Origin of the sequence: Candidatus Seongchinamella marina, from assembly GCF_026262685.1 — a bacterium.
Lineage (GTDB): Bacteria > Pseudomonadota > Gammaproteobacteria > Pseudomonadales > Halieaceae > Halioglobus > Halioglobus marinus.
Genome location: NZ_SHNP01000002.1, coordinates 288,357 through 403,699, shown reverse-complemented (window position 1 = coordinate 403,699; position 115,343 = coordinate 288,357). Strand labels below are relative to the sequence as shown.

General features: G+C 53.1%; 95 protein-coding genes, 1 tRNA gene and 2 pseudogenes (2 of these 98 cut by a window edge). 60 read left to right on the top strand and 38 right to left on the bottom strand.

Features of this window, described 5'->3' with window-relative positions:
* Nucleotides 1–41: the 3' portion of a 2,3-diaminopropionate biosynthesis protein SbnB gene (gene sbnB / locus EYC87_RS06765; protein ID WP_279252215.1), read on the top strand. Its footprint begins 982 nt before the window's first position; only the last 41 of its 1,023 coding nucleotides appear in the window; its start codon lies off the left edge, out of view; the stop codon is at nt 39–41.
* Nucleotides 41–1,240, top strand: coding sequence for a DUF418 domain-containing protein (locus EYC87_RS06760; protein ID WP_279252214.1), 1,200 nt, complete (start codon nt 41–43; stop codon nt 1,238–1,240). Before sbnB ends, EYC87_RS06760 begins: the two co-directional genes overlap by 1 nt.
* A 47-nt stretch (nt 1,241–1,287) precedes the next feature.
* Here the strand turns inward: EYC87_RS06760 and EYC87_RS06755 are convergent, their stop codons facing one another.
* From EYC87_RS06755 to EYC87_RS06730, 6 genes are all read right to left on the bottom strand, one after another.
* Nucleotides 1,288–5,553, bottom strand: coding sequence for a non-ribosomal peptide synthetase (locus tag EYC87_RS06755; protein ID WP_279252213.1), 4,266 nt, complete (start codon nt 5,551–5,553; stop codon nt 1,288–1,290).
* Nucleotides 5,554–5,586: 33 nt separating this feature from the next.
* On the bottom strand, nt 5,587–6,636 hold the full coding sequence (locus EYC87_RS06750; RefSeq protein ID WP_007228050.1) for a hypothetical protein: 1,050 nt from the start codon (nt 6,634–6,636) through the stop codon (nt 5,587–5,589).
* A gap of 76 nt (nt 6,637–6,712) precedes the next feature.
* Nucleotides 6,713–7,087, bottom strand: a complete 375-nt coding sequence (locus tag EYC87_RS06745) for a hypothetical protein (RefSeq protein WP_040540181.1) — start codon at nt 7,085–7,087, stop codon at nt 6,713–6,715.
* A gap of 148 nt (nt 7,088–7,235) precedes the next feature.
* Nucleotides 7,236–8,375, bottom strand: coding sequence for a DUF1254 domain-containing protein (locus EYC87_RS06740; RefSeq protein ID WP_279252212.1), 1,140 nt, complete (start codon nt 8,373–8,375; stop codon nt 7,236–7,238).
* Nucleotides 8,376–8,455: 80 nt separating this feature from the next.
* Nucleotides 8,456–9,565 carry a DUF1254 domain-containing protein gene (locus tag EYC87_RS06735; RefSeq protein WP_279252211.1) on the bottom strand — a complete coding sequence of 370 codons (1,110 nt, stop codon included), beginning with the start codon at nt 9,563–9,565 and terminating at the stop codon, nt 8,456–8,458.
* Between the two features lie 598 nt (nt 9,566–10,163).
* Nucleotides 10,164–11,180: an LLM class F420-dependent oxidoreductase gene (locus EYC87_RS06730; protein ID WP_279252210.1), complete on the bottom strand. Its 1,017-nt coding sequence runs from the start codon at nt 11,178–11,180 to the stop codon at nt 10,164–10,166.
* A 154-nt stretch (nt 11,181–11,334) separates the two neighbouring features.
* On the opposite strand from EYC87_RS06730, the gene moaC reads away from it, so the two are divergent.
* From moaC to thrH, 18 genes are all read left to right on the top strand, one after another.
* Complete coding sequence (moaC, locus tag EYC87_RS06725; protein ID WP_279252209.1) at nt 11,335–11,820, top strand: cyclic pyranopterin monophosphate synthase MoaC; 486 nt, start codon at nt 11,335–11,337, stop codon at nt 11,818–11,820.
* Nucleotides 11,820–12,074, top strand: coding sequence for a MoaD/ThiS family protein (locus tag EYC87_RS06720; protein ID WP_279252208.1), 255 nt, complete (start codon nt 11,820–11,822; stop codon nt 12,072–12,074). Before moaC ends, EYC87_RS06720 begins: the two co-directional genes overlap by 1 nt.
* Nucleotide 12,075: 1 nt before the next feature.
* Nucleotides 12,076–12,543: a molybdopterin synthase catalytic subunit MoaE gene (gene moaE / locus EYC87_RS06715; RefSeq protein ID WP_279252207.1), complete on the top strand. Its 468-nt coding sequence runs from the start codon at nt 12,076–12,078 to the stop codon at nt 12,541–12,543.
* 89 nt (nt 12,544–12,632) lie between these two features.
* Nucleotides 12,633–13,109, top strand: coding sequence for a flavin reductase family protein (locus EYC87_RS06710; RefSeq protein ID WP_279252206.1), 477 nt, complete (start codon nt 12,633–12,635; stop codon nt 13,107–13,109).
* Nucleotides 13,110–13,190: 81 nt separating this feature from the next.
* Nucleotides 13,191–13,739, top strand: coding sequence for an NUDIX hydrolase (locus EYC87_RS06705; RefSeq protein ID WP_279252205.1), 549 nt, complete (start codon nt 13,191–13,193; stop codon nt 13,737–13,739).
* Nucleotides 13,740–13,751: 12 nt separating this feature from the next.
* On the top strand, nt 13,752–14,237 hold the full coding sequence (gene bcp, locus EYC87_RS06700; RefSeq protein ID WP_007227676.1) for a thioredoxin-dependent thiol peroxidase: 486 nt from the start codon (nt 13,752–13,754) through the stop codon (nt 14,235–14,237).
* A gap of 4 nt (nt 14,238–14,241) precedes the next feature.
* The gene (locus EYC87_RS06695) at nt 14,242–15,333 is read left to right on the top strand and encodes an MBL fold metallo-hydrolase (protein ID WP_279252204.1); all 1,092 of its coding nucleotides are present in this window, start codon (nt 14,242–14,244) and stop codon (nt 15,331–15,333) included.
* 153 nt (nt 15,334–15,486) lie between these two features.
* A complete protein-coding gene (locus EYC87_RS06690) occupies nt 15,487–15,918 on the top strand; it encodes an HIT family protein (protein ID WP_007227974.1) in 432 nt (143 codons plus the stop codon).
* A gap of 52 nt (nt 15,919–15,970) precedes the next feature.
* Nucleotides 15,971–16,726, top strand: coding sequence for a glutathione S-transferase family protein (locus EYC87_RS06685; protein WP_279252203.1), 756 nt, complete (start codon nt 15,971–15,973; stop codon nt 16,724–16,726).
* A gap of 8 nt (nt 16,727–16,734) precedes the next feature.
* Nucleotides 16,735–17,187 (top strand): nuclear transport factor 2 family protein, encoded by a 453-nt coding sequence (locus EYC87_RS06680; RefSeq protein WP_007227920.1) that lies wholly within the window; start codon nt 16,735–16,737, stop codon nt 17,185–17,187.
* A gap of 61 nt (nt 17,188–17,248) precedes the next feature.
* Nucleotides 17,249–18,031 (top strand): exodeoxyribonuclease III, encoded by a 783-nt coding sequence (locus EYC87_RS06675; protein ID WP_279252202.1) that lies wholly within the window; start codon nt 17,249–17,251, stop codon nt 18,029–18,031.
* A 93-nt stretch (nt 18,032–18,124) separates the two neighbouring features.
* Entirely contained in the window at nt 18,125–18,460 is a 336-nt protein-coding gene (gene yajC, locus EYC87_RS06670; protein WP_007227730.1) for a preprotein translocase subunit YajC, read from the top strand.
* A gap of 6 nt (nt 18,461–18,466) precedes the next feature.
* Nucleotides 18,467–19,468 (top strand): 1-aminocyclopropane-1-carboxylate deaminase/D-cysteine desulfhydrase, encoded by a 1,002-nt coding sequence (locus EYC87_RS06665; protein WP_279252201.1) that lies wholly within the window; start codon nt 18,467–18,469, stop codon nt 19,466–19,468.
* A 43-nt stretch (nt 19,469–19,511) separates the two neighbouring features.
* Nucleotides 19,512–20,849, top strand: a complete 1,338-nt coding sequence (locus tag EYC87_RS06660) for an alanine/glycine:cation symporter family protein (protein ID WP_007227753.1) — start codon at nt 19,512–19,514, stop codon at nt 20,847–20,849.
* A 105-nt stretch (nt 20,850–20,954) separates the two neighbouring features.
* A complete protein-coding gene (locus tag EYC87_RS06655; protein WP_279252200.1) occupies nt 20,955–23,102 on the top strand; it encodes an acetyl-CoA hydrolase/transferase C-terminal domain-containing protein in 2,148 nt (715 codons plus the stop codon).
* 42 nt (nt 23,103–23,144) lie between these two features.
* Complete coding sequence (locus EYC87_RS06650) at nt 23,145–24,044, top strand: 5'-nucleotidase (protein ID WP_279252199.1); 900 nt, start codon at nt 23,145–23,147, stop codon at nt 24,042–24,044.
* A gap of 109 nt (nt 24,045–24,153) precedes the next feature.
* Nucleotides 24,154–25,128: an HTH-type transcriptional regulator CysB gene (gene cysB / locus EYC87_RS06645; RefSeq protein WP_007227800.1), complete on the top strand. Its 975-nt coding sequence runs from the start codon at nt 24,154–24,156 to the stop codon at nt 25,126–25,128.
* Nucleotides 25,129–25,211: 83 nt separating this feature from the next.
* On the top strand, nt 25,212–25,829 hold the full coding sequence (gene thrH, locus EYC87_RS06640; protein ID WP_279252198.1) for a bifunctional phosphoserine phosphatase/homoserine phosphotransferase ThrH: 618 nt from the start codon (nt 25,212–25,214) through the stop codon (nt 25,827–25,829).
* 44 nt (nt 25,830–25,873) lie between these two features.
* On the opposite strand, the gene pabB is transcribed toward thrH, so the two are convergent.
* Nucleotides 25,874–27,232, bottom strand: coding sequence for an aminodeoxychorismate synthase component I (pabB, locus tag EYC87_RS06635; RefSeq protein WP_279252197.1), 1,359 nt, complete (start codon nt 27,230–27,232; stop codon nt 25,874–25,876).
* 311 nt (nt 27,233–27,543) lie between these two features.
* Between pabB and EYC87_RS06630 the strand changes: the two genes are divergently transcribed.
* The 8 genes from EYC87_RS06630 (at nt 27,544) to EYC87_RS06595 (ending at nt 37,370) form a co-directional block, all read left to right on the top strand.
* Nucleotides 27,544–29,277, top strand: a complete 1,734-nt coding sequence (locus tag EYC87_RS06630) for an acyl-CoA carboxylase subunit beta (RefSeq protein WP_279252196.1) — start codon at nt 27,544–27,546, stop codon at nt 29,275–29,277.
* A 32-nt stretch (nt 29,278–29,309) separates the two neighbouring features.
* Nucleotides 29,310–32,123, top strand: coding sequence for an ATP-binding protein (locus EYC87_RS06625; RefSeq protein ID WP_279252195.1), 2,814 nt, complete (start codon nt 29,310–29,312; stop codon nt 32,121–32,123).
* 12 nt (nt 32,124–32,135) lie between these two features.
* Nucleotides 32,136–32,546: a methylmalonyl-CoA epimerase gene (gene mce, locus EYC87_RS06620; RefSeq protein ID WP_279252194.1), complete on the top strand. Its 411-nt coding sequence runs from the start codon at nt 32,136–32,138 to the stop codon at nt 32,544–32,546.
* Nucleotides 32,547–32,678: 132 nt separating this feature from the next.
* The gene (scpA, locus tag EYC87_RS06615; protein WP_279252193.1) at nt 32,679–34,838 is read left to right on the top strand and encodes a methylmalonyl-CoA mutase; all 2,160 of its coding nucleotides are present in this window, start codon (nt 32,679–32,681) and stop codon (nt 34,836–34,838) included.
* 26 nt (nt 34,839–34,864) lie between these two features.
* Entirely contained in the window at nt 34,865–35,884 is a 1,020-nt protein-coding gene (gene meaB, locus EYC87_RS06610) for a methylmalonyl Co-A mutase-associated GTPase MeaB (RefSeq protein WP_279252192.1), read from the top strand.
* Nucleotides 35,885–35,935: 51 nt separating this feature from the next.
* Nucleotides 35,936–36,460, top strand: coding sequence for a GNAT family N-acetyltransferase (locus tag EYC87_RS06605; protein WP_279252191.1), 525 nt, complete (start codon nt 35,936–35,938; stop codon nt 36,458–36,460).
* A 92-nt stretch (nt 36,461–36,552) separates the two neighbouring features.
* A complete protein-coding gene (locus EYC87_RS06600; protein WP_279252190.1) occupies nt 36,553–36,882 on the top strand; it encodes a Rieske (2Fe-2S) protein in 330 nt (109 codons plus the stop codon).
* Between the two features lie 44 nt (nt 36,883–36,926).
* The gene (locus tag EYC87_RS06595; RefSeq protein WP_279252189.1) at nt 36,927–37,370 is read left to right on the top strand and encodes a YtoQ family protein; all 444 of its coding nucleotides are present in this window, start codon (nt 36,927–36,929) and stop codon (nt 37,368–37,370) included.
* Nucleotides 37,371–37,454: 84 nt separating this feature from the next.
* On the opposite strand, the gene EYC87_RS06590 is transcribed toward EYC87_RS06595, so the two are convergent.
* Nucleotides 37,455–37,943: a DUF7931 domain-containing protein gene (locus EYC87_RS06590; protein WP_279252188.1), complete on the bottom strand. Its 489-nt coding sequence runs from the start codon at nt 37,941–37,943 to the stop codon at nt 37,455–37,457.
* A 231-nt stretch (nt 37,944–38,174) separates the two neighbouring features.
* On the opposite strand from EYC87_RS06590, the gene EYC87_RS06585 reads away from it, so the two are divergent.
* Complete coding sequence (locus EYC87_RS06585) at nt 38,175–40,412, top strand: NADP-dependent isocitrate dehydrogenase (protein WP_279252187.1); 2,238 nt, start codon at nt 38,175–38,177, stop codon at nt 40,410–40,412.
* Between the two features lie 51 nt (nt 40,413–40,463).
* On the opposite strand, the gene EYC87_RS06580 is transcribed toward EYC87_RS06585, so the two are convergent.
* The 6 genes from EYC87_RS06580 to EYC87_RS06555 are packed head-to-tail and all read right to left on the bottom strand — an operon-like array spanning nt 40,464 to nt 45,779.
* Nucleotides 40,464–41,597, bottom strand: a complete 1,134-nt coding sequence (locus EYC87_RS06580; protein ID WP_279252186.1) for a JmjC domain-containing protein — start codon at nt 41,595–41,597, stop codon at nt 40,464–40,466.
* Nucleotides 41,598–41,602: 5 nt separating this feature from the next.
* Nucleotides 41,603–42,973: an adenylosuccinate lyase gene (purB, locus tag EYC87_RS06575; RefSeq protein WP_279252185.1), complete on the bottom strand. Its 1,371-nt coding sequence runs from the start codon at nt 42,971–42,973 to the stop codon at nt 41,603–41,605.
* 34 nt (nt 42,974–43,007) lie between these two features.
* A complete protein-coding gene (hflD, locus tag EYC87_RS06570) occupies nt 43,008–43,649 on the bottom strand; it encodes a high frequency lysogenization protein HflD (protein ID WP_040540188.1) in 642 nt (213 codons plus the stop codon).
* Nucleotides 43,650–44,741 (bottom strand): tRNA 2-thiouridine(34) synthase MnmA, encoded by a 1,092-nt coding sequence (mnmA, locus tag EYC87_RS06565; protein WP_279252184.1) that lies wholly within the window; start codon nt 44,739–44,741, stop codon nt 43,650–43,652.
* Entirely contained in the window at nt 44,738–45,184 is a 447-nt protein-coding gene (locus EYC87_RS06560) for an NUDIX hydrolase (RefSeq protein ID WP_279252183.1), read from the bottom strand. The genes mnmA and EYC87_RS06560 overlap by 4 nt, the downstream gene beginning before the upstream one ends.
* Before the next feature lies 1 nt (nt 45,185).
* Entirely contained in the window at nt 45,186–45,779 is a 594-nt protein-coding gene (locus tag EYC87_RS06555) for a pseudouridine synthase (protein ID WP_279252182.1), read from the bottom strand.
* Nucleotides 45,780–45,954: 175 nt separating this feature from the next.
* On the opposite strand from EYC87_RS06555, the pseudogene icd reads away from it, so the two are divergent.
* From icd to clpA, 3 genes and pseudogenes are all read left to right on the top strand, one after another.
* Nucleotides 45,955–47,207, top strand: a pseudogene (icd, locus tag EYC87_RS06550) (NADP-dependent isocitrate dehydrogenase).
* Between the two features lie 192 nt (nt 47,208–47,399).
* Nucleotides 47,400–47,723: an ATP-dependent Clp protease adapter ClpS gene (gene clpS, locus EYC87_RS06545; RefSeq protein ID WP_279252475.1), complete on the top strand. Its 324-nt coding sequence runs from the start codon at nt 47,400–47,402 to the stop codon at nt 47,721–47,723.
* A gap of 15 nt (nt 47,724–47,738) precedes the next feature.
* Entirely contained in the window at nt 47,739–50,024 is a 2,286-nt protein-coding gene (clpA, locus tag EYC87_RS06540) for an ATP-dependent Clp protease ATP-binding subunit ClpA (RefSeq protein WP_279252181.1), read from the top strand.
* Nucleotides 50,025–50,093: 69 nt separating this feature from the next.
* Here clpA and infA read toward each other — a convergent pair whose 3' ends face one another.
* From infA to trxB, 4 genes are all read right to left on the bottom strand, one after another.
* Nucleotides 50,094–50,312: a translation initiation factor IF-1 gene (gene infA, locus EYC87_RS06535; RefSeq protein WP_007227938.1), complete on the bottom strand. Its 219-nt coding sequence runs from the start codon at nt 50,310–50,312 to the stop codon at nt 50,094–50,096.
* 119 nt (nt 50,313–50,431) lie between these two features.
* Nucleotides 50,432–51,142, bottom strand: a complete 711-nt coding sequence (locus tag EYC87_RS06530; RefSeq protein WP_279252180.1) for an arginyltransferase — start codon at nt 51,140–51,142, stop codon at nt 50,432–50,434.
* A complete protein-coding gene (gene aat, locus EYC87_RS06525; protein WP_279252179.1) occupies nt 51,139–51,852 on the bottom strand; it encodes a leucyl/phenylalanyl-tRNA--protein transferase in 714 nt (237 codons plus the stop codon). Before aat ends, EYC87_RS06530 begins: the two co-directional genes overlap by 4 nt.
* Nucleotides 51,853–51,924: 72 nt before the next feature.
* On the bottom strand, nt 51,925–52,878 hold the full coding sequence (trxB, locus tag EYC87_RS06520; RefSeq protein ID WP_007227677.1) for a thioredoxin-disulfide reductase: 954 nt from the start codon (nt 52,876–52,878) through the stop codon (nt 51,925–51,927).
* A 267-nt stretch (nt 52,879–53,145) separates the two neighbouring features.
* On the opposite strand from trxB, the gene EYC87_RS06515 reads away from it, so the two are divergent.
* From EYC87_RS06515 to cysG, 6 genes are read left to right on the top strand one after another with little or no spacing between them, the layout of a single operon-like run.
* Nucleotides 53,146–55,431, top strand: a complete 2,286-nt coding sequence (locus EYC87_RS06515; protein WP_279252474.1) for a DNA translocase FtsK — start codon at nt 53,146–53,148, stop codon at nt 55,429–55,431.
* Between the two features lie 10 nt (nt 55,432–55,441).
* The gene (gene lolA / locus EYC87_RS06510) at nt 55,442–56,065 is read left to right on the top strand and encodes an outer membrane lipoprotein periplasmic chaperone LolA (protein WP_279252178.1); all 624 of its coding nucleotides are present in this window, start codon (nt 55,442–55,444) and stop codon (nt 56,063–56,065) included.
* Nucleotides 56,055–57,383: a replication-associated recombination protein A gene (locus tag EYC87_RS06505; RefSeq protein WP_279252177.1), complete on the top strand. Its 1,329-nt coding sequence runs from the start codon at nt 56,055–56,057 to the stop codon at nt 57,381–57,383. The genes lolA and EYC87_RS06505 overlap by 11 nt, the downstream gene beginning before the upstream one ends.
* A gap of 17 nt (nt 57,384–57,400) precedes the next feature.
* On the top strand, nt 57,401–57,775 hold the full coding sequence (gene crcB, locus EYC87_RS06500) for a fluoride efflux transporter CrcB (RefSeq protein ID WP_007227968.1): 375 nt from the start codon (nt 57,401–57,403) through the stop codon (nt 57,773–57,775).
* A 46-nt stretch (nt 57,776–57,821) separates the two neighbouring features.
* Nucleotides 57,822–59,120, top strand: coding sequence for a serine--tRNA ligase (gene serS, locus EYC87_RS06495; protein WP_279252176.1), 1,299 nt, complete (start codon nt 57,822–57,824; stop codon nt 59,118–59,120).
* A 1-nt stretch (nt 59,121) separates the two neighbouring features.
* On the top strand, nt 59,122–60,507 hold the full coding sequence (cysG, locus tag EYC87_RS06490) for a siroheme synthase CysG (protein ID WP_279252175.1): 1,386 nt from the start codon (nt 59,122–59,124) through the stop codon (nt 60,505–60,507).
* A gap of 6 nt (nt 60,508–60,513) precedes the next feature.
* Here cysG and EYC87_RS06485 read toward each other — a convergent pair whose 3' ends face one another.
* A complete protein-coding gene (locus tag EYC87_RS06485; protein WP_279252174.1) occupies nt 60,514–62,694 on the bottom strand; it encodes a carboxy terminal-processing peptidase in 2,181 nt (726 codons plus the stop codon).
* A gap of 186 nt (nt 62,695–62,880) precedes the next feature.
* Here EYC87_RS06485 and EYC87_RS06480 point away from each other — a divergent pair, with 186 nt between their 5' ends.
* A complete protein-coding gene (locus EYC87_RS06480; RefSeq protein WP_279252173.1) occupies nt 62,881–64,272 on the top strand; it encodes a DASS family sodium-coupled anion symporter in 1,392 nt (463 codons plus the stop codon).
* An 84-nt stretch (nt 64,273–64,356) separates the two neighbouring features.
* The gene (gene ggt, locus EYC87_RS06475; protein ID WP_279252172.1) at nt 64,357–66,126 is read left to right on the top strand and encodes a gamma-glutamyltransferase; all 1,770 of its coding nucleotides are present in this window, start codon (nt 64,357–64,359) and stop codon (nt 66,124–66,126) included.
* Here ggt and EYC87_RS06470 read toward each other — a convergent pair.
* The 3 genes from EYC87_RS06470 to EYC87_RS06460 all read right to left on the bottom strand — a co-directional run bounded on the left by EYC87_RS06470 (nt 66,123) and on the right by EYC87_RS06460 (nt 69,287).
* The gene (locus EYC87_RS06470) at nt 66,123–67,094 is read right to left on the bottom strand and encodes a potassium channel beta subunit family protein (protein WP_279252171.1); all 972 of its coding nucleotides are present in this window, start codon (nt 67,092–67,094) and stop codon (nt 66,123–66,125) included. The genes ggt and EYC87_RS06470 overlap by 4 nt on opposite strands.
* An 84-nt stretch (nt 67,095–67,178) precedes the next feature.
* The gene (locus EYC87_RS06465) at nt 67,179–67,922 is read right to left on the bottom strand and encodes an SDR family NAD(P)-dependent oxidoreductase (RefSeq protein WP_279252170.1); all 744 of its coding nucleotides are present in this window, start codon (nt 67,920–67,922) and stop codon (nt 67,179–67,181) included.
* A gap of 75 nt (nt 67,923–67,997) precedes the next feature.
* Nucleotides 67,998–69,287, bottom strand: a complete 1,290-nt coding sequence (locus EYC87_RS06460; protein ID WP_279252169.1) for a DEAD/DEAH box helicase — start codon at nt 69,285–69,287, stop codon at nt 67,998–68,000.
* A 345-nt stretch (nt 69,288–69,632) separates the two neighbouring features.
* On the opposite strand from EYC87_RS06460, the gene EYC87_RS06455 reads away from it, so the two are divergent.
* On the top strand, nt 69,633–69,974 hold the full coding sequence (locus tag EYC87_RS06455; RefSeq protein ID WP_279252168.1) for a PBPRA1643 family SWIM/SEC-C metal-binding motif protein: 342 nt from the start codon (nt 69,633–69,635) through the stop codon (nt 69,972–69,974).
* Nucleotides 69,975–70,001: 27 nt separating this feature from the next.
* Here EYC87_RS06455 and EYC87_RS06450 read toward each other — a convergent pair whose 3' ends face one another.
* Nucleotides 70,002–70,427 (bottom strand): YkgJ family cysteine cluster protein, encoded by a 426-nt coding sequence (locus EYC87_RS06450; RefSeq protein WP_279252167.1) that lies wholly within the window; start codon nt 70,425–70,427, stop codon nt 70,002–70,004.
* Nucleotides 70,428–70,626: 199 nt separating this feature from the next.
* Between EYC87_RS06450 and EYC87_RS06445 the strand changes: the two genes are divergently transcribed.
* A complete protein-coding gene (locus tag EYC87_RS06445; protein ID WP_279252166.1) occupies nt 70,627–71,757 on the top strand; it encodes a zinc-binding dehydrogenase in 1,131 nt (376 codons plus the stop codon).
* A 56-nt stretch (nt 71,758–71,813) separates the two neighbouring features.
* Here the strand turns inward: EYC87_RS06445 and EYC87_RS06440 are convergent, their stop codons facing one another.
* On the bottom strand, nt 71,814–73,334 hold the full coding sequence (locus EYC87_RS06440; protein WP_279252165.1) for an acetyl-CoA acetyltransferase: 1,521 nt from the start codon (nt 73,332–73,334) through the stop codon (nt 71,814–71,816).
* A 261-nt stretch (nt 73,335–73,595) separates the two neighbouring features.
* Here EYC87_RS06440 and EYC87_RS06435 point away from each other — a divergent pair, with 261 nt between their 5' ends.
* A complete protein-coding gene (locus tag EYC87_RS06435; protein ID WP_279252164.1) occupies nt 73,596–74,360 on the top strand; it encodes an enoyl-CoA hydratase/isomerase family protein in 765 nt (254 codons plus the stop codon).
* Between the two features lie 108 nt (nt 74,361–74,468).
* Nucleotides 74,469–75,641 carry an acyl-CoA dehydrogenase family protein gene (locus EYC87_RS06430; RefSeq protein ID WP_279252163.1) on the top strand — a complete coding sequence of 391 codons (1,173 nt, stop codon included), beginning with the start codon at nt 74,469–74,471 and terminating at the stop codon, nt 75,639–75,641.
* A gap of 34 nt (nt 75,642–75,675) precedes the next feature.
* Here the strand turns inward: EYC87_RS06430 and EYC87_RS06425 are convergent, their stop codons facing one another.
* A complete protein-coding gene (locus EYC87_RS06425; RefSeq protein WP_279252162.1) occupies nt 75,676–78,072 on the bottom strand; it encodes a PEP/pyruvate-binding domain-containing protein in 2,397 nt (798 codons plus the stop codon).
* A 293-nt stretch (nt 78,073–78,365) separates the two neighbouring features.
* Here EYC87_RS06425 and EYC87_RS06420 point away from each other — a divergent pair, with 293 nt between their 5' ends.
* From EYC87_RS06420 to EYC87_RS06400, 5 genes and pseudogenes are all read left to right on the top strand, one after another.
* The gene (locus EYC87_RS06420) at nt 78,366–78,743 is read left to right on the top strand and encodes a YMGG-like glycine zipper-containing protein (protein WP_279252161.1); all 378 of its coding nucleotides are present in this window, start codon (nt 78,366–78,368) and stop codon (nt 78,741–78,743) included.
* Between the two features lie 250 nt (nt 78,744–78,993).
* Nucleotides 78,994–80,232, top strand: coding sequence for a phytanoyl-CoA dioxygenase family protein (locus EYC87_RS06415; protein WP_279252160.1), 1,239 nt, complete (start codon nt 78,994–78,996; stop codon nt 80,230–80,232).
* Nucleotides 80,233–80,366: 134 nt separating this feature from the next.
* Nucleotides 80,367–80,440: transfer RNA gene (locus tag EYC87_RS06410), tRNA-Gly, on the top strand.
* A gap of 62 nt (nt 80,441–80,502) precedes the next feature.
* Nucleotides 80,503–82,809, top strand: coding sequence for a TonB-dependent receptor (locus EYC87_RS06405; RefSeq protein ID WP_279252159.1), 2,307 nt, complete (start codon nt 80,503–80,505; stop codon nt 82,807–82,809).
* Nucleotides 82,810–82,946: 137 nt separating this feature from the next.
* Nucleotides 82,947–83,099, top strand: a pseudogene (locus tag EYC87_RS06400) (IS6 family transposase); the annotation flags it as partial.
* Between the two features lie 1,182 nt (nt 83,100–84,281).
* Here EYC87_RS06400 and bamJ read toward each other — a convergent pair.
* Complete coding sequence (gene bamJ, locus EYC87_RS06395; RefSeq protein ID WP_279252158.1) at nt 84,282–84,755, bottom strand: BamJ family beta-barrel-assembly machinery protein; 474 nt, start codon at nt 84,753–84,755, stop codon at nt 84,282–84,284.
* Nucleotides 84,756–84,765: 10 nt separating this feature from the next.
* On the opposite strand from bamJ, the gene EYC87_RS06390 reads away from it, so the two are divergent.
* Complete coding sequence (locus EYC87_RS06390; protein ID WP_279252157.1) at nt 84,766–84,936, top strand: hypothetical protein; 171 nt, start codon at nt 84,766–84,768, stop codon at nt 84,934–84,936.
* 31 nt (nt 84,937–84,967) lie between these two features.
* On the opposite strand, the gene EYC87_RS06385 is transcribed toward EYC87_RS06390, so the two are convergent.
* From EYC87_RS06385 to EYC87_RS06345, 9 genes are all read right to left on the bottom strand, one after another.
* Nucleotides 84,968–85,606, bottom strand: coding sequence for a sarcosine oxidase subunit gamma (locus EYC87_RS06385; protein ID WP_279252156.1), 639 nt, complete (start codon nt 85,604–85,606; stop codon nt 84,968–84,970).
* A complete protein-coding gene (locus tag EYC87_RS06380) occupies nt 85,599–88,613 on the bottom strand; it encodes a sarcosine oxidase subunit alpha (RefSeq protein WP_279252155.1) in 3,015 nt (1,004 codons plus the stop codon). Before EYC87_RS06380 ends, EYC87_RS06385 begins: the two co-directional genes overlap by 8 nt.
* Nucleotides 88,613–88,933 carry a sarcosine oxidase subunit delta gene (locus tag EYC87_RS06375; protein WP_279252154.1) on the bottom strand — a complete coding sequence of 107 codons (321 nt, stop codon included), beginning with the start codon at nt 88,931–88,933 and terminating at the stop codon, nt 88,613–88,615. The genes EYC87_RS06380 and EYC87_RS06375 overlap by 1 nt, the downstream gene beginning before the upstream one ends.
* Before the next feature lie 10 nt (nt 88,934–88,943).
* Nucleotides 88,944–90,194 (bottom strand): sarcosine oxidase subunit beta family protein, encoded by a 1,251-nt coding sequence (locus EYC87_RS06370; protein ID WP_007227963.1) that lies wholly within the window; start codon nt 90,192–90,194, stop codon nt 88,944–88,946.
* A 107-nt stretch (nt 90,195–90,301) separates the two neighbouring features.
* The gene (locus tag EYC87_RS06365; RefSeq protein ID WP_279252153.1) at nt 90,302–92,866 is read right to left on the bottom strand and encodes an FAD-dependent oxidoreductase; all 2,565 of its coding nucleotides are present in this window, start codon (nt 92,864–92,866) and stop codon (nt 90,302–90,304) included.
* Between the two features lie 231 nt (nt 92,867–93,097).
* Nucleotides 93,098–94,069 carry a GlxA family transcriptional regulator gene (locus EYC87_RS06360; protein WP_279252152.1) on the bottom strand — a complete coding sequence of 324 codons (972 nt, stop codon included), beginning with the start codon at nt 94,067–94,069 and terminating at the stop codon, nt 93,098–93,100.
* Nucleotides 94,062–95,684 (bottom strand): BCCT family transporter, encoded by a 1,623-nt coding sequence (locus EYC87_RS06355; RefSeq protein ID WP_279252151.1) that lies wholly within the window; start codon nt 95,682–95,684, stop codon nt 94,062–94,064. The genes EYC87_RS06360 and EYC87_RS06355 overlap by 8 nt, the downstream gene beginning before the upstream one ends.
* Before the next feature lie 39 nt (nt 95,685–95,723).
* The gene (locus EYC87_RS06350) at nt 95,724–96,728 is read right to left on the bottom strand and encodes an Ldh family oxidoreductase (protein ID WP_279252150.1); all 1,005 of its coding nucleotides are present in this window, start codon (nt 96,726–96,728) and stop codon (nt 95,724–95,726) included.
* Nucleotides 96,729–96,732: 4 nt separating this feature from the next.
* A complete protein-coding gene (locus EYC87_RS06345; protein WP_279252149.1) occupies nt 96,733–97,611 on the bottom strand; it encodes a LysR family transcriptional regulator in 879 nt (292 codons plus the stop codon).
* A gap of 277 nt (nt 97,612–97,888) precedes the next feature.
* Between EYC87_RS06345 and EYC87_RS06340 the strand changes: the two genes are divergently transcribed.
* The 10 genes from EYC87_RS06340 to EYC87_RS06295 all read left to right on the top strand — a co-directional run bounded on the left by EYC87_RS06340 (nt 97,889) and on the right by EYC87_RS06295 (nt 111,116).
* Nucleotides 97,889–99,334, top strand: coding sequence for an aldehyde dehydrogenase family protein (locus EYC87_RS06340; RefSeq protein WP_279252148.1), 1,446 nt, complete (start codon nt 97,889–97,891; stop codon nt 99,332–99,334).
* 13 nt (nt 99,335–99,347) lie between these two features.
* Nucleotides 99,348–100,337: a membrane dipeptidase gene (locus EYC87_RS06335; RefSeq protein WP_279252147.1), complete on the top strand. Its 990-nt coding sequence runs from the start codon at nt 99,348–99,350 to the stop codon at nt 100,335–100,337.
* A gap of 36 nt (nt 100,338–100,373) precedes the next feature.
* Nucleotides 100,374–101,927, top strand: coding sequence for a BCCT family transporter (locus EYC87_RS06330; protein WP_279252146.1), 1,554 nt, complete (start codon nt 100,374–100,376; stop codon nt 101,925–101,927).
* A gap of 70 nt (nt 101,928–101,997) precedes the next feature.
* Nucleotides 101,998–103,674, top strand: a complete 1,677-nt coding sequence (locus EYC87_RS06325) for a hypothetical protein (protein ID WP_279252145.1) — start codon at nt 101,998–102,000, stop codon at nt 103,672–103,674.
* Between the two features lie 11 nt (nt 103,675–103,685).
* On the top strand, nt 103,686–104,441 hold the full coding sequence (locus EYC87_RS06320; protein ID WP_279252144.1) for a DUF3726 domain-containing protein: 756 nt from the start codon (nt 103,686–103,688) through the stop codon (nt 104,439–104,441).
* A 103-nt stretch (nt 104,442–104,544) separates the two neighbouring features.
* On the top strand, nt 104,545–105,786 hold the full coding sequence (locus tag EYC87_RS06315) for an FAD-dependent oxidoreductase (RefSeq protein WP_007227993.1): 1,242 nt from the start codon (nt 104,545–104,547) through the stop codon (nt 105,784–105,786).
* Between the two features lie 15 nt (nt 105,787–105,801).
* A complete protein-coding gene (locus tag EYC87_RS06310; protein WP_007227699.1) occupies nt 105,802–106,086 on the top strand; it encodes a sarcosine oxidase subunit delta in 285 nt (94 codons plus the stop codon).
* Entirely contained in the window at nt 106,083–108,998 is a 2,916-nt protein-coding gene (locus tag EYC87_RS06305; RefSeq protein WP_279252143.1) for a glycine cleavage T C-terminal barrel domain-containing protein, read from the top strand. Before EYC87_RS06310 ends, EYC87_RS06305 begins: the two co-directional genes overlap by 4 nt.
* 1 nt (nt 108,999) lies before the next feature.
* Nucleotides 109,000–109,725: a hypothetical protein gene (locus EYC87_RS06300; protein ID WP_279252142.1), complete on the top strand. Its 726-nt coding sequence runs from the start codon at nt 109,000–109,002 to the stop codon at nt 109,723–109,725.
* Nucleotides 109,726–109,772: 47 nt separating this feature from the next.
* Nucleotides 109,773–111,116: an NAD(P)/FAD-dependent oxidoreductase gene (locus EYC87_RS06295; RefSeq protein WP_279252141.1), complete on the top strand. Its 1,344-nt coding sequence runs from the start codon at nt 109,773–109,775 to the stop codon at nt 111,114–111,116.
* A 110-nt stretch (nt 111,117–111,226) separates the two neighbouring features.
* On the opposite strand, the gene EYC87_RS06290 is transcribed toward EYC87_RS06295, so the two are convergent.
* From EYC87_RS06290 to EYC87_RS06280, 3 genes are all read right to left on the bottom strand, one after another.
* Nucleotides 111,227–112,411, bottom strand: coding sequence for an aromatic ring-hydroxylating oxygenase subunit alpha (locus EYC87_RS06290; protein ID WP_279252140.1), 1,185 nt, complete (start codon nt 112,409–112,411; stop codon nt 111,227–111,229).
* Between the two features lie 52 nt (nt 112,412–112,463).
* Nucleotides 112,464–114,464, bottom strand: coding sequence for a tetratricopeptide repeat-containing sulfotransferase family protein (locus tag EYC87_RS06285; RefSeq protein WP_279252139.1), 2,001 nt, complete (start codon nt 114,462–114,464; stop codon nt 112,464–112,466).
* A gap of 73 nt (nt 114,465–114,537) precedes the next feature.
* A protein-coding gene (locus tag EYC87_RS06280; protein WP_279252138.1) for a TonB-dependent receptor crosses the window boundary here: on the bottom strand, nt 114,538–115,343 show its final stretch. The gene runs 1,837 nt beyond the window's last position; 806 of the gene's 2,643 nt are visible here — the last part of the coding sequence; the start codon falls outside the window, past its right edge; its stop codon occupies nt 114,538–114,540.

Genomic DNA, 115,343 nt, shown 5'->3' with positions numbered 1-115,343 from the left:
CGATACAGTTGGTCGATCAGGAGTGGGACGTCCTTTTTTGATGACGACGAATAGCTCGGGGGGCCGTCTTGAGTTTCTTGATGTGCTTCGGGGTGTAGCGTTATTTGGCATTCTTACCGTCAATGTCTTCAGTTTCGGTGCTGAGTCTGCGGCGTGGGTCACCGCCCCTGATAGGGTGGCGTGGCATATCAAGTATTTTTTCTTTGAGTCGAAGTTCTGGTCGTTATATAGCCTTTTGTTCGGTATGGGGTTCTACCTGCAAGTATCGTCCGAGGGCTATTCCATGATCAAAAGCATTCGGCGCCTGACCGCGTTGATGCTGATTGGTTGCCTGCATGCCCTCCTGTTCGAGGGAGATATTTTGATGCTGTATGCCGAATTAGGGCTGCTATTACTTGTAGCGTACCGATGGCCTACCGCGATGTTAATGTCGTTGGGCGTGGTGCTGTTAATGAGCTTTCCTTTGGGGCATTTTTTTGCGGGTGACCGGGGTGACGATTGGCCGGCTAAGGACCATGCAGAGGCCCTGGAGTGGCTTCAATCCGATCGGGTGGATGCGGTTGAAGCCGTGGGAACGCTTCCCGAGGTTGCGATTTACCATGCCCAGTTTATACCTGAGAGGTTCTGGGAGGATTGGCAGTATCCGGATTCTGGATTTCTAGTACTTGCCCACTTTATTTTTGGTTTCTGTTTCATGCGAGGCGGCTGGCAATGGCTGCGTGCCTGTTCTGGGATTCAATTGCGCAGGATGTGCCTGGGGTTCTGGAGCCTGGGCATTGTTCTGATGTGTGTGGAGCGCTACCTGACGCATCGGTATGGATATTCGCTTTTCGAAGAGTCCGTGGCCTCAGAAGGGCTAGTTTTGCTCGGAGATTTGACCTACCTACTGGCTACCGTCAGTCTTAGCACTGCGTGGTTTTTGAGCGTATGGATCTGGGTTGACTGCGGAGCTTTTCGGCGGCTGAGAGCTTCTCTAGCGACTGCGGGGCGGCTGAGCTTGAGCTTATACCTTACCCAGACACTGGTATTTACCAGCGTCTTTTATGGATATGGGCTGGGTTATGCTTATCAATGGGGTCCGCTGTCAGTAATCTGCTTTGCCGTATTCGTCTTCTTTTTGCAGTTACTGCTGAGTGCTTACTGGAGTCGATACTTCATATACGGGCCAGTGGAATGGCTGTGGCGTGTGTTCACCTACTTTGAATGGGAGCCGATTCGGCGCAGCCCTGTCAATCGCTGACAGGTCGGTTCGACGGCCATATTTTCTTTAGTACCTGAGGCGTTGTCCTAGTCATAGTCAGCGCCGGATGGGAGCGGCATCGCAGGGTTGCCTGCGTGTATGCCACGGCTGAGGTGCATGGCTTTGAAAATAAGCGACTGGGGATGCACGGTGACGCCGGCTTCCAGGTTAGCACCGCCCATCAGCATTGAGCCGCAGTTAATAACAGTTCCTGCCCCTATCTTTGATCGCTTTACGGTCAGCAATCGTTCCTCAAAGCTGTGCAACTGCAATTGGCTGTTTACGATACAGTCGCTGCCAATGTCCACCGCGTGCCAGTCTGACATTTGAAGAGGCTGCCCGATCAGGGAACGTTTTCCGATTCGGCATCCAAACCTACGTAAAACTGGATTGGCTAGTGCGGTACCTGACAAGGCAGTGAGTGTGCCCGACAGAAGCTTGAAAAAGCAATCCTGCGCCAGAAAATAGCTGAAGTGGCGTATTGACCAAAAAGGTGTTGTGTTATCTCGGCCCCAGTGCGCACCCACCAAAATATTTTTCAACCCAAGCGCGATTAAGAACAACAGAAAAGGGGCGAAGAGGCTGGTGATCAAAGCCGCGGAGATGTTACTAAAGCCTAATGTGTTGAGCGTTATAAGCAATAGCCCCCCCAGAAAAACCGTGAGGCCCGGCACAATCGCAACGGAGGCGAAGTCATTCAATAGGAATCGTGCCAGAAATATTCCCAGAGAGGGTGATGGGTGAACAGGTTGTGTCCGCCGCGTTGTTGTACCTATTTCAAGCGGAGGGTTGCCCGCAAGCACGCGTGGGATGTCAGGGCGATCCCGGTACTGGTTCCGATATAGGTGAGGCCCGATGCCAGTGGAGACCCCCAAGAGAAGGTTTCCGGGCAAAGGACCGTTCTCTACCATGGCATTGTTGCTGGCGAAAAATCCTGCCGGCAAGTCAATCGGCCGAGCTAATAAAAATCCACCATGCTCATCCAGAACGTTGCAGTAGCAACCCTGCGCCACAAAGATATTGGCGTCAGCGGTGAGATGCTCTGGCAGCAGGTTGACCAGGGCGTCACATTCAGAAGCGCCCACTTTGGAAAATTTTACGCCGGCCAGGGCCCGAAGATATTGCCCCGTCAAGCTCCAGCCCCACATGTGCTGTATCTGATTCATTTTCTGTTGCCTGTAACGGGCGAGGGTACCATGCAGGCTGGTCGAGGAAATCCAGCCTGATCGTGTCGGTGTGAGGCGCAAAAATCCGCACAATAACAGTGAACTTGCCAGGACGCCCAGCCAGATGCCTACAGTACCGGCACCGGCAACCGCCAGTAGATCGGGCCAGTTTATCTGTTCAAATCCCAAAGTGGCTTTATTGAACGCGTCAAACCCTAGAATGTAGGTGCTTACAAGTGCGATAGCTGATCCGGGCAGAATGATCAGAGTTAACTCGAGCACCATTTGGAAAAAGACGTTGCGTGTATCTGTTATCCCCGCTTTAAAAGGGCCCATTTTGGTTGACTGCGGCGCTGTAAATGGCTGGGCGGCGCCGACTACGCGCCCCGGTACGCCATCAACTTGCACATTTTCACCGGTAATTGCGGATAATGAGGACATGGGCGTAAGCCATGAATTCGCGCCTAAATAGGCGCCGCTGTAGACCATGCCTCGGCTTCCGACACGTGCAGCCGCGCAAATATGAACAGGTTTGACGGTGCAGTGCTCACCCTCCCAGACCACCATACTGATTTGAGCTCCCGCTTGAATAATGGCGTTACGCTCTACTGTCAGTAATGACAGTGGGCCGAACCACTCTGTGCTTTGTGATATGTTTGCGCTCGCGTGAACGCTGGCACCGAGTTTACGCAACATCCAGTTGTAAAGCAGTTGACTGCGCAGTCCCTTGGATAATGGGCGTATAACAAAATCCGTTTGCTGTTCAGCCCACCATAGTTGCAGGTGCTGCGCCGAGAATTTCTGATATCTGCCGGGTGCGATTTCAGGCAGAAACCCAGACCAGCCCATAACCGCGCCCAGCGCCTTAACCCAGAGCAAGTTAACAAACGGGACCAGCATGTACAGGCCGTAAACAACGATTGTGGCGGTGATGAAGCCTGTTATGTCGCCTGCCAGAAGCAGTTCTTCTGGATTGACAATAGCCAGGCCCAGAACCGCGAAAACGAAGAGCGGCAGCCGAAGAGTTATGGCGCCGACGGCCTGCATCAGGCTGAAGTGACGAAACGCCAATGGCGTGTCTTGAGCTACGTCCCGCTGTTTTTGATCTTTAGACGCCCTCGCGCTGACTCTTTCATCGCGCGTTTTTGCAGCGGCGTCACTGTTGATGCCGAGATCTGCGATTTTTCCTGCACTGCGATGATCGCTAAGTAGACTCCTCACGCTGACGTCGTAGCCCGCGCTTTGCAGAGTCTGGGTGAGTTGGGCGACAGCGATAGAATGCGCGCCCCAGTCCATGAAATCGTCATGCCAATTAAGGGATGCACCCAATTCAGCCCGGCACATCGCAAGGACCGCCGGGTCTCTCTCGTGGTCACTTTCTGGGTCTTGTCCGGCAATCGATTCACCTGAACCGTCGGCAACGAAAAATTGTGATATCTGTGGCAGTGCTTGGCGGTCAATTTTGCCTGAGGCGGCGACTAGCTCGAATTTGTCCACCATAAAGAACCGAGTGGGTATGGCGTGGGGTGGGTGCGACTTGCCTATCAGTGCTTGTGCCCGCGAACGAATAGAAGAGGGCAGGGCTCTGATGCTGCCTTTTTCATCGGACTCCTGCCAGAGTTTAGGTGAGCGAACCAGCGCTACCAGTTCATTATTCTGACTACTCAGTACCGCTGTTTCGACGTCCGCGAAATGGTCTTGCAAGATTGACTCAATGGGCTGTGCTTCAACCCTGAACCCACGTACTTTTAATTGTGAGTCCAGACGACCATGGAAATGTACCCTCATTGTGTAGGCATCAACATGGCAGCGATCTCCAGAGCGATAGAGACGACCATAGGTAGGATGGTGAATGAATTTCTCGCGTGTGATTACATCCAGATTGCGATAACCCCTGGCCAACTGACAACCACCGATGCAGAGTTCGCCTTCCTCACCATGCGGCATAAGGCGCAGCGTGCCGGGCTCAAGGATATGGTATGACACGCCGGGGAAAGGGCTGCCGATGGTAACGGGTTCATCAGGCCTGAGCAGTTGGCGACTTGTATCGGTGCTCACCTCCGTTGGGCCATAGGTATTAACTATTTGGCGGCGAGCCGCCGACCAGGCAGGCACGAGCGATGCGGGGAAGGCCTCACCAGCGGGCACGATGTAGCGACAAACCGGATAAGGTAAATCTGTTGCGGGCTTATCGGTGAGCGTTGAGAGCAGTACAGGCGGGCAAAACAGCGTCGTAATGTTGTGTTGCCGAAGTATAGGGAGTAGGCCCGGCCCGGAACGAAGTTCGGCCTTGGTCAACAAGACGACTTCGCATCCAGCGAGCCAGGCGCTATACATTTCTGAAATACTGCCGTCATAGCCTAGCGAAGATGTTAACGAGGTGGCATCGCTCTCTGGTACGAAGTCAAAAAACTGCGCATACGACTTGGCGAGGTTGATGTAGCCCGCATGATGACACTCGACGCCCTTCGGAACGCCTGTCGTGCCGCTGGTATAAAAAATCGAAGCCAGTCTCTCCTGTGGATCATCGAGCCAGGCGGGTGACTGCTCTTGACGTAGTGTCATGTCCTCAAGGTTCTGGGCAGCTGCGTCAGCATACTGGTTCGGTTGAAGCTCGTCAGGGCGCAATACGGGAACGTCGAGGCCAGCCACTGACTCCTCGGAAATCAGTAGCACCGGTGCTGCATCCAGCAAGGTTTGTTGGCACGCTGCCTCTGGTGCCTCTGGGTCCAGAAATAACTGTACGCCGCCAGCTTTTAGGATCGCCAAGTGGATCGCTACTATATCGGCTGTATTTTGTTCCAGGCGCACCGCGACTACTTGGTCCGGACCTGACAGATAGAAACCGATGCGATTCTTAAATTGCTCAGCTCGCTCGTTGAGCGCCCTATAGCTGAGCGTTTCGCCGGTACTCGCAACAGACAAAGCAGTCAACTCGGGGAAGGTAGCCGCTGATCGCTCAAACAACTCATGTAGCCATTGTGTATCCTGCTGGTGGCTATGAGTGCCCCAGGGGTTTTCGGGTGCTGGGTTGGACAAGAAGGGTTTGGGCGAAGCTGGACGAGTAGTCTCAGCTGCAATCAATCGATATCGGAACCACGCTGCGGTTACAGCCGCTGGAATGATCACCATCCATATTAGTGACATGGGTTAACGAAGTTCACTGTTGATGCATGGGGGTCAAGAAAAATAAGATTCCATTGCCCCGCGGCGACGCGTATCAAGGGTGACGCAGTGAAAGCCTCCCCCCATCATTCTGGAATGCCTCAATTTGAGTGGGACTACGTTCATGCCCTTCGTTTCAAGAAGTGTTATCAGCGCCGTTTGATCGCTGTCGACCACCACTGTATCCGGACCGAGGCTGAAGAGATTCATATCGATCCATTCGCTGCCGATGGCTTTCTCGAGATAGGTTGCGCTGTGTCGGGCCTGGTTCTCCATAGGAGGGCTATAAATAACCTCCCATTCTCTCAGAAAATCTGGAATTGTCTCATCGTCTATCCGCTCTGGGTTTGCCAGCACCAGACCAGGCCTGAGAGCGACCAGTGTCGAGTCGATATGGCTGCCATAATATACGTCCCGCATAAAGTGAACTCGAAATTCGTCGCCCAGTGCGCGTTGTAGCCAGTAGCCGCCCATTTCATTGCCTGTTGCGCTAACTAAATAAAGTAGATCCCGACCAAAACGCAACACATTGGCCGCATCGAAAGCGGGCTCATGATTGCGAGGAGTGGGTTTGGAGGGATCAAAATCAAAAAGGCTATCAGCCAGCAGCGGCTTCGGCGCGCTGAACCAAATTGCGCCGTCCTGCAGGTATTCAACCAGCATGCTGCGATAACTGCCAGTTTCGATTGATCGGCCGCGTATAACATTGGGTGTCTCGATGATTCTGTCACCGACAACCAGAAGTACATCTCTGGGACAATAGTTGTAGTAGCCCTTGGATGCCCAAAGCGTAGTTTTAATGGTCGACGCATGTGGCCAGCGTTCAGGTCTCCTCACCACAATGCCCAGTGCGGTCATCGCATCAATGAAGAGCTGCAAATCCTCTTCCGTTTCGTCAATGATTTGCTGTGGGAAAGGGCCTTGGGGAATATCGTTGAGCTGTCGGTCCGGATACTCGGCTAATTGTGTACTTGGATCAGCAAAAGGAAAGTGGGCGTCAAGGGGGTTGCCTACAACCACTTCTTCGAGTGGGTCCCACTCATTACAGCTCCATAACTTCGACATATGGCGTTTGAATACTCGTGCGTTTAAAAAAAAAGGCTGTCAGCAGACAGCCTTTATCGATGGACTATGCCCGCGTTCAGATCTCCGCAGTTTCCCACAGTGCGCTGCCGTGGCATGACATCGTTTCACCTTCCATTCCGGCGGCGTCAGAGTCGGGATAAACGTCCCAAAAAGCGCCGTAGGCAGCAAAGGACGGCCATTTGACAGTGTAAATAAGATCTGTGCCAAGGCCGTCGGCACCGACAGCAACTGGGAAATGAATTTGCTGTGTAATTGCATCACCCCCGGGTAACGTCGCTGCCGCCTTCTTCCAATCCGCAGCGTGTTTCAATACCTGCTCTTCAGAAAGGTCGTCGTTGAGCTGGCACTTCCACATATGAGTGGGCGAACCGGCATTCGCAAGTGGCGAAATGAGGCACAGTGCACTCAGGGTTGCTAATAAATACTTCATCGTTTTTCTCCTCGGCTTGTTATTGGCTGGGGAAAAGACTATCAGGGGGTATTGAAGGATTCAATAGTATTAAGACATTTATCTTTGATAGCAAAAAGCCCCGCCGTTGGCGAGGGTTTTAAATCCCTTGTTGGCCTGACGCACTGGGTTAGTCAGCGGTCTGCAACTCCGGTCGGACCCACTTGCCAGAAAAGTAGTCTGCCAGTGGCGTGTAAATGCGCAGTGTTGCATTCCAGCCAGGATAAACAGGCAAATAATTATCAGCAGAAGGGTCACCGCCAAAGTTCACAACGGTGTCGCCATTGGCATCAGACTTGGCAAACGAGCTGTTTATATTGAAGGGGTCAGAGGCCACAAAACCCTCTTCGTCATAAACCGTGATCGACCAAAACGCAGTGGCTGCATGGGGCACCTCCCTGAGGGTTAGCGTCTGATGTTCACTCGAGTCGGACGTATAAAAAAGATACACCGCGCCCTCCTTCGGTTGACCACCCCAGCCGACCGCCACGCCTACATTAGCCATGTCCTGGTCAATTTCGTCCTGCTTACCGAACATGTCCTCTGATTTATAGCCTTTTTCGTCGCGCAGAATCTGCAACTCTTTGCGCATAGCCAGAATAGCGTCTTTGTCCCAGCGGTTAGTAAACACCATTTCCCCCGACGCGGCCTGCTCGACAGAAATCAGATCCTGAAGCTTGTTGGCCTCGGCAATATCCTCCTGATTCTGCATGTTCATCTGTGTTCTGAAACCCACCAACACATAACGGGAACCTGAATTGTCGCGGGTTAGCGTAAAGCTTCCGGGCTCTGTAATGACAAACGGCATCCAGTGACCTTCGTTAAGTACCTGCGCCGACTGATACCGGCCATTGGTCTCGGGCATTGAGATGGTGGCGGGAGTGGTAAGGTCCAGCAGTAGCCATGAATACAACGTGTCGTAGTTCACTCGAGCAAAGGCGCGGTGACTGGGGTCAGAAGGCTTGCGCTCATGCATAAGCACACCCATCCCGTCTGTGCAGGTCGCCTTGGCGATCATCGAGATATATGGCCCGGCAAATAGAGACTGAGTCTCGGCGGTCGCGTAATTTTGAGAAGTCAGAGGAGTGAATTCTTCCGCTTCCATCCGCACTGCGGGCGCAGGACACTCCTTATCCTCTTGCGCCTGAACAGTCGGTAACCAGACAAGACATAGTGCAGCGAGCATACATAGCAACAACAGGCTTCCTTTCTTGGGCAGATGTCTCGATACGATGAGTGCGTGAGCCAATCCGGTACTGGATGGATGCATTAGTTATTCTCCTTTTCTATCTAGTTCAGTTTTTCTCGCGGACTGAGAGCGTTAGGTGCCGCGCAAAGTGGTTGAGTTGATCAGTTGCCCACCAGTTGGGGCGAGGGAACTTCCCAGCTGCCATCAAAGTACTCGGCCTGGGGCGAGTAAATGCGGAACGTCGCGTTCCAGCCTTCGTAGATCTCGAGGTAGTTCTCCTGATCGGGTGAGCCACCAAAGTGCACAATGGTCTCGCCCTCGTCGTTCGCGATACTAGAGGTGCTGTTCAGACTAAAGTGCTCGCCCTGGGGGTAGCCGTCTTTGTCGTACACCGTGATCGACCAGAATGCATTGTCGGCCATCGGCACATCCTTCACTGTGAGTGTTTGGGGGTCGCTGGGCTCGTTATCGATAAACAGGTAGATCGCGCCTTCCTTGGTCTGGCCACCCCAGCCCACTGCGGGACCAAAGTTGTGCATATCCGGAGTGATCTCGCCACGAGCGCCGGCCATCTCTTCCGAGGGCACTTTGTCGCGCACCGCGCGGGTCTGGTAGGTCTTGCGCATCGTCAGGATCTCGTCCATGTCCCAGGCGTCGCTGGCCACGTAGCTGCCCGGGACCTCCTGCTCTACCTGAATCTGATCTTGCAGCGCATGCACGGCTTTCAGGTCATCCTCATCACCCATGGTCACCTGAGTGCGGAAGATCACAATCGCGTACTGCCCACCCACGTTCTCCTGAGTGAGTTCATAGGTGCCGGGCTGCTGAAAGATAAACGGAATGTAGTGCTCTTCGTCCAATACCTCGGCGCTTTGGTAGCGGCCGCCGGCCTCGGGCAGGGTGATGGTCGCCGGCGTGCTGAGGTCGAGAATCAAAAACGAATAGATGGTGTCAAAGTTAATGCGCAAAATGGTGCGATCAGCGGGGTCGGGTGTATTGCGCAGGTGCATGAGTTGGCCCACGCCGCCGCTGCAGGTAGTCGCGGCGATCTTGCGCACATAGTCGGCAAAGATCACCTGGGTCTCGGCCAGCGAGTAGTTCTGCTCACTCACGCTTGTAGTGGGCCCTGCTTTTACTGAGAGCGCTGGGGCAGGGCAGTGGTCGTCAGCTAGCACAGTTTGCTGGGCGGCCATCAGCGCGCCTCCTAAAACCAGCATTGCACTGGAGCGAATGCAGCGTTGTAAAAAAGTGTTGGGGTTGAGAGTGAACATTTAAACTTCCTCCTTACTAAGTTAGCGCAGTTTACATTGAAAAACCATCTCAAGTGCAATGTGTTATCTCATTGATCCAGCTGTATATCAGGAGAATAAATCGGGAAAAGCTATAGCGCAAATAAATGGTCTTTTGGAAGTATATTTTCTCGATGACGGTACCGACTAAACTGCAGAAATTCGCGACATCACCGCCGCTTGCTCTGAAAAGTTGTGCTCGGTACTCATCTCGCAATGCATATCCATCTTTACTGCAAAAATATCGCTACTCATCAGTATGGATAAGTGGGCAAATTGATACTGATGAATATAACCCTGCTGTCCTATGAGTCAGCGCAGAACTATGACAGCAGTCGTTAATTGGGAGTTTTTTGGCACCACCGTAATATTATAATCAAAAGCGTACGTCTATGTTTGCTTCAACCTTGAACCGTAATTTAGAGTTTGGCGCGCGGGAAGACCTGCTATGGCGAGAGATTATAGTCATTCACTGAAAAGTTCTTCTGCGAAATGCAACATTGTATGTTTGCCAGAGCAGCCTTGCTGCACCTGGACGCAGACAGTAACTCTGGATCAGACAGGCAGTGTTGGAGCAGCGCTAGAGCACCAGCTCTGCCATATTGCGCATTAGGTTCTCATCGCCATTAATCAGCAGGCTGGTGACAGGGGAGTTCTCCCAGTCTTTGAGTTTCTCTTTGACTCTGTCCAGTGGACCGCAGAGGGATATTTCGTCTGCAAACTGATCGGGCACTGCTGCTATACCTTCGTCTCTTTTGCCCTCAAGAAACAACCGTTGAATCTCATCCGCTTCATCAGGGAAACCCATGCGTGCCATCAACTCCTTATGGAAATTTCGCTTTGCTGCGCCCATTCCGCCAACATAGAAGGCAAGCATGGCCTTCACCGGATACAGGGCATCGTTCAGGTTGTCGTTGATATAAACCATGACAGTCGGCGAAATCTCAAACCCTTCCTTGGCGGCGACTAGCTGGTCAGCATATACATCCTGGCGATACGGAGAATAGTAAAGCGGCAACCATCCGTCGGCGATTTGTGCTGTCTGGGTGACGTTTTTAGGACCCTCGGCACCAATAAAAATGGGCACATCCGCTCTTACAGGGTGAGTGATCGGTTTCAGTGGTTTGCCCATGCCCCAGGAGCCAGGGCCCTCGTAAGGCAGTGGATAGAATTCACCATTACTGGTGACTGGGGCTTCTCTGGCCAATACCTGGCGAATGATGTCTACGTATTCACGGGTACGTGTGACAGGTTTGGAATAGGGCTGGCCATACCAGCCTTCAACGACTTGCGGTCCGGATACACCGAGGCCAAGGATCATGCGACCTCCAGAGAGCGCATCCAGTGCTAGTGTGGCCATTGCACAGGCGGTTGGCGTTCGTGCCGAAAGCTGAGCTACCGATGTGCCCAGTCGAATACGCGAGGTTTGTGCACCTATCCACGAGAGCGGGGTGAAGCAATCATTACCCCAGGATTCTGCAGTCCAAACTGAATCAAACCCAAGCTTTTCCGCCGCCTGTGCCAGTTCGGTGTGATTGTTCCCCGGGCACAGTGCTCCCCAGTAGCCCAGTTGTAAGCCCAATTTGAGTTTTGTCATCGAATTGCTCCTCTCATTGCGAGATACTCTACTTCAGGCGTGAACAGGGCGAAAAGTGCCTTGCGGCCAAAATGCCTGACACCAGCGATCAGGGCTGTTCTTCGGACACACCATTGGCTAGACTCTGCCGCCTTAAATAGAAATGAGAAACGCCATGTCACAACTAACTCATCTGGATGAAACAGGCGCCGCGCGTATGGTTGATGTGGGCGATAAGGCAGTTAGTCAGCGTGTTGCTGTGGCTTCCGCCAGCATTAGCATGCAGCCAGAAACTCTGCGATTGCTGCGAGAGGGTGGCCACAAAAAAGGCGATGTGATCGCGGTGGCCAGAGTCGCCGGGATCCAGGCGGCGAAAAAGTGTTCGGACCTGATCCCGCTGTGCCATCCTTTGATGCTCAATTCTGTGGACGTCAGCTTTGACCTCAATACCGAAGAAAACCGGGTCGAAATTCAGGCCCGCTGCAAGGTTGATGGTAAGACAGGCGTTGAAATGGAAGCATTAACAGCGGCGTCGGTCGCTGCGCTTACGGTGTATGACATGTGCAAGGCAGTGGATCGAGGTATGGAAATATCCCGCATTGGCCTGTTGGAAAAACAAGGTGGAAAATCAGGTCACTGGCTGCGCGGAGAACACGATTAATGTTGCGAGTGCTTTTTTTTGGTCGTTTCAGGGAAGAACTTGACTGTGCCGAACTGAATCTAGTTTTTAGTGAGAACTATACCAACCTGCAGGGATTACAAGATGCGCTGATAGCAGAGCGGGGTGATCAATGGCTGGAAGTGCTTGCCCAGGAGAATGTTATACGGGCAGTTAATCAAGAAGTAGCAACACAGAATGTAGCACTGTCCGATGGCGACGAAATTGCTTTTTTCCCGCCGGTCACTGGGGGCTGAAATGAGCCAGCCTTTGAGCGTCAGGGTGCAGGCAGAGGATTTTGATATTGCTCTGTTACAGGAGCAATTACTGCAGGGCGAGGCAGCCGAGGGTGCTGTCGCAACTTTTACCGGCTACGTGCGCAACAATAACGAAAATCGTAATGTTCATAGTCTGGAACTTGAACATTATCCCGGGATGACCGAGCGAAGCATCCAGCAAATCCTGGCACAAAGCGCCCAGCGCTGGCCGGTGATGGCGGCAGCGGTTGTGCACCGGGTAGGCAAGTTGAAACCGGGAGAGCAGATTGTCTGGGTGGGTGTAAGTTCCTCTCATCGCGAGGCTGCTTTTGCTGCCTGTGAATTCATTATGGATTACCTGAAGACCCGAGCACCGTTTTGGAAGAAAGAGCTGAGTCCCGAAGGCGGACAGTGGTTGGATGCCAGAGCAAGTGATGGCGAACGTGCGCGCCGATGGGAACACGATTAGCACCGATAACAATAACCGAAACAGGGGATGCTATCGGGTTCTATCTGGGGTCAAATGCCTCGCATATAACTGTGTATCAAGGAGTAACAATGAACATCGATGGACGTGAACTGCGCAATGCCCTGGGCCGCTTTGCCACGGGAGTCTGCGTGATCACCACAGTGGATGCCACGGGCAACGCAGTGGGTATCACTGCTAATTCTTTCTCTTCGGTGTCGTTGGACCCGCCCCTGGTTCTCTGGAGCTTGCAGAGCAGTTCTGATATCTATACCACTTTCGCTAGTCCACGCCGCTATGCCATTAACGTGCTCAGCTGTGAGCAAGCAGATTTGTCTAACCAGTACGCCCTTAAGGGCAACCACATTCTTGACGCTGGACATTATACTGTCGGACGCCACGGTTCCCCGGTCATTCGCAATGCGCTAGTCAGTTTTGAGTGTGAGTTGGAGGCAACCCATCCAGGTGGCGACCACTTGATTATTATAGGCAGAGTTAAGGACGTCGCAGCCAGGCCCAATGGTAAGCCGCTGCTGTTTCATGCCGGCGCCTATTGTGAATTGCACTGAGTCTCGCCGTTGACCTTGATTGGCTCTATACTGCTCTCCTTTTTATGGCAAGCTCTCTTGGGGGCGGTGGTACATACCTGAATGAAATTCTGCACTGGCTGCGGTAACACCGTAGCGCTAAAGGTCCCCGAAGGGGACGATCGTGAACGATTCGTCTGCACCAGCTGTGAATTTATTCACTATGTGAACCCGCGGGTTATTGTTGGTTGTCTGCCTGTACACGAGGGTAAGGTCCTGCTGTGTAAGCGGGCGATTGAGCCGCGGTTGGGGTATTGGACTTTGCCGGCAGGATTCATGGAAAACGGTGAAACAACGCCACAGGGCGCTGCCAGGGAAACCTGGGAGGAAGCAAAGGCAAAAGTCAGCAAGCTGGAACTTTACCGGATATTCGACGTGCCTTATATCAGTCAGGTCTACATGTTTTATCGCTGTGATCTTGATAATGGCGAGTATGGTGTTGGACCAGAAAGCCTTGAAAGCGCGCTCTATGCCGAGGATGAGGTCCCTTGGGACGAAATCGCTTTTCCAGTAGTGAAAGAAGCACTAAAAGAATATTTTGAGGATGCCCGCCAGGGGCATTACCCAGTGAGGGTTTCGGCTATTGAATACCGGAATCGAGCAAAAAATTAGACGGAGTAGACTATGGCATTTCCCAAAATCGGTAACATGGCGCCAGCGTTCAGCCTGCTTGACCAGGATGGCAACAAGGTAAGCCTGAAACAATTTCGCGACGAAAAAAACGTGGTCTTGTACTTCTACCCCAAGGCAATGACACCGGGCTGCACTGTGCAGGCTTGTGGAATTCGCGATAGTAAAAAAGAACTCTCTAAATTGAAGACCGTTGTTCTGGGTGTCAGCCCTGATCCGGTGGCTCGCCTGGGTCGTTTCATCGACAAGCAGGAGCTCAATTTCTCGCTGTTGTCGGATGAGGACCACGCTATTACCGACAAATATGGCGCATGGGGGCTCAAAAAGTTCATGGGGCGCGAGTTTATGGGTGTGTTGCGCACCACGTTCCTGATTGGCAAGGACGGCCGGCTAAAGCATGTTATGGACAAAGTGAAGACCAAGAGCCATCACGATGACGTTATCACGCTGATCAAGGACCTTGGCCTGCATAAGTCCTGACCCTATGCTGACTTATCCCTTTGAGGACATACCCGCCCCGGGCGAGCTCAAAAAAGTGGCCGAGGGCGTCTATTGGTTGCGCATGCCACTACCCATGGCGCTGGATCACATAAACCTCTACTTGCTGGAAGATGCAGACGGCTGGTGGATTGTTGACACTGGCATGGCAGTGGGTCGCACTGAAGAATTGTGGGAACAGATATTTGAGCGGCATTTGCAGGGCAAGCCTGTGAAAGCGGTGATTGCCACTCACTGGCACCCTGATCACACCGGTATGGCTGGCTGGCTTTGTGATCGCTGGCAGGTTCCTTTTTATGCGACTCAGGCCGAGTACCTGACAGGACTGGTTTACTCCAGGTCCGCGCCGGAACATTTTGGCTGGACAAATGAACGGCACCAGATGAGATCAGGGCTAGGTGATAAGGGTGTTGCTTCAGCCCGTCAGAGCATGGGGGGTATCGCTCGTATTACTCGACCGATGCCCACCTCATACTGTCGCCTGGAAGAGGGCACGCGACTAACGATCAACGGGCAACGCTGGCAGGTGGTCATAGGCCGTGGGCATTCACCCGAGCACGCCTGTTTGTTCAGTGACTCACTCAATGTACTGATTTCGGGCGATCAGGTGATACCTCGAATTACTTCCAACATTAGCGTGAGCGGAGACGAGCCTGAGGCTAACCCGCTTAAAGCCTGGATGACCTCTCTGGAGCGGTTCCAGGAGGTTTTGCCTGAGGATGCGCTGGTGCTGCCCGCTCATAATGTGCCATTTTACGGTCTTCATTACCGCCTGAGGTATCTTGAGGAACATCATGAGGAACACCTTATTGCATTGGAAGAGGCCTGCCTCGAAGGCGAGCCCACTGCCCTGGAACTGCTTCCCGTGCTGTTCAAGCGAGACCTTGATGAACAGCATATTGGGCTGGCTATTGGTGAGTGCATCGCGCACCTCAATTACCTGTACCACCGGGGTCAATTAGAGCGCTCGGTGGATTCTGAGGGCAGGTACTGCTATCAGTCTGTAGATGAGACGCTGCCAATGCGATTGCGCAAGCGAAAGCATTCCGTCGAAGAGGTTGATCCAATACAGGTATAGCAATTAATTCAAATAGTTAGCGCAGATAATTAATCTCAAATATTATTAGTATTTTCAAACAAAATTGCTGAGGCCAGATCCTTGAAAGGGCAACAGTTTAGCATTCACCGTAGTAATAACGGCCGCTTGATTAAGATAGGGGAGCTTTAACAAATGACCGACGAGTGTATTTTTTGCCAGATTCTTGCCGATAAAGCCCCCTGTCATCCCGTACATGAGACTCGCTATACCAAAACATTTCTAGATCTATTCCCGGCCACCCCGGGCCATTGCCTGATTGTGACCAAAGATCATTACACTGACATTTTCGATGCTACTCCTGAGGCGGTGGCTATGGTGGGTCATGTCTCGACCTTGATTGCACACACGCTCAGGGACGAGTTGCAATGCGATGGTGCAGGCATATTTCAGCTCAATGGCGCCGCCGCGGGGCAGAGTGTTTTTCACTATCATATGCATGTCATTCCGCGGAACGCGGGGGATGATCCCAGCATTCATAGCCGAACGCCGGGTTCCCCGGCAGAATTGGAAGCCATGGCTGAGAGACTCAGCAAGCGCGCATATTCCATGGGGGTCGAGGATTGAGACCTGCCCGTGGTAGGCCAAGACGCTATTATTTTTGATCAAGGAACTCAGCATGGAATATATTTCTGTTACCGACGCGATTGAAGCGCCAGGGCTACGTTTGGTGCTGTCGGCTGGGGTGCCTGGTCCTTGGGGGGAATCTGCGAAAGCACTTCTGGCCTATAAAGGGCTGGAGTATCAGCCGGTGCTGCAAGAGGGGGGCGGTGAAAACGCTGAGCTGCTTGCCTGGACAGGGCAAACATCCGCCCCGGTATTGGTAAGCGATAATTTGCCTGCTGCTTGCCACTGGCTGGACTTGCTAATGTTGCTTGAGCGACTTAAGCCGAATCCGCCGTTGTTACCAGAAGACCCCATGCAGCGAGCAAACGCTATCGGTTTATGTGCGCTGATTATCGGGGTCGATGGCTTTGGGTGGGCGCGGCGCATGAGTATGATTGAGCCGATGATGAAGCTTTCTCCGGTGCCTGAGTTGGCGTTGAGAATGGCGCACAAGTACGGTTATTCCTCCGATGCGTTCGCTACAGCGCCCGCTAGAATGAGACTGATCTGCGACGCTCTGGAAGAGCATTTGTCGCATCAGGACGGAGACTACTTTTTCGGCGCAAGCCCCGGTGCAGTCGACTTCTACTGGGCCAACTTCGCTGGGATGATTAAGCCGCTCGCGCCTGCGCTCAATCCCATGCCAGACTGGATTAGACCTATTTATACCGCCACCGACCCCGAGCAACAGGCTTGTTTGTTGCCAGCCCTGGAGGCTCATCGGGATATGATGTACGAACGACATATTGCGACCCCACTGGATTTTTAGGAGTTCCCATGCTTTCTCAGCAAGAAATATCTGACCGATTTGAAATTCAGGATCTGGTCTTCCACTACGCAGACCTGGTTGACAGTAAAAATATTAAAGCGCTGCGCGAGACGGTTTTTACTGATGATGCGCACATAGACTACAGCGCCATGGGAGGGAGTGTTGGCAACGTCGATGAAACGTTGGAGTTTCTGCAGGCGTCGCTTACCAATGAACTGTTTCCTGCCAGTCAACACCTCAATGCCAACGTGCAAGTTCATCTCGATGGCGATACGGCCACCGGCCGGGTAATGTGTTTTAACCCTATGCTGATGGCGATTGCAGACGGCCAAAAACAGATGTTCTTTCTCGGACTTTGGTATGTCGATGAGTATCGTCGCACAGGCAGCGGATGGCGCATTAGCCGGAGAACCGAAGAGAAAAGCTGGGTGTTCAATACGCCTGACTTTATGACGTTGTAGCTCGCGCATAGGGTATTCCAGCATTCGACTACAGCGCACCTTATCGAGGGAGTCAAACCACGTGGCCAGAGTAATTACGCTAAACACTAATGGGATCAGGGCAGCCGCTCGCAAGGGCTTTTTTGACTGGCTGCCAAAACAAAACGCAGATGTCATCTGCATTCAAGAAACCAAGGCACAGCTCGATCAGCTGGGTGATCCTGTCTTTCAGCCCGAAGGTTATCATCGTTATTTCAACGACGCGGTGAAGAAGGGCTACAGCGGAACCGCGATTTATAGCAAGGTGAAGCCGCGCAAAGTCATTACATCGCTGGGCTGGGACCCGGCTGATTCTGAAGGCCGTTACGTGCAAGCGGATTACGACGGCATTAGCGTGATATCCCTGTATATGCCTTCAGGCTCCAGTTCTGAACAAGTGTTACAAAAAAAGTATCGCTTCATGGACCTCTTTATGGAACACCTTAAAGGCCTGCGCAGAAAACGTCGCGAGTTCATCATCTGCGCTGACTGGAACATTTGTCACAAAGAAATTGATCTCCGCAATTGGCGCAGCAACCGTAAAAACTCGGGCTTTCTCCCCGAAGAGCGTGCTTGGCTGGACCAGCTTTACGACGAAGTCGGTTATATCGACTCCTTTCGTTTAGTGAATGAGGAACCGGATCAATACACCTGGTGGTCTAATCGCGGGCAGGCCTGGGCCAAAAACGTAGGTTGGCGTCTGGACTACCAGGTCATAACACCTCGCTTGGCTGATAAGGTGCTGGCAGCAGATATCTATACCGACGAGCGTTTCTCCGACCACGCTCCCCAGATCATGGACTACGATCTGGAAATCCGGCGATAGGCTAATGGGTTTGGAATTGCCCGGTGCGGCGAAACACTGTAAATTAATCGCGATTTTCACGTCCCCCAGGGACAAAGCTACAAGGTGTTACATATGAGTTTGTTTATTGCCAGTGCATATGCTCAGGAAGCCGGGCAGGCTCCTCAGGGTGGGGAACTTTTCCAAATAGGTTTCCTGGTGCTATTGTTCGTGCTGTTTTACTTTATTGCCATTCGCCCACAACGTAAGCGTCAGAAGGAACACGGTGAAATGGTGTCGGCCCTGAACAAAGGGGATGAAGTGGTCACCAGTTCAGGCATATTAGGTAAAGTGACTGGCCTGGATGACAACTATATGGTGCTCAATGTCGCCAACAACGTGGACATGAAATTTCAGCGTGTACATCTCCACGCGGTACTGCCAAAAGGCACCTTGAAGTCCATCGGTTAAACTGCTGTGGGCTGCGCAGATCTCGACTATCCGCGCAAAATTGAGCTGGCCCGCACACCAACCCCGTTACAATATCTGGAACGCGCCACCGCTCGGTGGGGCGGTGACCACCGCCTGTGGATTAAGCGTGATGATCTCACCGGTTGTGCGCTTAGCGGTAACAAGGTTCGAAAGCTCGAATATATTACTGCCTACGCTCAGGACCACGGTTACGATACGCTGATTACCTGCGGTGGAATTCAGTCCAATCACTGTCGGGCAACCGCGTTCGCGGGAGCCCAACTGGGAATGCCGGTCCACCTTGTTTTGCGCGGCCGGCCGGAGCGCGAGCCTCAGGGAAACCTGCTTCTGGACCACCTTGCTGGCGCCCGAGTGAGCTGTTATCCAACAGCCCAATACGTTGAGGAACTGGACGCACTGTTTGAACAGTGGCAATCCTATTACGCCGAGCAGGGACGTAAGGCGCTTGCTATTCCTACTGGCGGCAGTGATGGTATCGGCGTCTGGGGCTATCTGTCCGCTGCCGCTGAGCTTGCCAATGACATGCAGTTGGCGGGCATTGAACAAGCTCATGTCGTTTGCGCTTCTGGATCCGGTGGCACCCAGGCAGGGCTCACTCTCGGCGCGGCCCTGCATCGCATGCCGGTTTCGGTTTGGGGTGTCAATGTTTGCGACGATGAGCACTACTTCCTCAATAAGGTGGCGGATGATGTCGCAGATTGGCGGTCACGTTACCCCGGGGGCCCAAATGCTGAGCTTGAGACACGGGTGATAGATGGCTATGTCGGAGCCGGGTATGGCAAGGCGGGGCCTGAGGTTTTTGAATTGATCGCCGAATTAGGTCGCCTTGAGGGTGTCTTGCTAGACCCCGTATACACCGGTAAGGCTTTTTCAGGCATGCTCGCGGAAATCGAGGCAGGTCGCTTCGACGGCTATCGCGACATTGTCTTCATACATACTGGCGGAGTTTTTGGCTTGTTTCCCCAAAGCGGTGGATTCAGCTGGTAAGATTTGAGCGGCCGCCAACAACAAAAATACACAGGGTAAATAGATGTCCGAGATAATTACAACGATCAATGGCTGGGCCTGGGGCCCGGTGATGCTGGCACTGCTGTTGGGCACAGGTTTCTATCTCAGCTTGGGCTTGCGGTTTTTGACGGTGCGCAAAATCCCAGCAGCAATGGGTCTGCTGTTAAAGGGCCGCAAAGGAGATGGAGCAGGGGATATATCTCCATTTAGTGCCCTGATGACTTCACTCTCAGCCACGATTGGCACAGGTAATATCGCCGGTGTCGCTACTGCCGTAGCCCTGGGTGGCCCCGGAGCGCTGTTTTGGATGTGGATCACCGCCCTGGTGGGCATGGCCACCAAATACGCTGAGGCGGTCTGTGCGGTAAAATTTCGAGAGCAGGATGAGAAGGGCAATTACAGTGGTGGCCCGATGTACTACATTCGTAACGGCTTGCATCCCCGCTGGCATTGGCTGGCGTATGCATTTGCCCTATTCGGTTCGCTGGCAGGGTTCGGTATCGCCAACACGGTGCAATCTAACTCTGTGTCGCAGGCACTGAACGATGCTTTCACTGTGCCTCCTCTTGCCACTGGACTGGTGTTGATGGTTTTAGTCGGCGCTGTCGTGCTTGGGGGAATCAAACGAATTGCCTCTGTCGCCAGCTACCTGGTTCCGATCATGGCTGTCAGCTACATTTTACTCAGTATCGTGGTGATCCTGATGAACATTACCGCCGTTCCTGCGGCACTGGAGACTATTGTCACCAGTGCAATGAGCGGTTCCGCTGCAGCGGGCGGTTTTGCTGGTGCCAGTGTTTGGGCGGCATTGCGCTTTGGTGTGGCGAGAGGAATATTTTCCAATGAAGCCGGCCTTGGCAGTGCTCCCATCGCTCATGCCGCAGCTAAAACTAACCAGCCTGTGCAACAGGGCATGATTGCTATGTTGGGCACGTTTATTGATACCTTGGTGGTATGCACCATGACTGGGTTGGTGATTGTGATCATGGATGTGCTGCCCACAGGTGTTAGCGGCGCTAGTCTCACCTCGATGGCCTTTGGTAATGCATTGCCGGGTGGTGAGTACATCGTGACCCTGGGCCTTTGCCTGTTTGCGTTTACCACCATGATCGGCTGGTCTTTCTACGGCGAACGCTGCGTCGTTTTTTTAGTGGGAGCCAAAGGTGTATTGCCATTTCGTATTCTCTGGGTGCTGGCGATTCCAGTGGGTACGGTGGTGCAATTGGATATGGTGTGGCTAATTGCCGATACCCTGAACGCATTTATGGCTGTCCCCAATCTCATTGCCTTGTTGTTGCTGGGGCCTCTGGTGTTCAAGCTGACCCGGGAATACTTTTCCAGTTCTGATAACGAGCGCTGATTTCGTCTTAATCTTGTTTCGTATCAATTGTCTCACCGGCCTAACGTGTTTTTATTCGCCTTTTGACCATGCCTCTTAATACGAGGCCATTTTGAGGATTGTCCTGTGAGCGAAATTCTTTCCAGCGTTGAAGTCTGCGTTGATCGTATTGTCGAGGCCGTTGGGCCTGACATCCGTGTTGGCGCACCTCTTGGTTTGGGTAAGCCTGTGCAGCTGATCAATGCGCTGTATCGACGGGTAGCGGCCGACGCAGAACTTTCACTGCACATCTATACCGCACTGTGTCTTGAAGTACCCAAGCCCGGCAGCCATATTGAGGCCGGATTGGCTGACCCCATCATGGAGCGGATGTTTGGCGACTACGAGGAATTGGCTTTTCTGGCGCCTTTCAAGCGTGGAGAGATGCCTGCCAATATTCAACTCAGTGAGTTGTATTTCAGGGCGGGTTCAATGAAGAAAAATGCCGCCGCACAGCAAAACTACATATCGAGTAACTACACCCATATCGCCAGGGACATGCTCGCAGCCGGCGTCAATGTCATGCTCCAGATGGTGGCCGCCAGGGATGACGGAGACGATCTTCGTATCAGCTTTTCCTGTAATCCAGATGTCACCCCGGAAGTATTGCAACGAGTATCAGGTCTTGACCGTCGAGTATTTTTTGCGGCGCAGGTTCATGACGATTTGCCATTTATGAAACACGATGCGGAAGCGGCGCCAGACTCCTTCGACTGGATTGTTCGCAACTCGGACTACAGTAAAAAGTTATTTGCTGTTCCCAATGCAGCCGTGCCTTTGCGGGATTATGCCACGGCCTTGCATGCGAGCACCTTGATTGAAGATGGCGGAACCTTGCAGATCGGCATTGGTTCGCTGGGAGATGCGGTAGCTCAGGCCTGTATTGTACGGCATCGCAGTAATGACGCTTACCGACGCATGGTGGCAAACATTAGCGGCGGAGAGCCAGTTGCTGAACTTGATCTGGGCTGTTTCGACCAGGGCCTGTATGTCTCTACCGAAATGTTTGTTAACGGTATGATGCATTTAATTGAACATGGCGTAGTCAAGCGCAAGGTTTATGACAATCTGCTGCTGCAACAAGGACTTAACTCAGGACAAATTTCAGAGGTGATTGACACCGCGCTCTGGTGCTATGGTCGTGAGAGTGGACTCATACCCCAGGTGCTCACTGAGTCATCGTTGGTGGAGCTCATCGGCTGGGGAATCATGCCTGCAGCACTGAGTCTTGGCGAAGGCGACCTGAGTCTTGGCAACCACGTCCTGGTCAACGACATGGACGACACTGTCACAAAAGACAGTTTGCTGAGCGCAGTTAGCGGCAACGAACTGCGCAAGGGCCGCGTTCTGCACGGAGGATTTTTCCTGGGTCCGCGCGACTTTTATAACAAGCTTTGCGCGCTCGATGAAGAGGCACATGAGCGTATTTGTATGACAGGTGTGCAGCGCACCAATCAATTACTGCTGGATTACCCCCTGTACTGTGCACAGCGTCGCAAGGCTCGATTTATCAACACCGGTATGATTGCCTCCCTCAACGGCGCAGTCGCATCTGATGCGCTGGAAGATGGCACTGTGATCAGCGGCGTAGGGGGGCAATACAACTTCGTGGCCATGGCCCATGACTTGCCCGGGGCTCGCTCAATCCTCTGTATTAGAGCTACTCGAGGCGAGGGCAATCAGTTACAGTCGAACATAGTTCCGTTTTATGGTTACACCACCATACCAAAGCACCTGCGAGATGTGATCGTGACGGAGTATGGTGTGGCCGACCTTCGGGGTCAGTCTGACGCCGAGGTTATCAAACGCATGATTAACATCGCAGACTCTCGTTTTCAGGATTCGTTATTGGAGTCCGCAAAAAGCCACGGAAAGCTGCCTGGGGATTACAGTGTGCCATTGAGTGCGCGCAACAATACCCCTGAAAAGCTCCAGGCTGTGATCAAACCACAGATGCAGGCAGACGTTTTTCCCGACTATCCCTTTGGAACCGAACTGACCGATGAGGAACTGGCGCTCGCGGCCAGCTTACGCCGGGTCAAAGCGCTGAGTGAAGAACCTGCCCAATTTATCAGTTCTACTTTTAGGGCTCTGCTACATAACAGTGATGAGGATGCGGCAAAGCCGCTTCTGGAACGTCTCCACCTGGACCATCCGGAAACCACCAAGGACTTCCTGATTAAACAGTTGCTGTTACTGGAATTTGAGGAGCGAGGCATGCTCAAGGCTGGCTGACCGCCGGTGGCGGCAACCCCAGGAACTGGGTATGCTCTGTTCATGCCTGAAAAACTTGATGACAAACTGGTAATAGCCATTTCCTCGCGGGCTCTGTTTAACCTGGATGAAAGCCACCAGGTGTACCAGAACGATGGGCTAAACGCATACTCCGAGTATCAGGTGGCACGTGAAGATGAGCCACTGGAACCCGGAGAAGCCTTTCCCCTGGTACACAAACTGTTGCGCCTGAATGAGCTGTTAGGGGGAGATCAGCAAGTAGAAGTGGTGTTGTTGTCTCGTAATAGCGCAGACACCGGGTTGAGGGTATTTAACTCTATCGAGCATTATAATCTGACCATCAGCCGGGCCGCTTTTTGCGGTGGCGAAAGTCCCTGGCGTTACATCAATGCCTTTGGTTGCCAGTTGTTTCTCTCAAATGAAGCCGATGATGTTCGCAGTGCGCTTGAATGCGGGGTGGCCGCTGCGACCCTGATATCAGGAGCCAAACAGGACAGCGGCAATGACCAGCTGCGATTTGCCTTTGATGGCGACGCTGTTTTATTTTCCGATGAGGCCGAACGCGTCTATAAAAGCGAAGGGTTGGAGGCATTTACAGCCAGCGAAAAAGCCGCTGCGCGCCAACCACTGGCGGGGGGGCCATTTAAGCCTTTTTTGTCGGCGTTACACCGGTTGCAACAGGTATTTCCCGCGAGTGAGGCACCTATCCGAACGGCGCTGGTCACCGCGCGCTCAGCGCCTGCCCACGAGCGAGTTATCCGTACCCTGCGAGCCTGGAATATCCGCATAGATGAGTCGATTTTCCTGGGTGGTCTTAACAAAACCGATTTTTTGAGGGCCTATCAGGCGGATGTGTTTTTTGATGACCAGCAACAGCATTGCGAGTCAGCCAGTCCGCATATCGCTACCGGTCACGTGCCTCACGGAGTGGCCAACAACTGAAGCGAGGCGGCCGAACTCGGTTATGCCTTTTTAGTTTGGCTAAATCGCCGTTTAAGGTCTATTCTTTATAAGGTCCCCGTCTTTTACCCCGGGGGCTGCGGAGGCAAAAATGAAGCTGCAACAGCTACGTTATATTTGGGAAGTGGCGCACCACGAACTGAACGTATCCGCGACTGCACAAAGCCTGTACACATCGCAACCGGGTATCAGCAAGCAGATTCGCCTGTTAGAAGACGAGTTGGGTGTGGAAGTCTTTGCTCGCAGTGGTAAACACCTTACTCATGTCACGCCTGCCGGTGAAGCAATTCTCGAGGCGGCGGGGCAGGTATTGCGAACTGTGGAAAGTATCAAGCAGGTCGCCCAGGAGTATTCCAACGAGAAAAAGGGCAGCCTTTCCATTGCGACAACTCACACTCAGGCCCGCTACGCGCTGCCGGCAACCATCAGTGCATTCATCGACCGCTATCCGGATGTCTCTTTGCATATGCATCAGGGCACGCCAATGCAGATATCAGAGATGGCGGCAGACGGCACGGTAGATTTTGCGATTGCTACCGAGGCACTGGAGTTATTTTCTGATCTCATCATGATGCCGTGTTATCGCTGGAACCGCTGCATCCTCGTCCCCCGCGACCATCCACTCACCCAGGTATCTGTTCTAGGCCTGGAGGACGTGGCGGCTCACCCCATTGTGACCTACGTCTTTGGCTTCACGGGTCGCTCCAAGCTTGATGAGGCTTTTGTCGAAAAAGGTTTAACCCCGCGAGTCGTATTCACGGCCGCCGATGCTGACGTGATTAAAACCTATGTCCGACTTGGACTTGGAATAGGAATCGTCGCCGGGATGGCTCACGACCCCGAAATGGACCCTGATCTGGTTGCGCTGGATGCGAGTCACTTATTCGCCAGTAGCGTGACGCGCATCGGTTGTCGTCGTGGCACCTTCCTGCGCGGCTATATGTATGAATTCATCGAAGACTTTGCTCCTCATTTGACCCGAGACCTGGTTCAGGAAGCCTTTGCGCGACATACCAAGGCTGAGCTCGAAGAACTTTTTTCTGATCTTAATCTGCCTGTCTACTGAATATCTTCTGCCGGGACTTGTGCCCTATAGCGCAAAGCTTTAGATTATTGCGCACAATTTTGTGCCCCTTGGGAGGGTGATACGTGGAATTGGCTTGTCTTGACCTTGAAGGTGTTTTGGTCCCGGAAATCTGGATCGCTTTTGCAGATAAAACCGGCATAGAGGAGCTGCGGGCTACGACCCGTGATGTTCCCGATTACAATGTATTGATGACGCAGCGCCTGGCAATTCTTGACCAGCATGGGCTCAAGATTGATGACATCCAGGAGGTGATAGCGACGCTTGAACCACTCCCGGGTGCCGTCGACTTTATCGCTTGGTTGCGAGAGCGATTTCAGGTCATCATTCTTTCCGACACCTTTTACGAGTTCTCCCAGCCGCTAATGCGTCAGCTCGGTTGGCCAACCCTGTTTTGTCATCGTCTGGTGACAGATAATGCTGGCCGGGTAGTGGATTATAAACTGCGACAGGAAGATCCAAAGCGAGCTTCAGTAAAGGCTTTGCACAGTCTCAAGTATCGGGTTATCGCCGCAGGTGATTCTTATAATGACACCACAATGCTGAGTGAAGCCGATGTGGGCATTCTTATTCACGCGCCGAAAAATGTGATTGCAGAGTTCCCCCAGTTCCAGTCGGTTGCCAATCTTGCTGAGCTCAAGCAGGCGTTTGTGGATGCATCACAGCGTACTTTGTTGGTCTAGCAAGCAGTGCCTTTAACGGGTAGGGGCCTTTCCTTCGCTTGTTTTCAGCTCATTTCTTCCAGCACAGAAAGAAACTTTCCTACCTTATCGAAGGTTTCCTGGTACTCCTGACGCCACTGGGAGTCAGCGACGATGCCGCCACCGCCCCAACAGCGAATGTCATTGTCTGTACACAATAAACTGCGAATCGCGATGTTGCTGTCCATTCGACCATCTGCACTGATGTACATCACGCTGCCACAGTAAATTTCACGTGAGTCGGGTTCCAGTTCAGCGATGATTTCCATTGCCCTGCGCTTGGGCGCGCCGGTAATAGAGCCGCCGGGAAAACTGTCGCGCAATAATTCGTAGGCTGAGCGGTCTGGGGACAGCTCTCCGCTAATGGTGCTGACCAGATGATGTACGGTCGGAAAGCTTTGTACTTCAAACAATGCGTCCACGTGAATGCTGCCCGGAATACAGCTGCGTCCCAGATCATTGCGAAGCAGGTCCACTATCATCAGGTTCTCTGCTCTATCTTTTGAAGATCGCTTCAGTTCTTCGACCGCAAGCCTGTCAGCGCCGCTGTCTCGATAGCGGGGGCGAGTGCCCTTGATTGGCACCGTTTGAACGTGATTACCATGCAAAGAGAGAAATCGCTCGGGGGACAAGCTCATCATGACATCGTTATTTTCAAAGCTGAGATAGGCAGAGAAGGGAGCTGAAGCCGTTCTGCGCAATTGCCGATAAGCGGTCCAGGGATCGCCAGTAAAGGGGGCATTGAAGCGTTGAGCCAGGTTTACCTGGTAGCAGTCACCAGCATGGATATAAGACTGTACGCTCTCGAAAGCGCTGCGGTACTCGCTCTCAGTGAAGTTGGACTCGAACTTGCCGCCTAGTTGGAACTCTGTGTGCTTTACCCTGCGTTGGGACCGCAACCTGGACAGCACATCATTGCGATCAGCCTCGCGCATTGATGGTTGGGCCACCATAACCGCGCGCTGCAATAAGTGATCCTGAACGACCGCCCAATTGTATGCGGCCAGGTGACCCCCGGAGTTTCGCGTTGCAGGTGGCGCACCGCTGACTTGGTTAAGTGAATTTCCGCCATCGTAGCCAAGCGCGCCGAGCAGACCACCGCAGAACGGAATGTCCTGAGACGCCGGTTGAACGGTGCCATAATAGTCCTTGTGAAAGCGGCGCAGCTCATCGAAGTACTGCTGCCAGGCGGTTTCAGTTGCCGCTAAAGCGGGCTGTTCGGGGCAAGCGACAGGCTGGGCGCACATAATGTCATAGCGGCCGCTGCTGGAGTGCGGGTAACTGGAGTCGAGAAACGCGGCGCCAGGAAGCTCTCGCAGCGCTTCAAAGCGCTCACAGCTATCGGGAGAATAGGGGATTTCATCAAGGGATACGGTTTTATTCATTCGTCTTTGGGCCACTGACATATGTTGACACTGACCACAATCATCCTGTTGAACTCTGAAGTCTATAGGCTAGGTCGCTATTGTAAACTATAGTCGTAAACATCGCTGGATTAGCAAATATTTTCAGTGAAAACATGGCTTTACGAGCGCAGTTTGATTGACTTTATAGCCCCCTGCGCTTAATGTATCACGCCCGAATTCTGGCAGTTTTATGACAACGCAAAGGCTGTCTGCGACGTCTTGCCCAAGATGCCTCGCAGAAGGTGCCGCAAGCTCACCCAGGCCCTTTGGCCGATTCTGGATCAAGGAATATGACGACAGATAGCAGTAACGACCTGATCGCAAGTTTGGAGAACCCCTTCGCCACGAAGGATGAACAGGAATTTCGCGTGCCCGGGCAGATCGACTCTGAACCGGGCCTCTATGAAAAGGCGCTAAAGCACGGCTGGGAGTTGCAGCAACGTCCCTATGAGGCTTCAGGCGTTAAGAATACCCAGCGCCAGCACCAGAAGCACCGAATGACTGTATGGGAGCGCATCGAGTGTCTTGCAGACGATGAGCCTACCGTATTATTTCAAAACTGGGGACCCAACCTGGATGGCGCATCCCTGGTAACGGCTTTGATTCAGGTGAACGGGCGCGACGTGGCAATTTATGGTCACGATTTTACTGTGCGCGCAGGCTCAATGGATGCAACTAACGGCAAGAAGTTAGCGCGTTTGTTTGAGTTAGCTGCCAAGCGCAAGATACCGCTTGTGGGCATGAACGATTCGGCTGGCGCATACATACCAGCGGGCGTTGGTGGACTGGATGGATATGCAGATGCTTTCACCGCACTGCGGAAAATATCCGGTGTCGTGCCCAGTATTATGTGCATGTTTGGATTTAACGCGGGTGGCGGCTCATACCTGCCCAGGCAGGGGTCGTTTCTGATCCAGCCGGATAATACCTTTTTCGGCTTAACTGGCCCCGGTGTCGTCAAGTCTGTATTAGGTGAGGACGTTACCCCTGAAGAGCTAGGCGGTCCGGGTGTCCATAGCCAAACGGGCGTCACTGACTTCGTGGTACCCGATGAAGTCGCGGCCCTGCGAAAAGTGCGTGAGCTGCTTAACTATTTACCCGCCAACAATGGCGAACTCGCCCCGCATCAACAATCGTCAGACCCCATGACGAGAAAAACATGGGACATTGATATTTTGTTGAAGAAGGCGTTCAACTCGCCCACAGGCTTCAATACACCTTTTGACATCACCATCCTGATTCAGCAGTTGTGTGATCACGGTGATTTCCTGGAAGTGCAGCCGGAACGTGCACGCAATACCATTACTGCCCTGGGTCGAATGGGCGGCAATGTTATAGGCTTCGTTGCCAACAACTCTGCGGTTGCTTCCGGGCAGATCGATATTGATGCTGCCTATAAAAACGCGCGCTTTATTCGCTTTTGCAATCTCTACAATATCCCCATTATTTTCCTCGAGGACACGACCGGCTTCCTGCCCGGGCGAGAGCAGGAGAGTCGGGGTATCGTGCAAGCCGGTCGCGCCATGCTCGATGCTATTGTTGACTTGCGGACTCCGCGATTTTTGGTATTGATTCGCAACGCGTTTGGCGGTGCTTACGCGTCGTACAATAATTACCCCACGGGCGCTGATTTTGTGGTGGCCCTGCCTACAACGCGGGTCGCAGTAATGGGGCCTGCGGGCGTTGAATACGTCTATAAGGACGAGCTGAAAAAAATTCGTGGTGCGGTGAAGGGTAAAATCGCCGAGGAAACGGCTGCGCAGCAGGCCGCGAATCTCCCAGAAGATGAGGCCAGGGCGATGGCTGAAGAGTTGGTAGGGGGCTGGGTGAAAGCGCAAGAACAGTTGCTTGCTCAGCGCTACGAACAGGAATTGATGAACCCTGATGAAGCATTGAGCTTGGGATCTATTTCCCAAATTGTCATGCCTTCTGACCTGCGTCAGGTTTTAGCGGAGCATATGGATTTTTGTTTGCGTCACTATGAGCCGAGTCCGCTGCAGTCAGTGCAACGTGAATTCCACTAACGGCCCCGTCATTAAGAATTGAGGATTAACACGTGTCTAACGAACACTATTTGAATAACTCACTGATTCACCGCGACCGTCGCCTGGGCCGTCGCAACACCTCCTGGGTGAACCAGTTTGATTGCACTCATATGTGCCCGTTGATTATTTGCCGCGGCCCAATCCGAAAAGAGGCCATGGATGTTTTTGAAGAGATGGGGATCGCTCACTATGGAATCTTGCTGTCTGAGAAAGATTCCATAGTTTATCAGGATGCCTTGGCCCCGGAGTTGCGCACGCTCACCGAACCAGACAGGGTTCACCGAGTGCCGGATTACACTGGTAGCAACAAAGAAGAACGTAATCAACGTATAGCCCAGATCATCAGTATTGCCAAAGACAACGGTTACAACTCAATCTTTGCCGGCTATGGTTTCATGGCTGAAGATGAAACCATGGTTGCTGCCATGGAGAAAGCCGGGTTGAACTTCATTGGCCCCTGTTCAAGGACGGTCCATGATGCAGGACTTAAGGACGAGGCTAAACGCACGGCGTTGAAGACCGGGGTATCTGTTACTCCCGGAATCGACAATGGAACCGCGCTGACCCTGTTAAAGAAGCACGCTGACGTGGCTGCTCTTAAAGCCCTGGCAGTAGAGCATGAGCTAGAGCTTGATCATGCCCGCCTGGACGATAATGCCCTCACCCTGGAAGACAAGGCTGACCTGGTTCTCGCAGCTTCATATGTCAAAGGGATTGATCTTTATACCGTAGACGAGCTCTGCCAGGCACTCACCGAAGCAGTTGAGAAAATGACTGCGGATTACCCACAGAATCGGGTTCGCTTGAAAGCGATTTCCGGCGGCGGCGGTAAAGGCCAGCGTATTCTCGGCATTGGAGAGTCCGCACGCACCCCAGAGATGGTCAGGGAAATTCTCAACGAAGTGAAAACCACCGGCGTTGGCGACAACAAAAACGTACTGGTTGAGCTGAACATAGAGACCACACGTCACCAGGAGATTCAGGCCATCGGCAATGGTCTCTGGAGCATGTCCATGGGTGGTCGTGACTGTTCCCTGCAAATGCATGAGCAAAAACTGCTGGAAGTTTCTGTCACTGTAGAATCCTTGCAGTCAGCTATTGAGCAGGCTGAAGCGGCGGGGTTGGTGGAAGAGATAAAGGTTCTTCAACAGGACCTGAAAACGCTGGAATCAATGGAAGATGAGGCGGCCCGGTTTGGCGAGGCGGTCGGGTTGGACTCTGTTTCTACGTTTGAGTGCATTGTCGACCGTGACAAACATTTCTTTATGGAAATGAATACTCGAATTCAAGTCGAGCATAGAGTGACCGAGCTCTGTTATGCCCTGCAGTTCACCAACCCTGATAATGCCGAGGATTCTTTTGTCGTTGAATCACTGGTGGAGATGATGGTGTTGCTGGCGGCCCACGGACCCAAGCTGCCCAAGCCGATGCGTATCCTGCGTCACAATGACTCGGTCGAAGCGCGAATGAATGCGACCAACCAGGCCTTGCAACCCAGCGCTGGCGGCGTCATTGATTACTGGTCTGACGCGGTGGTCGGTGAAATTCGCGATGATCAGGGCATTAGCCTGCACAACCCTGATACCGACGTATTTATGAAATACACCCTGGCAGGGGCTTACGATTCCAATATAGCGCTGCTTTTAACGGTGGGGGATACCCGCCTGGACACCTATGAGCGAATGGCGGAGGTTATTCGACAGACCACCATGCGCGGCAAGGATCTGGCAACAAACCTTGAGTTTCATTACGGTTTGGTGAATTGGTTTATAGGCCAGAACATTAATGCTAGGCCAACTACCCGGTTTATCGTTCCTTACCTGACAGCAGTGGGAGAACTTAAGCAACGGGCCAACAACCTGGATTTGGCTTACGCCTGGCAGCAGCTCTGCAAAGCGTCTCTAGAGGAGCTTGCAGGCGACCCTGCCAGGGCACTTCAGCATAGTCTGGAACAAAAGCAGACACTGTTGTTGCGACCTCTGGAGTCGCTGTTGGCTGAGCCTCATATTCTTTCGGGTTGGTTGAGCATAAATCGCGATAGCTACACCTTGATCGACGATAAAATCAGCTGGAACGAAAACCCTATAGAATTGCTCGCCGATACTTATCATTTCCTGAATATGGACTTTGTCCATGGTGCTCCTGCCGCCAATATGATTTGGCACCACGATAACGAGATTCTGCAACAGGCGCTGGATTTCTATAACGAGCTCAATAATCGCCTGGATGCAGAGGACTGGATCGAGCTGCAATCGCTACTGGCAGAGTCGCAAGCACCCGCAGGTATTGATGTGCCGTTATGGTCTTCGATTCGTGCCGCTCACGTTGGCTTCCAGGCCGGCTTGGATATGCTGGCCGTGCTACCGAGCATTGCCGAGAAGACTCGCTATTTCGAACTGGCAGTAAACAACGACCTTACGATTAATATACCGGAGCGGCTTTTTGATGAGTCGCTGCAAGATGCCATGGCAAAAGTGCTGGTGCCACCACCGGTTGCCAAGTCGGACGAAATTCTGGCTGAGAGTGGCGGGATGTTTTACGGACGTGAAACACCTGAACACGAGATTTATGTGCAAGAGGGCGACCACTTCGAAGCTGGCGACCCCTTGTTCATCGTCGAAGTCATGAAGATGTTCAACAAAGTTTACGCACCGTTCTCCGGGACTGTTGACGAGGTGCTGGTTGATACTGATGGGGTCATCATCAGTAAGGGCCAGACTATTTTCAAAATCACCCCGGATGAAAAAATGATAATTGAGTCGGCAGAGGACGTTGCGGCCAGGCGCCGAACCGTCACTGATGAATTTCTGACTCAACTGGCTTAGGAGGTACATTCAATGATTACGGCACTGGACCACATTGCGATCGCTGTCCCGGACCTCGAAAAGTCCATCAAGCGTTTTATGGATGACTTTGGGCTTTCTTTTGATGGCACCGAGGACGTTATAGCGGCCAAGACCTCGACGGCTTTTTTTCCTGTTCCTCCAACTAATATCGAGCTCGTTCATCCGCTTAATGGCGACGGCCCTATTGCCGGTTATCTGGAAAAAAAGGGCGGAGGACTCCACCACCTTTGCTTTCGTTCAGACAATATCGAGGAGGACGTCGAACGCCTGACAGCCAAGGGATATCAGTTTTTGGGAGACGCTCCCTCTCCTGGCGCCCACGGCTCTAAAGTCATTTTTATTCACCCCAAGAGTTGCGATGGTGTGCTGGTTGAAATCAATCAACCCGCAGACTCGCACTGATTATTGAGGTCAGGGGACAAGAGTATTAGGCACGTCTGGGCAAGCCCGGCACCTGTATCTCAGAGCAGCGAATACACATAGATCACCGGTTTCACAGCAGTGGAGTAAGCACGGTGGCGAGAGGACACAAAAATGAGTGACAAGATTTACGACAAGAAGAGCGCTACTCCAGAAGCCTGGACAGAGCTGGCTACCAAGCAAATGCGCGGCAAGCCCCTGGAGTCGCTGACCTGGGAAACTCCTGAGGATATTGACGTAAAGCCTCTGTATACCGCTGCAGATACCGAAGATCTTGAATTCACCGATACCATGCCTGGCATGTCTCCCTATATTCGCGGGCCACAGGCTACCATGTATGCAGGCCGACCCTGGACAATTCGCCAATATGCGGGATTTTCGACGGCGGAAGCGTCCAATGCGTTTTATCGTAAAGCGCTGGCCGCTGGTGGGCAGGGTGTTTCAGTAGCCTTCGATCTCGCAACACACCGCGGTTATGACTCTGATCACCCGCGTGTGTCTGGTGATGTGGGCAAGGCCGGGGTGGCCATCGACTCGGTTGAGGACATGAAAATTCTCTTCGATGAGATTCCACTGGAAAAGGTTTCCGTCTCGATGACAATGAATGGCGCCGTACTGCCGGTGCTGGCGGGGTATATTGTTGCCGCAGAAGAGCAGGGCGTCAGCCAGGATCAACTCGCGGGCACGATCCAGAATGACATTCTCAAGGAATTCATGGTGCGTAACACTTATATTTACCCACCTGCACCCAGCATGAAAATCATAGGCGATATCATTGCTTACTGTTCGGGCAATATGCCTCGCTTCAACACCATTTCCATTTCCGGTTATCACATACAGGAAGCGGGAGCCAACGCGGCGCTGGAGCTAGCGTATACCCTGGCAGACGGCAAAGAGTATATTCGAACTGCGCTGTCAGCTGGCCTCGGTATTGATGACTTTGCGCCACGCCTGTCCTTTTTCTGGGGCATCGGTATGAACTTTTATATGGAAATTGCCAAGATGCGAGCCGCCCGACTGCTGTGGGCCCGCATTGTTGGAGGGTTCAATCCAGAGAACCCCAAGAGTTCCATGCTGAGAACCCACAGCCAGACTTCCGGTTGGTCACTTACGGAGCAGGATCCTTACAACAATGTGGTGCGCACCACTATCGAGGCAATGGCCGCAGTGTTTGGTGGTACTCAGTCGTTGCACACCAACGCGCTGGATGAGGCTATCGCGCTGCCTACTGAATTTTCCGCTCGTATTGCCCGTAATACCCAGTTGATCATTCAGGAGGAGTCAGGAATCACCAATGTGGTTGACCCCTGGGGGGGTTCATACATGATGGAGAGTTTGACGCAGGATATCGCAGACAAAGCCTGGGAGTTGATCGAAGAGATTGAGGAAGCCGGCGGTATGGCCAAGGCCATTGAAACCGGAATGCCGAAACTCCGCATCGAGGAAGCCGCTGCCAAAAAACAGGCCCGTATAGACAAGGGCGAGGACGTGATTGTGGGTGTGAACAAATACACCCTGGAGAAAGAAGACGATGTGGATGTGCTGCAAATAGACAACGAGGCGGTGCGCGAATCACAGTTGGCCCGACTGGGGGCGATTAGGCAGTCGCGTGATGAGAGCGCAGTTGAGGCTATACTGGAAGACATCTATCAGTGCGCGGTCAGCGGCCAGGGTAACCTGTTGGAACTGGCTGTAGAGGCTACTCGACGCCGCGCCACCGTTGGGGAGATATCTTTCGCTATGGAACGGGAATTTGGTCGCTTTAATGCTCAGGCCCAAACGGTCTCTGGCGTTTATGGTAGTGCCTTCCAGGAAGATGAGAACTGGCAGGGCATCAGCAAGGATATTGACGGCTTTGTGGAGCAACATGGTCGCAGGCCCAGAATGCTGGTGTGTAAAATGGGTCAGGATGGACACGATCGTGGGGCCAAGGTCATCGCCACCGCTTTCGCCGACGTGGGCTTTGATATCGACCTGTCGCCTATGTTCTCCACCCCGGAGGAGGTAGCTCGCCAAGCCATTGAAAACGACGTGCACGTCGTCGGCGCTTCATCATTGGCAGCGGGTCACAAAACTCTGGTTCCCGAATTGGTGACAGAACTTCGCAAACAGGGGGCCGACGAAATTGTTGTGATCGCCGGCGGAGTGATACCCAGACAGGACTACGAGCACCTTTACGCGGCTGGCGTAAAATGTATTTTCGGACCGGGAACCCCAATTCCCGTTTGTGCTCGTGATGTATTGGATGCAGTAAATAGTGCTCTGCTTAGCTAAATCATTGATAGTAACGCACTGGCAGTATGCCTATAGCTGGCACTGCCTCGGCAGTTCTGTCTCTACGACAACGATGGTGGTTTGAGTTGCAGGCTTTCGATCTGAATCAGCTTTTGTCGGGTAACCGACGTTCACTGGCCAAGGCTATCACCCTGGTCGAGAGCAAACTCGCAACACATCGAGACCAGGCTCAGGACATACTCGAACAAATTCTGCCGCACAGTGGCAACAGCATACGAATAGGGATTACAGGCGTTCCCGGCGTTGGGAAATCTACTTTCATTGAAGCCTTTGGCCTCTATTTGATCGCGCAGGGTAAGCGCGTGGCGGTTCTCGCGGTAGACCCCAGTTCTCCGATCGCCGGCGGCTCAATTCTTGGCGACAAAACCCGCATGGAAGAACTATCACGACGGGAGGAGGCCTATATTCGGCCAAGTCCTTCCGAGGGAACACTGGGAGGCGTGGCACAGAAAACTCGCGAGACTATGCTGCTGTGTGAGGCTGCGGGGTACGACGTCATCCTGGTCGAGACCGTTGGCGTCGGCCAAAGCGAATATCAGGTCGCAGGAATGGTGGACTTTTTTATGGTGTTGATGCTTCCCGGTGGCGGTGACGAACTACAGGGCATTAAAAAGGGCATTATGGAACTTGCTGACGCACTGGTGATCAATAAGGCAGATGGCGACAGTGAAAAACTGGCTAATCTTACTCGCCAGCAGTACACCAGTGCCATGAATTTGTTGCGCCACACCAGCTTCTGGACCCCCCGAGTAATGACCTGTTCTGCGCTAAAGGGCATTAACATCGATACTGTCTGGGGCATGGTGGTGGATTACTATTTCATGGCGCTGGAGGAATCGGCTTTTCAGGCCAAGCGCGCCGAGCAGAACCGCGACTGGATGCATCAGTTAGTCAACGAAATGCTCACGATGAAGCTCACTCGTAATGCAGAGATCAAGCGAATGCTGCCTGGCCTTGAGCAAAACGTAGAGGCACAAAAAATTACCGCATTTGCTGCTGCTCGGCAAATCATAGACAAGCTTTAAGTGCTGACACCCGGGCACAGCGAAGTAATCTCGGGGGGCAAAGGTTTAACTATGGCTGTCAGCATAAGGCGAGCGACGGAATCCGATGCTGCTCCTCTTGCGGTCCTTGCAGAACAAGCATTTCGCCAAGCATTTACACAAGACAATAGCGATGCGGATATAAACCAGCATTGTGAAGCCAGCTTTGGTTCTGATAAACAAAAAGCAGAAATATTGGATGCCAACACAGTTGTCTTGTTAGCGGAGTCTGGTGAGCAGCTGGCAGGTTACGCTCAATTACACGTGTGTTCGCCCAAGGCCTGCGTGCGGGGCAAGGCTCCAGCCGAACTCAATCGTATGTATGTGCTTGAGACTTGGCATGGACGTGGTGTAGCACAACAGATTATGTCGAAAGTGCTGGATTTCCTCGCCAATAAGGGCCGGGACGTCGTGTGGTTGGGCGTTTGGGAGCACAACGCCAAAGCCATTCGTTTTTATCGAAAATACGGATTCAGCGAGGTCGGTGAGCATGCGTTTTACCTCGGTGAAGACCTGCAGCGCGACCTTATTTTCGCGACAACACTCTCGGCGATATGAGCCTACCCGGTGCTGGCAGAATAACGCGGTTGGCCCGTATTCATGAAACAGGCTAATCTTCACCGACCTCCACTTGCCGACAGGGGCATACCATGCGTTTTTATGCTCTTGAAAAGCTGATCAATCTTCACGACGGTTACACTCAACAATTCAAGATCGATCACCTGCAACTGTTATTAATACAGCGATTGGGGCAGCTTTATTTATTTGAGGCTAATTGCCCCCATCGAGGACACTCCCTCGAGGCAGCAATCATCGATAATGGCGTTATTCAATGTCCGCTGCACCAGTACCAGTTCTCCATTACAGACGGGGAATTGCTGAAGCAGACGGAGGAGCCCTGTCGTCGACTCAAGGTATGGAATATTGCTTACGAGGGTGTTGAGGTTGGAGTGATGCTGGGGAATGAACTCGATCCGTAGCGTGCAATTGTTCTGGGCTTTCATCAAAAAGGAGCATTCAAGTAATGAACTGGAAGATCTATCTCTCTGGAGAAATCCACACTGATTGGCGCGATCAGATAAAAAAGGGCTGTGAGATGCGAGACTTACCCGTGTCATTTTGCTCGGCAGTGACGGATCATGAAGCCAGCGATGCCGCCGGCGATGGTCTGGGTGCAGAGTCCAACAGTTTCTGGCGTGATCATAAATCTGCAAAAGTAAACTCAATACGAACAAAGCACCTTGTGCATAGCTGTGATATCGCGGTTGTGCGCTTCGGTGATAAGTACAAACAATGGAATGCCGCCTTTGATGCCGGAATGTGTGCGGCACTGGGCAAGCCCTATATTACCCTGCATGACGAGAGCATTATTCATCCATTAAAAGAAGTCGATGGCGCCGCCATGGCCTGGGCCCAGAGTGTTGATCAGGTGATTGAAATACTGGCCTATGTCACTAGTGCTGACTGATTCGATGTTTGGCGCTCAGCGCTCCTTGATGATCGCGCAAGGCCAGGGATTATTGCACTATGGTCGATATGCAGTGGCAAGCACCTAGACACTAAGGCTGCGTAATTCCGGATCCTGTGTGCTATAGCGCCATAGCTCATCAAACAAATCCAGGTGTTTTTCTGTCGCAGCTCGCGAATCCGCTTCATAAAAGCCATCGTGATCCGCACCGCCGGGCTTGTAGAGAACGCCGTCCCGATCACGGATGACCACCGTCTGGCCGTTCCAGTCTGGGTGACCTTCAAGCTTTCTGATTTCAATGAGACTGGGAATGCGGCGAGCGAGCGCCAGCAAGCGATGACCACGACCAATCAGGCCACGGGAATCGGCTACTAAAATACGAACTTCAGATTGTCGAGAGCCCCTGGCCAGAGCGGAGAGCGCGCTGGTGAGTTCATCCTGGTCGAATACTGCGTGATCGAGGTGCGGGCTCAGGATGCTGACGTAGCGAGACGCGCTCGCGCACAGTTCTACCGCCACTGCATCGAAAGGGTGAGGATATGCTATTGCCTGTGGATATTCCTTATCCGCCATAGTGGTGTTTACCCGCAAGATAGATTGCTGCTTCGACAGTTTAGCCTACACCATAGCGGATCCCGGTGCCGCCTCCAAATTGGCCGAGGAGAGCATCAGAAAACCATTGATTATCAGTCGTTTAGACGCCGGCAGGGTATCGGGGAGGGTACAACATGAGGTATAGTTCGCGATCCAGAAATGGTACGTACACCAGCGCCATTACCACCTATTTGAACGTCAGAGGAAGCTATGCCATCTAACAGCAATACTATTTACTACACCCTTACTGACGAAGCTCCGTCACTAGCCACTTGTTCATTGTTGCCAATCGTGCGTACTTTTACCTCAGCGGCAAATATCGATGTGAAGATTACAGATATTTCTCTAGCAGGACGGGTTTTATCGAGCTTTCCCGATTACCTTGAAGAAGATCAGCGAGTCGAAGATGGTCTGGCATTTTTGGGCGATCTGACTCAGGATCCTGCTGCCAATATCATCAAGCTCCCGAACATCAGTGCCTCTATACCGCAGCTCAAAGACTGTATCGCCGAATTGCAGGGGCAGGGCTACGCAGTACCCGACTACCCTGAGAATCCGCAGAGCGATGCAGATAAGGACGTGCTTCAGCGCTACGGTAAAAGCCTTGGAAGCGCGGTGAACCCAGTCTTGCGTGAAGGTAATTCTGATCGCCGTGCGCCAAAAGCGGTAAAGGAATTTGTGCGCAAGTACCCCCACTCAATGGGTAAGTGGAGCATGGCGTCACGCAGCCATGCTGATTACATGCGCGACGGTGATTTTTATTCGGCGGAACGATCGGTGACCTTTGCCGATGCTGAAGATATTCGTATCGAATTTATTGATGCCAACGGTGAGGTCACCGTGAAGAAAGCACTGTCCATGCAGGCCGGCGAGGTTTTGGATAGCATGCGCATGAGCGCAGCGGCACTGCGTGAGTTCCTTGAGCAAACCATGGATGACGCCAAACACTCAGGCGTGATGTGGTCGCTGCACGTGAAGGCGACCATGATGAAGGTGTCTCACCCGATCGTGTTTGGCCATGCAGTGACTGTTTTTTACAAGGACCTGTTTGAAAAGTACGAGACTTTGTTTGATGAACTGGGCGTAAACCCAAACAACGGGCTGAGTAGCGTTTATGAAAAGATCGAATCGCTGCCGCGCTCAAAGCGTGAAGAGATACTTGAGGATGTGCACGCTTGTTACGAAGGAAGGCCTGAGCTTGCAATGGTGGACTCTGTCAAAGGGATCACCAATCTGCATGTACCAAGCGACGTGATTGTTGACGCATCTATGCCTGCGATGATTCGCAACGGTGGCAAAATGTGGGGCCCGGATGGTAAAGCCAAGGACTGTAAGGCGGTAATGCCGGAGAGCACCTACTCAACGATTTACCAGGAAATGATTAACTTTTGCAAAACCAATGGGGCATTCGACCCCACACAATGCGGCTCGGTACCCAATGTAGGCTTGATGGCCAAAAAAGCAGAAGAATACGGCTCACACGATAAAACCTTTGAGGTTGACGCACCGGGCACAATGCGCGTGGTCGATAGCACAGGCAACACATTGATGGAGCACACCGTAGAGCCTGGTGACATCTGGCGCGCCTGCCAAACCAAGGATGAAGCCATTCGGGACTGGGTAAAATTGGCCGTGAACCGCTCTCGCGCGTCCGATACTCCGGTAATCTTCTGGCTGGACCGTAACCGGGCTCACGACATTCAGTTGATCAAAAAAGTTGAAGTGTATCTCAAGGAGCATGATACCGAGGGGCTGGATATTCGTATCATGACTTATGTAGAGGCGATTCGCCGCAGTATGGAACGAATGATCCGGGGCAGTGACACTATTTCAGCTACCGGCAACGTACTGCGTGACTACCTGACCGACCTGTTCCCGATAATGGAGCTGGGCACGTCAGCTAAAATGCTTTCTATTGTGCCCATGTTGAAGGGCGGAGGCATGTACGAAACGGGCGCCGGTGGTTCAGCTCCCAAGCACGTTCAGCAGCTCCAGGAAGAAAACCATTTGCGCTGGGATTCTCTCGGTGAATTCCTGGCTCTGGCAGTTTCGCTTGAAGATATGGGGATAAAGCAGGGCAATGCCCAGGCAACGCTACTGGCAAAGACCCTGGATGAGGCTACCGGCAAACTGCTTGCCAATAACAAGTCACCCTCTCGTAAAGTGGGCGAACTGGATAACCGTGGTAGTCATTTTTATCTGGGTATGTATTGGGCCAAGGCACTGGCAGCGCAGTCAGAAGATACTGAGCTTGCTGAACGCTTCGCACCCCTGGCCAAAGCCATGGCCAACGCAGAGAAGGATGTTGTGGCAGAACTGGAGCGCGCGCAGGGTAAGCCCGTGGAAGAAGAAGGGTACGGCTATTATCACGCTGACCGTGCCGCGGTTAAACGAATCATGCGTCCCAGTGCTACCTTGAATGCGATTCTGGCGGAAATAAATAGCTAAGAGTCCATCCCACTGCTTTGAGAGCGGCAGCTTGCGCAGGGCTGTCGTTTTTTACAGTATAAACACACAGCCCGACTCGAGAAGGTAGTCCAGCCAACCACTGGACTCGGGATCAGCGCAGGCAGCGGCCAGTTCTGCCTTATTTAGTTTCCAAGCATCAGACAGTGCTATTTGTAGAGGCATGATCGACTCAGAAAAACTGCGGCTATCGCCATTGGCAAATACGACTACTCTGCCGGCTTCATGCTGCCATGCCAGCTTAGCGGCGCTGTTAAGCTCAATGCCGTTGGCTCCGTCGCTCAGTTGTGAGCGCGCTTCAGAAAGTTCATCCTCATCCGGAAACTGCTCGTAGCGTGGCTCGGTAGCCAATTCTCCAAACCAGTGGTTACCTTCGCTTTGATCCAGCGCGGCCTGTATCTGTGCGCTTACCCGGTCAAGATCTCGTGGTCTTATTTCACCTGGCCGCGTCGCCACTTCGATTCTGGCGTCGCTATAGAAAAGGTCAGGATCTAACTGTTCAATCAGGGCATCGGTGAAACGAGACACCATTTCAGTGATTCGCGGCGCGCGAAAACCGATAGAAAACGTGGTGCATTCCCCTTGAGCCGTGCCCCAGTGAGCGATGCCAGGGGGCACATACAGTATGTCGCCAGGCTCCAAAAGATATTCAGCTTCGGTGTTAAACTGACTAAGCAGTCGCAGACTATCATGATCCACAAGTGGGCTGCTGGAATCACAAAACTGCCCTGTTTTCCACAGACGATGTCCTTCACCCTGTAACAGAAATACGTCGTAATTATCGAAGTGGGGACCCACGCTGCCACCATCGCTGGCATAGCTGGCCATCACGTCATCTACTCTCCATTGTGGGATAAAATCCACCAGCTTTCGCAGCTGGGCCACCTCGGGAATATACTGGTCTACTGCCTGCACGAGCAACGTCCAGGGGTGTTTGCGTTGGTAGTCTGTAGCGGAAAAAGGCCCATGAAAAAGCTGCCAGTTATCTTCCTGGTGCTCTACGATGCGTGCCTCAACTTCTTCTTCATATGCGAGCCCTGCAAGCTCGTCGCTACTGATGGGAGGCTTAAAATTTTTGATAGCGCCTCGAATTAGCAGCGGTGCTTTTTGCCAGTGCTGAGCCAGGAATTGCTCTTTGTCGAGGTTTAACTCCCAGTCGCTGCTCACCGCAACTAACCTATATCCCGGGCCTGGGACACGGCATTACCTATATAGCTGCTCGGTGTTAATGCCAGAAGCTCCCGCTTGGCCTGCTCAGGAATATCCAGTTTGCTGACAAAATCCTGGATGACCGATTTGCTCATGTCCTGACCGCGGGTCAGTTCTTTTAGCTTCTCATAGGGCTTTTCAATGCCGTAGCGACGCATCACTGTTTGAATGGGCTCTGCCAGAACCTCCCAGCTGTTATCCAGATCTTCTGCCAGGCGCTGCTCGTTGAGTTGCAGCTTGCTAATGCCCTTGAGGCTCGACTGGAGCGCGATAAGGCTGTAGCCGGCTCCGACACCCATGTTTCGCAATACGGTGGAGTCAGTCAGATCTCGCTGCCAGCGACTAATGGGGAGCTTGGCTGCAAGGTGCCCAAAGATGGCGTTCGCCAGACCGAGATTACCCTCGGAATTTTCAAAATCAATCGGGTTTACTTTGTGGGGCATGGTAGAGGAGCCCACCTCGCCGGCTATGGTCCGCTGTTTGAAATAGCCCAGGGAGATATAGCCCCAGATGTCCCGGTCGAAATCGATGAGCACCGTATTGAAACGTGCCAGCGCATTAAACAATTCCGCCATATAGTCATGGGGTTCGATTTGGGTGGTGTAGGGATTCCAGGTGAGTCCCAGAGAGCTGACGAAAGACTCCGCACAGGCTTGCCAGTCGACATCGGGGTAGGCGCTGAAATGCGCATTATAATTACCCACGGCGCCATTAATTTTACCCAGGTATTGGATCTGGCGTATTAGGGTGAGTTGACGCCGCAGACGAGCGACAACATTGGCGATTTCTTTGCCCATGGTCGTAGGGCTGGCCGTCTGACCATGAGTGCGCGACAGCATGGGGGCCTCAGCGGCATCTTGCGCAATGGACGTCAGCGCCTCAACGACCTTTTCCATTTCAGGCAGCAGCACTGCATCTACGCCATCACGTAACATCAGGGCATGCGACAGGTTGTTAATGTCTTCAGAAGTACAGGCAAAGTGAACAAACTCGGAAACAGCATCGAGCTCTGCATTGTCCACCAAGCGTTCCTTGATGAAATACTCCACTGCCTTTACGTCGTGATTGGTGGTCGCCTCTATGTCCTTTATCCTCGCTGCGTCGCTTTCGGCAAAGCCTTCCAGAATTTCCTCTAGCGCGCGGTTAGCAGAAGAGGAGAGCGGGGGTACCTCAGGAATGCCGTCGTGAGAGGCAAGGAATTGTAGCCAGCGAACCTCTACTAATACCCTGCGCTTTATCAAACCGTACTCACTGAAAGTGTCGCGCAGAGCGGCGGTTTTACTGCCGTAGCGGCCGTCGATAGGGGAAACTGCTGTGAGTGCTGAGAGGTCCATGAATGACTCCGAAGATGGGCGAAGGGTGCGGATTTTACACCACAGGAAGGTCTCGGGACAGTTGCTGACTGGTGTGCAAAATACGCTTACGTTCAAACAAGAGTCGCCAGCGTCTACCCCCCAGTTGTCGCCACAGGAAGGCGGACCGTATACCGGCTAACAGCAGCGCGCGAATAATATCTGCGTTTACACCGTCCTGAAGATGTTGAGCACTGCCAGAGACCTTAATGCGAAAGCGCAATTTGCTCAGTGTGTCTTGATAGATACCTGAAACGCTGTGACAGACGTCGTTAACGTGACCGGAAAAATGTTCAGCTTTAAAGCTGGTGTGCTCAAGCCGGGAGTGCACAACAGACATCATGTCAGTGCTTGCCGCAAATTTACGCTCCAGATGAAGCATATTTAGCACATAGCGTACGATCTCACTATTCTCATCTGCTTGGCGGCTGGCCAGTATGGCGCTAAGGTTGTTTAATCCGAGCTTAACGCCGGCTAAGCCTCCGTAAATAGCACCAATGTTGTCAGCGTCAAACTCGAAAAGACTATGAATCGATGACTCCAGGAACTCAACAGGATAACTGCCGGTGCGCGACAACTGGTCCACCAATCGCGCTGCTTGGGCGACACCCGCCAGGGCGATGGTCTGCTGTTCCAGTTTTGAATAGTCTCTGTTCATTCAAGCCGTCCTCTCGATCACGCCGCCACCCAGGCAGGTTTCGCCCAGGTAGAAAACCACTGACTGTCCCGGTGTTATCGCTCGCTGCGGGGCGTCGAATTCGACCTGGTAACCACCTTTCTGTTCAGTAATGGTGCAACTTTGATCGCTTTGTCGGTAGCGAACTTTGGCAGTACATTGCAGAGGTAGCGGTGGTGGCGCACCCGCCACCCAAAAAACCTCACCGGTGACCAGGCTTGATTTGAACAACGCAGGATGATCATTGCCCTGGGCGACCAGTAATACGTTGTTATCCAGGTCCTTTTCTACCACGTACCAGGGATCGTCTGTGTGGTTGGCCAGACCACCAATTCCAAGGCCCTGGCGCTGTCCAATCGTGTGGTACATCAGTCCCTGATGTTGGCTCAGATGCTCGCCGTCCAGGCTCACAATGTCGCCCGGTTGAGCGGGTAAGTACTGTTGCAGGAAATCACTGAAACGGCGCTCACCGATAAAGCAAATACCGGTAGAATCTTTTTTCCTTGCGGTAGCCAGGTCGTATTCTTCAGCGAGCGACCGTACTTCAGGTTTTTCTATATCGCCCACCGGGAATAATGTTTTAGCTAATTCCCTGTGACCGACTGCGTGAAGAAAATAGCTTTGATCCTTATTCGGATCCAGGCCTTTCAACAGAGTAGCTTGGCCGGCGGCTAGACCCAGTCGTGTGTAATGGCCAGTGGCTATCAGGTCGGCACCAAGAGTGAGCGCGTAGTCGAGAAACGCCTTGAACTTGATTTCCCGGTTACAGAGGATATCGGGGTTGGGGGTTCGCCCGGCGCGATACTCGTCAAGGAAATGCTCGAATACATTGTCCCAGTATTCAGCGGCAAAGTTAGCGCCGTGTAACTTAATGCCCAGCTTGTCAGCGACTGCCTGCGCGTCGGCAAAGTCTTCTTTGGCGGTGCAGTATTCGGTGCCATCATCCTCTTCCCAATTTTTCATGAAAAGGCCTTCCACGGCATAGCCCTGCTCCTTCAGGAGAAGCGCAGATACAGAGGAATCGACACCGCCAGACATGCCGACGATGACTTTTTTCGATGCGTTAAGGCTCATTCGTATATGAGTTCCAGGGAGCTACTGAGTCCCTTGCGGTATTGCTCAATGGCAGCGACCACCAGCGGGCTTCGCATTCTATCAGAGTTAGCGAGAATTTCCTTGTAGCTCAGCCAATGTACAGCGCTGATGTCGGGGTCAATACGGTAGTTTTCAAGCCGTCGAACAGGTTGTGCGAGAAAAGTGGTGCGGTGGTAAATAATGTCATTTGGCGCATGGTACAGCGATAATCCAAGCAAACCTATGAGCTCAACGTCCCAGCCAGTTTCTTCCAGAGTTTCACGAACAGCCGCTTCGCTTAAGCTTTCACCCGGATCCAGGTGCCCCGCCGGCTGATTAAATACCAGCTGTTTTGTGGTCTTGTCGCGTTCCTCTACCATCAGGTATTTTCCCTCGCTGAAAACAACGGTGGCTACGGTGACGTGAGGAGGCCATTGCGCCATTTTAATTTCTCCTTGGGCGTCGTCTGGTGGGACGCATATTTGTGGTGGCCGTGGTGTGGACGTCGTCGATTCGGTATTCGCCGGGTGCAATGTCGCCCAGGCCCCAATCTCCAACGGATTGGCGCACAAGTCTGAGAGTTGGGAACCCTACTGCGGCGGTCATACGTCGCACCTGCCGATTGCGGCCCTCGCGGATAGACAGTTCAAGCCAGGAATCAGGCACAGATTTGCGTTCCCTGACCGGTGGGTGTCTCGGCCATAACGCAGGTGGCTCGATTTGTCGCGCCCGAGCAGGCAGGGTGAGACCATCTTTTAACTTCAGTGGTGCGCACAGCGCTGCTATCGACAGGTCGTCCAGTTCGCCCTCTACCTGCACCAGGTAGGTCTTCCACTGTTTGTGCCGGGGGTTAGCAATCTGCTGTTGCAGCTGGCCATTATCGGTCAGCAACAGCAAGCCTTCCGAATCATAGTCCAGTCGACCGGCTGCCCTGAACTCAGGTGCGCTGAGGAAATCCGCCAGGGTCCTGCGGCCCTCGGTATCGCTGAACTGGCTCAATACCCGAAAAGGCTTATTGAATAATATGATTTTGGCCATCGCTGAACCGGCTCCCGGGTCTGGCATCTGGAAACATCGCGTATTAGCTGCTCCACGCTGTCTGCTGACTCAGCCAACAGAAGGAATCCCTCCCGCGTGCTATACTTTTGTCTGCCCCTATCGGGGCATTCCTCGATCTTCTCGTTCATCAACCCGGCAATAATGGAGTACAAACATGGGCTACAAACATATTCAGGTTCCCAGTGAAGGTGACAAAATCACCGTCAATGAAGATCACAGCCTGAACGTCCCAGACAATCCTATCATTCCTTACATCGAAGGTGATGGTATCGGTGTTGATATCAGCCCTGTCATGATCGATGTTGTCAACGCCGCCGTGGAGAAAGCCTATGGAGGCGACAAAAAATATCCTGGATGGAAATTTTTACGGGTGAAAAAGCCGCGGGAATGTACGACGGCGACTGGTTTCCCGAAGAAACACTTGAAGCGATTAAAGCCTATGCAGTCGCGATTAAAGGGCCCCTGACCACGCCAGTAGGTGGAGGCTTTCGATCGCTTAATGTAGCGCTGCGCCAGGAACTGGACCTGTATACCTGTTTGCGGCCAGTGCGCTGGTTCGAAGGTGTACCGTCGCCGGTTAAAGACCCGGGCGCTTGTAACATGGTGATATTCAGGGAGAACTCTGAAGATATCTACGCTGGCATTGAATACCAGGCAGGTACTAAAGAGGCCCAGAAGGTGGTTGATTTCATTATCAACGAGATGGGCGCAACTAAGATTCGGTTCCCGCAGAATGTGGGCATAGGTATTAAGCCCGTGTCAGAAGAGGGTACCAAGCGCCTGGTACGCAAGGCCATTCAGTACGCCATCGACCAGGATCTGCCATCGGTGACCCTGGTCCACAAGGGCAATATCATGAAGTTCACCGAAGGTGCCTTTCGAGACTGGGGCTATGAATTGGCGCAACAAGAATTCAGTGGTGAATTGCTAGACGGTGGCCCCTGGGTGTCTATCAAGAACCCTTCGACCGGTAAGGACATTGTTATCAAGGACGTGATTGCTGATGCCATGCTGCAACAAATACTGACCCGGCCCAGGGACTACAGTGTAGTGGCAACCCTTAACCTCAATGGCGATTACCTGTCTGATGCGCTGGCTGCTCAGGTCGGAGGCATTGGTATTGCTCCCGGAGCCAATCTGTCGGACACCATTGCCTTATTTGAGGCTACCCACGGCACTGCGCCCAAGTACGCTGGCCAGGACAAAGTAAATCCGGGGTCGCTGATACTTTCAGCGGAAATGATGCTGCGCCATATTGGCTGGAACGAGGCCGCAGACCTGATTATTAAGGGCATGAATGGGGCTATTCAGGCGGGCAGTGTAACTTACGACTTTGAACGCCTGATGGAAGGAGCAAGCTTACTGAGTTGTTCAGAGTTTGGACAGGCCATCAACAAATCCATGTGATACCCGCGTTTTTGTCGCAGATAAAGGCCCCTTAAAAAGCGTGGGCTCTACTTTTTGGGTCTGCAAAAGCCGAGGCTTTGTCCAGTTTGCGGCCCCTTGAAAACCCGAGTATTGTATCCATATACAGTAATCAACAAGCATAGAAATAAGAGTGGTGCAGTGCAGTACATCCATACAGACAGTAACGTGCGTATGACTAAAGAGAAAGAGGACGCCGATGGCGGCCTGGCGCTGCAGGAAAGTAAGCCTGAGCTTAAAAAGCCGCCTTTATTCAGAGTGGTATTGATGAATGACGATTACACTCCCATGGAGTTTGTCGTTGAAGTGTTGGAGTCTTTCTTCCGAATGAACAGGGAGCAAGCCACTCACGTAATGCTGACAGTGCATACGCAAGGCAAGGGAGTCTGCGGGATATTTACCCGTGATATCGCTGAAACCAAAGCTGCACAGGTCAATCAGTACGCCAGAGAAAGCGAGCATCCGTTATTGTGTGAAGTAGAGGCATCAGAGGGCTAAAGCCCGGGAGTAATTATGCTGAGTAACGATCTGGAACAGTCCTTGAACGACGCGTTTCGCGGCGCCAGGGCTAAGCGCCACGAGTTCATGACTGTGGAGCACCTGCTGCTTGCATTGCTGGATAATAACGATGCCATCAGGGTCCTAAAAGCTTGTGGCGCCGACATAGGCGGCCTGCGCGGTGACTTAGTAGAGTTCGTTGATGCAACCACTCCGCTGATACCGGAGGAGGACGAAGATCGCGATACTCAGCCTACCCTGGGATTTCAGCGGGTTTTGCAGAGAGCCGTTTTCCACGTGCAGTCCTCAGGCAAGAGTGAGGTGACTGGCGCCAACGTCTTGGTAGCCATTTTCAGTGAGTCCGAAAGCCAGGCAGTATTCTTCCTCAAGACACAGAGTATTGCTCGTCTGGACGTGGTGAACTATATGACCCACGGTATCTCCAAAGTTTCAGGGGAAGGCGAATCCAGCGAACCGGATCAACCCACTGACGCAGAAGGCAATGTGCAAGAAGAGGGCGAGGGCAATCCTCTTGACAGTTATGCCACAAATCTAAACAAGGAAGCAGCCGAGGGGCACATCGATCCCCTGATCGGGCGGGTACCTGAAGTGGAGCGAGTTGCACAGATTCTCGCTCGCAGACGCAAAAATAATCCACTGCTGGTGGGCGAGTCAGGTGTGGGCAAGACCGCCATTGTGGAGGGACTGGCCAAAAAGATCGTCGATGGCGATGTGCCGGAGATATTAAAAGATGCAGTGGTTTATTCCTTGGACCTGGGCGCTCTGCTAGCCGGAACCAAGTATAGAGGCGACTTCGAAAAGCGTTTTAAGGGGCTTTTGGCGGAACTCAAAAATCGTGATCACGCTATTCTGTTTATCGATGAGGTGCACACTATTATTGGCGCGGGCGCAGCCTCCGGTGGTGTTATGGACGCCAGTAATTTGCTCAAGCCATTACTCAGTTCGGGGAAATTGCGTTGCGTCGGTTCGACCACCTTCCAGGAATACCGAGGCATATTTGACAAAGATAAGGCCCTGAGTCGGCGCTTTCAGAAAATTGATGTCATGGAACCCAGCCCGGACGATGCTTATAAGATTTTGAAGGGACTCAAATCCCGGTTTGAAGAGCATCACGGCCTACGGTACACCGACAAGGCGTTGCGCGTTGCCACCGATCTTTCGGCTCGCTATATCACCGACCGCTTTTTGCCTGACAAGGCCATCGACGTGATCGACGAGGCGGGCGCGTTCCAACAGCTGGTGGCACCCTCCAAGCGCAAGAAAGTCATTGGGGTAGGGGACATTGAGACCGTCATTGCCAAAATTGCACGCATTCCTCCCAAGACGGTCAGCACAAACGACAAAGAAACGTTGAAGAAGCTGGAGCAAAACCTGCAGATGGTTGTGTTCGGGCAAGACCGCGCCATTAGCAGCCTTGCAACCTCCATCAAGCTGGCGCGAGCGGGACTGAAACCCAGCGACAAGCCTATCGGTTCTTTTTTACTGGCTGGTCCCACGGGAGTGGGCAAAACCGAAGTGACGCGACAACTTGCCATGCAACTGGGGTTGGAGCTTATCCGCTTCGATATGTCTGAATACATGGAGCGGCACACAGTGTCACGACTCATCGGAGCCCCTCCAGGCTACGTTGGTTTTGACCAGGGCGGGCTGTTGACCGATGCGGTCACCAAGCACCCCCATGCGGTGGTATTGCTTGATGAAATTGAAAAGGCACACCCTGAAGTGTTTAACCTGCTCTTGCAGGTGATGGATCACGGCACCTTAACTGATAACAACGGGCGTAAAGCTGATTTTCGTAACGTTATTGTGATCATGACAACCAATGCCGGTGCTGAAAGTATCAGTCGGCGCACGATCGGCTTCACCAGCCAGGATCACAGTACCGATGGTATGGAAGCGATTAATCGCATGTTCACTCCAGAATTCCGCAATCGTTTGGACAGCATTGTACAGTTCGATCCGCTGGGCGAGGACGTTATCCTGACGGTAGTGGACAAATTCCTCACTGAGCTACAAGGCCAGTTGGATGAAAAGCGAGTTACCATCGACGTTGATGAAGACGCGCGGCTGTGGCTGGTTGAAAAGGGATACGACAAAAACATGGGCGCTAGACCCATGGAGCGAGTCATTCAGGAATACATCAAGAAGCCACTGGCGGAAATGGTGCTGTTCGGCGAGCTGTCACAATCAGGAGGCACCGCCCTGGTGCGGCTCAATAAGGCCGAGAATAAGCTTGATGTTGCAATGGAAGAGGAAGAGTTGGCTCTGGAAGAGAGCTAGCAGAGCCTTTTCTAATCGGGTAGCCCAGGCAACTGGGCTAGCCGCAACACCACAGTCAAAACTGCAGCGTTAGCGCTCGCGGTAAGTGATACGACCCTTGGTAAGGTCGTAAGGGGTCAGCTCCACGCGGACCTTGTCACCGGTCAGGATGCGAATGTAGTTTTTGCGCATTTTGCCGGAAATATGAGCAGTTACAACGTGCCCATTTTCCAATTCAACGCGAAACGTAGTGTTGGGCAGGGTGTCTATGACCTCGCCTTCCATTTCAATTTGGTCTTCTTTTGCCATGTAGTGGCATTCCTCGATATAAAATCAGGGCGCAGTTTGCCTGAAACGTTCAACTGTTTCTAGTTTAATTAATGGCAATTCTAGCGAGTTGAGCGTCACCCGGGGAAGACATAAAGCGACTAGACCAGAGGACTCCAGCGCCCTTTGAGGTAAAGCTCCAGCGGACGGTACTCAGATTTATAAGCCATCTTGCGACAATCCTTGATCCAGTAGCCTAGATAAACGTACTCCAGACCCATCTCCCGTGCCTTCTCGACCTGCCACAGAATGGCATAGCGGCCAAGGCTACGCTTGTCAGCCGTCGGTTCGAAAAAAGTGTAAATAGCGGAAAGTCCGTCCAGCAGTTCGTCCACAACTGAGATGGCAATAAGCTTGCCGTCCTCGTAAAAACGGAAATAGCGAGTGCACTCCCAGGCATTATCTAAAAATGACAAATACTGTTCGCGATCCGGGGGATACATGTCTCCATCAGAGTGACGTTGCTCGATATAACGTTTGTAGAGGTCATAGGCGGCTTCATCACGAATATCACCGGTCAATTCGACCTCCAGATCACCGTTGCGACTGGCCGCGCGGCGTTGGGTGCGGTTGGGAGCAAAGCTGTCCACGAGGATGCGCGCGGGGATGCAGGCTTCGCAGCCACTGCAATGAGGGCGGTATAGGTGATTACCACTGCGGCGAAAACCCAGCACGGAGAGATTACTATAGAGAATCTGATCGACTTCCTGCCGTGGATCGACAAATAAGGTAGTGGCTTCCCGGTCTTCCAGGTAGCTACAGCTGTGGGGGTAGGTCGTATAGACCTTTAAGTCCCGCAGTGAAGAGGTCACAACAATTCTCCGCAAGTTGCTGGCAATCGCCAGATCCCGGGATCGTGGTCGATGTCTATAGTGTGGGCAAGCATTCGCTCGAAGTCCAGCCTGCTGATGTTCTCAGCACCCAGCGAATTAAGGTGTTCGCTTTCAACTTGGCAGTCGATGAGTTTAAAGCCTCCGCGTTCGAGTATATTCTGTAGGGCTACTAGCGCTACTTTGGATGCGTCCTGAACCTCGCTGAACATGGATTCACCGAAGAAGGCGCGACCCACGGCAATGCCATAAAGGCCGCCGACCAGTTGGCCATCGGCATCCAGCACTTCCACGGAGTGGGCGTGACCAATATGATGCAGATCACAATAGGCTGCCAGCATGTCATCGCCTATCCAGGTACCCAGGCCATCACCACGTAATTGCGCACAATGACGCATCACCTTTTCAAATCTGCTGTCGACAGCTAATTGCAAGCGATCGCGTCGCAATGTTTTGTGCAGAGAACGGGAGATATGCAGTTTCTCAGGGAACAGCACTGAGCGCGGGTCGGGAGTCCACCAGAGCACCGGTTGAGGTTCTTCATACCAGGGAAAAATACCCTGGCAATACGCATCCAGCAGACGGGCAGGCGTTAGGTCGCCGCCGACGGCCAGCAAGCCATTGGGGTATTCCAGCGCATCACTGGTGGGTGGGAATGGATCCCCGGTGTGGAGTTGGCGAATTGCGCGCATGATCCCTATTGAAACAGAATTGACTGAGCTCCGTCATCTTCACCACGGCGGAGCCCAGCAACTGGTACCCGCCTATACTGAAAGGTTATCCAGGTATTTCTCCGCATCCAGCGCAGCCATGCAGCCGAATCCGGCAGAGGTCACAGCCTGTCGATAAACATGATCACCCACATCACCGGCGGCAAAAACACCCGGTGCGCTGGTGCTGGTAGCGTTACCTTCCAGGCCGCTTGTGATCGTAATGTAGCCGTCCTTCATGTCCAGTTGGCTGGCGAAAATATCGGTATTGGGTTTGTGTCCAATGGCAATGAACACACCCGCCAGGTCCACATCGGCAGTGCTGTCGTCTTTAACACTTTTAACACGCATACCAGTGACGCCGCTGTCGTCGCCCAGTACCTCATCAAGTACGTGATCCCACAGGATAGTCACTTTGCCTTCTTTTTCGCGCTTGAACAGGCGGTCTTGCAATACTTTTTCTGATCGAAGCGCATCACGACGATGCACTACGGTAACGTGTTCAGCAATATTCGCCAGGTAAAGCGCTTCTTCTACGGCGGTATTGCCGCCACCAATAACAGCGACTTTTTTGTTGCGATAGAAAAAACCATCGCAGGTGGCGCAGGCACTGACGCCTTTACCCATAAATGCTTCCTCGGAGGGTAATCCCAGGTACTGTGCGGATGCGCCTGTCGCGATAATCATGGCATCACAAGTGTAAGAACCGCTGCCTTTAAGTGTCATCGGGCGAGCGTTAACATCTACTTCATCAATATGATCAAAGACAATTTCAGTGTCGAAACGCTCAACGTGAGCTTGCATATCCTGCATCAGCTCCGGTCCCTGCAGCTCTGCGTGGCCACCGGGCCAGTTTTCCACTTCAGTGGTGGTGGTCAATTGCCCACCCTGTTGCATCCCGGTGATAACGACTGGCGTCAAGTTGGCGCGGGCCGCGTAGACAGCTGCGGTGTAGCCGGCAGGGCCGCTGCCGAGGATGATCAGGGGGATATGGCGTGCTTCACTCATCGATTGGGCTTCCTAGGTAATATCAGCGGCGTTGGCGCCACGAAAACGGGTAATCTGTCCCCTTAAATGGGGTCGACTATGGTACTTTAAAGGTGCGGATCCGACAAAGGTTCGGAAATTTTTAAAAAGAAGCCATAAGTCTTTGAAAAAAATACAGAATAAGGCGACAATTGGCTCACGCTATGAACGCAATAGCAGCCCATTAGCTGGGGACAGTGGGGAAGGACCATAATAGCCGTGCCAGAAACAACCAATACTGAATCATTCATGAATCCACGACTGCGTGAAGGCGCTTTCATCGGTGTGAGCGCCGTATGCCTTTATATGTTGCTGGCGTTAATCACCTATACCCCGCAAGACCCCGGTTGGTCTGCCAGTGGCTCGGGCGGCGAAATTGCCAACCTTGGCGGCCCTACGGGTGCCTGGCTCGCAGATGTTTTTTTCTCGCTCGTCGGGTATGCGGCGTATCTCTTCCCTGTTTTGCTGGCGTATCGAGCCGTAATTCTCCTGATAGAACGCAAGAAAGAAAAAGGTTTTGACTGGCTGACGCTTGGTATTAGAACGCTTGGCCTGGTGCTGGTAATGATAGCGGGCACTGCTCTGGTCGCCATGAATGACAGTGGGAGCTCTCCGCTTCCCCAGGGTGCTGGCGGCATTCTTGGTCAGGCTATCGGTGGCTCGTTCATCATGGCGTTTAGCGCGGTCGGCAGCAGACTGATCTTACTGGCGGTGTTTTTGTTCGGCATGACCATTTTTACCGACTTAAGCTGGCTGCGGCTGATGGACCGTCTCGGCTCCCTGGCGATTACCTACTTTGACAAATCCCGCACGTGGTTGTTAAAGACAATAGAAAATTTGAAGGATAAGCGGAAGAAAGACAAAGCAGTTGAAGCGCGAAAGGTGGTTATCGAACAGCACGTGGAGAAAGAAAAGAAGCGCAAGCCTCCCAAGATCAAACCGCTCAAGCCCAAGGCCGAAAAATCAGAGCGGGTAGAGAAAGAAAAGCAACAGCCCCTGTTTGATGCGCCTGCCACGGGTGAAATGCCGCATCTGGGGTTGCTGGATGCCGAGATAAAAGACCCCAGCAAGGGTTATTCAAAAGAAGCGCTGGAGGCGCTATCAAAGCTGTTGGAGTTAAAGTTGGCGGACTTTGGTGTGACCGCCGAGGTAACGGCGGTTTACCCCGGGCCGGTGATTACGCGTTTTGAAATTCAGCCAGCAGCCGGGGTGAAGGTTTCCCGCATATCCAACCTTGCAAAAGATCTGGCGCGCTCCCTGGCAGTAATTTCAGTGCGAGTTGTGGAAGTAATTCCTGGCAAGTCTGTAGTCGGCGTAGAAATACCCAATGAAGATCGTGAGATAGTTAACTTCAGGGAAGTGCTAGCCTCGAAAGCTTTTGACCAATCTAAATCACCGCTTACCCTGGCTCTGGGGCATGACATATCCGGGCAGCCCGTTTGCGCAGATCTGGGGAAAATGCCGCATCTTCTTGTCGCGGGAACGACCGGTTCAGGTAAGTCGGTTGGTGTGAATGCCATGCTGCTGAGCTTGCTTTATAAATCAGGCCCAGAGGACGTTCGCCTTATCCTGGTAGACCCAAAGATGCTGGAACTTTCGGTTTACGACGGTATCCCGCATCTGCTGACGCCTGTCATTACGGACATGAAAGATGCTGCTAATGGACTGCGCTGGTGCGTGGCGGAGATGGAACGTCGCTATAAGCTGATGGCAGCGCTGGGCGTACGCAACCTGAGTGGGTACAACCGCAAGGTAATAGACGCCGAGAAAGCAGGCACGCCTATCGCTGATCCGCTGTGGACCCCCGATCCGATTTTTGCCGAAACTGACGAGGAGCAAACCCCGCCTTGTCTCGAAAAGCTGCCCAGCATTGTGGTGGTAATTGACGAATTCGCAGACATGATGATGATTGTCGGCAAAAAGGTGGAAGAGCTCATTGCGCGTATCGCCCAAAAAGCCAGGGCAGCGGGAATCCACCTTATCCTGGCCACGCAGCGTCCCTCTGTCGATGTGATCACCGGTTTGATCAAGGCCAACGTGCCTACACGTATCGCTTTTCAGGTCTCCTCCAAGGTCGATTCACGGACAATTCTTGATCAGGGCGGCGCCGAGCAGTTGCTGGGGCACGGTGACATGCTTTACCTGCCGCCTGGTTCTGGCGTCCCTAACCGTGTGCACGGAGCCTTCTGCTCAGACGAGGAAGTGCACCGGGTGGTTGCCGATTGGAAACGTCGTGGTCAACCGCTGTATATCAATGGCTTGCTGGACGAAGGTGGACAGACACCCGTCACGGCAGGGGAACTACAGGCCGGTGTATCTGACCAAGATGAAGAGAGTGACGCGCTTTACGATGAAGCCGTCCACTACGTGACCCAAAGCCGCAGGGCTTCAATATCCAGTGTTCAGCGCAAGCTACGCATTGGTTATAACCGGGCGGCCCGCCTGATTGAAACCATGGAAGCGGCGGGCGTCGTGACTGAAATGGGTACCAATGGCCAGCGCGAAGTGCTGGCCCCGCCACCAGCCGAAGACTGATACGACCTACATGAAAAAAGTTTTGCTTCTTGCCGCCCTTGGTTTATGCCTTGTCGCAGGCATTGCACGTTCTAACGAGTCCGCAACTGAACAACTGATTGTTAAGCTTGAGTCGCTTAACCAGTTACAGGGCCGCTTTGAGCAGACTCAGTTTGCGGCAGATAAAGATCAGCCCTCGGCACTGTCTTCCGGTCATTTTAAATTGCTTAAGCCAATGTATTTTTTGTGGGACATTGATAGTCCGGACAATCAGCTGATCGTAGCTGATGGGGAACACCTCTGGCATCATGACCGAGACTTGGAGACCGTGACCAGACGGTCGGTCGCGGGTCATGATCAACTGTCTCCGCTGCAGGTTCTCGCTGGTGACAGAGCTATATTAAGTGAGCGCTTTGAGGTCTCGCGCACAGGAGAGGGCAGGTTTTTATTAGTGCCGATAAAGGGTAGTCCGGGCTTTCGCTCCTTGACCCTGGTGTTTGCTAATGGGCAAATTAGTGCCATGGAAGTGAACGATCAACTCAACCAACAGCTCTTTATTCAGCTGCGGGATGTCGACAGCGATACTGCGCTGATGCCTGCTGATTTTGGCTTTGTTCACCCGGAAGGGGCCGACCTCTTTTACCATGACCAATGACCTGTTCTCCGCCACCAAAGGCGCTGGTCAGAGCAGTGGTTATCAGCCGTTAGCCGCGCGACTGCGACCAGCAGATCTGGAAAGCTACGCCGGGCAAAGCCATTTACTCGCGCCCGGAAAACCGCTTCGAGAGTCCATCGATCGACGGCAGCTGCACTCCATGATTTTCTGGGGTCCACCAGGAGTCGGTAAGACAACGCTTGCGCGCATTGCGGCGGAAGCTGCCGATGCACACTTCCTGCAGATATCTGCAGTATTGTCCGGGGTAAAAGAAATTAGAGCGGCGATAGCCCAGGCTAGACAACATAAATCGTCTGGACGGGATACGGTGTTGTTTGTTGACGAGGTCCATCGCTTCAATAAGTCTCAGCAGGATGCTTTTTTGCCATACGTCGAAGACGGGACGGTCATTTTCGTAGGAGCCACCACTGAGAACCCGTCCTTTGAACTCAATAATGCGCTGTTATCGCGAACGCGGGTTTACAAACTGCGTTCACTGGAGATCTCTGAGCTGGTTGGCGTTTTAAAGCGCGGTATGGACGAGTTGGGTGACGCTGCCCAGGCTTCGCAGCACTGCCTCGAACTGATTGCCACTCAGGCCGACGGCGATGCTCGTCGTTCCATCAACCTGCTTGAACTGGCCGCTGACCTGGCAGATGACGGTGAAATCACCGAGCAAACGCTTGAAGAGGTACTGCAAGCGTCTCTGCGGCGCTTCGACAAAGGAGGAGACCTCTTTTACGACCAGATCAGCGCATTACATAAAGCGGTGCGGGGCAGTTCTGCTGATGGTGCTTTGTACTGGTTCTGTCGCATGCTGGACGGGGGCTGTGACCCCTTGTACATCGCTCGCCGCGTGGTCCGCATGGCAAGCGAAGACGTCGGTAATGCGGATCCGCGGGCCCTGAGCATTTCCCTGGACGCATGGCAGGTTCAGGAGCGCCTGGGAAGCCCCGAGGGTGAGCTAGCAATCGCCCAGGCCATTATTTACCTCGCCTGTGCTGCTAAATCCAACGCTGTTTACAATGCTTACAACCAGGCAGTGGCTGTAATAGGCGCAGGTGATAGCCATGAGGTGCCATTACACCTGAAAAACGCTCCTACCAGCCTGATGAAAGACATGGACTATGGCGCTGAATACCGTTATGCCCACGACGAGGTGGGCGGCTATGCGGCAGGAGAGAGCTACTTGCCCGAAGCCCTGAAGGACCAACAGTTTTATCACCCGGTTGATCGCGGTCTGGAAAAGAAAATACAGGACAAATTGCGATACCTGCGCGAACGTGACAAAAGCAGTACAATACGCCGCTACGACTGAACCACGCCTAAAGCCAAATGAGATACCTGCTGTTTATTGCCCTGGGCGGAGCCACCGGCGCCGTCTCGCGTTACCTGCTCTCCAACTGGGCTCATGCCCTATGGGAGGGCAAATGGCCTGTGGGGACGCTGCTGGTCAATATGCTGGGCTCGTTCCTGATCGGAGTGGTTTTTGTTCTGATAGAGCGACAAATTCTGCATCCGGATTGGCGCAGTGTGCTGATGGTAGGTTTCCTGGGGGCCTTTACGACCTTCTCCACCTTCTCATTGGAAAGCATCACTCTGCTGGAGAACGGTCATACAGCTCACGCCCTCGGTTACATGGCGACCAGCGTTATTGCATGTGTACTCATGGCAGGACTTTCGATTTATATGACCCGCGCTTTATTCTAGAGCGCAGTCGCTACACAGTTTTCCCAGATACAGGAATATTCATACAATGTTGGATATCAAAGCCGTCAGGCAGGATCCCGAAAACGTTGCGCTTGCGCTAGAAAAGCGCGGCTTCAGCTTCGACATTGAGCAGTTCAAGTCACTGGACGCGCGGCGCAAGCAGGCTGACGTACAAAGCCAGCACTTGCTTGCAGAACGCAAGGCGGCTTCCAAACAAATTGGCGCGCTAGTTGGGCAGGGCATGAGCGTGGACGACGCCAAGGCGCAGGTCAATGAAACCCTACAAAAGATCGCCGCCCAAATAGACGATCTCACCAATGAGGCTAAAGTAGTGCAAGCACTACTTGAAGAGCTGTTACTCGCTGTTCCGAATATTCCTGCAGATGAGGTGCCGCTTGGTGCAAGCGAAGACGATAACCTGGAGGTAGCACGCTGGGGCGACCCCAGGTCCTACGACTTTCAGGTCAAGGATCACGTGGCCCTGGGTGAAGACTTAGGCCAACTGGATTTTGAAACCGCAGGCAAAATCACCGGCTCACGTTTCAATGTGATGTATGGGGATGTGGCTCGAATGCATCGTGCTCTCATCCAGTTCATGTTAAACCAACACATTGAAAAGCATGGTTACAGTGAAATTTACGTGCCTTATATCGTCAACAGTGACTCCTTGCACGGCACGGGCCAACTGCCCAAGTTTGAGGAAGATTTATTTAAACTGGAGGGTGAGCAGGGTTATTACCTGATTCCTACCGCAGAGGTGCCGGTGACCAATGTGGCACGGGACCGTATTTTCGAGGATGCGGAACTGGGACAAGACGGAGTGAAGTTTGTTTGTCACACGCCCTGTTTCCGCAGCGAAGCAGGCAGCTATGGTCGCGACACCAGAGGCATCATTCGCCAACATCAGTTTGAGAAAGTCGAACTGGTGCAGTTTGTGCGGCCATCGCAATCTGATGACGCTCTTGAAGCACTCACTGGTCACGCTGAAAAGATCCTGCAATTACTTGAACTACCTTATCGCAAGGTGATTCTCTGCGGCGGGGATATTGGCTTTTCCGCTCGTAAAACCTATGACCTGGAAGTCTGGCTGCCCGCCCAGGATACCTACCGCGAAATTTCTTCCTGCAGCAGTTTTGGTGATTATCAGGCTAGGCGCATGCAGGCACGTTGGCGTAACCCGCAATCGGGTAAGCCAGAGTTACTGCATACACTCAATGGTTCGGGCCTGGCCGTAGGTCGCACGTTGGTGGCGATCATGGAAAACTACCAGCAGGCTGATGGCAGCATCGAGGTGCCGGCGGTGTTGCAGCCCTACATGGGTGGCGCTACAACCCTGAGCACCTGACATGCAGTATCTGCCGGTATGTCTGCAGTTACGAAACTCACCCGTAGTATTGGTGGGCGGCGGAACAGTGGCAACACGCAAAGCGCGACTGTTGCTGCGCGCGGGCGCGAGCCTGAATGTGGTAGCGCCGGAAATCGCCCCGGAGCTGGAACAGCTGCTGGCAGAGCATGGAGGTCACTGGCAGCGCGCCACTTACCGTAAAACTGACCTCGATGGTCGTGTGCTGGTCATAGCAGCGACTCCCCACCGTGAGATTAACGAACAGGTTCATGATGACGCCATCGCCCTTAATTTGCCGGTCAATGTAGTCGACTCTCCGGATCTTTGTACCTTTATTTTCCCCTCTATTGTGGATCGCGATCCCGTGATTATCGCTATCAGTAGTTCCGGCAGAAGCCCGGTGCTTGCGCGACAGCTGCGTAGCAAAATTGAAGCTATGGTGCCTGGTAGCTATGGACGACTAGCTGAGTTTGCAGGTCGACTGCGACACCGGGTGAAAGAAGCTCTGCCAGCGGAAACGGCAAGACGTTTATTCTGGGAAAAAGCGATGGAAGGCACGGTTGCAGAACAGGTGATGGGCGGACGCGAGGATCGTGCTGAGGCCTTGCTGGAGGACATGCTTAAGGATGTAGAAGCGCTACATTGCGGCGAGGTTTACTTGATAGGCGCAGGTCCGGGCGATCCTGACTTGTTGACTTTCAAAGCGGTGCGTTTATTACAGGCCGCTGATGTCGTGCTATACGACCGTTTAGTTTCAGGCCCAATTCTCGACATGGCGCGAAAGGATGCAGAGCGCATCTACGTCGGCAAAAAACGGGATGACCACGCTGTGCCCCAGGTGCAGATTAACCAACTTCTGGTAGATCTTGCGAAACAGAGAAAACGAGTGGCGAGACTGAAGGGTGGCGATCCATTCATATTTGGGCGAGGAGGCGAAGAGATAGAACTCCTTGCCCGACACGACGTGCCGTTTCAAGTGGTGCCGGGTATCACCGCTGCCAGCGGTGCCGCCTGTTATTCGGGCATTCCACTGACTCATCGTGATCACGCTCAGTCAGTGCGTTTTGTGACCGGCCATCTCAAAGACGGCAGCAGCAATCTGGACTGGCCGTCTTTTCAATCGGAATCAGAAACACTGGTGTTCTATATGGGACTGGTGGGTCTGCCATTGATTTGTGAGCAATTACAGCTTCACGGGCGCAGCGCAGCGACGCCAATTGCTCTAATAGAGAGGGCAACCACTGACGATCAACGGGTCATTACCGGCACGTTGGCAACGATGGTCGATATTGTAAAGCGCGAACAGCCAAAAGCACCGACCCTAATCATGGTCGGCGGGGTCGTGGAATTACACGGTGAACTGGCCTGGTTCGGGGGTACTAACTAGTCGCTCCTATTCTTTCTCACTCACATTTGCCGCGTAATGCGTTTTTTTCAGCACCAGGGCATCGACTAGAACGTTGCCTGCTTCCGTCAGCAAGACATCCGGGGTATCGTCTTCATCCGAGACCGCAGTTTCACTAGCGGTGTCTTCACTGCTATCGCTGACATCAGCAACAGTGTCATCGTTTTGCTCAGCGGCCTCTGCAACTTCATCCGTCTCTCCCTGTTCTACCGCTTCTTCCTCTTCGTCCAAAGAGGTGAGCGGTGCTTCGCCTTTGGCGACACGCCGCTTGTTTTCAATAGCCAGCGCCTTACTTTCCTGGGACTCCCGCAGGGCGATACGCTTCTCCTCGTTCAGAGGTAGCTGTTCCAGCTTGCGAGTCTGGGTTGCCATGGCAATCTGGTCTTCGAGGTAAACAAAGTCGGGGTTAGCTTCGCTGCGCTCCTCGTACAGATTAGTTATCAGCGGTAGCACCGAACTGAGGTCGTCATAGCGTCTATGACGCACCGAATTAATTTGGTCCCAGTTAAGGGCATGATCCAGTGAGCTTTCACCTATTTCTTCAGTATCGAACAGGGAGGGAAACGCTAGATCCGGGACGACACCGCGATGCTGCGTGCTGTCGCCAGAAATTCGGTAAAATTTGCTCTCAGTAATTTTCAGCTGCCCTTCGGTCAGAGGGGACAGGGTTTGCACGGTTCCCTTGCCGAACGAGCGATCACCAACAATAATTCCTCGTTCGTAGTCCTGAATAGCGCCGGCAAAAATTTCCGAAGCAGAGGCGCTCAGGCGGTTGATCAGCACGACCAAGGGCCCTTCGTAATAGTCGCTCTTCAAACGTTTACCGTCTCGCCATACACGGCGAGACGAATGTCGGATCTGAACGGTAGGGCCATATTCGATAAACAGCCCCGTGAGTTCATTGGCTTCTTGCAAGGAGCCACCACCATTGTTGCGAAGATCAACCACCAGGCCATCTACGCCCTCGTCCTGCAGTTCCTGCAACAGCTTTTTAACGTCCCGGGTAGTGCTCTTGTAGTCCTTGTCGCCCCGACGCATCGCTTCAAAATCAATATAAAAGGCGGGAATATCAATCACGCCGACCTTGATCGTATCGTCGCCATCGGGTATCTCAAGAATCTCTTTCTGGGCAGACTGTTCCTCCAGCTTTACCTCATTGCGCACAATTGTGATGGTCTTGCGCTCGTCAGTAGACTTGGATTTTCCGGGGATAACCTGCAGTCGCACGGTTGAGTCCTTGGGGCCACGTATCAGCTGAACAACCTCATCCAGGCGCCAGCCAATCACATCCTCAATATCACCTTCGTCGCCCTGGCCGACGCCAACGATTTTGTCGGAGGGTTCCAGGTCGCCTTGCTTATCGGCAGGGCCCTTGGGCACGAGACGTGCGACCTTGGTGTATTCGTCTTCCGCTTGCAGTACTGCTCCAATACCCTCTAGCGAAAGGCTCATGTTGATATTAAAGTTCTCAGAGCGACGCGGCGAAAAATAATTGGTGTGCGGATCGTAAAGCTCAGTCAGGGCATTCGCGTAAATTTGGAACACATCCTGATGGTTGTATTGCTCCACCCGCTTCAGCTGGTTGGTGTAACGGCGATTCAGGGTCTCAGGTATTTCTTCCGCGGACTTTTCCGCGAGCCGTAGGCTGAGTACCTGATTTTTCAGGTGTTTACGCCAGCGCTCGTCCAGTTCTAGCTGTGCCGTTGCCCAGTCGCGGTCGTCTGTGTTGAGTTCATAGTACTCGTCTACCGTAAAATCCATCGCCGCAATGATTTCTGGCAGGTTCTCATTGATAGACTCAAGTCGAGTGCGCAGACGTTCCTGGAATCGATTGAATATAGCGAATCCAGCGTCCAGATTGCCCTCGGGCAACTGATCGTCCATAACAGTACGATACTGCTGAAACTCCTTAATATCGGCAGCGGTTAAAAACATTTTACTGCCGTCCAGACTGTCGATATAGGCATCCAGGTGCTGGGATGACAACTCATCGGTATACGCCTGTTTGGAGTAGTGGCGTTCCTCAAGTTGTTCAACCAGCTCTACGACGGTTTCCCGCTGTATATCGGTGTAGTCAATGGCGGCAGCAGACGGGAGACTGAAACTGCCGAAGATGAGGCTTGCTGACAGTGCCAGGCCAAGCGTCTTAAAAGAGGGACAAGGGCTCAAAATTTTATTTACCACCAGGTTATAAAAAGCAATCGCTAAGTGTACCCTTGCGAGCCTCTGGTTCAAGCTGGCAGTGGGCTTTTACTACGATTAAGACTAGCGTAAAAAGTTCAAGTTTGCTGCGGGTTTAACCTTTCTGACCAGTATTTACGGGCTATAGCGACCATCAAGGGCTAGACTAGCGGCATGCATCCGTGGTTTTTCCCATTTTTCAGCCTGTTTCTCGGTTCCGCGATCTGGCTATCACCCGTGCCCTATGGGCTTTCCACCGATGCGTGGCAGTTATTTGCCATCTTCGCTGCTACGATTTTCGCTGTTGTTTCGGGTGCCGCCTCCATCTTCTTGGCCGCTATCGTGGCCTTGGCGGTCGCCATACTCAGTGGAACGCTCGATGCCGAACGCGCCTACAGTGGATTTAGCGAGGGTTTTATTCTGTTAATTGTCGCGGCTTTTCTGGTGGGGAAGGGGGTCGTTAATTCGGGCCTGGGAGAGCGCATAGGACTCTTGTTGGTTCGGAGTTTTGGAAAATCTTCCCTTGGGCTCGCTTACAGCATGATTGCGACAGACGCATTAATTGCTCCCGCATTTCCGAGTAATACCGCACGCTCTGGCGTGCTTTTCCCGATCGTTTACTCACTGGCGAGCAATAACGGCTCTAAACCCTGGGAAGCGTCGCGTAGCGAACTCGGGGCCTACTTGATGATGTGCTCAATGACCGGTCTGGGATTGTCTTCGGCGCTTTGGCTAACGGCAATGGCGGCCAACCCGGTAGGCGTGGCTTTGCTGGCTCAGCGAGGTGTGACACTTGATTTTGGTAGTTGGTTGCTGGCATCGAGCGTGCCTACTGTGAGCGCCATGCTGCTGGTACCCTGGTTTTTGTATCGAGTGTTCCCTCCAGGACGACGAACCACGCCAGAAGCTCCCGAGCAAGCAGCTGCCAGCCTAGCTCAGTTAGGGGCATTAAGTCGCAAGGAATGGATAACCCTTGCCACGTTTGTCGGCATGGTGCTCGGGTGGGCGCTATCAGGGGCGCTGTCGCTGGACGCCACTGCGATCGCTTTTCTTGGACTCGCAATTTTAATGACAGGCGGTGTTTTTACGCTGGACGATATCAAGTCCTCTGGTGATGCCCTGGAAACGTTGATTTGGTTCGCGATCCTGTACACGATCAGCACCGAATTGGACCACCTGGGCTTCATGCAATACGTGGGTGACATTATGGGCAGTTGGGTGAATGGGTTTAGCTGGCCTATGACCTATGCCCTGTTGCTCATCAGTTATGTCCTTATTCATTATTTATTCGTCAGCCAAACTGCCCATTTACTCGCTTTGTTCGGAGTATTCGTCGGCATATCGCAGCCCGAAGTTCCCCTACACCTGATGGGCATGATGTTGCTGCTGGCGACCAACTTTTTTTCGGTCATGACACCCCAGGCGTCTAGTGCCAATGTCATTTTTGCCGGTAGTGGCTACCTGACTGGACGCGAGATTTATCGCAACGGCGGACTGGTAACGCTCGCGTGCCTAATGCTCTATTTATTTATTGGTACGCCGTGGATATTGTTTGTACTGGGCTGAGTCACCCACTGGCCCTTAAACAAGGTTCGCAGAGGCCTCAGTAAATGTTTTAATAGCCGGCCGTTCAGCCTGCTCGAGACCTACATGACCTCATTTCGCTACCTGACCGCAGTTTCTCTGTGCGCTGTCCTGCTAATCACTGGTTCCGCCTGTTCCGGGTCTGGCAATATCGCTGATATTGGCGTCGCTGAGCGTGTCTGGGATAAGGGAGCAATGGTCACTGCCGCGAACCCTCATGCTGTTGCGGCAGGTGCGCAGATGCTGCGCCGGGGCGGACATGCGGTGGACGCCGCTATTGCTGCTCATGCTGTGCTAGGGCTGGTGGAACCGCAAAGCTCTGGCATAGGCGGTGGCGCGTTTATGCTGATTTACCAGCACGACACAGATAGCTTGTTATTCCACGACGGTAGGGAGACCGCGCCTGCTGCCGTTACGCCTGATATGTTTATGCGTGGAAATGAGACGATGGGGTTTATCGAAGCCTGGCAGAGTGGTATTGCAATCGGCGTTCCAGGCACCATCGCACTCTACGAGGACACCCACAAGAAATATGGCAAGCTACCCTGGGCCGAGTTGTTTGAACCGGCTATCACGCTTGCTACTAACGGATTCGAGGTGTCACCTCGCATGGCGGGGTTTTTGCCTCGAGTAGGCAAGATGGGCAGACTCGATGAAGACCCTGGCTCTGCGGCATATTTTTTTCCTGACGGTGAACCATTGCAGGTGGGGCACCTGTTGAAAAATCCGCAATATGCCGCCACTTTGAATAGAATCGCGCAAGAGGGCAGGGACGCGTTTTATACCGGTCAAATCGCTCAAGCGATAGTCGCAGCGGCGCGGGCTGAACCCAATCCAGGTACCCTGAGCCTCGACGATATTGCCAATTACAAAACAGCGGAGCGAGCCGCTGTTTGTGGCCCGTTCAAACGTATTCGTATTTGTGGCGCCACACCACCGTCATCCGCAGCGACTCAGATTATGATGATGGGCATGTACGAGCACTTATCGGCAGGGATGAGTGAACGAGACGACAAAATGGCTGCCTTTGTTGATGCACAGCGCATGGCCTATGCCGACCGCGATCACTTTTTTGGCGATCCCGATGCAGTTGATATTCCGCTAAAAGAGTTGATCAGTCCCGCATATCTGCAACATCGCGCGGCCAATCCTTTTGCACCGGGCGATGCGCCGATGCACGGGGATCCCGCGCGGTTTTCCGACAACAAGGAATCACTGTCAATCTGGTCACCAGACACCACTGCTGAAGTTCCCGGCACTTCACACCTCTCAATCATCGACGCCCAAGGCAATGCGGTCTCCATGACGGCGACGGTAGAGGCACCCTTTGGTTCGTCTCGCTGGGTTGCCGGGTTCTTACTAAACAACCAGATGACCGATTTTGCCAAGGAGTACCTCCCAGGCAGCAAACCCCAGGTGAATGCCATTGCGCCGGGCAAACGACCGCGCTCTTCCATGTCACCGACAATCGCCTTTGATCAGCAAGGGGAGCTGTTAATGGTGACCGGTTCCCCAGGGGGTAACAACATTCCTGCGTATGTCTTTAAGTCATTGGCTGCGGTGCTTGACTGGGGAATGACTCCATCGCAGGCAGTGACCTTTCCCAATATTATTGCCAGGGGGGCAGACGTCAGGGTCGAGGTTAATGTGCCCCCAGGTCAGGATATAGCCAATGATTTAAAAGCCAGGGGTTACCGTGTGCAGGAACGCAACGGAGAAAATTCCGGTTTGCATATGATTTTGGTTACCAGGCATTCCCTGACCGGGGCCGCGGATCCTCGCAGGGAGGGCACTGTTGAGTATTTGCCTGGCCCAACTGCCTTACAAGATCATTAGGAAACGGCATTTAACTGCGCCAATGTTTCATCCGTGAGCAAAGGCCGGGCCTCTAGTGCTTTCAGATTCTCCTGTAATTGCTCAAGGCGTGAAGCGCCAAGGATGACAGTGGAGACATTCGGGTTGTGCAGGCACCAGGCGATAGCAAGCTTAGGCAATGAGGTTCCCAGCTCCTGAGCGATTGGCAGCAGCTTTGCTACTTTTTGCATACGCTCCTGTCCGCGCTCGGATTCAACCATATGTTCGCGCAGCCATTCGTAGCCTGGCAGTGAAGCACGACTGTCTTCAGGAACGCCCTCAAGATATTTTCCGGTGAGTGCGCCGGATGCAAGTGGCGACCAGATCGTGGTGCCCAGTCCGTACTTCTCATACAACAGAGCGTACTCCACCTCGAAGCGTTCTCGATCCAACAGGTTGTATTGCGGTTGCTCCATGCTGGGAGGCGTCAGATGGTTTTTCTTGGCAAACTTATAGGCCTGGGTAATTTCTTCTGCGGTCCACTCCGAGGTGCCCCAATACAGAATTTTTCCCTGAGTGACCAGGTTGTGCATCGCCCATACCGTTTCTCCAATGGGAGTGTGTGGGTCAGCACGATGACAGAAATACAGGTCCAGGTAATCCACCTGCAGGCGTTCCAATGCCTGATGGCAAGCCTCGGTCACATGCTTCCTGCTCAGTCCCTGCTGGGTGGGCAAGGGAGCGCTTTGGCAACCGAAAAATACCTTGGAGGAGACGCAGTAACTGTCGCGCGGTCGGCCCAGCGTTTTCAGCGCTTTGCCCATGACAATCTCTGATTGGCCCGCCTCGTAGCCTTCAGCGTTGTCAAAGAAGTTAATGCCCGCATCAAAGCAGGTACCAAACATGTGCTCTGCCAGCTTATGGTCTACCTGCTTGTTCAAAGTGACCCATGAACCAAAGGACAGTTCAGAGACCCGAAGGCCAGATGCGCCGAGATTACGGTATTCCATGTTGACTCCACTAGCGAGAGGGGTTGTTTGCGATGCGTCGCCCACTCTACAGCACTCGTTGTCGGCTTTTCCACTCTCAGTGCGTCAGCTTGCTCCACCGTCGATGCGAATGTTCTGACCGTTGATAAAGCCTGCGCGGCGGCTGCACAGAAAAGCGATCATATCTGCAACTTCCTCCCGCTCTGCGATCCTGCCGCAGGGGTTGGGAAAATCCCTCTCAACAATCAGTTTTTCTACTTCCTGCCACTGTGCGCTGCGACCGAGTTTCCGCGCCAACCGCGTGTACCCGGCTTCAACTTGCTCAGTGCGAATCAGTCCTGGGGAGACTGTGTTGACAGTAATGCCCGTCCCGGCCAGCTCCTGCGCAAGGCTGGCGCCCATGACTGCCAATGCACTCTTGGCTGCGTAGTAGGCTGGTCTGGCAGCCGAGGGTTTAAACGTACCGGTTGTACCCAAATTGACTATTCGTCCCCAGCCGCTGTCTTTCATACCATCAACCAGGCCGGAAGCCATGCGCAGTGCCGACAGTGTGTTGATCTGATAAAGCGACAACCAGGTTGCTGTGTCAGCATCTGTCCAGCGATGATTATCCGTCGTGCCGTAGTTATTGACTAAAATGTCGACAGAGCAATCAAGCGCTGCAACTTGCTCCAGTACTTGTACAGAGCCTTCCTCAGTGGTGATATCACCGACAACCGCCATTGGCATAGGAGGCGCTTCGTCGTTGCCGTGATAGATGACCTGAGCCCCTTCAGCACTGAGTACATCGGCAATGACTTTGCCCGTGCGACTATCACTGCCAGTCACCAGCGCGGTTTTATTTCTCAACTGCAGATCCAAAGAATCACCTCTTGGCTTTCGTTAGCACTCGTTACCAGCTAAGGCGCAGGGGCCGGCGTTTTCCTAACCGTTACGCCTATTGCCGCCGCCTGAATGGGCACGGGACCCGCCGTTATTGCCGGAGCGCCCACGACCGCGCGAGCCGCCGCCATTGTTGCGATGACCGCCCGAGCTTCTTCCCCCGCGCCCGTTTTGGATAGGCTCTGCTTTTATACTGGGATCCACATCGTAGCCCGGGAGATTGACCTTCTCGATGCTCGTGCCGAGTAGTTTTTCAATATCGCTAAGTAGCTTGAGCTCATCGACACAAACCAGTGAGACCGCGTGGCCTTCCTGTCCAGCTCGGGCGGTACGGCCAATGCGATGCACGTAGTCCTCTGCGACATTTGGCAATTCAAAGTTAACCACGTGAGGTAGCTTATCGATATCGATACCGCGGGCGGCGATATCTGTGGCAACCAGCACTCTGACAGAGCCCTGTTTGAAGTTTGCCAGCGCCTTGGTCCGCGCACCTTGTGACTTGTTGCCGTGAATAGCCGCTGAGGTGATGCCATCCTTACCAAGCTGCTCGGAAAGTTTATTCGCTCCGTGCTTTGTTCTGGTAAAAACCAATACTTGCTGCCAGTTCTCTTCGCCAATTTTCTGGGATAGTAATTCTCGCTTTCGTTTTTTATCCACCGGATAAACGATCTGGCTGACCAATTCTGCTGCGGTATTCTGTGGAGTGACTTGAATCTCTGTGGGCTGGTGCAGGAATTCTGCTGCCAATGATTTAATCTCTTTTGAGAATGTGGCGGAAAATAGCAGCGTCTGGCGCTTTTTGGGAATGGCATTCAATACTTTGCGAATATCACGTATGAATCCCATATCAAGCATGCGATCAGCTTCGTCGAGCACCAATACCTCTACCTTAGAAAGGTCAATACTGCGCTGCTGTAAATGATCAAGAAGTCTGCCCGGGGTAGCTACAACGACATCTACGCCCTTAATTAACTTCTGCTTCTGTGGATTGATACTCACCCCACCGAAAATTACCGCGGAACGAAAGGGCAGGAATCTGCCGTAGTCTCGCACGCTCTCATGCACCTGCGCCGCCAGTTCACGGGTAGGTGTGAGCACAAGGACTCTTGGGTGGCGCTTTTGTCCCTCTGCGTGGCTGCTCTGAAGTCGCTGTAAAACGGGCAGGGTGAAGCCTGCCGTCTTCCCTGTACCCGTCTGGGCTCCAGCGAGTACATCCTTGCCTTTCAGTACTAGTGGTATAGCTTGCTGCTGTATAGGGGTAGCTTCATCGTAACCCTGTTTTTCAACCGCACGCAGCAGTTCGGCCGATAGGCCGAGATCTTTAAATAACATCTCGTGTAATGCTCCTGAGGCTCTATGTGAGCGCGCCTGACCAAAACGCAAAAACGTATTCGCGAGTGGTTCGGTCCAGGCTTGGAATTTTCTATGGTATCAAGCGTCACGGGATGTGATGCTGATGTTTGGCGCAGACCGATGTGCGCCAGGACGGCGCGGACTATACCAGAGCTCAGCCCAAAAGATAGGCAAGTTTTACTGGTAACGTACGTTATAGCTAAAGAATGCCAGAGAAACTTCGGTCTTTTCTAAAGAGAGTCGAGTAAACTGCCGCGCTTGCTGACCTGAGACACTGTTTTGACTCAGCTAAGCGTCAGGCCCACCCACTCACGGAATACTGCAATGTCGGACAAATTTTTCTTCAAAGGCCGCCAGAATGCTCGACTGGACCACAAGAAATCTGGCTACACTGAAAAAGGTGCGCTCAAGACCGGGAGCAAAAAATACCCGTTGCAGTTAACGGTAGGGTCAGAGCAGCGCAAGGCAGAGGTAGCAGCACTCGTTGCCGAACATGCACTTTTTGCAGACATTCAGATCAACGAGGAAGCGGAAGAGCAAGAGAACATTGCTGAACTCATGGCACTGGTCAATCGAACGGACACTGTGAGCGTCAGCAAAACGCCCAATCGTAATGAACCCTGTTCTTGCGGCAGCGGCAAAAAATACAAGAAGTGCTGTGGCTAATGGATCGTTTATTGCGGCATCAATGGGTCAGGAAAGTGGGGGTCTACTCTCAGCCATAAGGCGATCCAGCTCTCGCTGCGCCGCTTTAGGTGCATCCAGGTCATGTAATTCAATCATTTCACAACCGTCGCGCACCATTTCATCAATTGACGTAGGGTAGTGCCTGCAGTCCTCAGGGCGCTCCTGATAGATACCACAGGAATATTTAAGATCAGCACCATCGACGCTGGCAGGCTCTGCCTCCAGCCACGGGCAACGCTTGAGTCGCTCGCCGCTGACAGGATCCATCCAAATTTCACCATTTGCCACATATTGTGCGATGTCTGGCCTGAATTGCTCCCAATCCTCAATCTCCAGCGCGCTGGCAGACAAGCCTCCGTCACTGTAGGCGATACAACATTTGCCACATTGATTGCATTCGCGCATCGACTTCTTACCCCCAGTGCCTGGCATTATTCGCGTTTCTTCAAAAATTTGCGGGGCATGACAGCCCAGTTAGTTGCCAGCTAAATCCTGCCAACAGGTGGCCCCATTCCTCATTAACCCCCCAGCGCCCCTTGCTTGCATGGGGAAGGCTGGGTAAAGTCTCGCGTCACTTAATCACTTCGACAACAGGCTGGCAATTAAGTCAGCCACTTATAAGGATATCACCATGTCAGATGCATTTAGTTCTCGCCAGATTCGCTCACTGGTCACCGAGGAGCACAGCTTAAAGCTATCCATTGAAACAGCTGAAGTTCCGCAGCCGGGGCCAGATGAGATCGTGGTGAAAATCGAAGCGGCACCCATCAACCCTTCCGATCTGGCCCTGCTGTTTGGGCCTGCGGACATGGCATCTGCAACATTTTCTGAACGTGATGGTGAGCCCGAGGTAGAGGCCCCCATTCTTCCCAAGCTCGCTGGCATGGTGGCAGCGCGCCAGGGCGAATCTATGCTGGTGGGCAATGAGGCCGCCGGCGTTGTCGTAGCAGCAGGAGAATCTGATGCGGCGCAAGCTCTGCTCGGTAAGACTGTGGCGATTGCCGGCGGCGATATGTTTCAGCAGTATCGTTGCGTACATTCAATGATGGCAATTCCTATGGGCGAAGATGTCACTGCACGTGAGGCGGCGTCCAGCTTCGTAAACCCTATGACCGCGTTAGGAATGGTAGAAACCATGCGCGACGAAGGCTTTACGGCGTTGGTTCATACCGCCGCTGCTTCAAACTTAGGTCAGATGTTGAATCGAATTTGCATTGCCGATGGAGTCGACCTGGTCAACATTGTGCGCAAGCCTGAGCAAGTCGAAATATTACGTGAAATCGGTGCAAAGTATGTAGTGGATTCAAGTGCGGAGGATTTTGAAGAGCAATTAACTGCCGCCATCATTGAAACCAAGGCGTATATGGCTTTTGACGCCACAGGAGGTGGCAGGCTAACGAACACCATTTTGACGTGCATGGAACGGGCCGCCTCGGCAGGATTGGAATACAATCGCTACGGGTCTGACACCATGAAGAAGGTGTATGTTTATGGACGCCTCGACCTGACTCCGCTCACACTCACCCCAGCCTACGGTTTTGCGTTCAACGTGGGTGGCTTTCTGTTAACCCCGTTCTTGCAGCGCATTGGAATTGAACGCATGGTCGGCTTGCAGCAGAGAGTGGCGAGCGAGATCAAAACGACATTTGCCAGTCACTACGTTGCTGAAATCTCACTAGCCCAGGCGTTAACGGCTGAAGCTATTGCGGTCTACGGGCAGCGTCAGACTGGACAGAAATACCTTATCTGTCCGCAGCACTAGAACCCTCTGCGACATCGCTGGAGCGCCTTGACAAGGCCACCAGCGATACAGAGGCCTTAGAAGTCGAGGATGTTTATCCCATCCTCGACACTTACTTGCCCCGACCGCCCGACAGGGTCCTCTTCCAACAAGTGATTTAAGGTATCCGCGTCAGCACGGGTATAGGCGAGAATTCGCTCACCGGTAAGGTTCTTCGCTATCACGATGCCTGTTTTAGGTCCGTGGCGGTCAAAAGCTACAGTGAACGCTTCAACGATTGCAGTTCCAACAGGATCTGCAGCCAGCGAAAGGCATGGTAAGTCGTCGATTTGTTGCTGTAGGGAGTCAGAATTGACGGTGACCCATTGTGAGTCGGCTGGTTCGGTTGAATACAAGCCTAGCGAGTGTTTGGTTAAATAGAGACCATTGGCCGTCACTAAACCAAACCCCTTGTCGCGCTTACGCAAGCGCGCAGTCATTTCGGCAATGCCGTGCAAGGAGTAATTGTTTCCGGGGCCACCCATATAGGGCAAGCCGCCGGTCACGGTGACACCACGTCGGTCCTGTGCAGAAAGGCCAATTTCATTGCAAGTGACCTGCACAGCACAGGGGAAGCAACTGTAAATGTCGAAATCTGTCACCTCATCGATATCGACCCCTGTGGCCTCTGACAGCTTACTCCAGCCTAGACGGATAGCTGGAGATTCATGCAGACCAGGACGCTCACTAATGTGCCATATGTCGTTGAGGTCGACACCTCCGCGAAGGTATATCCACTGGCTGGAATCAATACCCAGTTCGTGAGCCTTGCCCACTGTGGTCATCACCACAGAAGCACCCATATCCACCGCCAATATGGAGTTCATAGACTTGGTGTAGGGGTAGCCGATATAGCGGTTTTTCTCTGTAACAGTGCGCACCTGCTCAGCACTCAGGGCTTCTTGTGCCCAGGCGATTGGATTCTTGGCCGCCACATGACTCATGGCACTGCAAAGTTCGGCGAGCGCGTCCTGGTGTTCCTCTTGAGATCGGCCCAGGTGATGTCGCAAACTACTTTCAAACAAAGGGTAGGTATTGATCGGTTCGTAAAGGCTATATAACTTCTCGGTTGCGTTCAGACCATCTCGTTCCTTGCCAATTGTTGTGGGTTCGGCTTCCTGCTCACCGGCCCAAGCAGATATGTCATCGCCTGTTCGAAGCGATGAAAACAGGCTGGCTAATAGCTCCGCGCCCGCAATGAGCACCGCATTATGTTCACCTTCAGCTAACTTCCCGGCAAAGTGATTGACCAGGTATTGAGGTGTGTTGCCGCCAATGACTCCCTGGTAAAAACAGGCGTTGGAGATACCCAGCCGCTGAGCTGCATGCTTACCCGGGTTCCTTGGAAACAAGACTTTCGTGCCGGGGTCGGTATCCGCGATAAATCGTACTATCGCAACAGCGTCAATGGCTTGAACTACAGTATCAGCGCCCGCGTCGGCGAGCGCGAGCCGGGAGACTTCAGTGATTGCGTCTATGGGTGTTCTGCTGGTGTCTGGCTTACGCCAAGTTTGTTGTCCTGCACCAACAATAATGGGTGTGTTATCAAAGCTTTTCATTTGTCGGTAGCACCACTTCACTGCTGCACAAGGGTTTCGGGGCAAAACCTTATAGACAGAGGGCTCAAAAATCTACCCGAACCAGCGTATAGCGCGTATTTTAATCACCTGTAAGTAGCCATGTGCTCATGGCTATAAGTAGGGTGCAATGTCAGCCCATAAATATTGCGCATTGAAGTCATTGGCCAGCTGGCACTGGCGTAGTATCGTGTTTTCATCTCAGAGCGAGATCATTGAATAAACTGGAGTTGGAAAACGCAAATGAATGAAACCGTTTTAGTGGAATTTTATAGCCGGGTTTGCAGGCTGACTCTCAATCGGCCAACCGTGCTGAACGCTCTGAATCACGAAGTGTTTTCACAGTTATTGGCAGCGATAGAGTCTATCGCTGCCAAGGGTGACGACGTGGGTTGCGTCATTTTGAGTGGCAGCGGTAAAGCCTTTTCTTCGGGGCATGACCTTAATGACATTAGTTCGGGTGAAGAAGCTCAGCATGCCGATTTTGAAGCTTCTGTGCTGGAGGCCCTGGCGTCATTGCCGCTGCCGGTTATTGCTCAGGTGCATGGCTACTGTTTCACGGGTGCGCTGGAGCTCGCTCTCGCTGCCGACCTTATTTTCGTCGATTGCGACACAAAATTAGCCGATACCCACAGTAAGTGGGGGTTAAGTCCAATCTGGGGCATGACCCAACGTCTACCCAGGCGTATAGGTGCGGCGCGCGCTAAAGATATGATGTTTAGCAGCCGACTTGTCCCCGCTGACGAGGCGTTACAAATAGGCCTGGTGGACCGAGTCTGTCCCGTCATTAGCCTTGCAGACGAAACCGCTGAGTACGCCCGCAAACTGGCGGAAAATTCTGCGCACAGCCACCAGATCTGCAAGAGCATCATCGAGGCCACCGATGGTTTTCGCATTTACGACGGCCTGAACTACGAATACAAAAATAGCCCTGGTACCTGTAGTGACATGGCAGAACGACTGGCCGTTTTTCAGGAAAAAGCCGCCGCAAAGAAAGCGACTCGCTAGAACTGGGCCCGCACTGAGCTCTGCCGGTAAAAGTTTTGGCGAGGCTGTAAAATAGCGTGCCGATAGCTCGTATAATGGTTGCCCAACACTTCAATTACGGTACATCCAATGTCACTAAGTTTTGATTCTGCAAGACTGCCCAACCCTGATCTGACAGAAGAGCATGAGGCCTGGCGTGAACAGCTGCGCCGCTTCATCGACAGAGAGATCATGCCCTACGTTGACGAGTGGGATGAACAGGGCTTTTTGCCGGAAGAGCTGTGGGGCAAGGCCGCCGAATTTGGGCTGCTTGGCCTGGGTTACCCCGAGCAATATGGCGGCATCGAAACCGGTATAGATTTATATCATCACAATATCCTCAGTGAAGAGCTTTCGCGCACCAGCCTGGGAGGACTGCCCAGTACCTTACTGTCCCACGGCATCGGTATGCCGCCGGTCGTTGCTTTTGGCAGCGAGTCGCTTAAATCGCAGATCATTCCCCCGGTGCTGGCGGGTGAGAAAAGAATATGCCTGGCGATTACTGAGCCCTCGGGAGGCTCTGATGTAGCTAACCTCCAGACCACGGCAGTGCGTGATGGCGAGCATTATATCGTCAACGGTAGCAAGACATTCATTTCCGGCGGCATGGGCTCTCATTGGGCGACAACGGGCGTACGCACGGGAGGCGAGGGCGGTAGCGGCGTTTCCGTGCTGGTCATCCCAATGGACCTTGAAGGCGTTAGCCGCACGCCCCTGAATAAAAAGCAGGGCTGGTGGTGCAGCGATACTGCCACCCTGTACTTTGATAACGTAAGGGTGCCGGCTGGAAATTTACTGGCGGAGGAGGGCAATGGCTTTCTGGTCATCGCCAACAACTTCAACGATGAGCGTCTGGCCATGGCAGTTATGATGGAGGCCTTCGCCCGGGTCTGCCTCGAAGATGCCGTTAACTGGGCCCAGGAACGCAAGACCTTCGGAAAGAGGTTGGCGGATCATCAGGTAATAAGACACAAAATTGCAGAAATGAAGCAACGGATTAACGTCTGCCAGACCTACATCCAGCACTGCACTCGTCAGGTGATCACGGGCACGGCTGACTTCGGCGATATCGCACTGCTGAAGGTCCAATGCAGTCAAACGATGGAGTTTTGCGCCAGAGAGGCGATGCAAATTCTAGGCGGAATTGGCTATATGCGTGGCAATCGTGTGGAAAGGATTTACCGCGAGGTGCGGGTCAATGCGATTGGCGGCGGCTCCGAAGAAATTATGAGAGATCTGGCGTCCCGGGCTTACGGACTCTAGCTCAAAGCTTAAGCTCTCAATACGTTGCAAAGCGCTAGTCGAGGATCTCTACAACGCCGGTATCACCGTCTAACTTAACCCGGTCGCCCGTGTTAATCACGCGAGTGCCGACCCGGCTGTTTACCACGCAGGGCAAACCGTATTCCCTGGCGATGACTGCGCCGTGAGAAACTGCACTTCCCAGGTCGGTGATCAGTCCTGCGATCATGCTGAAGTAGGGCGTCCAGCCGATATCTGTGATGGGTGTGACTAGAATTTCTCCCGGCTTGAGCTCGGCTGCCTCTGCCAACGTGTGCGCTACTCGAGCGATACCCTCGACCACGCCGCTGGATGCGGGGCGCCCCGATAGTGCAGCATCACCGAGATCCACTATTTTTTCCTGCACGGGTAAAGCCGCTCCTACGCTGATTTCAGGGAAACTTAATCGCTGTTGAAAGGGGAGAGCGTTGCGTCGGCTTTGGGCCTGTTTTAACATCGCCGAAGCCGGCTCTGTCACAAAGGTAGCCAGTTCATCAAAACTAAAAAAGTAGACCAGGTCTGCGTCAGGCAGAGTGCCTTCTTCTACCAACAGCTTTCCAAGGTCAACGAAAGCCAACTTGAAACGATGAGCCACAGCGACCAAATGAGATTTGGTGTGCTCCCTGCGACGCACGGCGTTGTGTGCTTTAGGTAAGACCCAGCGCAGACCGCGCTTAAGACCGGCCATATCAATAGATGAGTGATGCGCATTGTGGGTAGTCGCGCCGGCAAGTCGGGCTCGGACGCCCGCTTGCATACTCTGCACCAGGGGTGTGGGCTCTTCCCCCCAGGCGGGGTCGCGCATGCAAAGTTCGCGATAGCCGCGGTGACCGTGTTTAACCAAAAAGGAATCGAAGTCGCTGCTGATTGATTGCTCAGAGCGCAGCCAGCCTAGCGCATCTGTTGCAGCTACATCGCAAAAACAGCTCGTTGCGTCGGGAACCGAGGCAATTCGGTCTACCAGTGCATCCAGTTCCAGAACCATCTCGGCGCTTTCCACGCCGCTGGCTCCGGCGAGCAACCGCATGGCCTCAGCCTGCTCTTCAAGCGTAGCGTTATTGCTACGGCTGGAGACCATGTTTTCAACAATGGCAGACAAAAACCCTGATAAGGCCGAGGACTGTATATGAACTGCCATCGCATGTTCGTAGAACCAGGCCTTGCTCATCAGTTCTTCAATCATGCCTTTGGCGTTGTGCTTGGTGGACACCCGAAAAGTAGCCACTTCCTGGTCGAAGCGGGCGACTACCTTTGGTGCGGTCAGAGCGTAATGAAACAGACGCACGGTATTGATCATTCGGCGCCAAGTTGGCATGGGTGGCAGGGCCTTTAACTCAGGCACAGGACGACCGCATAGCGTCTGGGCAGTCTGTTCCGGCGTGGAACCAAGCACTCCGGCACTCATTACAATATTGCCGGTGAGGTTGAGAAACAGGTGCCCGTAGCCCCAGGCCGTGACCTGCCATTGTTTTGAAATCGCTTTTCTCGTACCTACTGTCACTTGCATGTGCTGCAAACCATAGTCGATACTCCATCCGGTAAAGGACCCCGTGAGAGGCGAAACTGCGCCTGGCATCATCTCACTGACGTTGCTGATAGTGACGACATCGTCAGGGCGAGGCAGGGGTGTATCGAACTCATTGAGGTCGGCTGGTAATTTTGTGATAGGCCGAGCCTGCAGCCAGAACAGCTCACCAGACGCATCTATAGCCCACTCAAGGTCCAGCGGTCTGCCTTCATGGGCCTCGGCCTGCCGCGCCCCACGAGCGATTTGTACGAGCTCCTCATTGGAGAGAATTGCAACACCATCCGCCAGGGACTGATGAATAATGTTGTCGCACCTGTCGACAGCGAAATGATCGGGCGTCACTTCGCCGCTCACCAGTGCTTCACCCAGCCCTTTAACCGCATCTATAACCATAACGTCTCTTCTGGCGCTAACAGGGTCTGCGGTGAACACAACGCCCGCGGCGCGGGCATTGACCATTCGCTGTACCACAACATTCATTGCTGTCTCGGCGGTGTCATCCCGACCTTGATATTGCATGGCCCGCGCGCTCTCCAGCGAAGAAACACAGTGGTTAATTGCCAAGAGCACTGCATCAAAACCTTCAACATTCAGCACTGTATCGTATTGCCCTGCAAAGGAATCCTCGGAGCCATCCTCGCCCTGGGCAGAAGAGCGCACCGCTACAGGATGGTCACCGAGAGCAGACCATGCTTCGCGCAGTCCTTGTGGGTATTGATCTTTTTGCGCACAGCAAACTACGAACGCAGGCGGCACCTGCAGCCCCATATCGAGCAGACGGGAGAGGCCGTAAGCCTTGCCGCCGACGGATTCGTCGGTGATTTGGTGGAGTGATAATAGACCTGGCTTTGCAGGGGATGACGTTATTCCCGATGTTTTTTGCATCTACGGCTGTGCCTGTTACAGAAGTCTGAATTTAGCTAAAGGTAGGTGAATATACACTCAAACTATCGGGCATTGAAATATGAATGCCTATGACTTGGAACTAACAGCTGCAGACAACCCAGGCCCCTCAGGCAGTCATCTTTTCAGCTTGGGTTGCCGCTGTAGCAGGGCGCGTTGACTTGACGCCAGAACCGGACCGCAATACCGCGGCTGAGCTTAACAATTCTTTACCCGGAATGGCTGTGGCTGCATGATACTGTGCACAAGACTTTTATCATTCCATGGTGGACCCAATGTTGATTCGTATGCGCCGGGCAACAGTGATCAGTTTAGTTTTCCTGTTGGCAACAGTGGCGGCCTGCACCACAACAGATGAAATCATTATCGATAAAAAAGGCGTTAGCATGGCCAGCTATGAAGCAGACCTGGCGGAGTGCAGAGCGTATTCCAGCGAGGTCAAATCCGCAGAGAAGACCGCCAGGGGAGCCGCTTCCGGAGCTGTCATCGGCGGCGCTATTGGTGCCATAACAGGCGGCAGCAGCAGGGCAGTGGAGGGCGCTGGTGTTGGCGCCGTTACCGGCGGTGCACGCGGCGCAAGCGAGGGCGAGCGCGATGAAATTCAAGTGGTCAAAAACTGTCTCCGAGGTCGCGGATACCGGGTACTGAATTGAACTATCGTCATTCTTTGGTGCTCATTTCAAAATAACGCTCGCATGACACTTGTCACACAGCTATTCCCACACAAGCCACGCAAACATTCATGCAGGGCGGTAGCTGTGTGACGCCATTGCTCTCAACAAAAAGAGGCATTGGATATCCGATGCCAACTTTTAGAGTTACCCGCATAGCACCAGACCAAGGTCACGATCGATGGCAATTCCGCATGCTATTATCCTAACCACACGTAAGCAGGAAAGCACTATGTCAATCGATTGCCGAACCAGACGTCATTGCGACCGCAGGCCCCTGGATCGAGATGAGGTTTTTGATTCACTGATACCAGCGGCACTGTCAAACAATGCCGAACTTGCCGCCAGAGGGCTGATATACAAGCGCCTGCCAGCTCTTACCTTCAGCGTCGATGGTCGCAGTGTCACCCTGTACGAACGAAATGGCGCGCTGCGCATCGAGGCAGGTGAGGCCTCTGAAAGCGCTGTTGTCAGCCTGGATAGTTCGGCGCTCTCGGATCTCGTGCAGGACTGGGCGACGACCATGGGATTGGCGATGAATTCGCGCGTCAAAATGACCCGGGGGAACTTTGAGCACTGGATTGGCTGGGAACCGATTTTCCGCGCGCTCTTCGATGGACGACCGGTTCACGAGCCTGGCGCAATCTCCATCTCTGACCGCAATGGCAGTGACCTGAACCTCAACCGAAGCTTCGAGCTTGATGATGACCCTGCTGAAATTTCACACTTTCTGCATCAGGCTGGATTTCTGCATCTGCGAGGTGTGTTTACAGAATGTGAAATGGCCGCTGTATCCGCTGATCTGGACGCATCGCTGGCGCGTGCGCGTCCTGATGACGGCGCGTCATGGTGGGCAGGAGATTCGAAGGGCGTGCAACAGGCAGTGCGCATATTATTTTTCCATGAACAATCTGCTGCATTAGCTGAACTGCTCAGGGACGATAGACTCGGATGGCTGGCCGACATTACTGGCGACAATCTTGGCGGGGATGATGAGGGTACGGGCTGGCTCAGCGCCGAGGGCCTGATTAAGCCACTCGATATCCAGACCGGCCTCTCGGACCTTCCGTGGCACAAGGACTGTGGTCAGGGTCGTCACTCCTATTACTGCAACGGTCTTACCATCGGTCTGTCCATTACCGGCGCAGACGAGCGCAGTGGCGCATTGGGCGTAGTGCCGGGCTCTCATCGGGCCAACATACAACCTGCGGGCAAAGATGACAGCCTCGACCTGCCTGCACTAAAGCTAGTCACGCAGACTGGAGACCTGACCGTGCACTGCAGCGATACGCTGCACCGCGCGTATCCGCCCATCGAACGTCCGCGCAAGGTAGTCTACACCGGCTTTCGGCAACCCCTAATGAAGGGAGATACCATGGAGGAAGTGCCAGTTGCAAAACAGCGCGCGGCCAGGGCACAGCTGACTAACGTGCAGAATCGCATTGCCGGGGCGGGAACCAACACCGGTTAAGCCTTTTCCCACAATGCCCATTCACTGGTGCTAGTCGCAGAACTGCTAGCTTGAACGCCTAAAACCTCCGCTGATATGAGGCTTTGACCCCCTGCAAAGTTCCAGCTACTCTTGAGGCAGGCCATAACAGCGACGCGGGTGTCGTCTAATGGTAGGGCCTCAGCTTCCCAAGCTGAAGACGCGGGTTCGATTCCCGTCACCCGCTCCACTGGATGCAGGCACCTATTGATTACAATAAAAGCCGGTCAGACGGCAGGGTAGGAGAAAACTATGCATATTTATCGAAGACAACTTTCCCTTTCACCGATAGTATCCGGGCTGGCACTGGCCGGCGCGTTGGCTGCCACACCTCAGACTTTGCTCGCGCAGGACTCTTCCGCAACACTGGAAGAGATCATTGTCACTGCACGCAAAGTCTATGAGCCTATGCAGGATGTACCTATCGCGGTCTCCGCATTTAGTGGAGACACCATCGACGCTCTGGTCATGCGTGACCTCCGCGAGTTGGAGGGGTTCGTTCCAAACATGGTGATCGATTCGGTAAGCGTTGCGCCTGCGGGCGCTGCCATTTACATACGAGGCGTGGGAACTCAGGAGGTGGAGCGCTCGTTTGACCCAGCCATTGGCGTCGTAGTCGATGGCGTTCCCCTGTCTTTCGTCAACGGCTCAATGGCCAATACCTTCGATTTTTCTTCTCTCGAGGTGCTGCGCGGCCCACAGGGCACTTTATTCGGTCGCAACACTACGGGCGGTGTCATCAATATTACCCGCACGGCGCCATCGGGCGAGCTAGGCCTTAAATATGAACTGACTGCTGGTAACGACGATCGCATCGACGTCAAGGCGGTACTTAATTTTCCCATCGTAGATGGGTTACTGGCCGGTAAAGTGGGCTTCGCTCAACAGAATGACGGCGGGCTCAGAGAAAATAATGGCAAGCGTGTAGGCGACGCTGACAATCAAGAACTCAACGCCACGCTGCTGCTAACGCCTAACGAAGATATGGATATCACTTTCACCTACGTTAACTATCAGGACGAAAATGATGGCGTCGCCCTGCAGAACATTACCTCTTTGAACATTAATAATCCGATCAATCCGGAACCCGAGGTGCCCTGCGTGCTGCCCGAGGTTGTCTTCGGCCAGACCTGTGGCGATGATGTTAAAGACATCGGCAAACTCACCCAGGATTGGTTTAATCCCATCGATTTCGAGTGGGATAGCTATTCTCTAAATCTGAGCTGGGACATCGGCTTCGGCGTTGTCGACTGGATCACTGGCTATCAGGAAACTGATGAGTCTGTGCCTACGGACTTTGATGGCAGCTCGTTGAACTTCTTTCATGCCATCAGAGAACAGAGCTCTGAGCAAACCAGTACCGAGCTGCGCTTTTCCTCAGACAGTTTTAGTGACAACGTCGACTTTGTAGCGGGTCTGTTCTGGGTTCAAGACGAATATTTCCTAGAACAGCAGACATCAATTGCAGCCTTCGGCGGTCCAGCTGGGTCCGTGTTCCAGAACCCCACAGCCGACCACGAGCGTGAAGCTTGGGCGGTATTTGGCGAGGTGCATATTGGCCTCGGCGAGAGCTGGGCGTTGACCCTGGGCGGACGTTATACCGATGAGCAAAAAGAGTACGCGGGTACACAAACCATTGGCGGTGGCACGGACAATGGCTTTCCTGGCTTCCTGCCGGAAGGTGTCGATGACTTTTACGTCTACGGCAAACCTATCTGGATTCCACTGGGCGGCGCATCGGGCAAGGAAGACTGGCAGGAGTTCACTCCCAAAGTCGGTATAGATTACGAGGTGAATGACGACCTGATGGTCTACGCCTCTTACTCTGAGGGATTTCGCTCCGGCGGGTTCAATGGCCGCAACCAGAACCCAGATAATATCGGCCCCTTTGAACCTGAATTCGTTAACAACTACGAGCTTGGTATGAAGGGCGATTTTCTCGACAACACGTTGAGGCTTAACCTCGCTGCTTTCTATGTTGACTACGAGGATAAGCAGGAGGAGATCATCGAACCTGACGGCTTTGGCGGGTCCAACACCGTAGTGCGCAATGCGGCCACGGTTGAGTCAATGGGGCTGGAGGGCGAACTCACCTGGGTCGCCAATGAATACTTCCAGCTCAATGCCAACCTGGGCTGGCTGGACGCCGAGTATGACGACTATGTAGCCGACCTCACTGGTGATGGGATAGAAACCGACAATAGTGACCTTGAGCTGCGGCGAGTACCAAACTTGGTAGGTGGCATCAATGGCATCTTTAACGCGCAATTGGGGGCTGGTTACATTTCGGCCTTCCTGGGCTATCGCTACACCGACGAGTACTGGGTAGAGACTTCCAATGACCCCCGTGGTCTGCTGGGTAGTCGCGGCGTATTAGATGCCAATATCGCCTACGAGTGGGAGTGGAGCGACGACCGCACGGTTAAAGTCACCTTGTTCGGGCGCGACCTTGCCGACAAGGAGGAGTTTAACTCGGCAGTGATCATTCCTGGTACGATCGCCTTTGGCGCCGTCACGGGTGGTCGTGAGTACGGACTGCAAGTATCAGGTAACTTCTGAGCAGAAGCCTGACCCGTTAACCCGCATAGATCTATCGTGCAGGTTAACGGGTATTGATAACTCAACTAGCCGATTTTAATAGAGTCGATGAAAAGGGTATTGCCAAGTTAAATCGCCGAAATTGATAGAATCGGCACATGAGCACCTATAAACACCACCGATTTCCCCCTGACATAATCTCCTATGCCGTCTGGCTGTTGTACTACAGACTCAATCTGAGTCACCGCGACATCGATGATCTACTGGCCCAGCGAGGCATCCTTCTCTGGTGCATAAAGTTCGGAGCCATATAGACCGCCTTATATGAGCGGTAGCGTAGAACTCATCATTCAAACAATACACCTTCTTACGCGCAGGGCACTCCTGCAACTTTGGGGTAGGGGATTATCGCCTGCATGGAAGGTTCTCACGTTTTCTTGGAAGCTGGCGCTTCGGTCACTATTTCTTTCCAACTTAACTTGTTCGTCCAAAGGCTGTGGATAATTAGGTGCTTAAATACTCAATTTAACATAATATATATTATGCGCACATGTGGATAAATATGCAGATTAGCAGCCCTGAGCATATTTGGTTTGTTATAAGGGCTTTGGGCCGATAAACGCAGTTCCAGGCGCCTCTCCGCACCGGCACTCTCGCGTGGCAACATTTGGTTATCAGGGACAGATGACTGAACGCTCAGCATTAAAGGCGTACGAAGATGATTGTGAATCTCGTTCGGCTAATCGCAGTAACGTTGCCGGTGAATCCCGTAAGCCTTCTCGGTCCCGGTCTCGGTCACTCTCGCTAACGGCGTGTTTTCCCTGGGGACTCTCCATCGCCAGAAGTCGCGCGCGCGTCGACAATGGGCTGTTGTCGCAATCACGACGCGACCTATCGTTTTCGCCAATATACGACGCGCTCCTACGCTCATGGTTTTACTTTTGGCGACACCCAGTGCACGACTGTGCAAGCCGGAGCACGTCGTATTAAGGCATTTTTAAAGGATACCGAAAGATTTGGCGCAGTCTGTGGCCTGGGCCTTCGTTCTAGCGAAACAGCTGCCACAGCAGTTTGGGCGGTTAGGTGCACTTTGATTAAGCAGTAGTCTCAATTTAAGGCTGGCACATGGGCTGTGCGCCAAGAAGCATGGTTGGTCGCCGTCAAGCTGGGCTTAGCTATTAACCCTCATCGTTTTCATCTGGCAGGCATGCTGTCTCGATTCACTGCTACACACCGCATTACACATTATCCAGGGCGCCAGATCATCGAAAAATGGCGCTGTATAGCCATTTGCAATTGTTTGCATGATGCCCGACGGGGCCTGGTGCGCACTTAATAACTACATTATGTTAAATAGATGAATTGAGGCGGTATGCAGTTGATACGTTTAAACAACATGGTTAAAGCCAACTAAAGGGACTTCTATATTCCAGAGTAAACCGCCCATGTTTGTTTCTGCAGACTTGGGAGGAAGCAGCGCCAATAAACATCTGCTAGTTAATCTCTAGCAGTTCCACGTCGAAAATGAGCGTTGACCCCGGCTTAATGGCGCCTGCTGAGCGGTTTCCATAGGCCAAATCACTGGGAATAAACAAGCGGGTCTTCTGCCCCACTACCATGAGCTGAAGCCCTTCCGTCCACCCTCTAATAACCTGGCCGAGACCAAATTCTATCGGCTCGCCCCGCTCCACCGAGCTATCAAAGACTGTGCCATCGAGTAAGGTGCCGTGGTAATGCACCTTTACTGTATCGCGGGCTTCAGGGTGTTGCTGACCGGTTCCCTGCTCCAATACCAGGTACTGCAATCCTGAGGCAGTGGTGATCACGTCTTCGACATCCTTATTGGCAGCCAAGAAATCTGCACCCTTCTGCTTGTTCTCCTCGGCTGACTTCTTGCTACCAGAAGTAAACTGCAGGAAGATAAAAAACAAAATTACGATAACAACGACAACAGCAATTTTTGACACGAAGACACCTGTGAATAAAATAGTTAATTTTCTTGTACCAGCACTCTACCGCACCCTGAATGTGTTTCCTGCCAAATTCGGTAAAGTACGTGAAGAGCTGAGACCAATCACCGGATCATCAATGATGCCTCTGCAACTGCCTGAGAGTTTGCCCACGGTTAACTCCAATACTTGCGACTAGATGTGAATCCAGCAGAAAACGCGTGCGTCTCTCACGCGTCTGCGTTCAGTTGCAGGCCATATTCGTCAGAAGCATCAATAATCCAACGGCACAAATAGTCCGAGAAGCTACGCCGCATGACCAGGTCAAAGGACTGATCTGCGTTCTTGCTGATCATCACCGCAGACTTGGCAAATGTGGTCTGCACGCATTGGCCAGCAGCAAAATGGTTGGGGTGAAAATCATAGACGCTGGATTTTTTAAATAGCTGTTCAACTGCACTGCCCGACACGTTGACCTGGGTTTGACCGCCGCTCACATCCACCACAGCAAAGTGGCCTCCTAAGGTTTCGCGTAACTGACACTCGATTTTTTGTTCGGTGTTACCGGCGACAATGGCCAGCCACTCGTTGGGGCCCAACCAATACAAAGCAGTTGAGTCGCCGCAATTAAAGGTGCAGGCCTCAAGGGGAAGCTCGACTCCCAATACATCAACCACGCCTTGTCTAAACTCTGCATCCTCAGGATCGCCGCGTAAATTTAAATGCCCCCTGTGCGCCCTCTCGTGAATAATAATACCGGCTTGCGAACTACTTTTTAGCATCACGTCTGTTGAAACGTAATGCAGCGGTGATTCCCTGTTAACTGTCACAGCTTCACTCTCCTGCGTGGCTTGCGTCACCTCAGACATTTTGACGATCTCCTTGAGGGTCGTAAAATACCGAGCTGACAATTTCTGCAGGCACACTGCGTCCATCAGCCAGCGGACAATGAATGGTCTCCCCTATCCGCTTATGCCCACCTTTAACGACTGCCAGGGCAATGGAATGACCCAGATGGGCGCTATAATAACTGGAGGTGACGTGGCCCTGCATCGCCATCGGCAGAGGCTGGCTGGGGTCAACAACAATTTGTGCGCCTTCGGGTAATACAGTTTTAGGATCCAGAGTTTTCAGCCCCACCAGTTGTTTACGGTCTTCACGCTGACAATCCTCTCTGCTCAGGCCTCGTTGGCCAATAAAGCTGAAATCCTTGTTTTTGCCAACCACCCAACCCATGTTCAAGTCCTGGGGGGTCATTGAGCCATCAGTGTCTTGACCGACAATGATGAACCCTTTTTCCGCACGCAGTACGTGCATGGTTTCAGTTCCATAGGGCGTAATGTCAAACTCCTGACCTGCCTCATAAAGTTTCTCCCAAACATGACGACCGTGATGCGCTGGAACATTGACCTCGAAAGTCAGTTCTCCTGTGAAACTGATTCGAAATACTCGCGCCGCTAAATCAGCGACTGTACCGTCGCGCCAATCCATGAACTTGAATGCATCTGCAGACAGGTCGATATCGTCACACACTTTCTCTAATACTTTGCGCGCATTGGGGCCGGTAATGGTTGCAGTGGCCCAATGATCGGTCGCTGAAGTAAAGAAAACATTGAGTTCAGGCCACTCGGTTTGGTGCCATAATTCCAGCCAGGACAAAACGCCGGCAGCGCCGCCAGTGGTAGTGAACATCAGGTAATGATTTTCAGCCAGACAAGCGGTAACACCGTCGTCGAACACCATGCCATCTTCTTTCAGCATTAGACCGTAACGGCACTTGCCCGCCGCCAGTTTCAGGTAGCCGTTGGTGTAAACCCGGTTAAGAAATTCCGCTGCGTCCGAACCTTGAATATCAATCTTGCCAAGCGTGGAAGCATCCAACATGCCCACGCTGTTGCGCACAGCCAAACATTCGCGGTTCACCGCCTCATGCATAGACTCGCCTGGCTTGGGAAAATACCAGGGCCGCTTCCACTGACCTACATCCTCCCAGTGCGCGCCCTGTCGTTCATGCCATCTGTGCATTGAGGTGTAGCGTTCGGGGTCAAACAATGACTGAACGTCCCTGCCCGCGATAGCACCAAAAGTGGTGGGTGTATAGGACGGCCGAAAAATCGTGGTGCCTGTCTCCGCAATGGTCTGCCCTAAAGCTTTGGACAAAATTGCCAGGCCGTTGATGTTGCCTAGTTTGCCCTGGTCCGTACCAAAGCCCAGCGCGGTATAGCGCTTGACGTGCTCAACCGACTCGTAACCTTCCCTGGCAGCCAGCTCGATTCCGGCCGCAGTGACATCCAGTTGGAAATCGACAAACTGACTTGGGGCGCGGCTGGTGGGTTTGCTGTGGGGCACAAGGAACAAGGGTTGCTGTGGCTCCTGCGAGGCCTCATCAGCAACGGGGGCTGTAAATTCGACGACACCATCACCGAAGCCAGCGGCCAGTGCGGCCTTCGCGCCCGCAGCAGCGCCCTCTTCCAGGCAGCGCGTAAGACCATAGGTACCCCGAGCGGCCCCTGCAGAACGTTCCTGTTGGACACTCTCGCCTGGCACAAAGCCCACCACCTGGTCGCTCCACTGTGGTCGAGTACCGGTGTGTGAACTCAGATGAATGACAGGGCTCCAGCCACCGGAACAGGCCACCAGGTCACAGTGCAGGCGAAGCGTCTGTCCGATAATTGAGCTGCCGTCCACACTTAAAGGCGCAATGACCGCGGCTTTGACGCGTTTTTTACCGATCACCTCAATGACTCCATGACCGCAATAGAGCTTTATATTCAGGTCGGCCATGGTCTGATTCAAGTCGCCGCCCGGTGCTATCCGGGAGTCAACAACCGCCACCACCTCTCGGCCCGCTTTATGCCAGTTAATCGCGGTTTGGTAAGCGTCGTCGTTAGAGGTAAACAACAGCAATTTATTGCCCGGTAGCACCGCATAGCGATTGACGTAAGTTGCCACTGAAGAAGCCAGCATGACACCGGGCACGTCGTTATGGGCAAAGACCAGGGGGCGCTCTATTGCGCCGGTGGCCAGAATGACTTGACGGGCACGCACTCTATGCAGGCGTTGCCGCGTTCCACTCTCCGCGCTAATGCCAAGGTGGTCAGTGCGACGCTCAACAATCGCTAGAAAGTTATGATCGTAGTAACCAAACACGGTGCTGCGCGGTAACCGTTGCACGTTAGCGAACTCACTCAGCTCTTTTACTATTTGCGCGAGCCAGTCGGCTGCAGGCTGCTGGTCAACGTGGGAACTGGCTCCCAACAGGCTGCCGCCAAATTCACTTTGTTCGTCAGCAATAATAACTCGCGCACCGCTGCGCGCAGCTTCCCGAGCGGCGACCAGCCCCGCTGGGCCTGCACCGACCACTAATACATCGCAGTGTTGGTTCAACCGATCGTAACGATCCACATCCGCTTCGACAGGCGCTGAGCCCAGACCCGCTGCCTTGCGAATAAAATGTTCATAGGTCATCCACAGCTTCTGCGGACGCATAAAGGTTTTGTAGTAAAAACCTGGCGGCAGCATCCGCCCAAATACTCCCATGACACTCATCAGATCATAGTCGACACTGGGCCAGCCGCTGACACTGCGCGCCTCCAGCCCTTCATAAAGCTCTACCTGGGTAGCCCGGAGGTTGGGTATTGTCTGGGCGCCACTGCCCAACTGCACGATGGCGTTAGGCTCTTCGGCGCCATGACCGACGATACCGCGGGGGCGGCCGTATTTGAAACTGCGGCCCACCACGTTTACGCCGTTAGCGAGTAATGCTGACGCGAGGGTATCGCCTTCCAGCCCCTGATAGCGTTTTCCGTTAAAGCTAAAGTTGAGCGGTTTGGCATGATTGACGCGCCCGCCGCTGGCTAAACGATTGATCTGCATTATTGCAGTTCTCCGGCAGTGCTAGTGGTTGCCGCGTGTGCCGGCTGTTCGGAGGGGCTAGTGCCCATGGGGTAACTTTCCAGCACCTCATAGGTGACAGTGTTGCGAATGACATTGAAGTATCGACGACACCCCGCCGAGTGCTGCCACATCTCGTGATGAATACCCCGTGGATTTTTACGGAAGAAAAGGTAGTCCCCCCACTCTTTATCTGACGCCGCCTGCGGATCAGAAGGACGCTTGATATGCGCCTCGCCAGCGTAGCTGAACTCCTCTTCCTCGCGAGTTTGCTTACAGTAGGGGCAGTATATTTGCAGCATCTGGTCGTCCTTAGTGCGCGACACCGGCAGCGCCGTGTTCGTCAATGAGAGCCCCGCTGTAAAAGCGGTCAATATTAAAGGCCTCGGCCAACGGATGTGGCCGGTCGTTAGCCACCGTGTCAGCAAAAACATAACCCGAGCCCGGCGTTGCCTTAAAGCCGCCGGTGCCCCAGCCACAATTAAAGAACAAACCCTCAACTGGAGTTTTGCTGATGATGGGACAGGCATCGGGGCAAGTATCGACAATCCCGCCCCAATGGCGGTTCATTCGGACGCGGCTAAATGAGGGAAATAGCTCGCATATGGCCTGCAGCGTATGCTCTATCACATTGAAAGAGCCACGCTGTCCATAGCCGTTATAACTGTCCACTCCAGCGCCAACTACCAGGTCGCCCTTATCGGACTGGCTGATGTAACCGTGCACTGCGTTGGACATGACAACCGTATCCAGGCAGGGTTTTAAAGGCTCTGACACCAATGCCTGCAGGGGCCTCGATTCAATCGGCAGGCGCAGGCCGGCCATAGCCGCCATTACACCGGAATTACCCGCGGTGACACAGGCCACTTTGCGCGCGCCAATAAAACCATTGGCGGTTTCGACACCAACGACAGCGCCATTGTGGCGGCGTATACCAGTAACCTCCGTTTGCTGGATCAGGTCCACGCCCAGAGCGTCAGCTCCCCGTGCATAACCCCATGCAACAGCATCGTGGCGGGCAGTCCCTCCCCGAGGTTGCCAGGAAGCCCCTAATATGGGGTAACGTGCGTTCGGCGAACAATTCATCAATGGCACTCGCGCTTGTACTTCTGCCGTTGACAGCACGACACCATCGATCCCATTCAGGCGATTAGCATTGACCCGACGCTGGATGTCGCGCATGTCCTGCAAAGTGTGTCCAAGATTCAGCACACCGCGCTGACTGAACATCACATTGAAATTTAACTCCTGGCTCAGGCCCTCCCACAGCTTAAGCGATAATTCATAGAGCTGGGCGGCCTCGTCCCAAAGATAGTTTGAGCGAATGATGGTGGTATTACGTGCAGTATTACCGCCCCCCAAATAGCCCTTTTCGACGACTGCAACGTTGGTGATACCGTGCACTTTTGCGAGATAGTAGGCGGTAGCAAGCCCGTGACCTCCCCCGCCCACAATGACCACATCGTAGTCAGACTTTGGAACAGGGCTACGCCAGGCTCGCTGCCAGTTCTCATTGTAAGTCCGCGCGTGATTGAACAGCTTGAACAGCGAATACTTTTCCATGACTCTCTCGTTCTGCGATCTACTGACGTATTGGTGTCCAAGCTACGCTGGCAGACTTAAAGCCAGCGCAATTGGGTAGTGACGGAAAATGGCCTGCCATGGCCGGATCAACCTTTCACGAGCGTATTGTCCGGATCATACAGCGCCTTATACCCTACCGACTCGACCGTCATAGTGAACTGCTCGCCCAGGTACTCCGTGATCATTTCCCGGCCTTGCTGACAGTATTCGGACGGAAGATACCCCAGCCCGATATTTTTGCCGATACTGGGGCCGAAAGAAATACTGGACAGATAAGATCGGCGCCCTTTTGAGTCGATGGGCACCTCTCCCGACTGAGGGTCGATTAAAGGCGCATTGCCAACTGGGTAGCGAGCGAGGCCCTGAGAGTCGACATTATCGTGCATCACTAATGTGCACAAATAGGCAGCTTGCTCTTTCAGCTCTCGCTGTTGGAGATAAGCCTCCTTACCGAAGAAGTCCGCTTTCTTTACCACCGGGCGCGCCAGGCCCGCCTCATACAGGTTGTATTCGGTGAGCAGATCGGCATTCTGCAAGCGCAGGCTTTTTTCCATGCGCCTGCTGTTTGCGTAAGTTTCAATACCGACGGGCGTGACTCCCTGCGCATAAATGATATCCCACAAGGCGAGGCCATAGCTAAAATCGACGTGCAACTCCCAGCCTTGTTCGCCCACATAGGATATTCGAAAGGCTTCTACAGGAATGCCCTGCAGGGTGAGCTTTCGTGTCGACGCAAAGGGGAAATTTCCATCATCCCAGGCCACGGGGTCGTCGGCGACGGCCTGAATCGTCGCACGCGCGTTCGGACCCCATACACCCAGGCAGGCAACATGATCTGAACGATCATCGACGTAAACATTCCATCCTTTGTCCTGAGCCATACGCCGCAGCCAGGTATAGTCCCGATGCCCTGCGTCGGCGCCGTCAATGACCCGGAATCTATCTGTGGCATGACGAATAACAGTCAGGTCAGCGCGCACACCGCCGCGCTTGTCCAGAAAATGCGTATAAACGCCTTTCCCAATGGGCGTGTCGCCACCAACTTTTGCGACACAAACATATTCCATTAGCGCTTCCGCGTCGGGGCCGAGCACGTCAATAACTGCAAAATGAGACAGGTTGATCATGCCGACGTTATCCGACATTGCCAGCTGCTCGGCGTTGGACACTCGCCAGAAGTGCCGGCTATCCCACTCATGCTCTCGCTCCGGCACCCGGTCTGCGTACTTTTCCAGCAGAGGTTCATTAGCCGCGTAGCCGTGCGCGCGCTCCCAGCCAGCCAGCTCCATAAAGTGACCACCCAATTCCTGCTCCCGCACCCAGAATGGACTGCGCCTGAGGTTGCGGCCCTTCGAATAAGGTTCCCGGTTATGCACAGCCGGATTGTAGATTTTGAACGCGGATTCATAACAGCGGTCGTGGACGTAGGAAGAGGTCTTTTGTATGGGGTAGTGCCTTGCTGTGTCAACCGCATAGTAATCGCGCTCAGCAATACCATTGGTCATCCAGTCCACCAATACCTTGGCAATGCCCGGCGCGTCCTTGACCCATACAGCCACGGCATACCAAAGCCCGCGAGTCAGGGTCGATTCTCCAATCGAGGGACCGCCATCTGCGGTGACCTGTAGTAGGCCATTAAAGGAGTGCTTTTCGTTGTAACCGAGTTCGCCAAGGATCGGGGTCAACTCGATTGCCCGCTCCAATGGCTCCATGATTTGTTCGAGTTCAAGATCGCGTTGTGACGGAGACCAGTGAGAATCCCCTATCTCGAGAAGATTGCGCGGGTGCAATAAACGGGGTTCTTTTTCCTCGTAATATCCCCACTCGATCTGTCCGCCATCGGGGGTCTTTGGATCACCCGTATCGCGCATATAGGCAGAATTACCCTGGTCCCTCATCAGGGGGTAGCCGATATGTTTCCCAGTGCCTTCAAACTCAGTGTATGGACCAAAGAAGGTCAGCGGATGGTCCACCGGCATGACGGGCAGGTCTTCTCCTGCCATCTCCGCGATCGTTCGGCCCCATAGGCCTGTACATACAATCACGTGATTAGCCGAGATATAACCTCGACTGGTTTCAACTCCCACAATGCGGCCATCCTGGATATCAAGACCAGTGGCGCTGGTATTGGCAAACGATTGCGCCTTACCTGTATTCACAGCGTTATCAACCAGTATACCTGCCACCGTTTGCGATCGTGGCTGCACTAAACCGGCATCGGGGTCCCACATGGCACCCTGCACCATGTCCTCCTCCAACAGCGGGAAAAGCGCCTTGGCCTCAGCTGCACTGATCATTTTTACATTGGTGCCAAACGCTTTACCTGAGGCCACCTTACGCTTGAGTTCCATCATGCGGTCATCGTCGCCCTTACGCGCGACTTCAAGACCGCCAACCCGGGCATAGTGGCCCATCTTTTCGAAGAACTCGATGCTGTATTGAGTGGTATAACAATTGAATTTGCTGTGATCGGTAGCGTAACAAAAATCAGATGCGTGGGAGGTTGAGCCAATGTCGGTTGGTACAGAGGTCTTGTCGATGCCGACTATGTCATCCCAGCCACTTTCCACCAGGTGATGCATTACGGACGCGCCCACGATTCCGCCAAGGCCTATGATGACGACGTTGGATTTTGCCGGTAGTTGTGCCATGCCCATCCTCTATTACAAATGAAGGGCACGTGAGCCCCTAATCACGATATAACTCGTAAAGCCGGCCACTATTAACACGCTAATTTGACTTCTCCAACCTTTTTGAGAAAGGCTAGTCGCTATGCCGTAAGTACGTGTCGCATCTGAAAAGGGACTGGTGCTTACCACCATTTAGCGGCAGCCAGAGTCTACTAAAGCGACGCGTTGCAGTACCTACGCAAAGCACTCGGGCTATTGCCGAACGAGGCGTTCATCCCGCGGTGGCTTGCCATAGAACTCGCTGTAACACTTGCTGAAATGAGGCGCAGTGGAAAACCCGCAGCTTACCGCTACTTCGACAACCGACATATTTGTTTGCAGTAACAGCAAGCGAGCTCTATAAAGCCTCAACTCCAGGTAGTAGCGCGACGGCGCACAGTGCAGGTACTTGTCAAACAGGCGCTCCAGTTGGCGACGCGAAATACCAACATAAGACGCAACATCATCAAGACTCAGAGGCTCTTCAATATTGGCCTCCATCATCGCCACGGCATCGACGAGTTTCGGTTGGCTCGCGCCAATCAAGTACTGCAACGGAGCCCTCTGAGCATCCTTCTCGGTACGAACTCTTTCGCAGGTGAACTGTTCAGAAATATCCTGAACGAGTTTGTGCCCGTGAATTCTAGACACTAGATTCAACATCAGGTCGATAGAACTGATCCCGCCTGAGCAGGTGTAACGGTTGCGGTCAATCACAAACAGGCTGGAGGAAATCAACAGACGGGGAAATTGCTCCCGCAGGCTGGGAAGGTTTTCCCAATGAATGGTGCAGCGATAGCCGTCCAGCAGGCCCGCTGCGGCCAGCGCGTAGGTGCCAGTGCACAAGGCTCCCAAAGGCACTTCCTTGCTCGCCATCTCTCTGAGAAGTTCAAACAACGCAGGAGAAACCCGCTTTTCAATATCGTAACCTCCACACACCAGCATGATGTCCATGGGGCCGACAGTATCGGGAGATCCGTCGAGCACCAGTTCAATGTTAGCGCTGGAAATTATCGGCTCACCATCCAGGCTTAACACCGACCAACGGTAAAGCTCTTGGCCGCTTTGTCGGTTAGCCATGCGCAAGACTGCCACCGCATTAGCAAAGGCACTAAGCGTATAGCCAGGTACTAGCAGAAACCCAATGTGAACCGGGGGTTGGATTAAAGGCGCTGGCTCAGTCATTCGCCCTCTGCTCCCGATTGCGAAGCGCGTCTTCGATCAGCGCCTTGATCAGGGCTAAACCCATAAGGCCCATAATCAGCGAAAACGGCAGTGCACCGACCAGCATTGAAGTCCTCAGGGCCTCCATTCCACCGGCGATCAGCAGTACTGCAATCACCAGGGTTAAGGCTACTCCCCAAATGACGATATGCACATGGCCTTTCTGACTTTCGTCGCCACCAGAATTAATGGTGTTAACGATTAAAACCGCCGAATCAGCGGAGGTCACCAAATAAGTCAGCAGCAGCAACACGACCAGGGAGCTCATAATGGGCATCAAACCATCTGAAAGCATCAGCTTGAGAGTGGCGAAGAGCTGGGACTCCTGTCCCGCCGACAAAATAGCGCCATCGGCGCTGCCATTTAACTCAAGATCGATAGCCGTACCACCGGCAAAGGTGATCCAGATAAAACACATCAGTGACGGTGCCAGCATCGCGCCAACGATAAACTCGCGGATACTGCGGCCGCGAGAAATGCGCGCAAGAAACAATCCGACAAAAGGTGCGAAGGCGATCCACCAGGCCCAATAAAAAACAGTCCACGACGTCGACTGCCAATGATAAAGCTCAGCGGCAGGAGCAGCGGTGGCAGGTGCCCAATAAATTAGCAGCATGGATGGTAAGTTAATCATGTAGTCCCAGATGCCAATCAGCAGGGACTTGAACGCCAGACTGGTACCGCCAAAAACAAGTAAAAATGCAAGCAGGGTAAACGACAGCCACATATTCAGGTTAGACAGCCATTTGATGCCTCTGCTTACGCCCGAAAGGGCAGAGAGCGTTGAGGCCGTCATGATGACACACAACGCAATCAGCATTCCGGTATTCGTGGGCGAACCATTACTGTCCATCAACCATGGCGCTCCACTGATTTCATACATTCCGGCGGCAAACTGGGAAACACCGAAACCGATGGTTACCGCGACTCCTAGGATCGTAGCTATGACCGCTGTGATATCAACCGCGTGTCCCAGGCCGCCGTTAAGTGACCGCCCGAACAGGGGCGCTAGCCCAGACCGAATCGTGAGTGGCAGACCTCGATTGAAGCTGAAAAAAGCCATGGACAAGCCCACCAGCGCATAAGCGCCCCAAGCACTTAGACCCCAGTGAAGAAAAGACCATTTGAATGCGTGCCGAACATTATTGGCACTTTCGCTTTGTGCATAGCCGAGAATGGTATCTGGATTAACACTGAAATGATAAAGCGGTTCCGCAGTAGCGAAGGTAAGCATACCAATACCGATACCAGCGCCAAACATCATGGAAATCCACGAAAACCGTGAAAAATCGGGTTGCTCGTCAGGCTGACCCAGCTTAATTGAGCCAGTGGCGGGAATCACCGCTAACAGGGTGCAGGTGGCCAGAAAAAACGCGACGACATACATATACCAAGCGCCGAAGCGGGCGAATGACCAGGTCTTTATCTCACCCAAGATTGCCCCTGCTTCCTGAGGGAACACCGCAGCCCAAATAACCAGGGTGGCGATGATCAGTTTGGAGCCGATCGCGACAACCTTATTGAAACCAAGGTAGAAACCGCTTTCTTCTATCGCAATTTCTATTTCTGCATTCACGTCTGATATAGCGATGACTTTCTCCTGATTCGGAATCGATCAGCCCCGCAGGGCCTCCACTTTCACCACTAATTCAGAGGGGACGACGATACCCTCGGCATCCGCCTTTTCCCGATGACGCCGACGCCGTTGCCCTGGCAACTGTGCTTCGGGCTGAGACTGGACAGCCTCGCAAAGAGATTGAATCTGGCCTTCAAACAAGCCACCCGAAAAAAGCTGTGGATCGAGGGCAAGAAAAAACTGGCCTGTTTTTGGCGGCCCGCCGGCAGTGCCGGAAAACGGGCTGGCATTGATTCCCAGCGATGCCCCGGCGAGTGCTGCCGCCATGACTTCAACCAGTAGCCCTACCCCAAACCCTTTGTAGCCGCCGCTGGGTGCCATAGAGCCCTTCAGCGCTTCATTGGGATCTGTCGTTGGATTGCCCTGCGCATCTTTCGCCCAGTGGTCTGGAATAGCCTCACCATTGCGAGCACGCGCCATAATTTCGCTCTTTGCAACAACACTGGCACTTTGATCAACCGTGAACGTCGCTCCCTCGGGCCCAGGCACCGCCAGCGAAAAAGGATTGGTTCCTATCACCGGTGTGCTGCCACCTGCAGGAGCGATAGATGCTGGTGCATTGGTAAAGCCCAGGCCCAATAAACCCTCTGCAGCGAGCCGCTCTGTATGAAACGCCAACACACCGCAGTTATAAGAATTGTTAATACCCAGCGCCGCGCAACCGTTAGTGCGAGCCATTGCAATAAGTGGCTCAAAGCCTGCGCGTATCGCCGCATGAGCAAAGCCTGAGCCAGCATCTACCATGACACTGCCCGGCCGCGGCGTCTCGACCACGGGCTGAGCCTGGCCAATCACCTTCCCGCAGCGCAGGTGCTCGCAATAGGTAGGAACGTACACCAGGCCATGGCTACTAATCCCGTCGCGCTCTGCTGCAGCAACCCCGGCTGCAAGTGAGGATGCTTGTAAGGCTGAGGCACCGCAGGCTTGTAATGCCTGGTCTGCAAGCAGTTCAACTTCTTTGAGCGTCATACTTTGTTCGGTCATAGCGTTATCCTGACTGCAGAGTGAGATCGAGTTGGTTGGCCAACATTGGCAAATGTCCTGACAATACCTCCATCATCGCATTCGCCGCAGGCGACAAAGTCCAGTCCTGACGCAGTATCACACATATTTCCCGAGTTTCAACGGGGTCGACCATAGGCAGGGACATCAGATCATCTTCCTGTGGCATCGCGAGCGTCGGTAACACAGTGACACCGACATTGGCCTTTAGCATCGCAAATAGTGTGTTGGTGGTCGTGAACTCGAATTTCGGATTGCCAATATAGCGCTGCATTTTCAGGGCCTGGGTCAGTCCAGTGCTCAGAAAACTCAGGCCCTTCAGCTGCTCCCATGTCACCGGGGCGCCCTCGGCCGCCAGTGGATGATCTTTGTGACATACAAGCGCAAACCGGTCTTCCATCAATGGGCGAAACTCGAGCTTACTATTGGGGTGCCACAGGCTGCCGATGCCAAAATCTACCTCGTTACGCTCAACACTTCGCTGCACGCCCTGGGCATTATAATCGCTGACATGAATACTGATATCCGGAAATTTCTCCGTGAATTCGCTTATAACGTCGGGCAGTATGCGCGTCGCCACAGACGGCAGTACCGACATGCTGACGTGGCCGCTTCTGCAGTCGGCCGTAGCAGTGACGTCGTAGATCGCCATATCAAACTCACGCAGTAAACGCTCCGCAACGGGAATGAACTTTTCACCCGCTGTGGTAGGCGTCACTTTGCGCGTCGTCCTCTCGAACAATTTGAGGCCGACGTAGCTCTCCAACTGCTTAATTGACAAGGTCACCGCAGGCTGTGAGCGCGATAGCTCATCGGCCGCACGGTTGAAGCTGCCGTGGCGGGCGACTACCACAAAGGCCCGCATGTGATTCAGGGTGATGTTGTGATGCTTGATGGCAGCTACCCTCCCTTCTGAGTCGGCTGATCCTCATACAATATATAAGGTACTAATATAAATCCATTAAATTAATTGATTGGACTTATTAAAGCAAAAGCATCGAAAATTCACTCCAACAACTGTGCACCGACAACACAGAGGTAGGGGAAGTTAATTTAACGCTGGCAGGCTAATGCAGCGTTTCGTTGGCGATACCTCAATCTCTATTGATTACACACTAGAACTGCTTTTTACGGAACTCCCTATGAATGACAAAGTCTTTGGTCACTTAATTAATGGCGAATGGGTTACAAGCAACGAGGTCACCACCAATACGAGTCCATCCGATACCAGCGATGTCATTGGACAGTATGCAATCGGCACTGCCGATGATTGTACCCGGGCCATCGCAGCTGCAAGGCGTGCAGCCACTGCCTGGGGACGCAGCGGGTTGGAAGAGCGCAAAGCGATACTTGACACCATCGGTGCGGAATTGATCGCACGCAAGGATGAAATCGGCCGCCTACTCTCTCGCGAGGAAGGTAAGCCACTGGCAGAGGGCATTGGCGAAGTGGCCCGCGCCGGGCAGTTTTTTCAGTACCACGCAGCACAGGTCCTAAGCCCTACGGGTGAAGCGGTAGATTCTGTTCGCCCTGGCATCGAAGTAGAGGTGAAGCGCGAAGCGCTGGGAGTCATCGGAATTATTACCCCCTGGAACTTTCCGGTGGCAGTCGCTGCCTGGAAAATAGCACCGGCCCTTGCCTATGGTAATGCCGTTGTCTTAAAGCCCGCAGAATTGGTGCCCGCCAGCGCCTGGGTTCTCGCCGATATTATTGATCGCAGCGGTATACCTGCAGGCGTATTTAACATGGTCATGGGACCCGGTCGCGAGGTGGGCGAAGCCCTGGCGACATCACCGGATATTGATGCCATTACCTTCACCGGCTCAGTGCCCATCGGTAGACGTATTGCCCGCAACGCTATAGAAAATATGACCAAGATTCAGTTAGAAATGGGCAGTAAAAATGCCTTGGTTGTGCTCAACGATGCCGACCTCGATGTGGCGGTGCAATGTGCAATAGCGGGCGCCTTTTCCGGTACAGGACAAAAGTGTACCGCTTCGTCCCGGCTTATTGTGGAGGACGCTGTCCACGATGAGTTTGTCGACAAACTGGTGGCGGCAATGCAGGAGCTGGTCGTCGGTGCCGCCTTGGACAGCGCGACTCAAATAGGGCCAGTGGTGGACGCCAGGCAATACCAACAGGTGCTGAATTACATCGAGCTGGCCAAGCAGGAGGGAGCGACATTAGTTCAGGGCGGAGAGGCTATAACACTGGACACTGAGGGTTACTTCCTAGCCCCCACCCTCTTCACCAATACGACTAACGAAATGCGTATCAACCGGGAAGAAGTCTTCGGTCCCTTAGCCTGTGTAATCAAGGCTACTGACTACGATCATGCGTTGGAAATTTCCAACGACTCAGAGTTTGGGTTGACCTCGGGCATTATCACCCAATCCCTGAAGTACGCTTCCCACTTCAAGCAGTATTCAAATTCCGGTTGCGTAATGGTAAACCTGCCAACCGCTGGCACCGATTATCACGTGCCATTTGGCGGCAGAAAATCCTCTAGCTACGGCCCTCGAGAGCAGGGTCAGTACGCGCAGGAGTTTTATACCATTGTAAAAACCAATTACAGCAAACCCTATTAATCGGGAGAGCTCGATGCACGATTCCAACGTCATTATCGATGGACTTCAATACATTAACTGGGATCGGCCCCTATTCGAACGGGCGCGTGATAGCGGAATTAATGCCGTACACGTAACGGTCAGCTACTGGGAAAACAATCGCGAGACAATCAGCAACATCAGTCAGTGGCACCGACATTTCCAGAATCACCATGACCTGATTATGCCTGTGCGAGAAGCGGCAGACATCCTGGAAGCAAAACGATTGGGCAAGCTTGGTATTATTTTCGGCTATCAAAATTGCTCCCCCATCGAAGATGATTTGGGGCTGGTCCAAATTCATTACGAACTGGGCGCTCGGATAATGCAGCTGTCATACAACAACCAGAGCCTTCTGGCCTCGGGTTGTTATGAGAGTGAGGACACCGGTGTTACCCGCTTTGGCAGAGAAGCCATAAAGGAAATGAACCGGGTTGGCATGGTCATCGATATGTCCCATTCCGGTGAGCGCTCCACGCTGGAAGCTATCGACCTTTCCCAGCGTCCTATTGCCATCACCCACGCAAATCCGACCTTTTTTCACGATGCACTGAGGAATAAATCAGATCAGGTGTTGCGCGCCCTGGCGAACTCAGGCGGAATGCTGGGCTTTAGCATGTACCCGTTCCACCTGAAACACGGTTCCGACTGTACCTTGGAAGACTTTTGCCAAATGATTGCCAAGACCGCTGACATGATGGGTATCGATAACATCGGAATTGGCTCTGACCTTTGTGAGCAATGGGAATACAGCAAGCTTGAATGGATGCGCAGCGGGCGCTGGACCTTTGGGGCTGATTACGGTGAAGGCTCAGCGGGCAACAAGGAATGGCCGCAGCAGCCCGGCTGGTTCCGCGATTCGCGAGACATTAAAAATGTTGCCGATGGGCTGGCCCAACATGGTTTTTCGCAGGAAGACGTCAATAAGGTTATGGGCGGCAACTGGCTACGCTTTTTTGAACACTCCTTTGGGCCCTCACAGTAAAAAACTGAGCAACTGGCAGATATTGCGGAATACTTTATGACAAACGACACTGCATTGGCGGTTCAAGATCCAGCTGATACGAGCAGCCAGCCGGGCGTCGATTGGCTGACTTTTGCGCTCAGTGGGGGCTTTCTGGTGCTGTTCGTCGCTGTCGCGCTCATTGATATCGCTAGCCTTTCCAGTTACGTGGGCATTGCCTTTGTCTGGTCGACTCGACTGTTCGGTGCCTACTGGCAGTTATTACTGCTAGTCACGTTCTTCATCGGTTTGGCCCTGGCCATCTCCCGGGCCGGCAAAGTGCAACTGGGAGGACTCGACGTGCCTGAGGTCAGCAGCTTCAAGTGGGTCAGCATGATCCTCTGTACCTTGCTGGCCGGCGGTGGTGTGTTTTTCGCCGCAGCAGAACCTATGTCACATTTTGTATCTCCCCCGCCTTTGTATGACGTGACACCCGCATCCAACGAAGCGGTTTATCCGGCATTGGCCCAAAGCTTTTTGCACTGGGGCTTTCTTGCCTGGGCAATACTAGGCAGCCTCACTACCATCGTGCTGATGCATCTGCATTACGACCGGGGCCTGCCACTAAAGCCACGCACATTGCTCTATCCCGTTTTTGGTGACAGGGCCATCAACAGCTGGCTTGGCTCTGTGGTGGATGCAGCCTGTGTCATTTCTGTCGTTGCCGGAACGGTCGGGCCCATCGGTTTCCTTGGTCTACAGGTCAGTTACGGCCTGTCACAATTGCTGGGGACCGCAGACAATTATGGGGCACAATTTTCAATTATATTGGCCCTTATTGTCGTTTATACCGTATCAACCGTGACCGGAATTCAACGAGGCATTCAGATCTTGAGCAAGCTAAACATCCAGATAGCGGTTGGACTGATGCTTTTTGTGCTCCTTGCGGGGCCCACAGCATTCATCTTCAGCAGTTATTTGAAATCGTCACTGCTGCATCTGCAAGCATTTGTGCCCATGGCCCTGTTTCGCGCTGATCATCAGTGGCTGGATTCATGGACTGTTTTTTTCTGGGGCTGGTTCCTGGGTTATGGACCATTAATGGCCATGTTTATCGCCCGGATTTCTCGCGGGCGCAGCATTCGTGAAATGGTCGTTGCAATCTCCATCATTTCACCGATTATCACCACCTTTTGGTTCACGATCGTAGGCGGTTCGGGACTGGCGTTTGAACTGGCGAACCCCGGAGTTATTTCAGAACCTTTTGCCGGCTCCAACATGCCAGCTGCACTGCTTGCGATTACTCAGCAATTGCCGTTTGGCGCAATCATCACCACTGCGTTCCTCGTGTTAACATTTTTGTTTGTTGCCACCACGGGCGACTCCATGACTTACACTATTTCTATTGTAATGACAGGCGACGATCACCCTCCCATCGCTCTACGCGTGTTCTGGGGCATTATCATGGGAGCAGTCGCGATGATCCTCGTCTCCATCGGTTCCGGAGGGATCTCTGCGCTGCAGTCGTTTATCGTAGTGACTGCGGTTCCTGTCTCACTGATTCTGTTACCTTCGTTATGGGCTGCGCCGAGAATCGCCTATGCCCTTGCCCGGGAGCAAAACCTCCGATGAGAAATGTTACGCAACAATTGAATTTCCCACTCAACGATAAAGCGGTGTCGTCATGTTAGTTGAGCACAGGATGACTTCTTATCCGCTGCGCGACCCCTGTGAGGTGATGCAGTTGGAGCGCTTGGGAGCGCTGCACCAGTTCAGGTTGAGCTTCATGCGCAGCCTCATTCGTAGACTTATGCATGAACAATGGGAAATTGAACCCAGCACCTTTCAACTGGATGACAGTGGCTATGGCACAGTCATTTATAGGGTCAAAGCAACAAATCACGTCTTCAGCTTTGTTTTGTTTTCGAATTACCTCAGCGACGAAGACCGTAACGACCGGGTAATTGCCAGCCAATGGGATTTGACTATGGCCCTTTGCATCGGTGATCTTGATGCACAGCAAGTCGAGCAACTGCGGGGGAATGTGCCAAAACAGGAAGCAGGCAGAGTTGATGCCAACACCATCGTACTGTCACGAGCTAATCGCAGCTCGCGAAACTTCGAATACGTAGTCAATGAACTGGCAGCCGGACGACAGCCCTGCTCTGATATTCTCAAAGATGTGGGCTACCTGTATCGCACGACAGCAGTGTATGGCAGTGGCAAATTTGGCATGGCCGACTGGGGAAAAATACGCAGCGAATACCCTGATTTCGCCAGACCTTTCGCAGCAGAAATGTTCACCTGTTACATGTTGCGACATTTCAGCGTAGAGCAGGCGGAACATCTCGCAAAGGTTCGTTCGCCAAAAACCGCAGTATCGATGAACACCGACGTGCGCCGTTATATTGGCATTGGTAATGCAACCGGTCTGGGCATGGCACCCTACCTGATTAGACATCCCCAATTAATCAGCCAATGGATCACCGTGCGGGAAACTGCGATTGCCCGGGTTTTGTCCGAGGGACAAGTCACCGCCGAACACCTGCAGACACTAGGCATACTTGCCAATAAAGCACGGCAGCATTATCTGGAAACTACGGTACCTGATGAAAGCCAGACTCAGCGAAACCACACCTTGGTTGACGAACTTGCTGCAATGCAACGCTGGCTAGAGCAGCATACTCAAATCACTGGCTGGGACAAACTCACAGCCCACGCCAAGCAACACTGGCACATAGAAACCCAGGAACTGATTCACTCCCTGCTTATGGAGTTGTATCCGGACCTGGTGGATGAGCTGGAAGACTCCATGTGTGCAGAGGAGTGTCCAGACACCACACCGCAGATGCCACTGGGGGACCTGAAACAGCTAATTGAAGCTCGTTATGCCTGGGCACTGGATGTAGATTTCGAGGAGCCAGATGCTCTGTATCTGTTCTGGTATCGGTCCGAAGAGAAGATGGAACCACGCATTGGTGAGCGCTTTTCTGAGGAAGGCGCTGACCGGGAAATGCCGTTGTTGACTATCGCTCGCTCCGTGCGGCAGTGCTATGACCTGCTTTGCAAGGATTTGCAACAACACCCGAACGATGACGTCGTGCACTTTTTAATGCGAGAACCTGAAATGAAAGGCATTATCGCCCGCGTCCAGACTATGGGGCAGGAGTGTTACGGTGACATACAGGCCAACCTGGCAGACCGGGAAACACTGCCAATACAATTACTGCGTTGCAAACTGTCTTTTTTCGGGGTCAGTAAGTTTGACCCCAAATCAAAATTCTGGGTTCGTAATACCATGTTTCAGGGCGCCCCCCTGCTGACTCAAATCGGCGAGCCTTTTTTCGATGACTGGATATTCCCATTGGCACCCGAGTAAACGCAGTGAAAGTGTCGAAAAATGAAATAACAGCCTTGCTCAAACAGGTGTTCGAGGGCTTAAAGTTCCGTTGTGGCGAATATGAAAGTGCCGCGGACATGGTCGTGTGGGCTGAAATGTGTGGGCTCTCGGGCCTACTAGCGCTGCGTCATAGCTTGCCATATCTGACTGAACAGAGCCCGCCACCGCTGCGCAGCATTCATGAGAGTGAAACCAAAGCCGTTCTCGATGCTAACAACGGCAGCAGCCTCAACTGCGCTGATGTGGTGATGAACCTTGCATACTCCAAAGCACTCGCACAGGAGTGCTGTAGCGTCACTGTTCTGAACTGTCATAACCGGAAGTTATTCGTTAAGACAATTGCAGACTGCGGCAACAGAGGTATGTCGTGCCTGGCTTACTGGCGCGACGCAATTGATCCAGTGGTACTCCATGTTGTCATCACGGCCGCTGACTCAGACGGCATGCCGTGCTACTCGACCTATAAGCTCAGCGAGCAAAGATTCATTGAAGATTCGCAACGACAGTCGCTATTTGTTGAATGCAGTACTAAACCGGTAACGCTGGATGATCACATAGGCTCGTTGATAGCTGATGGCGATAATCCGGGCACAAACGTCCTACCTTCAGCCCTGCAGAACAATTACCACGCTTCCCTGATGCAGGGCCTGTCCATAGAGGAAGACCTCTGGACTCAACTGCAGGCGTTGGCGCAAATAGTTCTGGTGGAATCATCAGAACAGTCACGCATGGGCGCAGGCGCTTAAGCACAATGATGACAATCATGTTAATCGGAACTGCGCTGTCAAAGCTGACCAATCCAGACTACAAGTGGCTAGTGACCCAGCCAGTTACCTTCAGGGGTGTTCTATGCCTTTTGGCTTACTAAAATACGGACTCAAAAAGCGGTATCCGGGCAAGCATCAGTTCACACCCGCGACAGAGCTCAAGAAGCACTACGATGTCGTCATTATTGGCGCCGGCGGACATGGTACCGGTATCGCGTATTACCTCGCAAAATACCACGGCATTACCAATGTCGCGATATTGGAAAAAAGTTACCTGGGCAGTGGCAATACCGCGCGCAACACCGCCGTCATTCGTTCCAACTACCTTACCGAAGAAGGCGTCACCTTTTATCGCGAATCGGTAAAGATGTTCCAGAGCCTGAGCAACGAATTCGATTACAACATCATGATGGAAAACCGGGGACAACTGACCCTGGCTCATAGCGATGCTGCTATTCGGAGTTTTCGCTGGCGCGCCGAAGTTAACCAGCACCTGGGGGTGCGTTCGGAGCTGGTCGATCGACAGACCATCCGTGAACTGGTGCCAAGCCTGCAGATGTCCGAAGATGTTCGCTACCCCATTCTCGCAGGACTGTGGCACGCGGACGGAGCCACGGCTCGCCATGACGCAGTCGCCTGGGGTTATGCCAGGGGCGCCTGTAGTCGCGGTGTAGAACTGCACCAGTTAACCGAGGTAGAAGATATTGAGGTGACTGAAGGTAGGGTCACCGCCGTGCGAACTAACCGCGGACGCGTCTCCTGTGGCATTGTGGTGCAGGCAGTCGCGGGTGCCAGTTCTATCGTGGCGCGCATGGCGGGAATCAAGCTGCCGATTCATTCTTATCCGCTGCAGGCAATGGTGACGCAGCCATACAAACCTCTGTTGAATCCGCACGTCAGCTCACCTCAGGTGCATGCTTATATACACCAGACTTCCAGGGGTGAGTTCGTCATTGGTGGCGGTTCGGACCCCTACCCTCTTTACAACACACGCGCGACACTAGACCAGCGCGAATCGCTGGCGTCTGCGGTACAAGAGCTTTTTCCCTTTCTGTCTCAGGCGCGCTTAATGCGTCAGTGGGCGGGCACAACTGACATGACGCCCGATTACAGTCCGATTATGGGCCTCAGTCCGGTACAGAACTATTATCTGGACGCGGGCTGGGGAACCTGGGGATTCAAAGCCACACCCATTTGTGGCAAAACCATGGCGGAGCTGGTGGCCACGGGCTCACCTCCAGACATTATCAAACCGTTCGAACTGGAGCGTTTCTACCGCTTCGAACAAATTAACGAAGCCGGCGCCACCGCAGCCAGTCACTAGGGGCATAGCAACACCATGAAAATATTGAACTGCCCCTTGAATGGGCCTCGTAACATCTCGGAGTTCACCTATGGTGGTGAATTTCATTCCATGCCAGACCCGGATAGCAGCACAGCCAGAGAGTGGGCCGAGCACGTATTTTTTCACGACAATAATGCCGGCGTCGTTATCGAGTGGTGGTGCCACACGCCAAGTTCCTACTGGTTCCTGGCGGAGCGCAATACAATCACTGACGAATTATTGCGCACATTCCCTGCCAGCGAGGCAGCTGGCGGTATGGTGCAGGGCGACGATCAATGATGTCTTCAAATCGATTACCTCCTCCCTATGGATTACTCCTTGATCGCAAGCAAGAGCTTAGCTTTCGTTTCGATAACCGAGACTATCGGGGCTTTGAGGGTGACTGCATCGCCAGTGCGCTGGCTGCCAACGGGCAATGGCTATTAAGCCGCTCCTTTAAATACCATCGCCCCCGCGGACCGCTGACAATGGCAGGGCAGGACGCAAACACACTGGTACAGCTACCTTCAGACCCGAATGTATTGGCAGATCGGCAGCAGATATCTGCAGGGCTGGAAGTGCATGCGCAAAATGTCAGCGGAACGCTGGAGCGTGATCGCGCGGCATGGCTTGAACTTTTTTCTCGCTTTCTGCCTGTTGGCTTTTACTATAAAGCCTTTTTCAAACCGAAAGGCATTTGGGAAAAATGGGCTCCGCTGGTGCGAAAAAAAGCCGGCCTTGGTGTCCTTGATCAACAGTTCGAACCGCAATACTACGACAAGCAATACCGCTTCTATGATGTTGTGGTAGTTGGCGGTGGCCCAGCCGGCATGGAGGCAGCATTGCAGGCGGCCCGCTCGGGTGCTGAAGTCCTACTGGTGGATGAAAATCCGACCTTAGGAGGATCGCTCAATTACGCACGCTTTGATGCAGAGGGTGAGTCTGGCAAGGCACTGCGTGACACACTGGCCGGGGAAATTGCGGCATTAGTCAATGTAGAGGTGATGTCAGATGCCATTTGTAACGGCTGGTTTGCAGATAACTGGCTGCCAATAATACAAGGCAAACGCCTGCACAAGGTCCGCGCAAAAGAAACCATCATGTGCGTGGGTGCGCTGGAACAACAGGCAGTATTTCGCAACAATGACTTGCCCGGCATCATGTTGAGTAGCGCTGCCCAGCGTCTGATTCACCTTTACGGTGTGCGCCCGGGTACCACGGCTGTCGTATTAGCTGGCAATAATGATGGCTACGGAACTGCGCTGGATCTAATCGATGCGGGCGTCAACGTAAGGGCTGTCGTTGAACTACGCCAGCAGCCACAATATGACGAAGTGGCTAGAGCCGTCATCGACAAGGGTATCCCCATAGAAACCGGCTCCGCCGTCTATGAGGCGCTAGCAGCGCCGGGCAAAAATCACCTTGGTTCAGTGGAAGTTCGTAAAATTGCCGGTGAAGGACGCTGTGAAGACAATGGTGTAACGCTGCAGTGTGACCTACTGTGCGTGGCCGTTGGTTACACTCCAACTTACCAGTTGGTCTGTCAGGCAGGTGGCAAACTCAGCTATGACGATGATAGCGCAATGTTTACCCTCACTCATTTACCGGATGCATACCAGATAGCCGGATCTGTAAACGGCCTTTGGAACCTCGATGCTGTGCGTGCGGATGCGCGGCGTGCTGCCTTGATCGCCTGCAATGCCATCGGCTCTGTGCGCCAAGAAGTGCCCGCAGCGGCAGCGGCTCGCGACGGTTACAGCCCCAACTTTAGCTGGCCTATTTTTCCTCATCCCCAGGGCAAGGAATTTGTCGACTTCGATGAAGACCTGCAGATCGACGATATTATTAACGCCACACGCGATGGATACGAACATGTGCAGCTGGTTAAACGTTACTCAACCTGTGGTATGGGCCCCTCTCAGGGCCGTCACTCAGCTCTGGCAACAGCGCGATTAGTCGCATCCGCAACTCAGAAAACAATCGCTCAGACAGGAGTGACGACCGCTCGCCCACCCTTTGCGCCGGAACGGTTAGGTCACAGTGCGGGGCGCAGCTTTTACCCACAGCGTCGCAGCAACATTCATTATCGCCACATTGAAGCAGGCGCGCAGATGCTGCAGGCAGGCGCCTGGGACAGACCAGCGTACTACGGGCCGCGAGAACTGCGGCAGGACTGCATCAATGCAGAGGTCAACCACGTGCGCAATAAAGTCGGCATAGTGGATGTCTCCACCCTTGGTGGCATCGACGTGAGAGGTCCCGATGCCGGCGAATTCCTCAATCGGTTTTATACCTTTGGTTTCGTTAAGCAGCCCGTGGGACGCGCTCGCTACGCGCTACTGACCAACGAGGCGGGCGTCGTCATTGACGACGGCGTTGCCTGCCGTTTTCATGAACAGCACTTCTACGTAACCGCAACCACGGGCGGCGTCGACCGCGTGTACCAAAGTATGCTTAAGTGGAATGCTCAATGGCGCCTCAATGTCGATATAGCCAATGTGACCTCAGCCTGGTGCGGCATTAATATTACCGGCCCCAACTCGCGACAGGTGTTACAACAGTTGTGTGATGACGTCGATCTCAGCGCGGATGCATTCCCCTACATGGGGGTTCGCGAGGGCACCGTAGCCGGTGTACCGGCACGCCTGGTGCGCGTTGGCTTTGTCGGTGAACTGGGGTTTGAAATTCACGCGCCTCAGCACTGCGGGGAATACCTTTGGGACGCTCTTATGAAAGCGGGCGACTCCCATGAGATCAAGCCCTTTGGCATTGAGGCGCAGCGGGTGTTACGACTGGAAAAATCTCATATCATCATTGGCCAGGATACGGACGCCATGTCCAATCCGATGGAGGTCCAGATGAACTGGGCTGTTTCGCGCAAGAAGCCATTTTTTGTGGGTGGCAGAACTATCGCCGAACTGGAAAAAAAGCCCCTGCAGCGCACTTTGGTCGGGTTTGTGATCAATAACGCCTCCGCACCCGTCCCATTAGAGAGCCATCTTGTTCTGGACGGAGAGCAGATGGTGGGACGTGTCACCTCCTGTAATCACTCTCCCACCCTTGGCAAACCTATTGGTCTGGCCTATGTTCCAGTCGACATGGCGGAGCCCGGCTACGTGCTTTGCATCAAGGCTGCCGGCGGCGTAAAAGTGGATGCTGAAGTTGTCTCCACTCCCTTTTACGACCCGCAAACCCAGCGTCAGGAGCTTTGATATGAATGACATATCCGCCGCGTCGCCAAGCCCTGAGCGTTTTATACGTCGCAGCCAGTTGTGCCGATGGCATTTAAAAAACAACGCTGAATTCGACACAACAGACGGTTCAGTTACTCATTATGCTGACTTGGCAAAAGAATCTAAGAGTGTCGGTCAATTAGGTCTTGCAGATTTATCCAACTTGCCCCGAACGGGTTTCAAGGGACCGGGTGCAGCGGAATGGATAGTGGGCAATGGTGTTGCATTACCAAAAGCCCCGAATCTCGCTCATGCACACTCGGACTCAAGCCTGCTGGTGCGCCTCTCGCATCAAGAACTATTGGTCTTATCAGATCTAAAGCGTCAAAGCATGCTGGCCGACACACTACCGCAGAACTGGTCGGTAGAGGCATCACAAGGCGTCTCCTTGCTCCCCAGGGCGGATTCCCATTGCTGGTTTGCGCTGACAGGAATTCATGCGGCGGAGACGTTCTCCAAAGTCTGCGCGGTAGATCTGCGCCCGGGCAAATTTGCCCAGGGCGAAGTCGCCCAGACATCTATTGCTCGAGTCAACGCAATCATCGTTCGAAACGACCTTGGACCTACTCCCTGTTTTTACATTCTGAGTGATGTCAGCTCAGCAGAGTTTTTATGGCTCTCCTTGCTCGATGCGATGTTGGAGTTCAAGGGCGCAGCGGTCGGCACGGCGGCCTTGAAAGCATGCAAAGACGCAACGATAGTCTAACGTAACTAAGAAACGCACGGGCGCATGCGCTCCAAAAGGATGCAAACATGGCAATTCCCAATCGCTCAAGCTATGTCGTTGTCGGTGCCGGTATACATGGTCTCAGTACTGCCTACCACCTGGCGTTGGAACTTAAGTCTCGGGGCATTGGGTCTGGCAAAGACATCATCGTATTAGACAAGACTGGTGTGTGCGCAGGTGCAAGCGGCATAGCCTGTGGAGTCATCCGTAACAATTACTATCAGAGTTCCATGCGCGAGCTAATGGCGCACAGTGTCAAGGTCTGGGAAAGTGATCCGCAGGCTTATAGTTACCACCCTGTTGGCTATATGCAGGTCAGTTGTGAGCGCATGCATAGCGATGTCGCTACCATCTATCAGCAGCAGCAGGCAATTGGCTATCAATCAACGTTCGTCGAGGGTAAAGCCGATTGTGAGCGCTACATGAAGGGCATCTTTGATGACTGGCAGGCCCAGGGAATCACATCAGTCTTACATGAAATGCCAGGTGGATATTCTAATAACACGCGGGCAATGCTCGCTTTAGCCGCCAAGGCCGAAGGCGAAGGAGTACAAATTTTTTCGGGGGTAGAGGTCACAGGCTTTAGCCGCGACAACGCAGGAAGTATTAGCTCGATTGAAACCAGCCGCGGCGTCATTGAATCCGACTACGTGGTGATTGCCGCCGGGCCCTGGGCCGGTAAGTTCTGGGACATGCTGGAAATGCCAGCGACCATTAGTATAAAAAGCCCAACAGATGGCAGCATTGCCAAGGATGTGCCTATGTGGGTGTATTGGTCTCTACAGGAAGGCACTCTGGGCGTAGACCCGAATATGCAAGTGAGCAATGATGGAACAATGCCGCCGGTCATCCACGTTGATACCGATGCTCCACTTTACTCAGATCTCGATGGTTCATTGATTACCAGCGAGATGTGGGGAATCTACTATAAACCGGACTTCCATTTTGGAGGTATACAGGGGGGCGCTGCACCATTCATCGTCGCGAAAAACACCGACGAAATCGCGATTGATCCCTACGGCCCGGAGTCACCCGAATTCATCGTAGGCAAGGATTTTGCGCATATGTGGGTCTCTGCGCTAGCTCATTGCCAGGCTCGCTTCTCGGGTAGTCTGGCTGTCTACAAGGATGAACCCTCGGGCGGAATCGGCGCATTCACGCCTGATAGTTTTCCAGTGTTCGATACTATTGGTGACAATTGCTATTTTATCGCAGACTCTAATCACGGCTATAAAATGTTGGGAGTCGGCAAATTGGTAGCAGGAGAAATCTGTGGCGATCCACAGCGCCTACTGCAGCCCTTCCGTTTCTCCCGCTATGAGGAGGGAAAGCTGCATCCGATTTCCAACAGCCCTTTCCCCTGGAGTTGACGCAGCCTGAAACTTGAGTGCTACACGCTTCAATACTGTACAGCGAAGACGTATTGACCCTGCTGGTCTGCTACAGTAGCCCTGCCGACGCGCATTCTTGAAGCAGATCCTTAAGCCATTGCGCTACTGTAGTGGTGGGCGAGCCAGCTGTGAAAGTGATGAGTTGGCGCGTCCATTATCGGGGAGAAAACACCACCTTGAAAACCCGGTGACTGACGTCCCTTCTGCATCCCTTCAACGACACGAACATCTTCAGAAAACACAACACGCCAACTTTCCATAACCGCAGCGCGACAGTCCGAGTAGGCGTCGCCTGTCGCCTTTTCACCGACATAATAAAGCTGCAATTGCTCTGCAGTTCGGTTGTTAGCCAGTGGCTGGAGAATGACGGCAAAGGCATGGTCCGCCTGCAAGCCAAGCAAGACGTTGGGGTAAAGAGACAAATATTCCGCTTGTCGGATTTGCTGCGGCGGCCAATTCGAAAACTGGGGCAGCATGGTGCCAGCAGTCTCGGAAAGCGTGTAGGTATAACTGCCCTGACCCGACATCGTGTTATCGATGATGTTGTAGTGCTGATCTAGTGGGGAGTACTTATTAAGGTCAGGATGAACCCATGGTAGGTGATAGGCCTCACAATAATTTTCAACCGCCAGTTTCCAGTTAGCTCTTATATCCAGGGTCATCCTGCTCCCGCAAGCGGCTACCTGCAGTTTATCCAGCCCATCCTCACCAACGAACTGCTCCCACCTTTGTGCCAGCGGAGCAATATAATCATTGAAACTTTCGGCATGGCCAGAAAGATTAATAAAAATAATACCCATCCACTCGCTGGATCGAACGGCCTTCAACCCATGGTTTTCACAGGAGAAACCCCCTGTAGTATGTACGCCGACTCCACCGATGTGAGGCGTTCCTCTGAGCTCTCCGTCCAGGTTGTAAGTCCAGGAATGGTAAGGGCAGCGGATTGAGCCCGCAACGCTACCCTCCTCCTCGATCAGCACCATACCTCGATGGCTGCAAACATTGTGGAATACATTTAGATCACCGCGCTTATTACGCATGATGAGCAGCGACAAGCCCATGAAATCCAGTGGTTTCACATAAGCGGTGTCTTGTAGCTCACTGGTGTAACCGATCGCAGCCCAGGTATTTCCCAGTATTTTGTCGCGCTCGAATTCGAACAATTCAGAATCAAGGTAAACCGAATTAGGCATGCCTCTTGCTTCAGCGATGGGTTGCAGAACCGAATCGATATCAGTTGCGGGGATAAGCGACGGTTTTTTTAAAGTTGTCATCTGCTATTCCTATACTGTATGCGCAAGAGTGCGGATCAGCAGCAAACTATGGCTAGGAATCCGGGGCAAGCTCTGGCCCCAGAGCTTGCTTCAAAGGACTGAGCCAGGGTTCAAATTGCTTCCATTGCTCGATCGCGGTATCGAATATCGGCTGCCGAACCTGCTCTGAAGAAGGCGTACGGACGTTGCGTTCGGTTTCATGGAAATTCATGCAAGCCTCTTCAAACTCCAGTCCACAAAAATCAAGCATGCGTCGCACTTGTGTTTCGAGATCCTTGACGACGTCTTCATGTTGAACGCGCAGGACAAAACCAGGCAACACTTTGTCCCAATGTTCCATCAGATCGACATAGTCGCGGTAGTAGTTGCCCAGGTCGGGCAGCGAATAGCTGAACAACTGGCCGTCAGCAAACAACTGTTTGTAACCACTGAAACAACAGGCCATGGGAGCGCGTCTGGCATCGATAACTTTTGCATTGGGAAGAATCAGCGAGATCAGACCAATATGGCGAAAGTTATTGGGCATCTTGTCGATAAACAAAGGTGCACCCTGGCGATGAATTTTGGTGTCTTCAATAAACTGTTCGCCGAACTCCAATAATTGTTCTGGGGGAATGCTCGCAAGGTTGTCCGGGTAAGGTGTGCCACTTGCCCTGCCCTGGCGGCGCAAGCGGCTCGCCAACGACAGGACATTGGGAAGCTCCAGTGTGCCGTCAACCTGGCTGTGTGAAGAGAGTATCTGTTCCAACAGAGTAGATCCCGCTCGTGGTAAGCCTACGATAAAAATGGGATCAGGCGCCTGGCAGCCGGTATTTTCACGAGACGAAAAAAGCGACTTAGTGCAGGCTTGTTTTTGGGCGGCAAATTCTTCGGTGGTATCGTCGGCGTGATAACGAGACTGCGCTTGCTTCAGTTCATTGCCGCTGGCGTAATAGCGAAACGCGCTCTCAAAGTCATTCTGATCTTCAGCGGCTTTACCCAGCGCAAAGTTGAGGTAAACACGATCCATCGGGGCCAGGTCATCGCTGTCGGTAATGGCATGCATTGCCGCTAGTTCATTATCGCTAAACTGATAGGTCTTCAAGTTCGCCAGCGAATAATAGGCCTCACAGTGATGGGGCCGAGAGGTCACCGCTGATCGATAGGACTCGATCGCCGCCTCAGTGTCACCGCTGGTCTTGAGTGCATGACCCCGCGATACATACGTGGTGGGATCGCCTGGCAGAATCCCAAGGACCTTTTCAAAGGTCGCCAGAGCGTTCTCGTAATCGCCAATCTGCATGCACTGTATCGCATGCAGTGATTGAAACTGCGGGTTAGCGGGCGCGATTTCCAGCAGTCGTGCAGACTCATCGTGTGCATGCGCGAAACGCTGCCGTTTCTGCAATATTTGCACATAGTCGAGGCGGACGCGCATGTTATCCGGCTCAAATTCCGCAGCGCTTTCCAACAAAAATTCTGCATCTTCAAGAACTCCCAGGCGCAGACCAAGTTCTGCGAGCAAACGCATTCCTTCTACATTTTTCGGATTTTGTTGCAAGAACCGACGGCACAGATTCTCCGACTTTATTAACTTGCCCTCATGCATCATGTCCGTTGCGGCGAGTATATGCGGGTGAAGAGAGTGCAAAAAATCGAGCTGAGCGCTGATCTGGTCTTGCCGCTGACGTGTGTCGTCGTCGGGCGATGATTGCAAGATTGTCAGTTGAGATCGCCAACTGGCCTCTAGCGCAGGATTAATCGTGCAGGCACGAACATAGGCCGTAAGCGCGTCTCTGGTGCGTCCATGGCTCTTGCGCAGATGCCCCAGTTCCTGATGCGCCCGGGAAAACTCAGGCGCAAACGAAATCAAGCGCAGCAAGCGTTCTTCAGCCTCTGCGAGTCGCCCCATGTGACGAAAGCACACGGCCGCCATGTAGAGTCCATCAACGGAATCGCGGACTTCTTCCGGGAGGTCCTCAAGTTTCTTGAGCGCGGCAGGCAACTCGCCTGCAGAAATAAGCTTCTGTATCTGCCCAAGGTCGTCTGAAATTTTAGCGGAGTTAACTGGCATAACTATCCTGTCGCCTGAATGAAAAACGCCCCGGGATCGGGGCGTTTATTGTTACACAAGCCGACTCGAATAGTCAGAACTCATAAGAGAATCGAATACCGCCGTTCGTTGGCCGAGCGTAAGCAAACCGGCTGCGATCGTTGACGTAGTTGGCGCCCAGCGCCGCTTCCTCATTCGTCAGGTTATCGATAAACAGTTCTGCCATCCAGGGACCACTGGTAACGCCGCCACTAATGCCAACCATCAGCCAGGAATCAAGTTCATCCCGGTTCATCTGAATGATGTCGCTGTAAGACGTATCTGAGTAGCTGAGATAAGGCATCACGTGAGCCCAGATATCATTACCCGCCTCCCACACATATCGACCTGACAGCGTAGCCTGGAATTCTGGCGCATACGCCAGCTCAGAGCCTTTGATAACATCACCTGTAGGAACCAGTACCTTGGTAATTTCGGTATCCAGAATCGAGAATGCACCGCTGATGGTCAATCGCTCTGTTGCGAGCCAGCTCACGTCACCTTCTATACCCTTAACCTCTGCATCGGCCGCGTTGTCCGAGAAGAAGAGGTTGACGATACTAGTATCGAAAATAGTCGTCTGTAAGCCTTCAATTTCAATCATGAAGGCCGCTCCATTGAAGCGTAAATGACCGTCTAACAGGTCAAGCTTCCAGCCAACTTCATAGTTAGTGACATCATCACTTTGCACGTCGAAGGGCACGGTATAGCCGGTTGCCGCCTGATATGCACCACCAGGGCGGTTAAGCAGCCCAGGACGATAGCCCTCAGACCAAGTGACGTACCACAGCTGATTGTCACTGGGTGTCCAGGCAAAGCTCACTTTACCAATGACACCGTCATCCTCGCCCTTGTCAGGCG

Coding starts and splice junctions, on each gene's coding strand:
- EYC87_RS06760 (WP_279252214.1), top strand. CDS start 41: ATGACGACGAATAGCTCGGGGGGCCGTCTTGAGTTTCTTGATGTGCTT.
- EYC87_RS06755 (WP_279252213.1), bottom strand. CDS start 5,553: ATGTCACTAATATGGATGGTGATCATTCCAGCGGCTGTAACCGCAGCG.
- EYC87_RS06750 (WP_007228050.1), bottom strand. CDS start 6,636: ATGTCGAAGTTATGGAGCTGTAATGAGTGGGACCCACTCGAAGAAGTG.
- EYC87_RS06745 (WP_040540181.1), bottom strand. CDS start 7,087: ATGAAGTATTTATTAGCAACCCTGAGTGCACTGTGCCTCATTTCGCCA.
- EYC87_RS06740 (WP_279252212.1), bottom strand. CDS start 8,375: ATGCATCCATCCAGTACCGGATTGGCTCACGCACTCATCGTATCGAGA.
- EYC87_RS06735 (WP_279252211.1), bottom strand. CDS start 9,565: ATGTTCACTCTCAACCCCAACACTTTTTTACAACGCTGCATTCGCTCC.
- EYC87_RS06730 (WP_279252210.1), bottom strand. CDS start 11,180: ATGACAAAACTCAAATTGGGCTTACAACTGGGCTACTGGGGAGCACTG.
- moaC (WP_279252209.1), top strand. CDS start 11,335: ATGTCACAACTAACTCATCTGGATGAAACAGGCGCCGCGCGTATGGTT.
- EYC87_RS06720 (WP_279252208.1), top strand. CDS start 11,820: ATGTTGCGAGTGCTTTTTTTTGGTCGTTTCAGGGAAGAACTTGACTGT.
- moaE (WP_279252207.1), top strand. CDS start 12,076: ATGAGCCAGCCTTTGAGCGTCAGGGTGCAGGCAGAGGATTTTGATATT.
- EYC87_RS06710 (WP_279252206.1), top strand. CDS start 12,633: ATGAACATCGATGGACGTGAACTGCGCAATGCCCTGGGCCGCTTTGCC.
- EYC87_RS06705 (WP_279252205.1), top strand. CDS start 13,191: ATGAAATTCTGCACTGGCTGCGGTAACACCGTAGCGCTAAAGGTCCCC.
- bcp (WP_007227676.1), top strand. CDS start 13,752: ATGGCATTTCCCAAAATCGGTAACATGGCGCCAGCGTTCAGCCTGCTT.
- EYC87_RS06695 (WP_279252204.1), top strand. CDS start 14,242: ATGCTGACTTATCCCTTTGAGGACATACCCGCCCCGGGCGAGCTCAAA.
- EYC87_RS06690 (WP_007227974.1), top strand. CDS start 15,487: ATGACCGACGAGTGTATTTTTTGCCAGATTCTTGCCGATAAAGCCCCC.
- EYC87_RS06685 (WP_279252203.1), top strand. CDS start 15,971: ATGGAATATATTTCTGTTACCGACGCGATTGAAGCGCCAGGGCTACGT.
- EYC87_RS06680 (WP_007227920.1), top strand. CDS start 16,735: ATGCTTTCTCAGCAAGAAATATCTGACCGATTTGAAATTCAGGATCTG.
- yajC (WP_007227730.1), top strand. CDS start 18,125: ATGAGTTTGTTTATTGCCAGTGCATATGCTCAGGAAGCCGGGCAGGCT.
- EYC87_RS06660 (WP_007227753.1), top strand. CDS start 19,512: ATGTCCGAGATAATTACAACGATCAATGGCTGGGCCTGGGGCCCGGTG.
- EYC87_RS06650 (WP_279252199.1), top strand. CDS start 23,145: ATGCCTGAAAAACTTGATGACAAACTGGTAATAGCCATTTCCTCGCGG.
- cysB (WP_007227800.1), top strand. CDS start 24,154: ATGAAGCTGCAACAGCTACGTTATATTTGGGAAGTGGCGCACCACGAA.
- pabB (WP_279252197.1), bottom strand. CDS start 27,232: ATGAATAAAACCGTATCCCTTGATGAAATCCCCTATTCTCCCGATAGC.
- EYC87_RS06630 (WP_279252196.1), top strand. CDS start 27,544: ATGACGACAGATAGCAGTAACGACCTGATCGCAAGTTTGGAGAACCCC.
- mce (WP_279252194.1), top strand. CDS start 32,136: ATGATTACGGCACTGGACCACATTGCGATCGCTGTCCCGGACCTCGAA.
- scpA (WP_279252193.1), top strand. CDS start 32,679: ATGAGTGACAAGATTTACGACAAGAAGAGCGCTACTCCAGAAGCCTGG.
- meaB (WP_279252192.1), top strand. CDS start 34,865: ATGCCTATAGCTGGCACTGCCTCGGCAGTTCTGTCTCTACGACAACGA.
- EYC87_RS06605 (WP_279252191.1), top strand. CDS start 35,936: ATGGCTGTCAGCATAAGGCGAGCGACGGAATCCGATGCTGCTCCTCTT.
- EYC87_RS06600 (WP_279252190.1), top strand. CDS start 36,553: ATGCGTTTTTATGCTCTTGAAAAGCTGATCAATCTTCACGACGGTTAC.
- EYC87_RS06595 (WP_279252189.1), top strand. CDS start 36,927: ATGAACTGGAAGATCTATCTCTCTGGAGAAATCCACACTGATTGGCGC.
- EYC87_RS06590 (WP_279252188.1), bottom strand. CDS start 37,943: ATGGCGGATAAGGAATATCCACAGGCAATAGCATATCCTCACCCTTTC.
- EYC87_RS06585 (WP_279252187.1), top strand. CDS start 38,175: ATGCCATCTAACAGCAATACTATTTACTACACCCTTACTGACGAAGCT.
- purB (WP_279252185.1), bottom strand. CDS start 42,973: ATGGACCTCTCAGCACTCACAGCAGTTTCCCCTATCGACGGCCGCTAC.
- hflD (WP_040540188.1), bottom strand. CDS start 43,649: ATGAACAGAGACTATTCAAAACTGGAACAGCAGACCATCGCCCTGGCG.
- mnmA (WP_279252184.1), bottom strand. CDS start 44,741: ATGAGCCTTAACGCATCGAAAAAAGTCATCGTCGGCATGTCTGGCGGT.
- EYC87_RS06560 (WP_279252183.1), bottom strand. CDS start 45,184: ATGGCGCAATGGCCTCCTCACGTCACCGTAGCCACCGTTGTTTTCAGC.
- EYC87_RS06555 (WP_279252182.1), bottom strand. CDS start 45,779: ATGGCCAAAATCATATTATTCAATAAGCCTTTTCGGGTATTGAGCCAG.
- clpS (WP_279252475.1), top strand. CDS start 47,400: ATGACTAAAGAGAAAGAGGACGCCGATGGCGGCCTGGCGCTGCAGGAA.
- clpA (WP_279252181.1), top strand. CDS start 47,739: ATGCTGAGTAACGATCTGGAACAGTCCTTGAACGACGCGTTTCGCGGC.
- infA (WP_007227938.1), bottom strand. CDS start 50,312: ATGGCAAAAGAAGACCAAATTGAAATGGAAGGCGAGGTCATAGACACC.
- aat (WP_279252179.1), bottom strand. CDS start 51,852: ATGCGCGCAATTCGCCAACTCCACACCGGGGATCCATTCCCACCCACC.
- trxB (WP_007227677.1), bottom strand. CDS start 52,878: ATGAGTGAAGCACGCCATATCCCCCTGATCATCCTCGGCAGCGGCCCT.
- EYC87_RS06515 (WP_279252474.1), top strand. CDS start 53,146: ATGAATCCACGACTGCGTGAAGGCGCTTTCATCGGTGTGAGCGCCGTA.
- lolA (WP_279252178.1), top strand. CDS start 55,442: ATGAAAAAAGTTTTGCTTCTTGCCGCCCTTGGTTTATGCCTTGTCGCA.
- EYC87_RS06505 (WP_279252177.1), top strand. CDS start 56,055: ATGACCAATGACCTGTTCTCCGCCACCAAAGGCGCTGGTCAGAGCAGT.
- crcB (WP_007227968.1), top strand. CDS start 57,401: ATGAGATACCTGCTGTTTATTGCCCTGGGCGGAGCCACCGGCGCCGTC.
- serS (WP_279252176.1), top strand. CDS start 57,822: ATGTTGGATATCAAAGCCGTCAGGCAGGATCCCGAAAACGTTGCGCTT.
- cysG (WP_279252175.1), top strand. CDS start 59,122: ATGCAGTATCTGCCGGTATGTCTGCAGTTACGAAACTCACCCGTAGTA.
- EYC87_RS06480 (WP_279252173.1), top strand. CDS start 62,881: ATGCATCCGTGGTTTTTCCCATTTTTCAGCCTGTTTCTCGGTTCCGCG.
- ggt (WP_279252172.1), top strand. CDS start 64,357: ATGACCTCATTTCGCTACCTGACCGCAGTTTCTCTGTGCGCTGTCCTG.
- EYC87_RS06470 (WP_279252171.1), bottom strand. CDS start 67,094: ATGGAATACCGTAATCTCGGCGCATCTGGCCTTCGGGTCTCTGAACTG.
- EYC87_RS06460 (WP_279252169.1), bottom strand. CDS start 69,287: ATGTTATTTAAAGATCTCGGCCTATCGGCCGAACTGCTGCGTGCGGTT.
- EYC87_RS06455 (WP_279252168.1), top strand. CDS start 69,633: ATGTCGGACAAATTTTTCTTCAAAGGCCGCCAGAATGCTCGACTGGAC.
- EYC87_RS06450 (WP_279252167.1), bottom strand. CDS start 70,427: ATGCCAGGCACTGGGGGTAAGAAGTCGATGCGCGAATGCAATCAATGT.
- EYC87_RS06445 (WP_279252166.1), top strand. CDS start 70,627: ATGTCAGATGCATTTAGTTCTCGCCAGATTCGCTCACTGGTCACCGAG.
- EYC87_RS06440 (WP_279252165.1), bottom strand. CDS start 73,334: ATGAAAAGCTTTGATAACACACCCATTATTGTTGGTGCAGGACAACAA.
- EYC87_RS06435 (WP_279252164.1), top strand. CDS start 73,596: ATGAATGAAACCGTTTTAGTGGAATTTTATAGCCGGGTTTGCAGGCTG.
- EYC87_RS06430 (WP_279252163.1), top strand. CDS start 74,469: ATGTCACTAAGTTTTGATTCTGCAAGACTGCCCAACCCTGATCTGACA.
- EYC87_RS06425 (WP_279252162.1), bottom strand. CDS start 78,072: ATGCAAAAAACATCGGGAATAACGTCATCCCCTGCAAAGCCAGGTCTA.
- EYC87_RS06420 (WP_279252161.1), top strand. CDS start 78,366: ATGTTGATTCGTATGCGCCGGGCAACAGTGATCAGTTTAGTTTTCCTG.
- EYC87_RS06415 (WP_279252160.1), top strand. CDS start 78,994: ATGTCAATCGATTGCCGAACCAGACGTCATTGCGACCGCAGGCCCCTG.
- EYC87_RS06405 (WP_279252159.1), top strand. CDS start 80,503: ATGCATATTTATCGAAGACAACTTTCCCTTTCACCGATAGTATCCGGG.
- EYC87_RS06385 (WP_279252156.1), bottom strand. CDS start 85,606: ATGTCTGAGGTGACGCAAGCCACGCAGGAGAGTGAAGCTGTGACAGTT.
- EYC87_RS06380 (WP_279252155.1), bottom strand. CDS start 88,613: ATGCAGATCAATCGTTTAGCCAGCGGCGGGCGCGTCAATCATGCCAAA.
- EYC87_RS06375 (WP_279252154.1), bottom strand. CDS start 88,933: ATGCTGCAAATATACTGCCCCTACTGTAAGCAAACTCGCGAGGAAGAG.
- EYC87_RS06370 (WP_007227963.1), bottom strand. CDS start 90,194: ATGGAAAAGTATTCGCTGTTCAAGCTGTTCAATCACGCGCGGACTTAC.
- EYC87_RS06365 (WP_279252153.1), bottom strand. CDS start 92,866: ATGGCACAACTACCGGCAAAATCCAACGTCGTCATCATAGGCCTTGGC.
- EYC87_RS06360 (WP_279252152.1), bottom strand. CDS start 94,069: ATGACTGAGCCAGCGCCTTTAATCCAACCCCCGGTTCACATTGGGTTT.
- EYC87_RS06350 (WP_279252150.1), bottom strand. CDS start 96,728: ATGACCGAACAAAGTATGACGCTCAAAGAAGTTGAACTGCTTGCAGAC.
- EYC87_RS06345 (WP_279252149.1), bottom strand. CDS start 97,611: ATGCGGGCCTTTGTGGTAGTCGCCCGCCACGGCAGCTTCAACCGTGCG.
- EYC87_RS06340 (WP_279252148.1), top strand. CDS start 97,889: ATGAATGACAAAGTCTTTGGTCACTTAATTAATGGCGAATGGGTTACA.
- EYC87_RS06335 (WP_279252147.1), top strand. CDS start 99,348: ATGCACGATTCCAACGTCATTATCGATGGACTTCAATACATTAACTGG.
- EYC87_RS06330 (WP_279252146.1), top strand. CDS start 100,374: ATGACAAACGACACTGCATTGGCGGTTCAAGATCCAGCTGATACGAGC.
- EYC87_RS06325 (WP_279252145.1), top strand. CDS start 101,998: ATGACTTCTTATCCGCTGCGCGACCCCTGTGAGGTGATGCAGTTGGAG.
- EYC87_RS06315 (WP_007227993.1), top strand. CDS start 104,545: ATGCCTTTTGGCTTACTAAAATACGGACTCAAAAAGCGGTATCCGGGC.
- EYC87_RS06310 (WP_007227699.1), top strand. CDS start 105,802: ATGAAAATATTGAACTGCCCCTTGAATGGGCCTCGTAACATCTCGGAG.
- EYC87_RS06305 (WP_279252143.1), top strand. CDS start 106,083: ATGATGTCTTCAAATCGATTACCTCCTCCCTATGGATTACTCCTTGAT.
- EYC87_RS06300 (WP_279252142.1), top strand. CDS start 109,000: ATGAATGACATATCCGCCGCGTCGCCAAGCCCTGAGCGTTTTATACGT.
- EYC87_RS06295 (WP_279252141.1), top strand. CDS start 109,773: ATGGCAATTCCCAATCGCTCAAGCTATGTCGTTGTCGGTGCCGGTATA.
- EYC87_RS06290 (WP_279252140.1), bottom strand. CDS start 112,411: ATGACAACTTTAAAAAAACCGTCGCTTATCCCCGCAACTGATATCGAT.
- EYC87_RS06285 (WP_279252139.1), bottom strand. CDS start 114,464: ATGCCAGTTAACTCCGCTAAAATTTCAGACGACCTTGGGCAGATACAG.